At 73.5% G+C, this 112581-nt stretch carries 102 protein-coding genes (1 of these 102 only partly in view); 62 read left to right on the top strand and 40 right to left on the bottom strand.

Annotation, left to right across the window (positions count from 1 at the left end; all coding sequences use genetic code 11):
• The 3 genes in view from ACGF1Z_RS33295 to ACGF1Z_RS33285 are tightly spaced (at most 41 nt apart) and all read right to left on the bottom strand, a layout consistent with a single transcriptional unit that may run on beyond the window.
• On the bottom strand, positions 1-323 hold the beginning of the coding sequence (locus ACGF1Z_RS33295; protein WP_393009976.1) for an FMN-binding negative transcriptional regulator. The gene continues 355 nt to the left of window position 1, outside the view; the window shows 323 of its 678 coding nt (coding positions 1-323); its start codon is at positions 321-323; the stop codon falls past the left edge of the window.
• A gap of 41 nt (positions 324-364) precedes the next feature.
• Positions 365-1690 carry a lysine N(6)-hydroxylase/L-ornithine N(5)-oxygenase family protein gene (locus ACGF1Z_RS33290; RefSeq protein WP_393009975.1) on the bottom strand — a complete coding sequence of 442 codons (1326 nt, stop codon included), beginning with the start codon at positions 1688-1690 and terminating at the stop codon, positions 365-367.
• Positions 1687-2529: a TauD/TfdA dioxygenase family protein gene (locus ACGF1Z_RS33285; protein ID WP_393009973.1), complete on the bottom strand. Its 843-nt coding sequence runs from the start codon at positions 2527-2529 to the stop codon at positions 1687-1689. The genes ACGF1Z_RS33290 and ACGF1Z_RS33285 overlap by 4 nt, the downstream gene beginning before the upstream one ends.
• A 177-nt stretch (positions 2530-2706) precedes the next feature.
• Between ACGF1Z_RS33285 and ACGF1Z_RS33280 the strand changes: the two genes are divergently transcribed.
• The 8 genes from ACGF1Z_RS33280 to ACGF1Z_RS33245 all read left to right on the top strand — a co-directional run bounded on the left by ACGF1Z_RS33280 (position 2707) and on the right by ACGF1Z_RS33245 (position 9958).
• Positions 2707-3921, top strand: a complete 1215-nt coding sequence (locus ACGF1Z_RS33280) for a cytochrome P450 (protein ID WP_393009971.1) — start codon at positions 2707-2709, stop codon at positions 3919-3921.
• Between the two features lie 79 nt (positions 3922-4000).
• Positions 4001-5710, top strand: a complete 1710-nt coding sequence (locus ACGF1Z_RS33275) for an AMP-binding protein (protein ID WP_393009969.1) — start codon at positions 4001-4003, stop codon at positions 5708-5710.
• Entirely contained in the window at positions 5707-6564 is an 858-nt protein-coding gene (locus ACGF1Z_RS33270; RefSeq protein WP_393009967.1) for a ferritin-like domain-containing protein, read from the top strand. Before ACGF1Z_RS33275 ends, ACGF1Z_RS33270 begins: the two co-directional genes overlap by 4 nt.
• Positions 6564-7073 carry a PaaI family thioesterase gene (locus tag ACGF1Z_RS33265; protein ID WP_393009965.1) on the top strand — a complete coding sequence of 170 codons (510 nt, stop codon included), beginning with the start codon at positions 6564-6566 and terminating at the stop codon, positions 7071-7073. Before ACGF1Z_RS33270 ends, ACGF1Z_RS33265 begins: the two co-directional genes overlap by 1 nt.
• Complete coding sequence (locus ACGF1Z_RS33260) at positions 7070-7333, top strand: acyl carrier protein (protein WP_393009963.1); 264 nt, start codon at positions 7070-7072, stop codon at positions 7331-7333. The genes ACGF1Z_RS33265 and ACGF1Z_RS33260 overlap by 4 nt, the downstream gene beginning before the upstream one ends.
• A 1-nt stretch (position 7334) precedes the next feature.
• Positions 7335-8264, top strand: a complete 930-nt coding sequence (locus ACGF1Z_RS33255) for an SAM-dependent methyltransferase (RefSeq protein WP_393009961.1) — start codon at positions 7335-7337, stop codon at positions 8262-8264.
• A 1-nt stretch (position 8265) separates the two neighbouring features.
• Positions 8266-9120 carry an acyl-ACP desaturase gene (locus ACGF1Z_RS33250; RefSeq protein WP_393009959.1) on the top strand — a complete coding sequence of 285 codons (855 nt, stop codon included), beginning with the start codon at positions 8266-8268 and terminating at the stop codon, positions 9118-9120.
• Positions 9121-9232: 112 nt separating this feature from the next.
• Positions 9233-9958, top strand: coding sequence for a 4'-phosphopantetheinyl transferase family protein (locus ACGF1Z_RS33245; protein WP_393009957.1), 726 nt, complete (start codon positions 9233-9235; stop codon positions 9956-9958).
• Between the two features lie 153 nt (positions 9959-10111).
• On the opposite strand, the gene ACGF1Z_RS33240 is transcribed toward ACGF1Z_RS33245, so the two are convergent.
• Positions 10112-10495 carry a hypothetical protein gene (locus ACGF1Z_RS33240; protein ID WP_393009955.1) on the bottom strand — a complete coding sequence of 128 codons (384 nt, stop codon included), beginning with the start codon at positions 10493-10495 and terminating at the stop codon, positions 10112-10114.
• Positions 10492-11031 carry a PaaI family thioesterase gene (locus tag ACGF1Z_RS33235; protein ID WP_393009953.1) on the bottom strand — a complete coding sequence of 180 codons (540 nt, stop codon included), beginning with the start codon at positions 11029-11031 and terminating at the stop codon, positions 10492-10494. The genes ACGF1Z_RS33240 and ACGF1Z_RS33235 overlap by 4 nt, the downstream gene beginning before the upstream one ends.
• 203 nt (positions 11032-11234) lie before the next feature.
• Here ACGF1Z_RS33235 and ACGF1Z_RS33230 point away from each other — a divergent pair, with 203 nt between their 5' ends.
• Complete coding sequence (locus tag ACGF1Z_RS33230; RefSeq protein WP_393009951.1) at positions 11235-12245, top strand: beta-ketoacyl-ACP synthase 3; 1011 nt, start codon at positions 11235-11237, stop codon at positions 12243-12245.
• Between the two features lie 567 nt (positions 12246-12812).
• On the opposite strand, the gene ACGF1Z_RS33225 is transcribed toward ACGF1Z_RS33230, so the two are convergent.
• Complete coding sequence (locus tag ACGF1Z_RS33225) at positions 12813-13307, bottom strand: helix-turn-helix domain-containing protein (protein WP_393009949.1); 495 nt, start codon at positions 13305-13307, stop codon at positions 12813-12815.
• Between the two features lie 371 nt (positions 13308-13678).
• On the opposite strand from ACGF1Z_RS33225, the gene ACGF1Z_RS33220 reads away from it, so the two are divergent.
• The 5 genes from ACGF1Z_RS33220 to ACGF1Z_RS33200 all read left to right on the top strand — a co-directional run bounded on the left by ACGF1Z_RS33220 (position 13679) and on the right by ACGF1Z_RS33200 (position 17427).
• The gene (locus ACGF1Z_RS33220) at positions 13679-14137 is read left to right on the top strand and encodes a response regulator transcription factor (RefSeq protein WP_393009947.1); all 459 of its coding nucleotides are present in this window, start codon (positions 13679-13681) and stop codon (positions 14135-14137) included.
• 80 nt (positions 14138-14217) lie between these two features.
• The gene (locus ACGF1Z_RS33215; protein WP_393009945.1) at positions 14218-14736 is read left to right on the top strand and encodes a hypothetical protein; all 519 of its coding nucleotides are present in this window, start codon (positions 14218-14220) and stop codon (positions 14734-14736) included.
• Entirely contained in the window at positions 14733-16007 is a 1275-nt protein-coding gene (locus ACGF1Z_RS33210; protein ID WP_393009943.1) for an MAB_1171c family putative transporter, read from the top strand. The genes ACGF1Z_RS33215 and ACGF1Z_RS33210 overlap by 4 nt, the downstream gene beginning before the upstream one ends.
• Before the next feature lie 62 nt (positions 16008-16069).
• Positions 16070-16480, top strand: a complete 411-nt coding sequence (locus ACGF1Z_RS33205) for a BlaI/MecI/CopY family transcriptional regulator (protein ID WP_393009995.1) — start codon at positions 16070-16072, stop codon at positions 16478-16480.
• A gap of 5 nt (positions 16481-16485) precedes the next feature.
• Entirely contained in the window at positions 16486-17427 is a 942-nt protein-coding gene (locus ACGF1Z_RS33200; protein WP_393009941.1) for a M56 family metallopeptidase, read from the top strand.
• A gap of 78 nt (positions 17428-17505) precedes the next feature.
• Here the strand turns inward: ACGF1Z_RS33200 and ACGF1Z_RS33195 are convergent, their stop codons facing one another.
• Positions 17506-17961, bottom strand: a complete 456-nt coding sequence (locus ACGF1Z_RS33195; RefSeq protein ID WP_393009939.1) for a tellurite resistance TerB family protein — start codon at positions 17959-17961, stop codon at positions 17506-17508.
• Positions 17962-18067: 106 nt separating this feature from the next.
• Here ACGF1Z_RS33195 and ACGF1Z_RS33190 point away from each other — a divergent pair, with 106 nt between their 5' ends.
• Positions 18068-19408, top strand: a complete 1341-nt coding sequence (locus tag ACGF1Z_RS33190; protein WP_393009937.1) for an MFS transporter — start codon at positions 18068-18070, stop codon at positions 19406-19408.
• Between the two features lie 82 nt (positions 19409-19490).
• On the opposite strand, the gene ACGF1Z_RS33185 is transcribed toward ACGF1Z_RS33190, so the two are convergent.
• Positions 19491-20936 carry a glyceraldehyde-3-phosphate dehydrogenase gene (locus ACGF1Z_RS33185; RefSeq protein ID WP_393009935.1) on the bottom strand — a complete coding sequence of 482 codons (1446 nt, stop codon included), beginning with the start codon at positions 20934-20936 and terminating at the stop codon, positions 19491-19493.
• Between the two features lie 181 nt (positions 20937-21117).
• On the opposite strand from ACGF1Z_RS33185, the gene ACGF1Z_RS33180 reads away from it, so the two are divergent.
• Positions 21118-21810, top strand: a complete 693-nt coding sequence (locus ACGF1Z_RS33180) for an esterase/lipase family protein (RefSeq protein ID WP_393009934.1) — start codon at positions 21118-21120, stop codon at positions 21808-21810.
• Positions 21811-21860: 50 nt separating this feature from the next.
• Here ACGF1Z_RS33180 and ACGF1Z_RS33175 read toward each other — a convergent pair whose 3' ends face one another.
• On the bottom strand, positions 21861-23036 hold the full coding sequence (locus tag ACGF1Z_RS33175) for a hypothetical protein (protein WP_393009932.1): 1176 nt from the start codon (positions 23034-23036) through the stop codon (positions 21861-21863).
• Entirely contained in the window at positions 23033-23860 is an 828-nt protein-coding gene (locus tag ACGF1Z_RS33170) for an alpha/beta fold hydrolase (protein WP_393009993.1), read from the bottom strand. The genes ACGF1Z_RS33175 and ACGF1Z_RS33170 overlap by 4 nt, the downstream gene beginning before the upstream one ends.
• A gap of 66 nt (positions 23861-23926) precedes the next feature.
• On the opposite strand from ACGF1Z_RS33170, the gene ACGF1Z_RS33165 reads away from it, so the two are divergent.
• The 10 genes from ACGF1Z_RS33165 to ACGF1Z_RS33120 all read left to right on the top strand — a co-directional run bounded on the left by ACGF1Z_RS33165 (position 23927) and on the right by ACGF1Z_RS33120 (position 35888).
• On the top strand, positions 23927-25315 hold the full coding sequence (locus tag ACGF1Z_RS33165; protein WP_393009930.1) for an acyl-CoA dehydrogenase family protein: 1389 nt from the start codon (positions 23927-23929) through the stop codon (positions 25313-25315).
• 24 nt (positions 25316-25339) lie between these two features.
• Positions 25340-26668, top strand: a complete 1329-nt coding sequence (locus ACGF1Z_RS33160) for an MFS transporter (RefSeq protein ID WP_393009928.1) — start codon at positions 25340-25342, stop codon at positions 26666-26668.
• Positions 26669-26936: 268 nt separating this feature from the next.
• Positions 26937-28178 (top strand): acetyl-CoA carboxylase biotin carboxylase subunit family protein, encoded by a 1242-nt coding sequence (locus ACGF1Z_RS33155; RefSeq protein WP_393009926.1) that lies wholly within the window; start codon positions 26937-26939, stop codon positions 28176-28178.
• 78 nt (positions 28179-28256) lie between these two features.
• Complete coding sequence (locus tag ACGF1Z_RS33150; protein WP_393009924.1) at positions 28257-29354, top strand: DUF1611 domain-containing protein; 1098 nt, start codon at positions 28257-28259, stop codon at positions 29352-29354.
• Positions 29355-29386: 32 nt separating this feature from the next.
• The gene (locus ACGF1Z_RS33145; protein WP_393009922.1) at positions 29387-30703 is read left to right on the top strand and encodes an acetyl-CoA carboxylase biotin carboxylase subunit family protein; all 1317 of its coding nucleotides are present in this window, start codon (positions 29387-29389) and stop codon (positions 30701-30703) included.
• Positions 30687-31871: an NADP-dependent malic enzyme gene (locus ACGF1Z_RS33140; RefSeq protein WP_393009920.1), complete on the top strand. Its 1185-nt coding sequence runs from the start codon at positions 30687-30689 to the stop codon at positions 31869-31871. The genes ACGF1Z_RS33145 and ACGF1Z_RS33140 overlap by 17 nt, the downstream gene beginning before the upstream one ends.
• A gap of 59 nt (positions 31872-31930) precedes the next feature.
• On the top strand, positions 31931-32680 hold the full coding sequence (locus ACGF1Z_RS33135; protein WP_393009918.1) for an iron-containing redox enzyme family protein: 750 nt from the start codon (positions 31931-31933) through the stop codon (positions 32678-32680).
• Entirely contained in the window at positions 32680-34068 is a 1389-nt protein-coding gene (aroA, locus tag ACGF1Z_RS33130; RefSeq protein WP_393009916.1) for a 3-phosphoshikimate 1-carboxyvinyltransferase, read from the top strand. The genes ACGF1Z_RS33135 and aroA overlap by 1 nt, the downstream gene beginning before the upstream one ends.
• 90 nt (positions 34069-34158) lie before the next feature.
• Positions 34159-35040, top strand: a complete 882-nt coding sequence (locus tag ACGF1Z_RS33125) for a phytanoyl-CoA dioxygenase family protein (RefSeq protein ID WP_393009915.1) — start codon at positions 34159-34161, stop codon at positions 35038-35040.
• Entirely contained in the window at positions 35037-35888 is an 852-nt protein-coding gene (locus ACGF1Z_RS33120) for a PhzF family phenazine biosynthesis protein (protein WP_393009913.1), read from the top strand. The genes ACGF1Z_RS33125 and ACGF1Z_RS33120 overlap by 4 nt, the downstream gene beginning before the upstream one ends.
• A gap of 2 nt (positions 35889-35890) precedes the next feature.
• Here ACGF1Z_RS33120 and ACGF1Z_RS33115 read toward each other — a convergent pair whose 3' ends face one another.
• Complete coding sequence (locus ACGF1Z_RS33115) at positions 35891-36130, bottom strand: SAV_915 family protein (RefSeq protein WP_393009911.1); 240 nt, start codon at positions 36128-36130, stop codon at positions 35891-35893.
• Positions 36131-36530: 400 nt separating this feature from the next.
• On the opposite strand from ACGF1Z_RS33115, the gene ACGF1Z_RS33110 reads away from it, so the two are divergent.
• From ACGF1Z_RS33110 to ACGF1Z_RS33100, 3 genes are all read left to right on the top strand, one after another.
• On the top strand, positions 36531-37616 hold the full coding sequence (locus ACGF1Z_RS33110) for a hypothetical protein (protein WP_393009909.1): 1086 nt from the start codon (positions 36531-36533) through the stop codon (positions 37614-37616).
• A 257-nt stretch (positions 37617-37873) separates the two neighbouring features.
• Positions 37874-38500 (top strand): phosphoribosylanthranilate isomerase, encoded by a 627-nt coding sequence (locus ACGF1Z_RS33105; RefSeq protein ID WP_393009907.1) that lies wholly within the window; start codon positions 37874-37876, stop codon positions 38498-38500.
• 70 nt (positions 38501-38570) lie between these two features.
• Complete coding sequence (locus ACGF1Z_RS33100; RefSeq protein WP_393009905.1) at positions 38571-39281, top strand: alpha/beta fold hydrolase; 711 nt, start codon at positions 38571-38573, stop codon at positions 39279-39281.
• 348 nt (positions 39282-39629) lie between these two features.
• Here ACGF1Z_RS33100 and ACGF1Z_RS33095 read toward each other — a convergent pair whose 3' ends face one another.
• The 3 genes from ACGF1Z_RS33095 to ACGF1Z_RS33085 all read right to left on the bottom strand — a co-directional run bounded on the left by ACGF1Z_RS33095 (position 39630) and on the right by ACGF1Z_RS33085 (position 41930).
• Positions 39630-40742 carry an ABC transporter substrate-binding protein gene (locus ACGF1Z_RS33095; protein ID WP_393009903.1) on the bottom strand — a complete coding sequence of 371 codons (1113 nt, stop codon included), beginning with the start codon at positions 40740-40742 and terminating at the stop codon, positions 39630-39632.
• A 106-nt stretch (positions 40743-40848) separates the two neighbouring features.
• Complete coding sequence (locus ACGF1Z_RS33090) at positions 40849-41166, bottom strand: DMT family transporter (RefSeq protein ID WP_393009901.1); 318 nt, start codon at positions 41164-41166, stop codon at positions 40849-40851.
• Between the two features lie 329 nt (positions 41167-41495).
• Positions 41496-41930: a DMT family transporter gene (locus tag ACGF1Z_RS33085; RefSeq protein WP_393009899.1), complete on the bottom strand. Its 435-nt coding sequence runs from the start codon at positions 41928-41930 to the stop codon at positions 41496-41498.
• Positions 41931-42172: 242 nt separating this feature from the next.
• On the opposite strand from ACGF1Z_RS33085, the gene ACGF1Z_RS33080 reads away from it, so the two are divergent.
• On the top strand, positions 42173-42796 hold the full coding sequence (locus ACGF1Z_RS33080) for a histidine phosphatase family protein (protein WP_393009897.1): 624 nt from the start codon (positions 42173-42175) through the stop codon (positions 42794-42796).
• A 52-nt stretch (positions 42797-42848) separates the two neighbouring features.
• Here the strand turns inward: ACGF1Z_RS33080 and ACGF1Z_RS33075 are convergent, their stop codons facing one another.
• Positions 42849-42977 carry a hypothetical protein gene (locus ACGF1Z_RS33075; protein WP_393009895.1) on the bottom strand — a complete coding sequence of 43 codons (129 nt, stop codon included), beginning with the start codon at positions 42975-42977 and terminating at the stop codon, positions 42849-42851.
• Positions 42978-43272: 295 nt separating this feature from the next.
• On the opposite strand from ACGF1Z_RS33075, the gene ACGF1Z_RS33070 reads away from it, so the two are divergent.
• Positions 43273-44712, top strand: a complete 1440-nt coding sequence (locus ACGF1Z_RS33070; protein ID WP_393009893.1) for a chondroitinase-B domain-containing protein — start codon at positions 43273-43275, stop codon at positions 44710-44712.
• A 190-nt stretch (positions 44713-44902) separates the two neighbouring features.
• Here ACGF1Z_RS33070 and ACGF1Z_RS33065 read toward each other — a convergent pair whose 3' ends face one another.
• Positions 44903-46144 (bottom strand): serine hydrolase domain-containing protein, encoded by a 1242-nt coding sequence (locus tag ACGF1Z_RS33065; RefSeq protein WP_393009891.1) that lies wholly within the window; start codon positions 46142-46144, stop codon positions 44903-44905.
• Positions 46145-46649: 505 nt separating this feature from the next.
• Between ACGF1Z_RS33065 and ACGF1Z_RS33060 the strand changes: the two genes are divergently transcribed.
• Positions 46650-48926 carry a PP2C family protein-serine/threonine phosphatase gene (locus ACGF1Z_RS33060; RefSeq protein WP_393009889.1) on the top strand — a complete coding sequence of 759 codons (2277 nt, stop codon included), beginning with the start codon at positions 46650-46652 and terminating at the stop codon, positions 48924-48926.
• Here ACGF1Z_RS33060 and ACGF1Z_RS33055 read toward each other — a convergent pair.
• The 5 genes from ACGF1Z_RS33055 to ACGF1Z_RS33035 are packed head-to-tail and all read right to left on the bottom strand — an operon-like array spanning position 48904 to position 53809.
• The gene (locus ACGF1Z_RS33055) at positions 48904-51885 is read right to left on the bottom strand and encodes a HAMP domain-containing protein (RefSeq protein WP_393009887.1); all 2982 of its coding nucleotides are present in this window, start codon (positions 51883-51885) and stop codon (positions 48904-48906) included. The two genes, ACGF1Z_RS33060 and ACGF1Z_RS33055, sit on opposite strands and share 23 nt — an antisense overlap.
• Before the next feature lie 42 nt (positions 51886-51927).
• Positions 51928-52380 (bottom strand): ATP-binding protein, encoded by a 453-nt coding sequence (locus tag ACGF1Z_RS33050; protein ID WP_393009885.1) that lies wholly within the window; start codon positions 52378-52380, stop codon positions 51928-51930.
• Between the two features lie 51 nt (positions 52381-52431).
• The gene (locus tag ACGF1Z_RS33045; RefSeq protein WP_393009883.1) at positions 52432-52965 is read right to left on the bottom strand and encodes an ATP-binding protein; all 534 of its coding nucleotides are present in this window, start codon (positions 52963-52965) and stop codon (positions 52432-52434) included.
• On the bottom strand, positions 52962-53357 hold the full coding sequence (locus tag ACGF1Z_RS33040) for an STAS domain-containing protein (RefSeq protein WP_393009881.1): 396 nt from the start codon (positions 53355-53357) through the stop codon (positions 52962-52964). The genes ACGF1Z_RS33045 and ACGF1Z_RS33040 overlap by 4 nt, the downstream gene beginning before the upstream one ends.
• Positions 53358-53392: 35 nt before the next feature.
• Positions 53393-53809, bottom strand: a complete 417-nt coding sequence (locus tag ACGF1Z_RS33035) for an STAS domain-containing protein (RefSeq protein WP_393009879.1) — start codon at positions 53807-53809, stop codon at positions 53393-53395.
• A 768-nt stretch (positions 53810-54577) separates the two neighbouring features.
• On the opposite strand from ACGF1Z_RS33035, the gene ACGF1Z_RS33030 reads away from it, so the two are divergent.
• On the top strand, positions 54578-56182 hold the full coding sequence (locus ACGF1Z_RS33030) for an adenosine deaminase (protein ID WP_393009991.1): 1605 nt from the start codon (positions 54578-54580) through the stop codon (positions 56180-56182).
• A 132-nt stretch (positions 56183-56314) separates the two neighbouring features.
• Here ACGF1Z_RS33030 and helR read toward each other — a convergent pair whose 3' ends face one another.
• The 3 genes from helR to ACGF1Z_RS33015 all read right to left on the bottom strand — a co-directional run bounded on the left by helR (position 56315) and on the right by ACGF1Z_RS33015 (position 60609).
• Positions 56315-58495: an RNA polymerase recycling motor ATPase HelR gene (gene helR / locus ACGF1Z_RS33025; RefSeq protein ID WP_393009877.1), complete on the bottom strand. Its 2181-nt coding sequence runs from the start codon at positions 58493-58495 to the stop codon at positions 56315-56317.
• Positions 58496-58723: 228 nt separating this feature from the next.
• A complete protein-coding gene (locus ACGF1Z_RS33020) occupies positions 58724-59236 on the bottom strand; it encodes a cupin domain-containing protein (protein ID WP_393009875.1) in 513 nt (170 codons plus the stop codon).
• Positions 59237-59367: 131 nt separating this feature from the next.
• Positions 59368-60609: an MFS transporter gene (locus ACGF1Z_RS33015; RefSeq protein WP_393009873.1), complete on the bottom strand. Its 1242-nt coding sequence runs from the start codon at positions 60607-60609 to the stop codon at positions 59368-59370.
• A gap of 115 nt (positions 60610-60724) precedes the next feature.
• Between ACGF1Z_RS33015 and ACGF1Z_RS33010 the strand changes: the two genes are divergently transcribed.
• Positions 60725-61231 (top strand): MarR family winged helix-turn-helix transcriptional regulator, encoded by a 507-nt coding sequence (locus tag ACGF1Z_RS33010; RefSeq protein ID WP_393009871.1) that lies wholly within the window; start codon positions 60725-60727, stop codon positions 61229-61231.
• A gap of 376 nt (positions 61232-61607) precedes the next feature.
• Positions 61608-62972: an alkaline phosphatase gene (locus ACGF1Z_RS33005; RefSeq protein ID WP_393009869.1), complete on the top strand. Its 1365-nt coding sequence runs from the start codon at positions 61608-61610 to the stop codon at positions 62970-62972.
• Between the two features lie 85 nt (positions 62973-63057).
• Here the strand turns inward: ACGF1Z_RS33005 and ACGF1Z_RS33000 are convergent, their stop codons facing one another.
• Both ACGF1Z_RS33000 and ACGF1Z_RS32995 read right to left on the bottom strand, forming a co-directional pair.
• On the bottom strand, positions 63058-63726 hold the full coding sequence (locus tag ACGF1Z_RS33000; RefSeq protein ID WP_393009867.1) for a DNA alkylation repair protein: 669 nt from the start codon (positions 63724-63726) through the stop codon (positions 63058-63060).
• An 88-nt stretch (positions 63727-63814) separates the two neighbouring features.
• Complete coding sequence (locus ACGF1Z_RS32995; protein ID WP_393009865.1) at positions 63815-64180, bottom strand: hypothetical protein; 366 nt, start codon at positions 64178-64180, stop codon at positions 63815-63817.
• 188 nt (positions 64181-64368) lie between these two features.
• On the opposite strand from ACGF1Z_RS32995, the gene ACGF1Z_RS32990 reads away from it, so the two are divergent.
• Together ACGF1Z_RS32990 and ACGF1Z_RS32985 are read left to right on the top strand one after the other, a co-directional pair.
• Entirely contained in the window at positions 64369-65649 is a 1281-nt protein-coding gene (locus tag ACGF1Z_RS32990; protein ID WP_393009863.1) for an NAD(P)/FAD-dependent oxidoreductase, read from the top strand.
• Positions 65650-65818: 169 nt separating this feature from the next.
• The gene (locus ACGF1Z_RS32985) at positions 65819-66553 is read left to right on the top strand and encodes an SOS response-associated peptidase (RefSeq protein WP_393009861.1); all 735 of its coding nucleotides are present in this window, start codon (positions 65819-65821) and stop codon (positions 66551-66553) included.
• Positions 66554-66791: 238 nt separating this feature from the next.
• On the opposite strand, the gene ACGF1Z_RS32980 is transcribed toward ACGF1Z_RS32985, so the two are convergent.
• A complete protein-coding gene (locus ACGF1Z_RS32980; RefSeq protein WP_393009859.1) occupies positions 66792-67898 on the bottom strand; it encodes a magnesium and cobalt transport protein CorA in 1107 nt (368 codons plus the stop codon).
• Between the two features lie 390 nt (positions 67899-68288).
• Here ACGF1Z_RS32980 and ACGF1Z_RS32975 point away from each other — a divergent pair, with 390 nt between their 5' ends.
• Complete coding sequence (locus tag ACGF1Z_RS32975; RefSeq protein WP_393009857.1) at positions 68289-69473, top strand: winged helix DNA-binding domain-containing protein; 1185 nt, start codon at positions 68289-68291, stop codon at positions 69471-69473.
• On the opposite strand, the gene ACGF1Z_RS32970 is transcribed toward ACGF1Z_RS32975, so the two are convergent.
• Complete coding sequence (locus tag ACGF1Z_RS32970) at positions 69474-70271, bottom strand: response regulator transcription factor (RefSeq protein ID WP_393009855.1); 798 nt, start codon at positions 70269-70271, stop codon at positions 69474-69476.
• A gap of 139 nt (positions 70272-70410) precedes the next feature.
• Here ACGF1Z_RS32970 and ACGF1Z_RS32965 point away from each other — a divergent pair, with 139 nt between their 5' ends.
• Positions 70411-72108, top strand: coding sequence for an AMP-binding protein (locus tag ACGF1Z_RS32965; RefSeq protein ID WP_393009853.1), 1698 nt, complete (start codon positions 70411-70413; stop codon positions 72106-72108).
• Between the two features lie 170 nt (positions 72109-72278).
• Positions 72279-73901 carry an AMP-binding protein gene (locus ACGF1Z_RS32960; protein WP_393009851.1) on the top strand — a complete coding sequence of 541 codons (1623 nt, stop codon included), beginning with the start codon at positions 72279-72281 and terminating at the stop codon, positions 73899-73901.
• 228 nt (positions 73902-74129) lie between these two features.
• Here the strand turns inward: ACGF1Z_RS32960 and ACGF1Z_RS32955 are convergent, their stop codons facing one another.
• The 3 genes from ACGF1Z_RS32955 to ACGF1Z_RS32945 form a co-directional block, all read right to left on the bottom strand.
• Entirely contained in the window at positions 74130-74654 is a 525-nt protein-coding gene (locus ACGF1Z_RS32955; protein ID WP_393009849.1) for a GNAT family N-acetyltransferase, read from the bottom strand.
• A gap of 389 nt (positions 74655-75043) precedes the next feature.
• Positions 75044-75832, bottom strand: coding sequence for a TIGR04222 domain-containing membrane protein (locus ACGF1Z_RS32950; protein ID WP_393009989.1), 789 nt, complete (start codon positions 75830-75832; stop codon positions 75044-75046).
• 68 nt (positions 75833-75900) lie between these two features.
• Complete coding sequence (locus ACGF1Z_RS32945) at positions 75901-76644, bottom strand: hypothetical protein (protein ID WP_393009988.1); 744 nt, start codon at positions 76642-76644, stop codon at positions 75901-75903.
• Positions 76645-77322: 678 nt separating this feature from the next.
• On the opposite strand from ACGF1Z_RS32945, the gene gcl reads away from it, so the two are divergent.
• Positions 77323-79110, top strand: a complete 1788-nt coding sequence (gcl, locus tag ACGF1Z_RS32940; protein ID WP_393009847.1) for a glyoxylate carboligase — start codon at positions 77323-77325, stop codon at positions 79108-79110.
• Between the two features lie 134 nt (positions 79111-79244).
• On the opposite strand, the gene ACGF1Z_RS32935 is transcribed toward gcl, so the two are convergent.
• The gene (locus ACGF1Z_RS32935) at positions 79245-80216 is read right to left on the bottom strand and encodes an ArsR/SmtB family transcription factor (protein WP_393009844.1); all 972 of its coding nucleotides are present in this window, start codon (positions 80214-80216) and stop codon (positions 79245-79247) included.
• 74 nt (positions 80217-80290) lie between these two features.
• Between ACGF1Z_RS32935 and ACGF1Z_RS32930 the strand changes: the two genes are divergently transcribed.
• Positions 80291-81493, top strand: coding sequence for an MFS transporter (locus ACGF1Z_RS32930; protein ID WP_393009842.1), 1203 nt, complete (start codon positions 80291-80293; stop codon positions 81491-81493).
• A gap of 514 nt (positions 81494-82007) precedes the next feature.
• Here ACGF1Z_RS32930 and ACGF1Z_RS32925 read toward each other — a convergent pair.
• The 3 genes from ACGF1Z_RS32925 to ACGF1Z_RS32915 all read right to left on the bottom strand — a co-directional run bounded on the left by ACGF1Z_RS32925 (position 82008) and on the right by ACGF1Z_RS32915 (position 85450).
• Complete coding sequence (locus ACGF1Z_RS32925) at positions 82008-83465, bottom strand: catalase (protein WP_393009840.1); 1458 nt, start codon at positions 83463-83465, stop codon at positions 82008-82010.
• 193 nt (positions 83466-83658) lie between these two features.
• Positions 83659-84549: a 2-hydroxy-3-oxopropionate reductase gene (locus ACGF1Z_RS32920; protein ID WP_393009838.1), complete on the bottom strand. Its 891-nt coding sequence runs from the start codon at positions 84547-84549 to the stop codon at positions 83659-83661.
• Positions 84550-84616: 67 nt separating this feature from the next.
• On the bottom strand, positions 84617-85450 hold the full coding sequence (locus tag ACGF1Z_RS32915; RefSeq protein WP_393009836.1) for a TIM barrel protein: 834 nt from the start codon (positions 85448-85450) through the stop codon (positions 84617-84619).
• Between the two features lie 141 nt (positions 85451-85591).
• On the opposite strand from ACGF1Z_RS32915, the gene ACGF1Z_RS32910 reads away from it, so the two are divergent.
• The 9 genes from ACGF1Z_RS32910 to ACGF1Z_RS32870 all read left to right on the top strand — a co-directional run bounded on the left by ACGF1Z_RS32910 (position 85592) and on the right by ACGF1Z_RS32870 (position 93788).
• Positions 85592-85867, top strand: coding sequence for a hypothetical protein (locus tag ACGF1Z_RS32910; RefSeq protein ID WP_393009986.1), 276 nt, complete (start codon positions 85592-85594; stop codon positions 85865-85867).
• Positions 85868-85911: 44 nt separating this feature from the next.
• Complete coding sequence (locus ACGF1Z_RS32905) at positions 85912-86250, top strand: helix-turn-helix domain-containing protein (protein ID WP_393009984.1); 339 nt, start codon at positions 85912-85914, stop codon at positions 86248-86250.
• Positions 86251-86405: 155 nt separating this feature from the next.
• The gene (uraD, locus tag ACGF1Z_RS32900; RefSeq protein ID WP_393009834.1) at positions 86406-86921 is read left to right on the top strand and encodes a 2-oxo-4-hydroxy-4-carboxy-5-ureidoimidazoline decarboxylase; all 516 of its coding nucleotides are present in this window, start codon (positions 86406-86408) and stop codon (positions 86919-86921) included.
• Positions 86921-87328: a hydroxyisourate hydrolase gene (uraH, locus tag ACGF1Z_RS32895; RefSeq protein WP_393009832.1), complete on the top strand. Its 408-nt coding sequence runs from the start codon at positions 86921-86923 to the stop codon at positions 87326-87328. Before uraD ends, uraH begins: the two co-directional genes overlap by 1 nt.
• Before the next feature lie 5 nt (positions 87329-87333).
• The gene (pucL, locus tag ACGF1Z_RS32890) at positions 87334-88257 is read left to right on the top strand and encodes a factor-independent urate hydroxylase (protein WP_393009830.1); all 924 of its coding nucleotides are present in this window, start codon (positions 87334-87336) and stop codon (positions 88255-88257) included.
• A 68-nt stretch (positions 88258-88325) separates the two neighbouring features.
• Entirely contained in the window at positions 88326-89744 is a 1419-nt protein-coding gene (locus ACGF1Z_RS32885; RefSeq protein ID WP_393009828.1) for a nucleobase:cation symporter-2 family protein, read from the top strand.
• Between the two features lie 75 nt (positions 89745-89819).
• Positions 89820-91211, top strand: coding sequence for an 8-oxoguanine deaminase (locus ACGF1Z_RS32880; RefSeq protein ID WP_393009826.1), 1392 nt, complete (start codon positions 89820-89822; stop codon positions 91209-91211).
• Positions 91212-91518: 307 nt separating this feature from the next.
• Positions 91519-92988, top strand: coding sequence for a nucleobase:cation symporter-2 family protein (locus tag ACGF1Z_RS32875; protein WP_393009824.1), 1470 nt, complete (start codon positions 91519-91521; stop codon positions 92986-92988).
• Between the two features lie 65 nt (positions 92989-93053).
• Complete coding sequence (locus ACGF1Z_RS32870; protein WP_393009822.1) at positions 93054-93788, top strand: aspartate/glutamate racemase family protein; 735 nt, start codon at positions 93054-93056, stop codon at positions 93786-93788.
• Between the two features lie 7 nt (positions 93789-93795).
• Here ACGF1Z_RS32870 and ACGF1Z_RS32865 read toward each other — a convergent pair whose 3' ends face one another.
• The gene (locus ACGF1Z_RS32865; protein ID WP_393009820.1) at positions 93796-94311 is read right to left on the bottom strand and encodes a hypothetical protein; all 516 of its coding nucleotides are present in this window, start codon (positions 94309-94311) and stop codon (positions 93796-93798) included.
• 216 nt (positions 94312-94527) lie between these two features.
• Between ACGF1Z_RS32865 and ACGF1Z_RS32860 the strand changes: the two genes are divergently transcribed.
• Together ACGF1Z_RS32860 and ACGF1Z_RS32855 are read left to right on the top strand one after the other, a co-directional pair.
• Complete coding sequence (locus ACGF1Z_RS32860; RefSeq protein WP_393009818.1) at positions 94528-95496, top strand: fibronectin type III domain-containing protein; 969 nt, start codon at positions 94528-94530, stop codon at positions 95494-95496.
• Positions 95497-95547: 51 nt separating this feature from the next.
• Positions 95548-97380 (top strand): hypothetical protein, encoded by a 1833-nt coding sequence (locus ACGF1Z_RS32855; RefSeq protein WP_393009816.1) that lies wholly within the window; start codon positions 95548-95550, stop codon positions 97378-97380.
• Here the strand turns inward: ACGF1Z_RS32855 and ACGF1Z_RS32850 are convergent.
• A complete protein-coding gene (locus ACGF1Z_RS32850; RefSeq protein ID WP_393009814.1) occupies positions 97367-98515 on the bottom strand; it encodes a GDSL-type esterase/lipase family protein in 1149 nt (382 codons plus the stop codon). The genes ACGF1Z_RS32855 and ACGF1Z_RS32850 overlap by 14 nt on opposite strands.
• Before the next feature lie 262 nt (positions 98516-98777).
• Positions 98778-100409, bottom strand: coding sequence for a malate synthase A (gene aceB / locus ACGF1Z_RS32845; protein WP_393009812.1), 1632 nt, complete (start codon positions 100407-100409; stop codon positions 98778-98780).
• 790 nt (positions 100410-101199) lie between these two features.
• On the opposite strand from aceB, the gene ACGF1Z_RS32840 reads away from it, so the two are divergent.
• From ACGF1Z_RS32840 to ACGF1Z_RS32810, 7 genes are all read left to right on the top strand, one after another.
• The gene (locus ACGF1Z_RS32840; RefSeq protein WP_393009810.1) at positions 101200-101535 is read left to right on the top strand and encodes a DUF5955 family protein; all 336 of its coding nucleotides are present in this window, start codon (positions 101200-101202) and stop codon (positions 101533-101535) included.
• A 526-nt stretch (positions 101536-102061) separates the two neighbouring features.
• The gene (locus ACGF1Z_RS32835) at positions 102062-104743 is read left to right on the top strand and encodes a LuxR C-terminal-related transcriptional regulator (protein WP_393009982.1); all 2682 of its coding nucleotides are present in this window, start codon (positions 102062-102064) and stop codon (positions 104741-104743) included.
• Between the two features lie 133 nt (positions 104744-104876).
• Positions 104877-106589 (top strand): MFS transporter, encoded by a 1713-nt coding sequence (locus ACGF1Z_RS32830; RefSeq protein ID WP_393009808.1) that lies wholly within the window; start codon positions 104877-104879, stop codon positions 106587-106589.
• A 74-nt stretch (positions 106590-106663) separates the two neighbouring features.
• The gene (locus ACGF1Z_RS32825; RefSeq protein ID WP_393009806.1) at positions 106664-106861 is read left to right on the top strand and encodes a hypothetical protein; all 198 of its coding nucleotides are present in this window, start codon (positions 106664-106666) and stop codon (positions 106859-106861) included.
• 145 nt (positions 106862-107006) lie between these two features.
• The gene (locus ACGF1Z_RS32820; protein WP_393009804.1) at positions 107007-107462 is read left to right on the top strand and encodes an SHOCT domain-containing protein; all 456 of its coding nucleotides are present in this window, start codon (positions 107007-107009) and stop codon (positions 107460-107462) included.
• Positions 107463-107490: 28 nt separating this feature from the next.
• Positions 107491-107910: a hypothetical protein gene (locus ACGF1Z_RS32815; RefSeq protein ID WP_393009802.1), complete on the top strand. Its 420-nt coding sequence runs from the start codon at positions 107491-107493 to the stop codon at positions 107908-107910.
• Positions 107911-107977: 67 nt separating this feature from the next.
• A complete protein-coding gene (locus ACGF1Z_RS32810) occupies positions 107978-108433 on the top strand; it encodes an amphi-Trp domain-containing protein (RefSeq protein ID WP_393009800.1) in 456 nt (151 codons plus the stop codon).
• 31 nt (positions 108434-108464) lie between these two features.
• Here ACGF1Z_RS32810 and ACGF1Z_RS32805 read toward each other — a convergent pair whose 3' ends face one another.
• Positions 108465-109091: a response regulator gene (locus ACGF1Z_RS32805; RefSeq protein WP_393009798.1), complete on the bottom strand. Its 627-nt coding sequence runs from the start codon at positions 109089-109091 to the stop codon at positions 108465-108467.
• A complete protein-coding gene (locus ACGF1Z_RS32800; RefSeq protein WP_393009796.1) occupies positions 109088-110425 on the bottom strand; it encodes a sensor histidine kinase in 1338 nt (445 codons plus the stop codon). The genes ACGF1Z_RS32805 and ACGF1Z_RS32800 overlap by 4 nt, the downstream gene beginning before the upstream one ends.
• A gap of 124 nt (positions 110426-110549) precedes the next feature.
• Between ACGF1Z_RS32800 and ACGF1Z_RS32795 the strand changes: the two genes are divergently transcribed.
• Together ACGF1Z_RS32795 and ACGF1Z_RS32790 are read left to right on the top strand one after the other, a co-directional pair.
• Positions 110550-111632, top strand: coding sequence for an ABC transporter permease (locus ACGF1Z_RS32795; RefSeq protein ID WP_393009794.1), 1083 nt, complete (start codon positions 110550-110552; stop codon positions 111630-111632).
• On the top strand, positions 111629-112360 hold the full coding sequence (locus tag ACGF1Z_RS32790) for an ABC transporter ATP-binding protein (protein WP_393009792.1): 732 nt from the start codon (positions 111629-111631) through the stop codon (positions 112358-112360). The genes ACGF1Z_RS32795 and ACGF1Z_RS32790 overlap by 4 nt, the downstream gene beginning before the upstream one ends.
• The last annotated feature ends 221 nt before the right edge of the window (positions 112361-112581 follow it).

Here is a 112581-nt window from a genome sequence, read left to right as displayed (position 1 = left end):
GTGGGCGCCGCCGGCGTGTAGCCGTACACCTCGGGGGAGAGGTAGCCGTGCGGTCCGCGGAAGATCAGCAGCGCGGGCTGTGCGCCTTCGGCGAGCCGCTCCCAGTGCGGGTTGGCCCGGTTGAGGTGTCCGAGGAGCCGGTGTCCGCGCAGGTCGGCGGGCCCGGCGGCGAGCGCCGTCTCGACCTCGGCCGGCAGCACGACCGGCAGATGGGTGGCGAACGGGACCGGCTCCGCCCCGGTGACGAGCGTGGCCAGCGGACCGGCGCGCACGACCTCGAGGGCCGCCGCGGGGCTGCCCCGGTAGTGGTCGGGAACGTACACGGCAGTACTCCTTCGTGTCAGGAGGCTGGGGGAGGGTGCGGCTACCGGCGGCGCAGCAGCGAGGCGGCGATCTCCCCGGCCCGTACGGCCGTGTTGGAGAGCAGCGTCGAGGAGAGGCCGTGGGAGTGTTCGGTGGCGCCCTGGACGTAGAGCCCGCAGCGCACGGCGTCCTCCGTGGCGATCCGGTAGTCCCGGGTCATCCGCAGGCCGCCGTCGGCGTCCCGCCGGCAGAGCTTCATGATCTCCGGGTCGACCAGTTCGTCCGGGGCGACCGGACGGTACCCGGTGGCGTACACCAGGTAGTCGGTGCCGACCTCGCGCCGTTCCCGGGTCGGCAGCGACTCGACGGTCAGCCGCAGCCCGTCGGTCCCCTCACGTACGTCCACCAGCCGGGAGACGTTGTCGATGACGAGCCGCCGCTCGTCGGTCACCTTCTCCTGGTACCAGATGCGGTACAGCTCCTCGATCAACTCCTGGTCGACGACGGAGTAGTTGGTGTTGGCGTGACGGTCCACGAGCATCGAGCGGACCGGCTCCGGGGCGCCGAAGAAGGTGTCCACCGCCGCCGGGTCGAAGATCCGGTTGGCGAACGGCGAGTCGTCGGCCGGGTGGTAGCCGTAGGCCGAGAACACCGCCCGCACCTCGGCGCGCGGGAAGCGCCCGTGGAGGTACGCGGTGACCTCGGCCCCGCTCTGGCCGGCGCCGACCACGGTGAAGCGCAGCGGGGCGTCCTCCGGGAGGCCCTCCAGGCGGGTGAGCAGCCGGCCGCTGTGCCAGACGCGCTCCGACTCGGCCGCCCCGTCCGGCAGCCGGGGACGCAGACCGGGGGCCAGGACCACGTTCCGCGCGGTCCGCACCTCGTGGCGGACGGTGCCGGTGTCCGGGCCGGTGTGGGCGAGGTGCACGCGGAAGGAGTGCACCTCGGGCCCCGACCACGTGGGCTCGATCCGCAGGACCTCGCTGCCGTAGCTCACCTGCTCCGCGCAGGCGCGCGCCGCCCAGGCGAGGTAGTCGTGGAACTCGACGCGGCTCGGGAACAGCGCCTTGTGGTTGATGAAGTCGACGAGCCGGCCCCGGTCGTGCAGATAGCCGAGGAAGGAGTACGGGCTGCCCGGGTTCCGCAGGGTCACCAGGTCCTTGAGGAAGTGGACCTGCATGGTGGCGTCCTTCAGGAGCATCCCGCCGTGCCAGGAGAACCGGGGCGAGCGCTCGAAGAAGCGGGCCCGCGGCCCGCCAGGCCCGGCCTCGCCGAGGGCGAGGGCGAGGGCCAGGTTGGACGGTCCGAAGCCGACGCCGAGCACGTCGAGCGGGGCATCGTCCGCCGCCCCGGCCGGGACGGCGGGCCGGGGGTCCCGGGTGGGGCTCACCGGGTCCGTCCGGGGTAGCGGGCGGTGGTCCGGCGGACCAGACGCCGGTGCCCGTCCGGCACCGGCTCGGCACGGTGCATCAGGGAGGGGTTGTCCCAGACCAGCAGGTCGCCGGGGCGCCACACGTGCACGTACTGCCATGCGGCGCGCAGGGTGTGCGCGTACAGCTCGTCGAGCAGGGCGCGGCTCTCGTCCCCGGCGAGACCCTCGATCCGGTCCAGGCACATCTCGTTCAGGTACAGGGCCTCCTCGCCGGTGACCGGGTGGGGGCGCACCAGCGGGTGCGAGACCGGCGGGAAGGCCGCCAGTTCGGCCCGGGCCGCCGCGTCGCCGACCGGCTTGGCCGCCCGCCGCACGGTGGCGTGGTTCCGCCCGAAGTCGTGGACGGCGCGCAGCGGTGCGACCCGGTCCCGCAGGCGCGGCGGCAGCTCTGCCAGCGGCACCCGCAGGTCGTTGAAGTGGGTGCGGCCTCCCTCGGGCGGCACCGCCACGCCGTACAGCAGGGTGGCGTCGGTGGGCTGGGCCCGGAAGGAGGCGTCGCTGTGCCAGTGCTCGGCCGGCCGCCGGGGCGCGCCCCGCGGCGCTTCGCGCATCTCCTCGACGTACGGGCTGTCCGGGTGCGCGGAGGCGGGGTCCCAGGGGAGCGCCGGCGCGCCGAACAGCCCGGTGATCCGCACCTGCTCCGCCGGCGACAGATCGAGGCCGGAGAAGACCAGTAACTGGTGTCTGTACAGGGCCTCGACGAGTTCCGCCGCCTGTTCCCCGGCCTCCGGGGTGTCGAGGCCGGAGTCGAAGACCTCGACGCCGAAGGATCCGTTCAGGGGTTTCACGCTGAGCATCCGCGGGGCTCCTTGCCGCCAGTGTCGCCGTCGTCCGTACCGTCGCGGGCGAGGGGCGGACATCACCGTCCCACCGTCACCGCATTACATCGCAGTCTCCACCCGATAACACCGGGAAGGGCGTGGGACCTTGGTCCTATTGATGCGGCAGGAGGCGCCCTGACACGCTGACCCACCATGGACGCAGCGAAACCGGAAATTCTCTACGACCCCCGTGATCCGAAGATGCGCAGCGACCCCTATCCCTTCTATGCGCGACTGCGCGAAACGGAACCGGTGCACCGGACTCCCTTCGGATTCTGGGTCGTGTCCGGATACGAAGAGGCCGGGCAGCTCCTGCGCGATCCACGGCTCACCAGTGAATTCCACCGGGACAAGAAGTGGGCGGAACACCGGGGCGGTTGGCACAGCCCCGTCGTCGACGACACCCGCATGTGGATGCTGATGCTGGACGGCGGTGCCCACCGGCGTATTCGCGGCCTGGTGAATCCGGTCTTCAACGCGCGTTCCGTGCAGGAGATGCGCCCGCGCATCTCGCGGATCCTGGCGAAGGTCCTGGACGACATGGGCGCGGGCGAGGGCATCGACCTCATCGACGAGCTCGCGCTGCCGCTGCCGGTGACCGTGATCTGCGGCCTGGTCGGCCTGCCCGTCGAGGACCGCGACCAGTGCCGCAAGTGGACGGAGGCGATCGGCCACGTCGTCGACCCCGCACTGGACGAGACCACCATGCGGGCCATGAACGACTCGGTGGTGGAGTTCCGCGCCTACATCGCGGAACACCTGGCCAAACGGCGCAGCGAGCCCCAGGACGACATCCTCACCCGGCTGATGCTGGCCGAGGTGGACGGCGAGCGCCTGTCCGACGACGAGATCATCGCCAACGTCCTGCTGCTCTTCAACGCCGGCCACGAGACCACCGTCAATCTGATCGGCAACGGCATGCTGGCGCTCCTGCGCCACCCCGAGCAGCTGCGGGCGCTGCGGGACGATCCCGGACTCATCGAGGAGGGCGTCGACGAATTCGTCAGGTACGACGCCCCGGTCCAGCTCGTCGCGCGCATCACCACGGCGGATGTCGAGGTCGGGGAGCGGACCATCGCGGCGGGATCGAAACTCATGATTCTGCTGGGCGCCGCCAACCGTGATCCGCGCCGGTACGCGAATCCGGACACGCTGGACATGACGCGGGCCGATATCAAACCACTGGCCTTCGGCGGCGGACCGCACTACTGCATCGGCGCACTCCTCGGAAAGATCGAGGGACGACTCGTCTTCACCGAACTCCTGCGGCGCTACCGCGACATCTCGCTCACCACCGAGGACGTCGTCTGGCGCCCCCACGTGAATTTCCGCGGCCTCAGCGAACTCCGCGTCGACCTCGTCCCCTGACCGGACCGCGCATTCCGGTCCGTGAATTCCCGGTGCCCACCGGCGGCAGGCCCGTCATCCTCAGGAAAGGAACGTTCCCTTGCCGAGTCCGTTGTTGTCCGGCGACACCCTCACCGAATGTTTTCTGCATTACGTCAGGTCGGCACCGGACGCCGTCGCCGTCTTTCCCGGCAGCGAGGAGCGGATCACCGGCGCCGAGCTCGCCGAGTCCTCCCTCTCCTGCGCGATCGGGCTCATGGAGCACGGCGTCGGCCCCGGCGCCGTGGTCGGACTGCTCGTCCCCACCGACGCCCGCTTCCTGAGCCTGTTCTTCGGTGTCCAGCGGGCCGGCGCCGCCTGCAGCGTGCTGCCGCTCCCCGCCGGCTTCGGTGACGAACAGGGCACCGCCCGCCGGCTCGCCCGCGTGCTGCGGGTCGCCGGCATCCGCCACCTCGTCCTCGGCGCCGCCTTCCAGAACCTGGGAGCCCTGCTCACCGAGCAGGTTCCCGGCCTCGTCCTGATCGACCCGGCCGTCGCCGCGCCCGGCGCCGTGCACCGGCTGCCCGCCGTCGACCCCGGCGCCCTGTCCGTCGTGCAGTTCACCTCCGGCAGCACCAGCGACCCCAAGGGCGTGATGCTCACCCAGCGCGCCATGGCCGCCGGTGTCCTCGCCTGCGCGGTCTCCGGCGAGTTCACCCCCGACGACGTCTTCATGCAGTGGGTGCCGACCTTCCACGACATGGGCCTCGTCGGACTCTTCTCCCACCTGCTCAACGGGTCCGACGTGCACGTCTTCACCCCCACCGCCTTCCTGCGCCGCCCCGCGCAGCTCCTCGCGTACTTCGCCGAGCACCGCGGCACGGTGATCACCGGACCCAACTTCTCCTACGAGCAGTTCGTGGACTCCGCCCCCGCCGAACTCGTCAAGGAACTCGACCTGTCCGCCTGGCGTCTCGCCTTCAACGGCGCCGAACCGGTCAGCGCCGAGACCGTCGAGCGCTTCACCCGCCACTTCGCCCCCGCCGGCCTGCGCGACACCGTCATGTACCCGGTGTACGGGATGGCCGAGGCCACCCTCGGCATCACCTTCCCCAAGCCGGGCACCCCGGTCCGCGTCCTGTCCGTCGACCGCGACGAACTCGCCGTGAGCGGCCGGGCCGTGCCCGTGGCCCGGGGCGGCCGCGGCGCCAAGGACGTCGTCGCGCTCGGCGGCGTCGTCCACGGCCTGGAGATCCGCCTCGTCGCCGAGGACGGCCGCGCGTGCGCGCCCGGCGAGCTCGGCGAGGTGCGCATCGCCGGCCCCGCCGTGACCTCCGGCTACTTCGACAACCCGCAGGCCACCGCCGCCGCCTTCGACGGACGCTGGTTCCGCACCGGCGACGTCGGCTTCACCCACGACGGGGACCTGTTCGTCACCGGCCGCACCAAGGACATGGTCATCGTCCGCGGCCAGAACTACTTCCCCGACGACATCGAGGCCGTGGCCCGCGACGTGCCCGGCGTCTACCGCAAGCGCTGCGTCGCCTTCTCCGACACCGAGGGCGACGGCCGCGAGGTGGTCCGCGTGGTCGTCGAGGCGGACCCCCGGCAGGCCGGCGAGGACCTCGGCGCCGAGATCGCCGCCCGGGTGGTGCGCGAGATGGACTTCACCGACGTCCGCGTGCACCTCGTCAAGCCGCGCTGGATCACCCGTACCACCAGCGGCAAATGGCAGCGCGCCCGCACCCGCGAACGCCTCGCGGAACTCTCCCACGGCAGCGCCGCCGAGACCGTCGCCGCAGCCCGAACCGAACCGGAGGACACCCCGTGACCACCCCCCAGAAGCTGGAGACCGCCCGCGACCTCGAAGCGGAGCCGCTGCACAGCTACGACGTCTTCCCGATCTACCAGAACGCCTCGTGGGAGATGAGCGACATCCCCTGGGACGAGTTCCGGCCCGACCTGGTGCGCCCCGAGTACATCGCCTTCGCCATGGGCGCCGTGATGGGCGAGTCCAACTCGATCGCCGCGCAGCACGGCTTCTTCAACGAGTTCGTCGACGACTACGACTTCTCCGCCTTCGTGTGCCTCTGGGGCTACCAGGAACTCCAGCACCACCTGGCGTTCAAGAAGTGGCTGCGGCTGGCCGGCACCGACGTCGGCTACGAGCAGATCAACGCGATGCGGGCCCCGTACCCGCCCGGCATCACCCCGTCGGCGACCCTCGCCACGAACATCATCTCCGAGATCGCCACCAACCACATGTACAAGTGCGTGAGCCGGGTGGCCGAGGAGCCCGTGATCGCCAAGATCATGAAGCGGGCGAGCGGCGACGAGGCCCGCCACGCAAGGGAGTTCATCCACTACACCGCCCGCCGCCTGGTCAGCCGCCCCGAGGAACTGGGCTCGGTCCTGGAGACCTTCTACGTCTACATGGCCGACCCCGAGGGCCGCTACAACCACCCGGTCAGCAAGTTCAAGGGCAACCTCCCCGAACTCGACGGCCACGTCACCATCGACGAGGTCTTCCGCTACTTCGGCCAGGTCGACGACGGCACCGAGTGGGACCGCATCCACCGGCAGCTCTTCAGCACCCTCACGGAACTCACCGGCCGCCCCATCGAGAAGCTCCGCGACATCCGCCGCGTCCTCGCCGAACTGCCCCGCCCCCAGGACGCCGCCTGATGTCCGGGGCCACCCCCGTCGAGCTGCCCTGGCTCGACGAACCCCGCTTCCGCTGCTTCGGCTGCTCCCCGCGCAACCGGATCGGCCTCGCCCTGGAGATGTTCCGGCTCGACGACGGCCGGCTCGCCACCGACATCACCTTCTCCGACGACTACGCCTCCTACCCCGGCGTCGTCCACGGCGGCATCGTGAGCGTCCTCGTCGACGAGCTCATGGGCGACCTGATCGCGCTCGACCGCGGTCTGCTCGCCTTCTCCGTCACCCTGCGCACCAAGTTCCTGCGCCCCCTGCGGACCGGCACGCCCTACCGGGCGGTCGCCCGGATCAGCCGCGAGGGCAGCGGCGTCGTGCACGCCGAGGCGGACGTCCTCGACCTCGACGGCACCCCGCACGTCATGGCGAACTCCGCCTACCAGCCCATCAGTTCGGAGCAGGCCGAGGGCCACATGGGCCTCGTCGGCGCCGACCGCGAACGCCTCGCCCACTACTTCGACCACGCGATTGGATGACCATGTCCCTCCAGGAGTCCGCAGTCCTCGACGAGGTGCGCGCCCAGACCGCCAAGGAACTCGGCATCGACCTCTCCGAGATCGCCGACGAGACCGTCCTCAAGGAGCTGCCCGGCGCCGACTCGGTCCGGCTGCTGCGCGTCGTCGCCCAGATCGAGCGCGTCTACGACGTCGAGTTCGAGGACGAGGACATCTTCGACGTCCGCACGCCCCGCCAGCTCGCGACCCTCGTCCTCGCCCAGGCCGGCGCGGAGGCCTGACATGACCACCCACGCGACCGATGACACCCGCCCGCCGGTGGTGCACGCGGGCCGCGACGGTGACCTCGCCCTCGCCCCCGAGGACGCCCGGCGCGCCACCAACGAGCACTACGAGCTGCCGCCGGAGGTCTTCCGGGCCTTCCTCGACGAGCGGGTCAAGTACAGCTCCGCGCTGTACCGCACACCCGACGCCACCCTGGAGGAGGCGCAGACCGCCAAGCTGCACTTCGTCGCCGACCGGCTGCAGCTGCGCGGCGGCGAGTGCCTCCTCGACATCGGCTGCGGCTGGGGCAGCCTGACCCTCTTCATGGCGGAGGAGTACGGCTGCGAGGTCACCGGGGTCACGCCCTCCGCCCCGCAGGCCGCGTACATCCACGAGAAGGCCGCCGAACGGGGCGTCGCGGACCGCGTCGACGTCCGGGTCGGCTCGTACACCGACCTCGACATCGACGGCCGCTACGACGCCGCCACCATGCTCGGCTCCATCATCCACATGCCCGACCGTGTCGCCGTGCTGCGCAAGGTGTACGACGCGCTGCGCCGCCAGGGCCGGCTCTACCTCTCCGAGAGCTGCTTCCGCAGCGACGAGGTGTACCGGGAGTTCGCCGCCCGGCCCGGCACCCGGCACGTCACCGAGACCATCTTCGGCTTCGCCGACATGGTCCCCTTCTCCCACCTCATCCAGGCGACCGAGTCGGCCGGCTTCAGCCTCGCCGCGCTCGACGACCTCACCGCCCACTACCACCGCACCATCGAGGAGTGGGAACGGCGGGCCGAGGCCAACCGGGACCGCATCGAGGCCGCCGCCCCCGGCATGGCCGACCCGCTCGTGCGCTACCTGCGGGTCGCCAACGCCGGCTGGGGCTACACCTCCAAGCACTACGCCCTGACCGCGGCCAAGTCGCGGCTCGGCCCCAAGGTGGTGGACTGACATGGCGGAGACCGCCGCCCTGCTCGACGACCTGCTGCCGGCGCTCCAGATGCACGAGATCGTCGACCAGGCGGTGACCCGCGCCGGCGAGCGGACCTGGAGCCTCGCCGACCTCGACTGGGACTCCCTGCGCCCCGAACGCCTCACCGAGGCCGACCGCTCCGCCGTGCGGTTCATCACCTTCGTCGAGGACCACATCCCCGGCTACCTCTCGCACTTCCTGGAGGCCTTCCCGGTCGCCGACGCCGAGCAGGAGCTGGAGCGCTTCGGCTTCAACCGGGAGTACTTCCGCTTCCTCGTCGCCTGGGCCTCCGACGAGGAGCGGCACGCCTCCGCGCTCGCCCGCTACCAGGTCGAGACCGGCATGGCGACCCGTGAGGGCATCCTGCAGAGCCTCGCCGAGGAGGGCCGCAAGAAGTTCGAGCTGCCCTACGAGCACCCGGTCCAGTCCTTCACCTACACGCTCGTCCAGGAGAAGGCGACCCAGCTCTTCTACCAGCGCTTCCGCGAGACGGTCAGCGAACCCTTCCTCAAGGAGCTGCTCGGCCGCCTCGCCCGCGACGAGGCCCGCCACTTCGCCTTCTACAGCAACCTCGTCGGCGCCTACGTCGCCCGGGACGGCGCCGCCGCGGTCCCCGGCCTCAAGGACGTCATCGCCTCCTTCCGGATGCCGCTCGCCGACACCATGAAGGGCTACTGGCGCTGGTCCCTCAAGGTCGCCGACTCCACCGCCTACGACCACACCGAGGCCTACGACGCGGTCGTACGCCTGGTCCGCGGCTTCGTCGACACCCCCGGAGAGCCGAGCGTCGCGGACCTGGGCGAGTTCGTCCAGGCGATCCGGCGCGTCCGGTGACCCGGGGCGTACGGGGCGTACGGGGCGTGGGGGTGCGGGCGTTGGGGGTACGGGGCCCGGGGGTGCGGGCCCTGGGCGTACGGGGCCCGGGGGTGCGGAGCCCGGGCCGTCTGTGAACGCGGCCCCGGCCGGCCCGGGCGGCGCGCCCGCCCGGGTCACGGTCGTGCACTGCGACTGGGCCGGGCGAACCGCCCCCGAGACCCCGCTCGGCCCTCGCGAACGCGCCCACGCCGCACGGCTCGACGGCGGCCGGCGCGCCGAATGGGTCCGCACCCGGCTCACCGCCAAGGCCGCGCTCGTCCGGGCCGGCGCGCCGCGGCACGCCGAGATCCTGCCGGAGCCCGGCGGCGCCCCACGCCTCCACGGCGCACCCCGCCGATGGGCCGTCTCGCTCTCCCACACCGGGGAGCTGACCGCGTGCGCGGTCTCCGAAGCGGGGGCGCCCTCCCTGATCGGCGTGGATGTCGAACCCGTCGACGCCCGCAACGACATCCTGCTGCCCCGGCTGCTCGGCCCGGACGAGCCGCCCCGGCTCGGCCCGGGACCCGGGCCGCCGGGACTGCTCGCCACGGTCCTCGTGGCCGCCAAGGAGGCCGCCCTCAAGGCCTATCGGCGCCCCTCGCCGGCCCTGCGCGCCTACCGGCTGCGCCAGGACGCCGCCGGGGGGCTGCACGTCCGCGTCGCGGACGGCCCGCACCCCGCGCTGCGCGTGTGGTGGACCTGCCGCGCCGGGCTCGTGACCGCCGTGTGCGCGGCGGGCGCCCGTCCGCCCGAGCAGTACGCCCTGTCCGCCGATGCCGTTCTCGCCGCCCTGGCGGGTCCGGCGCCGGGCTCGTGACCGCCGTGTGCGCGGCGGGCGCCCGCCCGGGCGGTACGCGCTGTCAGCGGACGCCGTCCTCGCCGTCCCTGCGGCTGCCGGCACCCGCCCGCCCCGCGCCCCGCACGACGCCCTTCGGCGACGGCGGAGGCGCGGGGCGGGCGCGTACGGGAGTCAGTGGCGGATCACCCCCGTGCTGTCGCCGCGCAGCACCGCCTCGCCGTCCTGGTTGGTGATCTCGATGTCGAACTCCACGCCCGTGCCAGAGCGCACCTCGCTCAGCGCGCGCACGGTCACCTCCGCCGTGATCGTGTCGCCGGACCAGACGGGCCGAAGGAACTCCCAGCCCATCCGCCGCGCGATGAAGTGCAGCTGCCCGCCGACCTTCGTGGCGAGCGACGCCGTGAGCAGGCCGTGGGCCATCGCCCGGCCCTGCTCGGGCAGATGGTGCCGGCCGCGGTCCCCGGCGAGGTCGGCGAAGGCGACGATGTCCTCGTCGGTGATCGTCCGGCTCTCGCGCAGCACCTGGCCGACCTTCAGGTCGGGGGCGTCGCTCATCGGGCGACCTCCGCGGCGGGGGCCTTCGGGGCCTTGTCACGGATCAGGCAGCTGCTCTTGCCCACGGCGCACAGCCGGCCGTCCGAGTCCACCACCCGGCAGGACGCCATGCCGCGGTTGCGGCCCAGGTGCACGACCTCGGCGTCCACCGTGACGAGGCCCGAGGCCTCGTGCACCGGGCGCAGGAAGTCCACGTTCAGGTCGAGGGTGACGATGTCCTTGTCCTCGGGGATCGCGGAGAGGATCGAGCAGCCCAGCGCCGAGTCGATGACCGTCGACAGGATGCCGCCCGCGAGCAGCCCGAGGTGGTTCGTGAAGAAGTTCTTCACCGGCATCGTGAACTGCACCGTGCCCGGGTCGGCTTTGACCACCTCGATACCGAGGACCTGCGCGACGGGCGGCGCGACGATATCGCCCGAGATGAGTCCGCGCAGATAGGACAGACCCGTAGCGTCGGCCTGGGTGGCGAAAAGGGGCCCCTGATCCCGCCATTCGAGTACGGCGGTGTGAGTGCGGGGGGCATGTACCTCTGACACTTCGCTCCTCCATGTGAGCGCCGGACATGAGGACGCCAGTCTGGCAGCCCGCTCCGACCAGCCGCAACATGCAGTGACGCAAGTCAAGTTGACGATCCGGCAGCTCCCTGGGCCAAACGTCCCAAGGCCCTTTCGTTGACAGTGGGGGATTGCGGGCCGTTTGATGAAATAACGTTCGGGTGCACCGCTCCGCGATTGGATTGATGACTTCGATGGACCGTGAAATTCGATCGTCGCCAAGCCGTTTCGCCCGCCTTCTCGGGGTGGGCGCCTACCGCCCCGGACGGGTGGTCGGAAACGAGGAGATCTGCCGGTTCATCGATTCCGACAGCGCCTGGATAGAAGCGCGGTCGGGAATTATGACGCGGCATTTCGCCGATCCTGCCGAGACCGTTCCCGTGATGGGCGCGCGGGCCGCCGAGAAAGCGCTGAGCGCGGCCGGGCTCGCCCCGTCCGACGTCTCCTGCGTGATCGTCGCGAGCATGTCGTACCTCCACCAGGCGCCGCCCGCCGCGGCCGCCTGCGCCGCCGAGCTCGGCGCCCGCGGGGCCGCCGCCTTCGACCTCGGCGCGGCCTGCGCCGGCTTCTCCCACGGCCTGGCGGTGGCCTCCAGCCTCGTGTCCGGTGGGCAGGCGGAGCACGTGCTGGTGGTGGGTTCGGAGCGGATGAGCGACATCGTCGACCCCCGCGACCGCTCGACGGCCTTCATCTTCGGCGACGGGGCGGGCGCGGCCGTGGTGGGCCCGTCCGCCGAGCCGGGCATCGGCCGCGCCGTGTGGGGCACCGACACGGAGCACCTGCGGGCCATCGAGCAGAGCCGGTCCTTCGCCGAACTGCGGCGCGACCCGCTGGTGCGGTGGCCGTTCCTGGAGATGGCGGGCCCCGAGGTGTTCCGCTGGGCGATCGGCGCGGTCGCGGAGGTGTGCCGGGAGGCCCTGGAGGTGGCCGGGGTGACCGCGGCGGACATCGAGGCCTTCGTGCCGCACCAGGCGAACGTGCGGATCATCGACGCGGCCGTGAAGGCGATGGGCCTGCCGGCCTCCGTCGAGGTCGCGCGGACGGTCCGCGACGACGGGAACGTCTCCGGGGCGTCCATCCCGCTCGCCCTCGACACCCTGACCGCCGCCGGCCGGGTGCGGCCGGGAGGGCTCGTCCTGACGGCCGGCTTCGGCTCCGGCCTCAGCTACTCCGCCCAGGTCCTCATCGCCCCCTGACCCCCTCCTCCGCCCCGCTCCGGCGCGGATGTCCGCCCCGGCTCCGTGCGGGCCCGTTCGTGGGTGTGCGTTCCGCTCCGGGGGCGGGGGTGCGCCGCGGTCCGTGGGGGTCCGTTCGTCCCTCCTCCGTGGGTGTTCGTCCCGCTCCTGCGTCGCCGCGATCCGCTCGCTCGCCCCCTCCGTGTGGGCAATCGTCCCGCTGGGGCGGGACGGGTGGGCACACGGGACGTCAGCCCTTGCCGGGCCCAGGCTCCCCGCGCGCAGGCCCGCCCCGAGAGCGCTCGCGCCCGGACGCCGCCCGGCGCGGCGCCCCGCGTGGGGACGTCCGCCCGGCGGGGCGCGGACCGGGCCCGTGCGTTCACGGGGTCCGGGGCCTCCACGGGGGCGGGGGTGTCCGGACTGCGAGCTTCCCTTCGCTTCCCTTCGCTTCCCTTCGCTTCGCTCGGGAAGGTCGCCGCCACGTCCGGACACCCCCACCCCCGCTCCGGCCCCGGACCCCTCCCCGCCGTCGTCGGCGCCAGGACGCCCGCCCTCCGGGCCCCGACCGCAGGGGGCTCGGGCGCCGCGTCAGGCTCCCGGCGGCGTGGCCGGGCCCGCCGGCCCGCGGTCGTCGCCCGGGCCCAGGCCCTCCATCGCCCGCAACTGGTCCAGTATCGCCTTCGCGAATTCGAGTCCCTTGGGGGAGAGGCCGACCGCGCGCATGGCCACGCCGGTCACCCCCGCGCGCTCCAGGGATTGCAGATCCTGTTGGGTGATTCCGGCGTCGCGCCAGGCGGCGAGTTCGTCGAGTTTCTTCTCCGTACGAGCCGCGGAATCGTCGTCGAAGAAATATGACACCGGAACCCCGAAGAATTTCGCCAGTGCTTCCAGGTGGTGCAACCGAGGATTTCCCCGTTCGCCCTTGCGGAGATACGCGATGTACTGCTTCGAAATGTCGCCGCCCCGGTCCCGGATCGCCCGGGCGACCTCCTCGTTGCTGAACGGGCCACGGCCACGCGGGTGGACGGTCTCGAAGAGGCGGTTCAGCCTCTGGGCCAGCGATCCGGGTGGCTGTGTACCCATATGTCCCAACTCCTCTGGTCTCTTTGCTGACAACTGGAGGCGTGCGTGGGGGGCGACGGCGGCCACGCCAGTTGACGAGGCTGTGACGGCGACGTAGTGTCCACGAGGGATCGACGGAGCATTCACGGTAGTACCTCGTACGGAGGCTACTGCATGCCAAGTGCTCCCTCAATGTCCATGCCATCACTTGTTCTTGGGGTGTGCATGGAGCCTCCGGCCCGGCCTGCCGTGAGGCCAATCCACAAGGAACCGAGCGACTTTCGACGACGCTCAGATGTGACTGTGCGGACAATCCCACCCGTCCGTCCGTACGAATTCACCGAGCGCCTGTTTTCTCATGCCCTTCACGAGAGGCAAGGAGGAGGCACGACGTGGAAGAAGCGCCGGCCGTGAAGCTCACCTGCCGGGAGTTAGGTGTACTGCGCCTGCTGTCCCGGGGGTTGAGCAACCGGCTCATCGCCCGAAGGCTCGACATTTCCGAGAAGACCGTCAAGAACCATCTCAGCGGCATCTATCCGAAGATCGGCGCCACCGACCGCACCCAGGCCGCGCTCTACGCCCAGCGTGTCGGCCTGACCGAGGCGGTGCCCTGCGCCCCGGTTCCCGCCCACCTCCCCGAGGCGCCCGCCGCCGGCCCCGCCCTCACCGCCCGCGAACGCGGTGTACTCCGGCTGCTCGCCCGGGGGTTGAGCAACCGGCTGATCGCCCGCAGACTTGACATATCCGAGAAGACCGTGAAGAACCATCTGAGCGGCATATACCCGAAGATCGGGGCCGCCGACCGTACCCAGGCCGCCCTCTACGCCCAGCGCGTGGGCCTCGCCGCCTGAGCGACCGACAACAGGATCTTTTTCCGGGCGCATCCCTGCCACATGATGGAACCAGGGCAGTGTCGTGTGGAGGGGGAGCCATGAAGCGCCGTCATCTACGCCGAAAATGCGGCGATCTGATCCAGAGTCTCGACCTCGCCGTCCCCTTCTCGGTGGAGGACCTCTGCGACCAGATCGCCGACCGGCGCGGGCGCGCCATCCGGCTTGCGCCCCTGGCGTTCCCGCCCAGCGGACCCGCCGGACTCCTCGTCTCCACCGCGACCGTCGACTACGTCTTCTACGAGGCACACACGACGACCACCCATCAGACCCATGTCGTGGTGCACGAGTTAGGGCACCTGCTGTGGGGCCACTCGTCCTCCGGACCGGGACTCGGCGTCCTCCTCCCCGAGGACATCGACCCCGCCCTGATCCAGCACATGCTCGGCCGCACCCACTACAGCCGCCCCGAGGAGTACGCCGCCGAGTACTTCGCCACCCAGGTGCTGCGCCTCGTCAGCGGACCTCCCCTCGACACCGCCGCGGTCCCGCCCGACACGGTCGACCTCGTCGCCCGGCTCGAACGCTCGCTTCACCACGGCCACGGTCCCCGGACGTGACCGGCGGGACGCTCGAAAACGTCTTCAGCTACACGCACACCCTCTCCGGGCTCGTCAGCCTCAGCGCCTTCGGCTACAAATGGCGCGACCTCCGGCGCGACCCGGACAACCTGGCCCTGCGCGCCCTGTGCGGCACCCGCCTCTTCAACGGGCTCGCCTACCTGGTGCTCGCCCCGGTGACCTACCGGTGGATCGGGGCGCACACCGGGATCCCCAACCTGGGCACGCTCGTCGGCCACTGCTTCATCGTCCTCGGCGCCCTGTCGGCGCACGTCATGGTCGCCGGCTGGTTCGGCTCGCCCGAGGAGGCCCGGCGCCGGCTGCCCCGGATCGCGATGCTCTACCTCGGCGCGGTCGCCGTCATGACGGGGCTGTTCCTCGCCGCGCCGCTGCCCGGCGCCCATCCCGTGGACTTCGAGGTCCACTTCGCCACCCATCCGACCGCCGGCGCCTACGTGGTCGTCTTCCTCGTCACGTACGGACTCAACCTCGCCAACACCGCCCGGCACACCTGGCCCTCCTCGCGCGGCCTGGCCCGGCCCTGGCTCGCCCAGTCGCTGCGGCTCGCCGCCGTCGGCTCCGTCTTCGTGCTGGGCTTCATCCTCGGGAAGCTCCTCGGGGTCCTCGGCCGCTGGGGCGGCACGACCTCCCTGGACCGGGCCGCCGTCCTGTGGAGCCCCCTCATGGCCAGCGCGGGATCCCTGGTCATCGTCGTCGGCTACACCCTGCCGGGCTGGGGTGCCCGGCTCTCCAACCGCCTCGACCGGTACCGGTCCTACCGCACCCTGCACCCGCTGTGGTCCGCGCTGTGCGAGGCGGCCCCCGGCATCGCCCTCTTCGAACCGCGCTCCCCGCGGCTCGCGTTCCTCGGCGCCGACCTGCACACCCGGCTCTACCGGATGGTCATCGAGATCAGGGACGGGCAGCGGCTGCTGCGCCCCTACGTGTGCGAGGACTGCGAGCAGCGCCTGCGGGACCGGCTCGTCGGGACGCAGCCGGCCCCCGGCGACCGCACCGACCTCCTCCTGGAGGCGGCCGTCCTCGATCTGGCGATCCGCCGCAAACGCGCGGGCCGGGAGCCCTCCGGCGACGACGGCGGCCCGGGTTCGCGCCAGTCCGGGAGTGAGTTCGCCGACGAGCTGACCTGGCTGCGGCACGTCGCCGAGGCGTACGTCCGGGTGGCGGGGGAGTGCGGCAGGCGGCGCGGGCCCGACGTCTGCGGCTGCACGGCGGTCCCCGCCGCCGGCTCAGTACGATGGGATACCGCCTGACCGGCGGAAACGGCGAAGCCGCCGGACCGCGGCGCGGACCGGCGGGCGGGAAGGACGAGGGCGTGGCGGAGAGCGGCAGGGCGGGGCGCAGGCGCGGCCAGGGAGAGCTGGAGGCCCAGGTGCTCGCGGTGCTGAGGGACGCCCCCGGCCCGGTTCCCGTCGTCTGGGTGCAGGAACGTCTCGGCGGCGATCTCGCCTACACCACCGTCATCACCATCCTCACCCGCCTGCACGGCAAGGGTGCCGTCGCCCGCGACCGCGCCGGCCGCTCCTTCCGGTGGACGGCCGTCGCCGACGAGGCCGGGCTCGCCGCCCTGCGGATGCGCAAGGTCCTCGACGCCGAGAGCGACCGCCAAGCGGTCCTCGCCAGCTTCGTCACGGCCCTCTCGCCGAACGACGAGCGACTGCTGCGTGAACTCCTCGGCGAGGAGCCCGAAGACAGAGGGGACGGCGCCGAGGAGGGCGGAGACTAGCGCCCATGGGGGTCTTCGTCTTCCTGCCGCTGCTGCTTCCGCTGACCGCCTGGCCGGTCGCGCGGCTCGCGGAGCACCGGCTGCACCCGCGCACCGCGACCCGGCTGCTCACCGGCTTCGCCGTGGTCCTCGCCGTCTGCAGCACCCTGTGCCTCGCCCTGCTCATGGTCGTCGGCACCGCCCAGCTCCCCGGCAATCCCCTGCCGGACGGCTGGTCCGACCCCGAGGTGCGGGCCGCCCTGCCCTACGACGAGATCGCCGGGCGGGCCGCGATCCCCGTGCTCGGCGCCGTGGCCGTTGCCTGTCTGCACGCCCTGGCCGGCCATCTGCGGGTGCGCCGCCGCGCCGAGCGGGCGCTCGCCGGGCTGCCGGGCCGCCCGGTGGCGGTGCTGCCCGACTCCGCCCCCTACGCCTACGCCCTGCCGGGGCGGCGCGGACGGCGCGACCGGGTGGTGGTCAGCGCCGGCATGCTCGCGGCGCTCCGCCCGGCCGAGCGCCGCGCGCTGTTCGCCCATGAGCGGGCCCATCTGGACGGGCGTCACCAACGGTATCTGCTCGGGGTGCGCCTCGCCGCCCGGGCCAATCCGTTCCTGCGCCCGCTGGGCACCGCGGTCGCCTACACCGCCGAGCGGTGGGCCGACGAGGAGGCGGCCGCCGCCGTCGGCAGCCGCCGTACCGTCGCCCGCGCGATCGGCCGGGCGGCGCTCCTCGCCCCCGTGCCCCCGGCGCACCCGCTCGCCGGATTCGCCCGGCCTGGCCCCGTGCCGCGCCGGGTCGCCGCGCTGCTCGCCGGGGCGCCCGCGGCGCGGGCCTGGCCGCCGGTGTTCACCGCGGTGGGCCTGGCCGTGTGGGGCGCCGTCGCCGGAGCGACCGTGTCGGCGTTCTCCTCCGCCAACTCGGCCGTCACGCTCTACCAGGTCCTGCACACGGCCGCACCGCCGGCCTAGTCCCGCCTGCCGGAAGGCCCGGCGTCAGCCTGCGGGGCGGCGGCGCCGCCCCGCAGGCCCCGGCCGGGCGCCCGGCCGCTACAGGTCGAACTCGTGCGGCGGCAGGTCGAGCGCGAAGCAGGCCTCCCGCACCACGGCCTGCTCGGTCTTGTCGAAGTCGCCGTCGGCGCCGCCGATGACGATGCCGATCTGAACGACCGCACGGGCCTCGGCCGGCTTCTTCTTCGCCTTGGCGATCTCCTGGAGCACGCTCACCTTGCCGAAGTCGAAGTCGGCGGCCAGCTTGTCCAGATTGGCGTCGAAGCGACGCTGCAGATCCGTCGCGTCGAAGTTCTGCAGCACCTCGTTTCCCGCGATGAGCTGGGCCACCCGGCGCCGCTCGGACGGGTCGACGGTGCCGTCCGCGGCAGCGACGAGCGCGCACATCGCCATGCTCGCGTCGCGGAACGCGCCGCTCTTGAGGTCGTTCTTCTTCGCGGTCAGCTGGGTCTGCATCGTCGATGCGGACTCCTTGAGGCGGTCCCACAGGGCCATGTGCCGGCACTCCAGAGGTCGGTTACTTCTACGTCTCTGTAGAACGCGGCAGGTGTCGGCCGAGTTCCCCGGGCGGCGGAGATCCTTCCGGGGCTACCGTGGAGCCGTGCTGTCCGTGCTGCGCAACCGCACCTTCAGGCGCCTGTTCACCGCCCAGGTCGTCGCCCTCCTCGGCACGGGCCTCGCCACCGTGGCCCTCGCCCTGCTCGCCTACGACCTCGCCGGCGCCGATGCCTCCGCCGTCCTGGGCACCGCGCTCGCGCTCAAGATGGCCGCCTACGTCACCGTCGCCCCCCTCGCCGGAGCACTCGCCGCCCGGGTCCCCCGGCGGAGCCTGCTCGTCGGGGCGGACCCGATCCGCGCGGCGGCCGCCCTCGCGCTGCCGCTGGTGAGCGAGGTGTGGCACGTCTACGCCCTGGTCCTGCTGCTCCAGGCCGCCTCCGCCACCTTCACCCCCGCCTTCCAGGCCACCGTCCCCGAGGTGCTGCCCGGCGAACGCGCCTACACCGAGGCGCTGTCCCTCTCCCGGCTCGCCTACGACCTGGAGAGCCTCGTCTCGCCCGTCCTCGCCGCCGCGCTCCTCGCCCTCGTCCCCTACTCCTGGCTGTTCGCCGGCACGGGCGTCGGCTTCCTCGCCTCCGCGCTGCTGGTGCTGTCCACCGCCCTGCCCGGGCGGCGCGGGCCCGCCGCAGGGTACGAGCGGAGGCCGGCCGCCCGCATGACGGCCGGCGTCCGGCTGCTGCTGGCCACTCCGCGGCTGCGCGCCCTGCTCGCCCTCGATCTGGCCGTGGCCGCCGCGGGCGCGGTCGTCCTGACCGGCACCGTCGGCGTGGTCCGCACCACCCTGGGCCGCCCGGCGGGAGATGTCGCCCTCGCCCTCGGCGCCTACGGCGCGGGCTCCATGGGCGTCGCCCTGCTGCTGCCCCGGCTCCTCGACCGGCGCGACGACCGGCCCGTCATGCTGGCGGGGGCCTTCGCCCTGCCCGGGGTGCTCGGCGCGCTCGCGCTCACCGTCACCGCCGGCGGGGGAGCCGTGGCCTGGGCCGGGCTGCTGGGCGCCTGGTTCCTGGCCGGCGCGGCGATCTCCGCGGTGCTCACCCCCGGTGGCCGGGTGCTGCGCCGCTCTGCCGACTCCGCCGACCTCCCGGCGGCCTTCGCCGCGCGGTTCTCCCTCTCGCACGCCTGCTGGCTGCTCACCTACCCGTCGGCCGGATGGCTGGTCGCCCGTACCGGACCGGGGCCGCCTGCGGTGCTCCTGGGCGGTCTCGCGCTGCTCGCCGCCCTGGCCGCCGCCCGGCTCTGGCCGCGCACGGACCCGGCGGCGCTGCCGCACGCCCACCCCGAGCTGCCCGCCGACCACCCGCACCTGGCAGGGACGGCGGGTCCCCACGCGCACGTCTTCCACATCGACGCCCTGCACCACCGCTGGCCCGCGGCGGCCTCCTGAGAGCTCCGGGCGCGCGAAACGCCGGACGGCGGTGGGGCAGTGCCCCACCGCCGTCCGGCGTGTGCGTCCGTACTCCGGCGGATCAGGCCGCGGGAGCCGGGAAGGTCGGGTACTCGACGCCCGAGACGTGCTGGACGACCCGGATGACCTGGCAGGAGTAGCCGAACTCGTTGTCGTACCAGAGGTACAGGATCGCGTTGTCGCCGTCGACCTTGGTCGCGCCGGCGTCGACGATGGACGCGTGGCGCGAGCCGACGAAGTCCATCGAGACGGCGTCGGGGGCCGTGGTGAAGTCGATCTGGCGCTTCAGCGGCGAGTGCAGCGAGACGTCGCGGAGGTACTCGAGGACCTCGTCACGGGTGGTCTCGCGGCCCAGGCGCAGGCTCAGGATCGCGATCGAGACGTCCGGGACGGGGACGCGGATCGAGCTGCCCGTGATCGGCGCCTTCAGGTCGGGCAGCGCCTTGGCCACGGCGGAGGCGGCACCCGTCTCCGTGATGACCATGTTGAGCGGCGCGGAACGCCCGCGGCGGTCGGCCTTGTGGTAGTTGTCCAGCAGGTTCTGGTCGTTCGTGAACGAGTGGACGGTCTCCACGTGACCGCGCAGCACACCGTACTCGTCGTCCATGGCCTTGAGCGGCGGGACGATCGCGTTGGTGGTGCAGGAGGCGCAGGACAGGATCTGCTCGTCCGGCTTGATCGTGTCGTGGTTGACACCGTGCACGATGTTCGGGACGTCGCCCTTGCCCGGGGCGGTCAGGACGACCTTGTCGATGCCCGGACGCAGGTGCTTCGACAGGCCCTCGCGGTCGCGCCACTTGCCGGTGTTGTCGATGAGGATGGCGTTGTCGATGCCGTACGCCGTGTAGTCGACCTCGGAGGGGTCGTTGGCGTAGATCACGCGGATCGCGTTGCCGTTGGCGACGATCGTGCTGTTGGCCTCGTCGACCGTGATCGTGCCCTGGAACTGGCCGTGGATGGAGTCGCGGCGCAGCAGGGAGGCGCGCTTCACCAGGTCCTGCTCGCCGCCACCGCGGACGACGATGGCGCGCAGGCGCAGACCGTTGCCGGAGCCGGCCTTCTCGATGAGCAGGCGGGCCACCAGGCGGCCGATGCGGCCGAAACCGTAGAGGACGACGTCACGGCCGTCGCGGCGCTCGATCTTGTTGGCGCCGGTGGCGCCGGCGACGGCGTCGGCGGTGAACTCCGCCACCGACAGGCCGCGCTCGTCGGTCCGGAACGACTCGGCCAGGAGGCCGATGTCGATCTGGGAGGGACCCAGGTCGAGCGTGGTCAGCGCCTGCAGGAACGGCAGGGTCTCGGTGACCGAGAGCTCCTCGCCGACGATCTGGCGGGCGAATCGGTGGGTCTTGAGAATGCTGACCACCGACTTGTTCACCAGGGAGCGGCTGTGAACGAGGACGGTGACGTCCTGCTCTCGGTGCAGCTTCCCGATGATCGGAATCATGGACTCCGCGATTTCCTCGCGGTGCTTCCAGTTTGTGAACGAGTCCTCGTTGACAGTCACAGTGCATCTTTCGAGCTAGACGGTGCTCATATGCTAACCCGCCCGATCTGATGTGCGGCAGGGGGGTCCTGTGTGGTTCTGGCCACGGGGGTGTCAAGGCGGGTTTCCGGCGGGTAACATCACCTCGCACCCATCTGACGCACCGTCAACTATTGCGCCCGTCAGCCCCGGAGGCCCGCCGATGCGACGCCCTGCCGCTCCGCTGCTCGCCCTGATCGCCGTCCTCGCCGCCGTCCTCGCGGGCCCCCCGGCCCCGGCCCAGGCCCGGACCGCCGCCGCTCCCCACCGCCCGGTGATCCTCGTCCACGGCTACAACGCCGACCCCGGCGTCTGGGGAGGCCTCGACGCCCGGCTCCGGGCCGCCGGCTACACCGACGGCGAGATCCACCGCTGGGGCTACGACACCCACCAGTCCGTGAACGAGGTGCTCGCCGGCCGCTTCGCCGCCTACGTCGAGGACGTCCGCCGGCGCACCGGGGCCGACACGGTCGACATCGTCGCCCACTCCTACGGCAGCCTGCCCACCCGCTGGTACCTGAAGTACGGCGGCGGCACCGCCGCCGTCGCCCACTGGATCTCCCTCGGAGGCCCCAACCACGGCACGGGCGTCGCCTGGGCCTGCGCCCTGTGGGACCAGGCCTGCCGTGACATGACCCCCGGCAGCTGGGTGCAGAAGCGGCTCGCCGAGGGCGACGAGACCCCGGGAGCGGTCGCGTACACCACCTTCTGGTCCGGCTGCGACGAGGTGATCAACCCCGACGGCAGCGTCCCGCTCGCCGGCGCGGACAACCGGCCGGCGGGCTGCCTCGACCACAACGCCCTCCTCGGCGACGAGGCCGTCGCCCGCGGCGTGCTCGCCGCCCTGGCCGGCTGACCGGCCCGCCGCCCTCGACCGGCCGGAGCCGGGGCGGCGCGCCGGTCCGGTCAGGCGAAGCGCACCTCCGCCGTGGCGTGCCGCGGCTCCCGGCCGGTGGCGACCCGCAGCAGCGCGCCCTCCCCGGCCGGGCCGCCGCCGACCGTCAGCGGCTCATCCGCGTACACCGGGCGGCGCAGGCGGTACGCGAGGGAGCGCACCCGCCGCTCCGGGGCGTGCCGGCGCACCACGTCCAGCATCAGCAGGGCCAGCAGCGGGCCGTGCACGACGAGACCCGGACGGTCTTCCTCGTCCCGGCAGTAGTCCGCGTCGTAGTGGATGCGGTGGGCGTTCGCGGTCAGTGCGCTGAAACGGAAGAGGAGCGTCGGCCCGGGACACAGCGCCAGCCGCCACGGGTCCCCGGTCCCGGGCGGGCCCCCGTCCCCCGCCCGGCCCTCCGGCGGTGCGACCGGCGGGCCGGCCGGGGGTGCGACCGACGGGGGTGCGACCGCCCGGGGCGCGACGTCCGGGGGCGCGACGTCCGGGGGCGCGCCGTTCCGTGAAGCGACGTCCCCGGAGGATGCTCCCGCCCCGGCCCGGAAGGCGCCCGCAGAGGAGACGCCCTCCGGGACAGCGCGGTCCGGGACAGCGCCCTCCGGGACAGCGCGGTCCGGGGAAGCGTTCGCCGGGGAGGCACCGCCCTGGGGCAGGTCCTCCGGGGAAGCGCCCGTCAGGGAGGCGTCCGCCGGTGCGGCCTGCCGCGACCCGCTCGGGGTGGCCGGCCCCGACCGGTAGACGATGTCCTGCTCCTCCATCAGGCACAGCCGCCCGCCCTGGCGGAACTCGCGCCGCTCGGTCACGAACAGCAGGTCCCCGCTGCGCCCGCGCCTGGCCGTGACCTCCCCGAGGGAGGCGACCCGCTCGGCCGGTTCGCCGAGCCGCAGCGGCGCCGTGATCGCGCAGCGCCCGCCCGCCCACATGCGCTGCCGGGCGGGTACGGGCGGCAGGAAGTGCCCGTGCGCCGGATGCCCGTCCGGCCCGAGCTCCCGCCCGGCCGGCCAGTCCAGGAAGTACAGCCAGTGCCACAGGGGCGGCAGCTCTCCGCCGTCCGCCGCGACCGGCCCCGGCAGGTCGAGCACCGCCGAGAGGGCGGCCACGGGCCCGGCGGGCAGCGGGTCCACGGCGGAGACGGGGCCGGGACGCCAGCCCTCTGCGTATCGGCCGATCGGCGGGGGGCCGGCGCTCACGCCGACTCCCCGGCAGGGCCGGTCGCGGACGCCAGGAAGGCGCGCACCAGGCTCCCAGCCTCCGCCCGGCACTCCTCGAAGTACGCGTGCCGGGCCCCCGGGAAGAGGTGGGTGCGGGCGCCGGGGATCCGTGAGGCGAGCAGCGGCAGGTTGTCCGGCGGGGTGAGCCGGTCCTGGTCGCCGTGCAGCAGCAGGGTGGGCGCGGCGATCCCCGGCAGCGCGTCCCAGGCGTCGTGCCCGTTGCTCGCCAGGAGATGCGCGTGCCGCGCGTGCGCCGGCATCCGGGGGTCGCCGAGCGTGCGGTACGGGCCGGGGTGCGCGGCCCGCCAGCCGGGGGAGTACATCAGGTCGGCCAGGGCCAGACGGACGGCGTCGGCGTCCGGCCGGGCGAGGGCGCGGCGTACGGCCGCGTCGCGTTCCACGGCCCGCGGGCCGCCGGGGGACGTGCAGCCGAGGACCAGCCGGCGGACCCGCCGCGGATGGGCGATCGCGATCCACTGGGCGACCCGGCCGCCCATCGAGGTGCCGTAGACGTCCGCCCTCTCGATCCCGAGCGCGTCCAGGACGGCGACCACGTCGTCCGCGAACTGCCGGGTGGAGTAGGGACCCCGGGGCTTGTCGCTGTCGCCGGTGCCGCGCGCGTCCAGCGTCAGGGTGGAGTGCGTGGCGTGGAAGTCCTCGCGCACGGCGTCCCACCAGTGGTGGTCGTTGGCCTGCCCGGCGAGCAGCACCAGCGGCGGGCCCTCGCCGCGGTGCTGGTATGCCAGGGCGGTGCCGTCCTGGGCGCGGGCGAAGGCCACGGGGAGGGGAGCGGGCTCGGTCATGGACTCCTCGTCACGGACGCGTGGTGTCATGAGTGCCCCTGACGCTAGTGGGCGGAGGAACCCGGCATGAGCGTTCTCGACATCCTGTCCGGCGAGGAGCGGCTGGTCGTCGGCACGGTCCACGACTTCGTGGACAGGGAGGTGAGGCCGGTCGTCCGCGCGCTCGAACACGCCGACACCTACCCCGAGGCGCTGATCGAGCGGATGAAGCGGCTGGGCGTCTTCGGGCTCGCCGTCCCGGAGGAGTACGGCGGGACGCCCGTCTCCACCTCCTGCTACGTCCTCGTCACCGAGGAGCTCGCCCGCGGCTGGATGAGCCTGGCCGGCGCCATGGGCGGTCACACCGTGGTCGCCAAACTGCTGCTGCACTTCGGCACGGAGGAGCAGAGGCGCCGGTATCTGCCCCGGATGGCCACCGGAGAGCTGCGGGCGACGATGGCCCTCACGGAACCGGGCGGCGGCTCCGACCTCCAGGCCATGCGCACCGTCGCCCGAAGGCGGCGCGCCGGGGCCGGCGGACCTGACGGCTCCCGTACGCCCGACGCCCGAACGCCCGACGGCTCCCGTACGCCCGGCGGTTCCCGAACCCCCGACGGACTCCCCGCACCTGACGCATCCCACGGGCCCGGCGAGGCGACCGGGCCCGGCGCGGCCACCGGGGCCACCGGGGCGGCGTCCGGCGCCGGGGCCGGCGGACCCGTGGCGCCCGGTGGACCTGACGGATCCGGCGGCTACGTGATCGACGGCGCCAAGATGTGGATCACCAACGCCCGCCGCTCCGGCCTCATCGCCCTCCTCTGCAAGACCGACCCCGACGCCCGGCCGGCCCACCACGGCATGTCGATCCTCCTCGTCGAGCACGGCCCGGGCCTCACCGTCTCCCGTGACCTGCCGAAACTCGGCTACAAGGGCGTCGAGAGCTGCGAGCTCTCCTTCGACGGCTACCGCGCCCCCGCCGACGCGCTGCTCGGCGGCGTCGAGGGCCGGGGCTTCGGCCAGATGATGAAGGGGCTGGAGACCGGCCGGCTCCAGGTCGCCGCCCGTGCGCTCGGCGTCGGCCGGGCCGCCCTGGAGGACGCCCTCGCGTACGCGCGGACCAGGGAGTCCTTCGGCAAGCCGATCTGGCAGCACCAGTCGATCGGCAACTACCTCGCCGACATGGCGACTTCGCTGACCGCCGCGCGTCAGCTGACGCTGTACGCTGCCCGCGAGGCCGACGCCGGCCGCCGGGTCGACATGGAGGCCGGCATGGCGAAGCTGTTCGCCTCCGAGACCGCCATGCGGATCGCCCTCGACGCCGTACGCATCCACGGCGGCTACGGCTACTCGACCGAGTTCGACGTCGAGCGCTACTTCCGCGACGCACCGCTGATGATCGTGGGCGAGGGGACCAACGAGATCCAGCGGAACGTGATCGCCGCGCAGCTCGTCCGGCGGGGAGGCCTCGACACCTGAACCGCGCACCTGGAGGGGCATCCCATGGACACCAGTGAACAGAGCCGGCGCGAGGAACGGGCCCCCGCGGCCGACATCGCGCCCGGGACGGCCGCCGAGGAGGGCGGCGGCGGTGGGTTAGCCGCCTGGCTGGTGCGCCGGGGGCTGATACCCGAGACCGGCCCCAAGCGCGTCTTCGCCGCGGCGACCTTCGTCAACATGATCGGCAAGGGCCTGTTCATGGCCGGCGCGGCGCTCTTCTTCACCCGCTCCGTGGGCATCCCGGTGGCCCAGGTCGGCTTCGCGCTCGGTGCCGCCGCCCTGATCGGCCTCGTCGCCGGCATCCCCGTCGGGCACGTGGCCGACCGGCGCGGACCACGCGAGGTCTACCGGATCGCGGTCGTCGTGCAGGCGCTCGCCGTGGCGACCCTCGTCTTCGTGCACTCCTTCCCGTGGCTCGTGGTGTGCATGTGCCTGGCCGAACTCGCCAACTCGGCCGGCACGGCCGCCCGCGGCCCGCTGACCCGCGCCGTCGGCGCCCCCCACCCCACCCGCTACCGCTCCTACCTGCGCGCCCTCAACAACATCGCGGCCGGCTGCGGCGCACTCGCGGCCGGTGTCGTCGTCCAGCTCGACACCCGCACCGCGTACGTGAGCCTCATCCTGGGCAACGCCGTCGCCTTCCTCGTCTGTGCGGCGCTCGCCTCCCGCATGCCGTCCGTGCCGCCGGTCGGCGCCCCGGCGGAGACCGGCCGCTGGCTCGCGCTCAAGGACCGGCCGTACGTGGTGCTCACCGCGCTGGACGGGATCATGTCCATCCAGACCCAGGTGCTCATCTTCGCGCTGCCGCTGTGGATCATCGGTCACACCGCGGCGCCCCGGTGGTTCGTCGGCGTGAGCGTGGCCGTCAACACCGCCCTCGTGGTCTGCCTCCAGGTGCGGGCCAGCCGGGGCATCGACGGCAATGTGGCGGCCGGCCGGGTGGTGCGCCGCGCGGGGGTGGCGTTCCTCCTGGCCACCGCCCTGATCGCGGCGGCGGGCGGCGCACCCGGCTGGGTCGCCGTGGTGGTCGTGGCGCTCGGGGTGGTGGTCCACACCGTCGGCGAACTCTGGCACACCGCCGCCTCGTTCGAGCTGTCCTTCGGCCTCGCGCCGGCACACGCCCAGGGGCAGTACTCGGGCCTCTACGGCATCGGTCAGGGGCTGTCGAACGCGATCGGCCCGCCGCTGCTCGGCATGGTCTGCCTCGGCTGGGGCGAGCCCGGCTGGCTCGCCATGGGCGCCCTGTTCCTGCTGGTCGGGCTGCTCATGCCGTACGTCGTGAACTGGTCCGACCGGACCCGCCCGCCCGCCGCAGGCCCCGACGCTCCCTAGGCGTCCCGCCCCGCCGTGCGCAAGCCCGCGACGCGGGGGGTCTGCTGGGACTTAGGTCCTATTCTTGCCGCGCCGGTCGCGTGCAAGGCTGGGGCAGCGCGAGAGCGACACGGCGGAACGGCCGGGCGGCCGGCACCCCGGACGCCGCATCGCACCGCGCATGTCGCATCGCGGCAGGCCGGGCAGGTCGCAGGGCGCAAGCCCGGAGGCCGGCAGGCCGCGTGCCGCACGTCCTTGGCATCCCGTGAACGGTGAGGGTGGCATCCCCATGTCGGGCTCAATCCTGTTCCTGAACCGCTGGCCCCGGCCCGACGACACACGGCGCTGGGAGAACCGGCTGGCCGCTCCCGAGGGGCTCTTCCGCCCGGAGACCGACCGCGTCACGTACGTCTGCGACGCGGGCGGCCGCAGCGGAGTGCCCGCCGACGCCGAACGCGTCCACGTCGTGCCCGACTTCGACGACCTGGACGGCGTGCTGCGGGTCCTCGACGAGGTCGTCCGCGAGGAGGGGCCGTTCGCGCACGTCATCGGCTTCTCCGAGCTGCTGCTCGACCTGGCCGCCACCCTGCGCGAGCGGTACGGGATCCCCGGCGCAGGCCCCGAGGAGACCGCCCGCTTCCGCGACAAGACCGTCATGAAGGAGACCCTCGCCCGGTCCGGGGTCCGGGTCCCGCGCTGGGCCTCCTGCGAATCGGCCCCCCAAGTCCTGTCAACGGCACAGCAGTTCGGCTATCCGGTGATCGTCAAGCCGGTGCGCGGGGCGTCCAGCCAGGGCGTCCGTGAGATCGCCTCGGCCGGGGAGCTCGCGGCCCTGTGCGAGGAGAACGACCTGCGGGGCTACGAGATCGAGGAGTTCGTGCGGGGGGACATCCTGCACGTCGACGGTGTCGTGGACGCCTCCGGCAAGCCGCTCTTCCTGTGCACCTCGCGCTACGTCTCCACCTGCCTCGACTTCGAACTCCTGGGCGAGCCGCTCGGATCGGTCTTCCAGACCGATCCCGCGGTCCGCGCCCGCTGCGAGGACTTCGCACTGCGCTGCCTCGGCGCGCTGGGCCTGCGCTCCTCCGCCTTCCACCTCGAACTCTTCGACACCGGAACGGAGCTGGTGTTCCTGGAGGTCGGCGCCCGGGTGCCGGGCGCCGACGTCCCCTACGTCATCCACGACGTCCACGGGGTCAACCTCTTCCGGCTGTGGGTCGACGTCCTCCTCGGCCGTCCCGTGGACCCGCCGGTCACCGACCCGGCGCTGAGCGGCGGCTGGCTGACCGTCCCGGGCCCCCGGCCGCTGCCCCAGAAGGTGCTGTCCGCCACCCCGCTCCTCGGGGAAGTCCCCTTCCTCTACCGCGAACTGGTGCCGGAACCGGGCGAGCTGCTCGTGTCGCGGCCCGGCTCGTACGCCATCCTCCAGGCCGGCCGCTTCCTCTTCCGGGGCGGCACCCAGGCCGAGATCGAGGAGGCCGTCCGCCAGGTGCGCGCCCGCTACCGCCTGACGGCCGAGCCCGCCTCGTAGAGCCCCCTGTCCGTGCCCCGTCCGTACCGAACGAACAGCGCGTCCCGCAACCGCACCGTCGAGTCTGTGGAGGAAGGCGTGGGTCAGTTGAATCATGCGGAGCTGGTCGACAAGAACTTCGTGGTGTTCGCCGAAGGCTGCTTCGGACTGTTCACCAGCAAGATCGCGGCGTCCCTGATCCGCTACCGCGGGGACCGCTGCGTGGCCGTCATCGACGGCCGCAAGGCCGGCCAGACCGTGCAGGACGTCCTCGGCTACGGCGGGTCCATCCCGATCGTCGCCCGCGTCGAGGACGCCCTCCACCTGCGCCCCGAGGTCATGGTCATCGGCAAGGGGCTGCACTCCGCCGAGCTGCCCTCCGGCTGGAAGCCGCATCTCCTCGCGGCCGTCCGGCACGGCCTGCACCTGATCAACTCCATCCACTTCCGCCTCACGGACGACCCGGACATCGCGCGGGCGGTCGGCGAGCGCGGCGTCACGGTCTGGGAGACCAAGGACGCGCCCACGGTGCCGCTCAACAAGGCCCGGGTCCTCGACCTCGACGACACCTGGATCGTGCACACCTGCGGCAGCGACTCCAACATCGGCAAGAAGACCGCCGCCCTGCAGATCTGGAACGAGGCCAACGCGCGCGGCATCTCCACCGGATTCGCCGCCACCGGCCAGAGCGGCATGATGATCTCCGGCCACGGCGTCGCGGTCGACGGCGTGCCCGGCGACTTCATGGGCGGCGCCGTCGAGCAGGTCGTCCTGGAGGCCGCCGTCGGCAACGAATGGGTCGTCGTCGAGGGCCAGGGCTCCCTCAACCACATCGGCGCCAGCGGGGTCGCGCTCGCCATCCTGCACGGCGCCCTGCCGCACGCCCTCGTCTTCTGCCACCGGCTCGGCGCCGAGCGCGTCAAGGTCTGGGAGACGCCGATCATCCCCCTCCCCGAGCTCATCCGCATGAACGAGGAGCTCACCGTCTTCGAACGGCCCGCCAAGGTCGCCGTCGTCAGCGTCAACAGCGCCGGCTTCACCGACGAGGACTACCGCCGGGAGGCCGAGAAGCTGGAGGCCGAGACCGGCCTGCCCGTCGTCGACCCGGTCCGCGAGGGCGGCGCCGCCCGGCTCGTCGACATCCTGCGCGCCCACCAGCGCGAGACCGCGGACCGGCAGCCGCGGCGGCGGCGCTGAGTGCGGACCCGTACCGTCGAGGAGGTGCACCGATGAAGCCGGCAGTCCTGCTGCTCATGCACCAGGGCAGGTCGTTCACCGAGGAGGCCGCGGCGGCGGCCGCCGGGCTCGGCCGCACCCTGGTCGCGCTCAGCTCCCGCCCCGAAGACCCCGCGGCGCTGGACGACAGCCGCCGCCACCTCGCCGCCTGCCTGGTGACCGAGGAGCCCGAACTCCGCTTCGGCGACGTCGAGAAGGCCGTACGCGAACTCGCCGACCGCGGATACCGCGTCGAGGCCGCCCTCGCGACCTTCGAGGGATACCGGCTCCTGATGGCCGAGCTCAACGAACAACTGGGCGCGCACGACTCCGCCGAGCCCGCGCTGCGCCTGTGCCTCGACAAGTACGAGCTGCGCCGCCTCCTCTTCGCGCAGGGCCTCAGCGAGGTCCGGGTCCGCCGCCTCGCGCCCGGCGTCGTACCCGAACTCGACCCAGCCGCCCGGTGGTTCGTCAAACCGGTGCGCGGCGCCTCGTCCTTCGCGGCCTTCCTCCTGGACGACGTCACCGCGCTCGCGGACCTCCCCGCGATGCAGGAGCAGATGCGCGCGGACCGGCGCATGAAGGCGATCTTCATGGACCGGTACGACTTCCTCGTCGAGGAGTACGTCGAGGGGCCGGAGTTCAGCTTCGAGACCCTCGTCCTCGACGGGCGCCCGCACCACCTGTGCGTCCACGAGAAGGCCCGCGTGGAACGCCTGGAGCGGACCACCCTGGAGGGGATGTCGGTCAGTCCGCCCGCGAGCATCGGCCCCGAACTCGTCCTGGAGGGAGCCGACTTCGTCACCGACTGCCTCGCCGCCCTCGGCGGGCACGGCCTCACCGCGGGAGCCTTCCACATCGAGGTCAAGTACTGGGCCGACCGCGGCCGCTGGGAGATCATCGAGATCAACCCGCGGATGGGCGGCAGCCTCATCGACGCCAGCGTGCGCACCGTCACCGGACACTCCCTGCTCGACCTGTGGACCGAGTCCCTGCTCACCGCCGACGGCGACCGTGACGCCTTCCACGAGCGGCTCACCCGCCTCTCCCAGCTGGAGGCGCTGCGCACCGGAGCCCCCACCCGGGCGACCGTGTTCCTCAGCAGGTACGGCGAGAAGGGGCGGACCGTCGACACGATCCGTTTCGCCCCGCCCACCCGCCCGCCCCGGATCCTCCGCCTGCACGTCGCGGAGGGCGCCCGGCTCGACGCGTCCGACCGGGCGATCTGCCTGATGGACGCCCTGTGGGACGTGGCGGCCGACGCCCTCGACGCCGAGACCGCCTTCCTCGACCGACACGCGACGGAGCACTTCCATGTCCGCTACCGCTGAGCCCGCCGGCCCCCTGGGGCCCGACGACGTGATCCTCGACCTGCACGCCGGCGGCAAGCTGGAGGTCCGCGCCACCGTCCCGCTCCGCAACCGCGAGGACCTCGCCCGGGTCTACACCCCCGGCTTCACCCGGGTCGCCGAGCGCATCGCCCGGGACCCCTCCGCCGCGGACCGGTGGTCCCTGCGCGGTCACACCGTCGCCATCGTCACCGACGGCTCCGCCGTGTCCGGCCTCGGCGACCTCGGACCGCTGGCGGCCCTGCCCGTGATGGAGGGCAAGGCCCTGCTCTTCAAGGAGTTCGCGGGCATCGACGCCTTCCCCCTGTGCCTGGGCACCCAGGACGTCGACGCGATCGTCGACACGGTCGCCCACCTGGAGCCCACTTTCGGCGGCATCATGCTGGAGGACATCTCCGCCCCCCGCTGCTTCGAGATCGAGGACCGGCTGCGCGAGCGCCTGTCCATCCCCGTCCTCCACGACGACCAGCACGCCACCGCGGTGGCCGCCACGGCCGCCCTGATCAACGCGGCCAGGGCGGTCGGCAAGGACCTTTCCGACCTCAAGGTCGTGGTCGCGGGCACCGGGGCCGCCGGTACCTCCACGGCGCGGCTCCTCATGAGCATCGGCGTCCGCCGGATCGTCGCCTGCGACCGGCAGGGCGCCCTGCACCCGGGCCGTACCGACGTCACCGGCGCCAAGCGCTGGTTCGCCGACCACACCAACCCCGACCGGGAGACCGGCCCGCTGCGCTCCGTCCTGGCCGGCGCGGACGTCCTCGTCGGCTACGCCGGCCGCGGCGTCCTCGCCCCCGAGGACCTGCGGACCATGGCGGACCGGCCGGTCGTCTTCGCCCTGTCCAACCCGCACCCCGAGTTCCTGCCCGACGAGGTCGCCGGCCTCGTCGCGATCCTGGCGACGGGCCGCAGCGACCTCCCCAACCAGATCGACTGCGGACTCTGCTACCCCGGCATCTTCCGGGGCGCCTTCGACGCCGGCGTGCCCGCCATCACCGAGGAGATGAAGATCGCCGCGGCCCGCGCCATCGCCGGCCTCGTCGACGAGGCCGCCCTCTCCCGCGGCCGGGTCGTGCCCGACATCTTCGACGGCGTCGCCCCGCACGTGGCGAAGGCGGTGGCCGAGGCCGCCGCCGCGCCCACCGCCCCCTGAACCCTCCGAGACCCGTGCCGAACGTCCCTCCCCAGCACCCTCCCGCGAAGGAGAACGCGATGAACCGCGTGCACAACACCGGGATCACCCACCCGAAGCCGTTCTACAACGAGGAACAGAGCCGGCTGAAGAAGGCCGAGCTCGACCGCTACATGGACAAGAAGATGGAGGAGTGGAAGGCCACCGTGCCCTTCGCCTCCCACCTGACCGCCCCGGAGCTCCACCAGGCGTACTACCGCCGCACCCTCATCGAGCACGTGTGGCGGATCCGGCTCTCCCGGGTCAGCCAGTCCAAGGCCATCTACAAGATCGCCCAGATCTCGCCGAAGGCGGCCCACGACTACGCCCACTACCAGGCCGACGAGATGCTGCACGACAAGCTGTATGTCAGCGACGCCGCGGCCGCCGGCATCACCGAGGAGGAGATCCTCGCCACCGAGCCGTACCTGTCCACCCGCCTCTTCGAGGGCTTCTTCTACTACGCCCTGGAGCACGAGTCGGCGCTCGCCCCGGTGGTCTCCAACTACCTGGTCGAGTACACCCAGGCCAAGCTCCAGCCGGCCATCGTGAAGAACCTCCAGGAGCGGCTCGGCAAGGAGAACGTCAAGGGCCAGGCCGCCCACCTCCACGTCGACACCACCGACGACCACTCCCAGGAGATGTGGAACATCCTCCACCAGCTGATCTTCAGCGAGGAGGACTTCCAGCAGGTCTTCAGGTACATCGACGACGTCCAGGAGATCCTCGCCATGTTCTTCCGCGAGATCTACGAGGACACCGTCGCCCGGCACGAGGCGACCGCCGCGTGATGCTGAGGGCCGAACCGATCACGGGCTTCACGGGGACCTTCCACGTCCCCGCCTCGAAGCCGGAGACGCAGCGGGCGATCCTGGCGAGCTCCCTCGCCGAGGGCCGCTCCCGGGTCACCAACGACCTGCGCTGCGAGGAGACCGAGACCATGAAGCGCGCCTGTCGCGCGCTGGGCGCCGAGATCGTCGAGCACGACGGTTTCCTCGACATCACCGGAATCGGCGGGCGGTTCAAGGACGACGGGCGCACCGTGATCCGTTCCGACGGCTCCGGGCTCGTCTTCCGCACGATGACCGCCCTCACCTCCGTCCTGCCGTCACCCGTCGTCGTCACCGGCGACGAGATCCTGTGCGGGCGGGTCATGTCCCCGCTCCTGGACGCCCTGCGCGACCTGGGCGCCGACATCGAGTCCCTCGTACGCGAGGGCAACGCGCCCGTCGTCAACTGGGGAGGCCGGCTCGCCGGAGGCGTCTGCCGGCTGCCCGGAGACGTCAGTTCCCAGTTCGTCACCGCGATCCTGTTCGCCGCCCCGTTCGCCGAACGGCCCGTGGAGATCGAGGTGGCCGGCCGGGTCCACTCGAAGTCGTACATCGAGCAGACCCTGCACACCCTGCGCGAGGCGGGCGTCGGCGTCACCGTCTCCGAGGACCACCGGCACTACCGCGTCGAGCCCTCCCTCTACCGGGCCCGGGACGTCGCCGTGCACGAGGACTACACCTCCGCCTCCTACCCGCTGGCCGCCGCCGCGCTCTACCCGGGCCGCACGGTGTTCACCGGCGTCCACGGCACCAGCACCCAGGGCGAGTCGGCGATCGTGCCCATCCTGGAGCGGCTCGGCGTGCGCACCGCGCTCGACCGGACCGCCGGCACCCTCACCGTCGACACCCCGGCGGGCGCCCTGCGCGGCGACTTCGACATCGACGCCACCGACTGCCCCAACATCGTGCCCACCCTCGCCGCCCTCGGCGCCTACGTCGACGGCACCCTCAGGGTCACCGGCGCGCGGGTGACGCACTTCCACAAGGCCTCCCGCATCGAGGCCATGACCGGTGAGCTGTCCAAGGCCGGCGTCGACATCCGGGCCCGCTACGACCGCGGGGTCTGCGACGGCTTCGAGGTACGCGGCCGGTCCACGTACCCCGGTGGCGTCACGTTCTCGCACTGGGGCGACCACCGGATCTTCATGTCGCTGTTCGTGGCGGGCCTGCGCATGCGGTCCGCGAACCTCTACTCCGGTTCCGAGGAGGTCCGGCTCTCCTTCCCGGCGTTCTTCGAGGAGTTCGCCAAGGCGGGCGTCGTCACCTCCACCGTGGACGGGCCGGGCGCCGACCCTACCCCGTCCGGCCCGCGCCGTTCCCCGGCCGCGGTGCCGGTCGGCGGCGCCTGAGCCGCGGCGGGGCCGCCGGGCACCGTCCCACGCCCGGCGGCCCCACCACCACCGTCCCCCTGCGCTCCCCCCCAGAGAGGAACCCCGCGGATGTCCGCACCCGACACGGCCGCGCTCGTGAAGGAGTACCGCGAGAACGGCTTCGCGGTCGCCGAGCGCCTCTTCGACCCGAGCGAGGTCGCCGAGCTCAACCACGCCATCACGGAGATCCTGAGCGTCCCCGACATCGGAGCCGTCGCCGAGGTCGAACCGGGCGACGAGGGCATGGCCCGCCGGATCTGGTCGCCCACCAAGCAGCACGCCGCCTTCGAACGGGCCGCCGCCCACCCGAGGCTGCTCGACCACGTCGAGGCGCTCATCGGCCCCGACATCCTCTTCCACTACAGCAAGCTCCACCTCAAGGCCCCGCAGGTCGGCAGCGAGGTCGACTGGCACCAGGACTTCGCCTACTACCCCCACACCAACACCGACCTCGTGACGGCCCTCGTCTACCTCGACGACACCACCGTCGAGAACTCCTGCCTCCAGGCCGTCCCCGGCTCCCACCTGCGCGGCCTCGCCGACCACTACGTCGACGGCTACTTCCGCGGCAAGGTGGGCGGCCCCGGCGCGCCCGACCCGGCGCTCGCCGTACCGATCGAGGCACCCGCCGGCAGCGTCGTCTTCATCCACTGCCTGCTCCTGCACTACTCCTCGCCGAACCGCTCCGAGCGCTACCGCCGGGCCTTCCTGCCCGCCTACCGGGCCGCCGACGCCTACCCGATCCACTTCGGCGCGCACGCCGGTCACAACGAGGCCGGTGTCCGGCTGCTGCGCGGTAGCGTGTCCGACACGGCACGCGTGGAAGCCGGTACCTGGCGCCTCCCGCTCGCGGAGCGCCCCTTCGGCTCCCTCTTCCAGCTCCAGGAAGGTGCCCACACCGGCGGACAGTCGGCCCGCACCGGGTACGCCACCCTGGAGGACGCGAAGTGACCGCAGCCACCCCGCACGTGACCGTCGTCCGCGCCTGCCTGCGAGGCGGCGCGGGCGGCAGCCCCACGGCGGTGGTGGTGGAGGACGACCCGCCCGGCGCGCGGCTCGACGACGCGGAGCGCCGCCGGATCCCGGCCGTGTGGGGTACCTCGCACGCCGTGTACGTCCGCCGCGACCGCGACGTGACCGACCTGCGCTTCTTCACCGCGGAGGGCGAACTGCCCGCCTGCGGGCACGGCACCGTCGCCGCCCTCGCGCTGCTCGCGGCACGCGAGGGCGGCGACCGGCCCTACCGGGCCACCCTGCGCACCGGCCGGCGGGTCTTCGCGGGCCGGGCCGAGCGCGTCGGGGACCGGCTCACCGCGGCCTTCGACCCCGGCCGGGTGGACCTGCGCGAACCCACCGCCGAGGAGCGGGCCCTGGTGCTGCCCGCACTAGGCCTGGACCCGGACGCGACCGGGCCCGGCGTGCGGATCGCCGGGGTGGGCCGGGAGCGCGTCCTCGTGCCCGTCGCCACCCGCGCCGCGCTCGCCGCCCTGACTCCCGACCTCGACGCACTGCGCGCGGCCTGCGACCGGTTCGGCCTGCTCGGCGCGTACGTCCACTCCGCGCCCACGCCCGAAGGCGTCCTCGCGGCCCGGATGTTCGCCCCGTCGATCGGCGTTCCCGAGGACATCGCCAACGCCAACAGCACCGCCTGCCTCGCCGCCCATCTGGCCGGCCTCGGCATCAGCGGCATCTCCGTCGACATGGGCGACTCCCTCGGCAGCCCGGCCACCGTCACGGCCACCACGGGCCCCGGCCGCACCGTCGAACTGGGCGGCGCGGCCGAGGTCCTGACGGACTGAGCTCAGCTCCCGACGTCCCGCGCCCGCAGGCCGGCGAAGGCCGTCCAGGCCTGGTCGGCGCCGAGGTCGGCCCTCAGCCGCTCGGGCGTGCTGAACGCGACGGCCGTGCGCGCCCCGAGCGGGGTGCGGAAGAGGCGGGTCGCGCAGCCGTCGGCTACCGGCCGGACGGGCACGCAGAGGCGTCCGGCCGGCACCTGTTCACAGGGCTCGGGACCGTCTCCGTACGGGCCGGTGTGCGTCATGGGTGGTTCCTCCCCGGGAACGGGCGCCCCGGGACGGTCGCGCCGGGGCCGTCTCCGAAGCCATGCCCGCCCGCGGCCGGCCGGGGACTCCCGTGACGCGCCCCTGACGCCGACTGGACGGGATCCCGTCGGCCGGGGGCAGCTCGACGATCCGCGGATCCACCCGTACGTGTGGCGCTCACCGGCCGGCGGGCGAGGCGGGCGCACGGCGAGCGCCGCGGGGCGGGACCCGGGGCCGGAGCGACCGGAGGACGATCCACCGGCGGGCCCCCTCGGCGCGTCGCGCCGCGACGCCGGGAAGGACGCGTTCCTGCCATCCTGGCCCGCACGGGGCCGTCCGGCCGTCCCGGATTCGCCGATCGGCTCGAACCTCCGCGGTGCGCCTGGCACGCTTTCCGTCGTGACCTACGTCGTGACCGTGGAAACCTGCATACCGGACGGCGCCCCCGACCTCGACGAACTCGGCCGGGTCGGGGCCGTCGTCCTGCTCGAACGGGGCTTCGGCTCCGTGGCCGGCGCGGAGGGGCCCGACGGGGTGGAGGTGGACGTCTTCGACGTCGCCGTCGCCGGGCACCCGCGCGGCCTCCTGCTCACCGTGCGCGTGGCCGCCCCCTCCCTGGAGGCCGCCGAGGACGCGGTGGGCGCCGTGACCCAGGAGATACTCGACCGGACCGACGAACTGGCCGGCTGGGTGGTGGTGAGCAGCGAGGTCAGACTCCACACCGACCGGGCCCGCGAGAGCCTGGAGGCCGCCGACGGGCCCGACGCCCCGCCCAGCGATCCTGCGGCCCGCCGGGCCCGGCACACCGCCGGAGCGCCCGGCACCGCCGGCCCGGACGGCGACGAGGCCCTCCCCGAGGTCGTCGAGGAGACCCCCGACCCCGAGGCCGAGATCCTGGCCCTGGCCCCGGCCCTGCGCTCCTTCGACCCGGCCGTCTTCGGCACCGGCCCCGACGCCGCACGGCTCGCCGCCGGCGCCCTCGTCCACGCCGCCGAGGTCCTCATCGACGAGCTCTGCGACGACGCGCAGGCCCTCGCCGAGGAGGACACCGACGTCGCCTCCTGCGCGGGCCACCTCTGGCACCTCGACCGGCTGCCCGCCCGGCACGCCGACCGCTACGACGAACTCTTCGCCCGCCGCTTCCTGGTGACCGCCGTCGCCCTCACCACCCGCTTCACCGACGGCGGCTTCCGCCGGCTCGGCTGCCTCGCCGACGAATTCGTCCTGCGCTTCCTGGTCGAGCAGGCGCACGTGGCCCTCGACCTCTACGGCCTCCTGGACGACGAGGTCGCCGCCGCCCTGGAGCGCTTCCGCGTCCACGTCCTCGACCGGCCGCGCCCGGCCCCCGACGAGGACACCGCGCCGCTCGGCTTCGGCACCTGGTTCACGCCCTTCGGCGCGGACCGCTACGTCCACCCGTACGCCGCCGACGCCGCCCTGGACGAGCCCGCCGAGGAGTACCGGGAGGAGGCCGGGGGCGCCTGACGCCCGGAGCCCGCACGCCCCCGGCCGCACCCCGGTCGGGCGGTCCGGGCCCCGGACCCGCCCGGGGCGTACGCGTCGCCCGCGTCGCGCACGACCATGCCGAGCCGGCCGGCCGCGTCGATCCGCGCGACCACGGTGACGAGCACCGCGACCGGCTGCTCGTCGTGCCCGGTACGGCTGCCGCGGAGCGGCCCGGGGCCGGACTCCGGGCCCGCACGGGCGGCATAGGATCGGGCGGGACCAGCGGAGGAGGGACAGTGTTCGTCAAGGTGTGCGGGCTCGCCACGCCCGCCGACATCGACGCGGCCGCCGGGGCCGGCGCCGACGCGATCGGGCTCGTCATCAGCGGAACCAGCGTCCGCGGCCTCGACCGGGACACCGCCGTGCGCCTCGCCGCCCACGCGCGCGCCCACACGCCCGCGCACGTGCTGTCCGTCCTCGTCGTCAACGACACCCCCGCCGCGGACGCCGCCGCGCTCGCCCGCGAACTCGACGTCGACGCCCTCCAGCTGCACGGCCGATACGACGCCGCCGACTTCACTGCGGCCGCCCTCGTCTTCCCCCGCCTGTGGCGGGCCACCTCTCTCAAGGAGCGCCCCGACACCCGCGTGGGTGCCTACGGGGAGGAGGTCCTGCTGCTCGACTCGCCCCGCGCCGGCTCCGGCGCCCGCTGGGACCTCTCCCTCCTCGACACGGCCCGCCCGCAGGGGACGTGGCTCCTCGCCGGCGGACTCGCCCCCGGCAACGTCGGGGAGGCCGTCGCCCGGGCCCGCCCCTGGGGCGTCGACGTGTCCAGCGGCGTCGAGTCCGCCCCGGGCGTCAAGGACCACGCCCTGGTCCGGGACTTCGTCACCGCGGCGAAGGCGGCCGGCGCGCGGGGCTGAGGCGTTGTCAGACCCTCCCGGTAGCGTTTCGCAGGTCGCCCGACCGCACACCCCTCCGGGAGGAACGCCCGTGGACATCCTGCTCATCGCCGGCCTGTGGCTCGACGGAACGGCCTGGGACGAGGTCGTTCCCGAACTCACCGCGCTCGGCCACCGGCCCGTTCCGGTCCCTCTGCCCGGCCAGGGGGACGGAGACCTCTCCGCCACGCTCGACGACCAGCTGGCGGCGGTGCTCGCCGCCGTCGACGCGGCGCCCGGCAGGCCGCTCGTGGTGGGGCACTCCGCCGCCTGCAGCCTGGCCTGGCTGGCCGCCGACGCCCGGCCGGAGAAGGTGGCCAAGGTGGCCCTGGTCGGCGGCTTCCCCGCCCCCGACGGGCGCGCCTACGCCGACGCCTTTCCGATCGAGGACGGCTTCATGCCCTTCCCGGGCTGGGGCCCCTTCGAGGGACCGGACGCCGACGACCTGGACGAGGCGGCACGGGAGCGCTTCGCCTCCGCCGCCGTCCCGGTCCCGGAGGCGGTGGCCCGGGGGACGGTGCGGCTCACCGACGAGCGCCGCTTCGACGTCCCGGTGCTGCTCGTGTGTCCCGAGTTCGGCCCAGCCCAGGCGAAGGAGTGGATCGCCGACGGAGAGAGCCCCGAGCTCGCCCGGGTCGCCCACCTCGACTACGTCGACCTCGACTCCGGCCACTGGCCGATGACCACCCGCCCCCGCGCACTCGCCCGGCTGCTGGCCGAGGCCGCGGCCACCGAGGAGCAGGGCGTGAACGCCGGAGACTAGACCTGGACGGACGCGGAGTCCGCCCCTGTCTGCGCCCCCGCCCCCGTCCCCGTCCCTGTCCCTGTCCTCGTCCCCGTCCCCGTCCGCGTCTCCGCCTCGGGCCGCGCGTCCGGTCCGTCGTCCGTCCCGGCGACGGGCCCTGCGCCCGGCTCATGGAGGACCCCCGTCCGTCGACGGTCCTTTCTGGACCGTCGCGGAAGGCAGGTCTGACTCCCCTTTGGGTCAACGGCCTTGGCGTGCGGCATGCTGTGTCACCTACGGCCAGGGGAGCCTTCGTCGGCCCGGGGCGTGTGACGACCACTCTTCGCGCGCGACGGACCTGGTGGTTGTGTCGCGGGGCGGGCCGTCTCAGGCGGTGCGGAGGACCCGGAATCGGTCGGGCGCGGCCGGATCCCGGTCGACTACCTGGACGGGAGCCCCGTCCCACTGCCACACGTCGATGTCGGGCGTGCGGGAGAAGCTGATGCGCCCCCGCGTGCCGTCGACGGCGATCCTCGGCCAGGCCCCGGCCAGGCTCACCCGGTCGGCGCCGTGTGAGCGCAGGGCCTCGGTGAGGGTGATGCCGGTGTCGTAGCCCTCGAAGGCGACGAAGGAGGGTGCGCCGCCCAGCCGCCCGCGGAGGGCCGCGTCGACCCGCGTGCCGAGCGGTCCGAGGCGTTCCGGCAGGTAGCGCAGGAACGGGATCCCGGCGCCCTCGGCGCCGAGCAGGGCCTCCCATTCGGTGAACTCCGGCTGCCCGGCGGGGGCGCCGATCAGGACCTCGGCCAGCCGCCGGTCCCGGCGGACGGCCTCGACGACCGGCACGGCCGGCTCGGGGTGGCCCACGAGGAGAAGGAGGGCCGTCGCGCGACGGGCGACGAGGGCGTCGCACAGGGCCGTGGGGGAGAGTCCGAGCGCGTCGAGCTCCATGACGGAGCCTCCGCGCTCGGCGAGACGGTCCCGCAGGATGCGGGTCCCGGAGGCCCAGTAAACGCTCGGCTGGGTCGCCACGGCGATCCGGCGGTGACCCGCGTCGAGCAGGAAGTCCGCGTACGTCCGCCAGCCGCGGGACTGCGGCGGGGCCAGGCGCGCCACCCGCTCCGTGGGCCCGTCGGTCAGCGCGTCGAGAACGGCCGACGAGCACAGGAACGGCAGGCCGAGCGCGTCGGCCCGCGTGGCGGCGGCGCGGGCGACGACGCTGTGGTACTCGCCCACCACGGCTGCCGCACCCAGGCCGGCCAGCTCCTCCACGGCCGCCGCGGCCCGCTCCGGGTCGGCCGCGGTGTCCCGGACCGTCATTTCGAGCGGCCTTCCGGCGATCCCGCCGCTCTCGGCGGCCTCGTGGAGGGCCAGTTCGAGCCCGGCGAGCAGATGCCGGCCGGCCTCGACCCAGCCGGGGCGGCTCAGCGGGACGAGGGCGCCGATCAGGACCGGCGGTCCGGCGGTCCGTGGGGTGGAGGCGAGCGAGGATGGCGTGTGCATGGTCTGGGCGTCTCCCGTGTGACGATGCCGGACATTGCATACGCCACCCTCGCCGACCGGCAACCGATTTAGGGTGCGTCGGAGGGCGAGGCGGCGGGCAGCCACCTCAGGCGGAGGTCACCCGCAGGATGACCGCGCCGCCGATGATGGACGCGAAGGACAGCAGGCGGGCCAGGGTGAGTCTCTCCTTGAAGAGGATCGAGCCGAAGACGACGGTGCCGACGCCGCCGATGCCGGTCCACAGGGTGTAGCCCACCGAGACGTCGAGGTCGAGCAGGGCGCGGGACAGGGCGTAGATGCCGCCGGCGGCGGCGAGCAGGGTCAGCACGCTGGGCCACAGGCGGGTGAAGCCCTGGGTCGCGTTGGTGCCGAGCGCGAAGAGGATCTCGAAGACGATGGCGATGCCGAGGAACAGCCAGGTCATGGCAGTGACTCTCTCCTGGTCGGGGCTGGTCGAGCCGATTGGGGCTGGTCGGGCTGAGCGGGCTGGTCGGGCTGGTCGGGATGAACAGGCCGGGCGGGCCCGTCGGACGCGCATGCCGGGTGGCGCGCAGAGCGGTGCGACCGGGCCGGGTGGCGTCGGGGGCGCGGGCCGGAGGTGGGGCCGAGTGGCGCGGGCCTACGGCGTGGCTGAGCGGCGCGGGCCGGGTGGGGTGGTGCCGAGGGCGCGGGACGGGTGGACCGGGTGGGCCGGTGGTGGGAGCACCGCCCGCCCCCTGCGGTGCCGTCGTGGGTGGCCCGGGGCAGGGGCCGTCAGGTCGCCGACTTCGCGGCGGCGATCCGGTCGGTGACGCGCAGCGCCGTGCCGCCGCCGATGATCAGGACGAAGGCGACCACCTTCCACACGGTCATCGGCTCGTCGTAGATGAGGGTGCCGAAGATGACGGTGCCGACGCCGCCGATGCCGGCCCAGACGGTGTAGCCGACGCCGACGTCCAGGTACTTCAGTGCCTGGGAGAGGCCGTAGATGCCGAAGGCGGCGGCCACCGCGGTGAGCAGGGAGGGGCCGAGCCGGGTGAAGGCGTGGGTGGCCTCGGTGGAGAGCGCGAAGGTGACCTCGAAGACCGAGGAGAGGAGCAGCCACGTCCAGCCGACGTTCTGCTTCCTGCGCGCCTCTTCGGCGGAGACGGCCCCCGCCGTACCGGCCGCATCCGCCCCGCGTGTCATGGCCTTCTCTTCTGTGGACATCGGAATCAAACCCCCCGTTTTGATTGCTTGTACGTGCAACTAGATGTCGCCGAGAAGCTTGCACGGGCATATAACCTGCTGTCAAACCCCCGTGGGGAGGCGCCCGATGAGCGACCGGGCCGCACGGCCTCCGCGAGGCCAGGAGTCGTCCCGGGGCGGACACCGGCTCTCCGGGGAACCGGCCCGCACGCGTCGGCGTCACTCCAGGAGTCCGCAAGATCGACTCGCCGGAGGACTCGCTCGTGCCCCTCACAGCCGCCCGCTATCTGTACCTGACCCGGCACGCCGAGGCCACCGCGGACGAGAGCGAGTTGACAGCGGCCGGCCGCCACCAGGCCGCGCTCCTCGGAGAGCGGCTGCGGGGTGTCCCGCTGACGGCGATCCATCACGGGCCGCTCGCCCGTGCCGCACAGACCGCGCGGCTGGTCGGTGAACAACTCGACGGCGTCCCAGCGCAGCTCGCCGTCGCGGCCGGCGACTACATCCCCTACCTTCCGTCGCGCGAGGAACTGCCGGCGGAGACGGCCGACGCCATGCTGGGCTTTCTGCGGCAGTTCCCGGCCGAGGAGCGCGAGCAGGGGCCCGGCCTCGCGGAGGCGGCGCTCGCGCAGTTCACCGGGCCCGTCGCCGGCGACGAGCCGCGCCACGAACTCGTCGTCACGCACAACTTCCTCGTCGGCTGGCTCCTCCGCGCCGCCCTCGACGCCCCGAAGTGGCGCTGGATGGGCATCAACCACGCCAACGCGGCGCTGACCGTCATCCGCTATGCGCCCGGCCGTGCCCCGGCGGTCCTCCTCTTCAACGACACGGGCCATCTCCCCGCCGAGCTCCGCTGGACCGGCTTCCCGCAGGAGCTCCACATCTGAGATCCCGGCTCCCGCGCCCAAGCCACGGTGCGGACCCGCCGCCGTCGGGGTGTCAGCGCACCGGACGGTCGAGGCGGACGCGGACGAGCCGCGTCTCGACGCCGCTGTCGATGAGCCGGCCGTTCGCGTCGAACGCGCCGCTGCCGTCGCTCATCCCGACGTCGCTGTCGTCGAGCGGCACCAGGTCCGGGAACCCCCGACCGCCACGCCCTCGATCCTGCCCGGGACGCCCGCGCCCGTGCCCAGGCCGACCACGAGACGCCGGGCCGCGAAGTCGCGGTTGGCCTTCGGATGAGGAGCGGAGGGGGAGACGCGAGGGGAGCAGGGGGAGAGGGGGAGTGGAGGGGGACGGGAAAAGGAAGGCGGACGCGGTAAGGGCCCCTGTGGGACGGGGCGTTAGCGGGACGGCAGCGGAACGGCAGGGGGTTCCCGCAGGCTGTGGCCCCGACCATCCGCCTGACCGCCTCGGGGGCACCATGCGACGACGTACCTTCCTCACCGGCACCCTCCTCGGCACGGCCCTCGCCGCCGTCCCGTCCCTCGCCTCGGCGAACTCCGCGCGCACCGCCGCCGCCGAGGCGGGCACTGTGACCGTCGGCTCCCTCGCCGAGCTCCAGAAGGCGATCGACCGGGCCCTGCCCGGCGACCGGATCGTCCTCGCCGACGGCACCTACACCGTGCCCACCGCCGGTATCACCGTCTCCGGCCGGAACGGCACCCCCGCCGCGCCCATCACCATCGTCGCCGCGTCGCGCGGCGGGGCGGTGCTCCAGGGCGCGCGCAGCTTCGTGTTCGCGGACTCCAGCAACATCGTCGTCAGCGGCTTCGCCCTGCGGCAGAGCACCACCCTGGAGATCCCGGCGAGCTGCCCGCGCATCCGGCTGACCCGCAACGACCTCAGGTTCGCCGACGTCTCCGGGCTCGACTGGGTGCTCGTACGCGGCGACGACGCCAAGATCGACCGGAACCGCTTCCACGACAAGACCACCCAGGGCATCTTCCTGGTCGTCGACGGGCCCGGCTCGACCGCGATGGCCCAGCGGCTCACCGTCCTCCGCAACCACTTCTCCGACCACAGCTACGGCGGGGAGAACGGCGGCGAACCGATTCGTCTCGGCGTCAGCGCCCGTGCCCTCTCCAGCGCGAACGCCGTGGTCGAGTACAACCTCTTCGAGCGGTGCGACGGCGACCCCGAGACGGTGTCGGTGAAGTCCTCCGACAACACCGTCCGCTACAACACCGTGCGGGACAGCCGCGGCGGCATCGTGCTGCGCCACGGCAACCGGTCCACCGTCGCGGCCAACCACCTGATCGGCGGCGGCGAGGGCGTCCGCCTCTACGGCAACGACCACCTCGTCGTGAACAACTACTTCGGCGCCCTCACCGGCCGCGCCCTCGTCGTCGGCAGCGGCACCACCCGCGACCACCACAGCGGCGAGACGGCCGACGAGCGACGCGGCAACGACGCCTGCGACCGCGCGGTCATCGCCCACAACACCTTCGTCGGCAACGCCCGGACGCTCTCCGGCGAGAGCCGTGCCTACGCGCCGAGCGACGTGGTCGTCGCCGACAACATCCTGGTCGGCGGCAGCGGCACCCTGGTCGACCTCCCGCAGGGCACCGGCTTCCTCTGGCAGGGCAACATCCTGTGGGGCACCGCCGCGGACGGCACCCTCCCGAACGCCGGCTACCGCCGGGTCGATCCGCAGCTGCGCCTGGACACCGACGGGGTGCACCGGCTGACGGCGGGCAGTCCCGCGATCGACGCGGCGACGCGGACCGCCCCGGCCGTCGCCGAGGACCTCGACGGGCACGTCCGCTCGGGCGCCCGTGACATCGGCGCGGACGAGTACTCCACCGCGGCCCCGCTCCGCCGGCCGCTCACGCCGGTGGACGTGGGCCCGGACGCCGCCTGAGGCCGCCACCTCCCGGCACGGCGCCGGCCACAGCCCCACGGGGCAGCGGCCGGCGCCGTGCCGCCGTCCCGGTCCGCCGTGCCGCTGTCCGGGTCCGCGCCGTTGCCCGAAGCCCGTGCGCTCGCCGGGGTCCGAACCCGTAACCCGGGTCCCGGCCGGTCGCACCGGCGGGGACCCGTGGTGCGCGACGTCAGTGCCGCTCGGGCAGGTCCCGCTCGGCCGGACGGTCGGTCGCGCCCGGGGCCGTGAAGGAGCGGGCCGCCGGGGACTTCGCGGCCGGGGCCGGCTTCTTGCCGCAGAACGCGGCCTCCAGCGTCCCGCCGAGCGCCGTGTTCGCCGCCCCGTGGTTCGAGGTGTTCGCGACCGCCGACAGACTGTGCCTGCCGTCCCGGGTCGTGAAGGCGTACGTGTAGAAGCCCTGCACGGTGCCGGTGTGGCCGAAGATCTGCGTGCCGCACGACAGGTTGTAGCGGCGCAGGCCCAGCCCGTAGAAACGGGTGTTGGTGGCGTCCGTCGGCGTGACCGTGGTCATGGCGTCCAGCATCGCCGGGGAGAGCAGCCGGCCGCGCAGCAGCGCGCTCATGAAGGTGTTCAGGTCCGCCGGGGTGGAGATGACCGCGCCCGCCGACTGCGCCCACGACACCGTCTGCTCGGTGGAGTCCACGAGCGGCGCGCCCTCCTCGTCCGGGTGCAGGTAGCCGCGTGCGTGCAGGCCCTTGATGCGCGTGTCGGGGTGCACGTACGACGTGCCGCTCAGCTTCAGCGGCTTGAAGATGCGGTTCTTGTACGCGTCCGCCACCGGCCGGCCGGTCAGCTTCTCGATCAGCATGCCGACCACGACGAAGTTGGCGTTGGAGTACTTGTACGAGACGCCGGGCTCGGTGGTGCGCGGCAGCGCCAGGGAGAGGTCGACGAGCTCCTGGTAGGTGAAGACCCGGTTACGCACGGACTCGAAGCCCGGTACCGTCTTCTCGAACATGGCGTCGGTGTAGTCGGCCAACCCGCTGCGGTGGGTCAGGAGGTGACGGACCGTGATGCGCTCGTCGGGCAGCAGGCCGGGGAGGTAGCGGTTCACCGGCGCGTCGAGCTCGAGCTTGCCCTCCTGCACCAGCTGGAGCAGTACGACCGTGGAGAACGTCTTGCTGACGCTGCCGATCCGGAAGCGCGCGTGGATGTCCATCGCCGCGCCCGTCGCGCGGTCCCGGACGCCGGCGGTCCGGTACGTGACCCCGTCGGGACCGGCGAACCTGGCCATGGCGCCCGGGGCGCCGTTCGCCATGGCGGCGTCGAGCGCGGCGGCCACGCCCTCCATGTCGGGCGCGACCGTCGTCGCGGGTGCTGTCGTGGGCGGGGTGACGGGGACGGGTGCGGCGGACGCGCCGGCGGCCGGGGCGAGGGCCCCGGCGAGTGCGGCGATCAGAGTGGCGCCCACGGCCAGGCGGCGACGGTGCGGCGAACGGAGCACAGGTTTCCTCGGCTTCTTCCTCGACTGGGTCGTTCACCGATCATGAGTGCCGTGGAGCGGAGCAGGTTCCCGGAGAGGAAGGCGTGTTTCGGCCAACTCCGGGAAACCGGCCGCCGGTCCGGCCGGATGCCAGGGGCACGGGGCGCACGGACCGCTTGTGGGACGGGGGGATCGGAGCACCCGTGGGAGAAGGGGACGGGGAACGCGTCCGCCCTCCCCGCCCCTCCTCCCCGCGCCCGCCCCACGCCCGCGCTACTCCCCGCGCTCGCACTCCTCCCCCCCGCACTACTCCCCGCGCCCGCGTTCGCCCCGCGGGGAGGACGCACCGGAAGCACCCCGCGCCGACCGCGCCCACCGTCGTCCGGCGCGGGGTGCCCGGGCCGCTCCGGACGTAGACTCCGAAGAGTACGAGCGCCCCGCTCCGGAGGTCGTCTTGACCGGTTCCGCAGACTCCGAGGGAAGGCCGCCGGCGGTGTCCGACGGCTCCGCGGAGACCCGGTTCGCGGGGCTCGCGGCCGAGAACCGGCTGCTGCGCGCGGAACTCGCGCGGCGGCGTCTGATCGATCTCGCGACCGGCGTCCTCGCGGCCCAGCAGGGCCTGCCGACCGCCGACGCGGCGGAGCATCTGACGGCCCTCGCGGCGGCCACCGGACTGGCGGTGGAGGACCTCGCGGCGGACGTCGTGAACGCGGTCGCCGGCCCCGGCGACGTCCTGCCCGCCCCGGACGCGCCCTCCCCGCTGCCGGCCCGCCGCCTGCGCCGCACGGCCGCGGCGGCCGAGGTCGCGCCCGGGGTCGGCGAGGCGGCCAGGACGCTCCTGGAAGGGGGCCTGGCGCCGCTCGGCGCGGACAGCCTGTGGCTGTGGCGCTGCGCCGACGCCGGGAGTCTGCGGCTGGCCGGCCACGCCGGGGTGGGCGCCGTGGAGGCGGCGGCCTGGCGGTCGATCCCGCCCGCGGCACCGGCGCCCCTGCGCGCCGCCCTCGACGGCAACGGCCCCGTGTGGCTGGACGGAGACCCGGGCCTGCCGGGCGCCGGGCCCGCCGCGGCGCGGGCCGTGCTGCCGCTGCGGCGGCGAGGGGCGCCGGTCGGCGTGGCGCTCGTCGGCTGGCCGGGCCCCGTGGACTTCGGGCCGCCGCTGCGGCGGGCGGTCGCCGGGCTCATGGACGTGGCGGCGGCGATCCTCGACCGGCCCGACGCCGACGAGCCCGGCGCCCCGGCCCTGGCGGACGTCCTCGACGCGCTCGTGACCCCGGCCGTCCTCCTTCGGACCAGCGCCCACTCCGGCGCCCCGGTCCTGGAACACGCCAACGAGGCCGCCGCCGCGGCCCTCGGCGGCCCCCTCGCGCCCGGCGACCGCTCCCTCCCGCGGGCCTTCCCGCACGTCCACGACGAGCTCGCCCGGCTGGTGCTGCGGGTGCGTCTCACCCGCCGTCCGCAGCACGCCGCCCGGCTCCCGCCGGCCGGCCCGGCACCGGGAGGAGCGCTCGGCCCGCTCCTCGACGTACGCGTCCTGTCGGTGGGAGCGGACCGGATGCTGGTCCTGTGGCACTCCGTCGGCGATCCCGGCATCGCCGCCGCCCGGGCCGTCGCGCGGCTCCAGAGCGTGGCCACCTTCCAGGACAGCCTCAGCGGCGGCGACACCGTGTGGTCGGAGCAGGCCTACGGGATCTTCGGGATGGCCCGGGACGAGGCACCGCTGCCGCTGCTCGCCCTGCGCGGCCGGGTCCATCCGGAGGACGGCGAGGCCCTCACCGAGCTGCTCAGGACGCTCACCGAGCGCCACTCGGGCGCCCAGGCCGTGCTGCGCACCCTGCTGCCCGACGGCTCCGTGCGCCATGTGCGGGTGGCCGCCGAGCCGCTGCTCGAAGGGGACACGGTCACCGGCCTCGTCGGGGTCTACCAGGACGTCTCGGCGACCCGCCGTACCGAGGTCGCCCTCACCGCGACCTTCGAGCACCTCAACGCCGTCCGCAGCCAGGCCGAGATACGCCACCAGCTCGCGCTCCAGCTCCAGCGCGCCATCGTGCCCGAGGTGACGGCCCTGCGCGAGCTGCCCGGAGACCTCAGCGTCGCCGCCCGCTACCGGCCGGCCGCCGAGGAGTACCAGGTCGGCGGCGACTGGTACGACGTGCTTCCGCTGCCCGGCGGCAAGGTCCTGGTGGCCGTGGGCGACATCGCGGGACACGGCATCGACACCGTCACCGGCATGGTCGCCCTGCGCAACGCCCAGCGCGCCCTCGCCTTCACCGGCCGGCCGCCCGCGGAGCTGATGGGCTGGCTCAACGACGTCACCCTGCGGACCGGCGGCGGGTCCACCGCCACCGCCGTGTGCGCGCTCTACGACCCCGGGGACCGCACCCTCGTCTGGTCGAGCGCCGGCCATCTGCCGTTGCTGCTCGTCCGGGACGGCCGCGCGCGGCTGCTCGAACCGCCGCAGGACATCCTGCTCGGGGCGGTGCCGTCGTACGCGTACGCGGAGCGCCGCACCGGGCTGCGCCCCGGGGACACCCTGTTGCTCTACACGGACGGCCTGGTCGAACGGCGCCACGAGGGCCTCGGACAGGGTCTGGCCCGACTGGTCACGACGGCCGAGCGGATGGCCGGCCTGGAGAGCCCGGAGCTGCTCGTGGACGGGCTGCTCGGCACCGCGCTCGGCGACACCGACGACGACACGAGTCTGGTCGCGGTGCGGGTCCGGCGCCCCGGCGAGGCCGAGGCGCCGGAGGTCAACTCCGCAGTCGTTCCCTGATCCTGGCCATCAGTTCCGTCTCGTCCACCGGTTTCGCGAGGTAGTCGTCGGCCCCCGCCTCCAGCGCGTGCGCCCGGTCGCCCGGCATCGCCTTCGCCGTCACGACGACGATCGGCAGTCCGCTCCGGCCCGGCAGCCGCCGGATCTCCTCGATGGCCTGGTAGCCGTCCATGCCGGCCATCATCACGTCCATCAGGACCAGCCGGACGTCCGTGTCCCCGGCGAGCAGTTCGACCGCCCGGCGGCCGCCGTCGGCCGTCAGGACCCGTAGTCCGTTGCTCTCCAGCACCTCGGTGAGCGCGAAGACGTTGCGCAGGTCGTCGTCGACGACGAGGACGGTGGTGCCGGTGTCCTCCCGGGCCGGGCGGCCGGCCTGCGCCGGCGGCTCGGTGCGCGGTGCGTCCGGGCCCGGGCCGGGCGCGGTGCCCTCCGGCGCGGCCCCGTCCTCCGGCGCGCCGGGCGTCCCGGGCGCCCGCGCCGCCGACTGCTCCGGGATGTGGAACGTGAAGCGGCTGCCCTCGCCCGGCGTGCTCTCGACCTCGATCGTGCCGCCGAGCAGGCCGGCCACCTCCCGGCTGATGGACAGCCCGAGGCCCGTCCCGCCGTACTCGCGCGACGTCGTCCCGTCGCCCTGCTGGAACGCTTCGAAGATGTGCCGGAGGCGGTCGGCCGGGATGCCCACCCCCGTGTCCGCGACACGGAAGGCCAGCACCGGCTGCCGGTCGCGCAGGGCGGCGGGGATCTCGTCGGGCGGCGTGTGCTCCACGGTCAGCGAGACGCCGCCCTCGTCGGTGAACTTCAGCGCGTTGGACAGGAGATTGCGCAGCACCTGGCGCAGGCGCCCCTCGTCGGTCGTCAGACGGGCCGGCACGTCCGGGGCGACCTTCACGGTGAAGTCGAGCCCCTGCTCGTCGGCGACCGGGCCGAAGGTCGCCTCCAGGTACTCCAGGAGCTGCGCGAGGGCGAACGGCTCGCGCCGCACCTCCATCTTGCCCGCCTCCACCTTGGACAGGTCGAGGATGTCGTTGATCAGCTGCAGCAGGTCCGATCCCGCCGAGTGGATGACCTCCGCGTAGTCGACCTGCTTCTCCGTCAGATTGCCCTCGGTGTTCTGGGAGAGCAGGCGGGCCAGGATGAGCAGGCTGTTGAGCGGGGTGCGCAGCTCGTGGCTCATGTTGGCGAGGAACTCGGACTTGTACATCGAGGTCCGGGACAGCTGCTGGGCCCGGGCCTCCAGCTCCTGCCGGGCCTGCTCGATGACCCGGTTCTTGGACTCGATGTCCTTGTTGCGTTCGGCGAGCAGCGCCGCCTGCTCCTGCAGTTCGGCGTTGGACAGCTGGAGTTCACGCTGCCGGGCCTGCAACTCCAGCGTACGGGTGCGCAGTTCGTCGGCGAGACTGCGGGACTGGGCCAGCAGCTCGTCGGTGCGCAGATTGGCCACCAGCGAGCTGAGAACGGCTCCGGCGCTGGTGACGAAGCGGTCGAGGAAGTCGCGCTGGAGCGCGCCGAAGGACCGGAGCGAAGCGAGTTCCACGGCGCCGAGCACCTGGTCCTCGACCACGATCGGCAGCACGACGAGGGCGGCCGGCTCGCCCGTGCCGATGCCCGAGGAGACGGTCGCGTACCCCTCCGGCAGCGGGTCGACCACCAGCGTGCGCCGGTCGCGCGCGGACTGTCCCACGAGCCCCTCGCCCAGCCGGAAGCGGCGCGGCCGGTCGCCGGCGTCGGGCAGCCCGTACGAGGCGGCCAGGACCAGGCAGGGACCCTCCTCGTCCTCCTCGGCGAGGAAGAACGCCCCGTACTGGGCCGAGACCGTCGGCGGCACCTCCTCCATGATCAGCTCGGCGATCTGCGGCAGCCGGCGGGTGCCCTGGAGCAGCGCGGTGATCCGGGCCAGGTTCGTCTGCAGCCAGTCCTGCTCCTCGTTCGCCCGGGTGGTGGCCCGGAGCGACTCGACCATCGCGTTGATGTTGTCGCGCAGGTCGCCGACCTCGCCCGGGGCGTCGACGGTGATGGAGCGGGTGAGGTCGCCCTCGGCGACCGCGCTCGTCACCTCGGCGATCGCCCGCACCTGGCGGGTCAGGTTCCCGGCCAGCTCGTTGACGTTCTCGGTGAGCCGCATCCAGGTGCCCGAGACGCCCTCGACCTCCGCCTGGCCGCCGAGCTTGCCCTCGGTGCCGACCTCGCGGGCCACCCGCGTGACCTCGGCCGCGAACGACGACAGCTGGTCGACCATCGTGTTGATGGTGGTCTTGAGCTGCAGGATCTCGCCCCGCGCCGCCACGTCGATCCGGCTGGTCAGGTCGCCCTTGGCGACGGCGGTGGTGACCTGGGCGATGTTGCGGACCTGGTTGGTCAGGTTGTCGGCCATCGAGTTGACGTTGTCGGTCAGGTCCTTCCAGGTGCCGGACACGCCGCCCACCGTGGCCTGGCCGCCGAGCTTGCCCTCGGTGCCCACCTCGCGGGCCACCCGCGTGACCTCCTCCGCGAACGAGGAGAGCCGGTCGACCATGGTGTTGATGGTCTCCTTCAGCTCCAGGATCTCCCCGCGCGCGTCCACCCGGATCCTCTGCGTCAGGTCGCCGCGGGCCACGGCGGTCGCGACCTGCGCGATCGACCGCACCTGCGAGGTGAGGTTGTCGGCCATCGTGTTCACGCCGATGGTGAGCTCCCGCCACACCCCGCGGGCCCCCGGCTCGCGCACCCGCCCGCCGAGCAGACCCTGCCCGCCGACCTCGCCGGCGACGCGGGTGACCTCGGAGGTGAGCAGGGACAGGCGGTCGACCATGTCGTTGTAGACGGTGGCGATCTCGCCCAGGACGCCGCCGGACCCCTCGGAGAGGCGTACGGACAGGTCCCCGTCCCGTACGGCGGTGAGCCCGGCGAGCAGGCGCCGCAACGCGTCCTCGCCGTCACCCGTGCCCGGGCCGCCTTCAGGTGCTGGTCTGCGCTGTGCCATGAAGGACCTCGCGGTCGGGGTCGGACGCCCCGCCCATCCACTCTAGGCCGGACGGTGGTGGGGAGCCTCCGGGACCACCACCACCTCGAACCACACCGTCTTGCCCGCGTCTCCCCGGGGCACCGAGCCCCAGCGCGCCGCCAGCCGCTGCAGCAGATAGAGCCCGTGCCCGGAGCAGCGGGCGGCGCGGTGTGGTGCCCGCCGGCGGGGCCGCTCGGGGCTGGTGTCGCTGACCTGCACCCACAGCGCCCGCTCGCTGCCGTCGAGCCGCAGTTCGTACGGGCCGCGGCCGTGCCTGCGGGCGTTGGTGACGACCTCCGAGACCAGCAGCAGGGCGTCTCCGGCCGGCTCCCGGTCGGGGGCGCCCGCGGGCCCGAACCAGGCGTGGAGCGCCTGCCGGGTGAGCGCGCGGCACTGGGCCATGACTCCGGGCCCCTCCGCCAGTTCGTACCGCAGAGAGCGGTCGGTGACCGGTGTGCCCTCTCCTGCTGCCATACGCGGCGAGTGTCCGTCCCGGGCGGCCCTAAACGGGCCTCCGGGGGGTCGTCAGTCCGGATCGGAGCCGGGCGGCCGCGCCCACGGCGGGCGCGAGGGGCGGCCGACCTCCAGCCACACCACCTTGCCCGGGCCGCCGTCGGCCTTCGCGGCCGAGCCCCAGGCGCCCGCCAGCCGGTCGAGCACCATCAGGCCGTGCCCGCCGGGCATGGCGGGCGAACGCGGTGCGCGGGCGCGCGGATGTTCCGGGCTCGCGTCGGAGACCTCCACCCGGAGTCGCCCGTCGGAGTGACGCAGGACCAGTTCCTCGGGCCCGCCGGCGTGCAGACACGCGTTCGTGACGACCTCCGAGACCAGCAGCAGCACGTCTTCCGCCCGCTCCCGGTCCTCCGGCGTCTCCGCCGGGGTCCAGCCCCAGTCGGCGAGGGCCGCCGCCGTGAAGTCACGGCACCGGGTCACCGCCCCGTCGGGCCGGTGCATCACCAGCCGTCTGACCTGGACAGCGGGTTGTTCCCGAGCCTGGGCCCGGATCTCGGCGAGGCCCTCCGCAGGATCGCGACCGGCCTCGGCATCGCCGCGCATCATGGTCCTTTCGCCGTCGTGCCGTCTCCGTCCGCGAGCGCCGCGGCGGCGTCCTCGTACACCTGGAAAACCGTTCTCGCCCCGGTGATCTCGAACATGCGGTCCACCGGTGGCCGCAGCCCGGCCAGGTCCAGCCGGCCGCCGCCGTCCAGCATCCGCAGGCGCGCCCTGAGGAGCACGTTGAGCCCCGTCGAGTCGCAGAACCGCAGCCCGGAGCAGTCGACCACGACCCGTTCGCCGTCGTCCTGCTCCTCCAGGGCCTCCCTGAGCGGGGCCGCCGTGTCGTGGTCCAGCTCTCCCGTCACCGCCAGGACCACGGTCCCCGGCCGCTGCCCGGGCCGAATGTCGACATCGAGCCGTCCCGCGAAGTCCTCGGCTGTCTCCGCAGCTCCCATGAGGGCGCCCTCCTTCCGTATCCCACCGGCCACCATCATGGTCGGGCGAGGCCCAGGACGGCGCGATCCCTGGCGATGGTGAAGAGGCGCAGCGTCCCGGTCGCCGCGAACAGTTGCCGCAGCTGCCGGGGTATCGGCCCGGCGAGGACGAACGAGTGGCCCGAGAAGTGGGCGGTCACCAGCTCGTGCAGGAACGCGGCGTCCCCGAAGCCGACCTGTGAGATGTCGAGGACGGTCCGCCGGCTTCCCCCGCGCCGGGCCTCGGCGAGCGCCCGGCGCAGACAGCCGACGGTGTCGACGTCGAATTCCCCGGTGGCCGACAGCAGCACGGTCCCCGGATCCGGCGACGGCTCCCGCACGACCCACGCCGTGCCCGCCGCCGCCCGGTACGTACACGGACCGCGCTCCCCACCCGGGGACCCCCGGCCGGGAACGAACTGCGCGGCGATCATGACCCCACCTCCGAGGGGCGGGTGCCCCGTTCCGGGCCGCTTATGCGCGCTCGCGACGGGGACGGCCCGGGGAAGGGGATCGCGGGGGGCCCGATCGCGCGGGCGGGGGCGCGCTCGAGGACCTCCTCGGGGGTGACCGCGCCCGGCGGCGGAGGGACGGCCGGCTCGGCGGCGCGTGCATGGCGGTGACGGCGGCGGAGGCGGTCCAGGCGTCCCGCAGGCCGGGCGCCCGCGGGACGCGGGGGTAGAGCGGGCAGGGTACGCGGGACGGCGTTGGGCGCCGTGGCGGCGTGGACCGGCATGGAGCATGGTCTCCTCGCCGTGGCCGGGGGTGGCACAGCGGTGGGTGGCCGCGTGGACGAGCTCGACGAGCCGCTCGTACGCCGAGGACGGGCGGGCGGTGAGGCCGTGGCGGGGCGGTGTCGTGGGGGCGGTGTCGTGGGCCGTTCGCCCCGGTCTCGCGATCCGGCGGTGTCCCGTCCCTCCGGCGCCCGGGGGCGGAGGGCGTGGCGGCGCGCCGGGAGGGGCGGGCGCGCCCGGCGGGCCGGCCGCGGCAGGCGCGGAGGCCGGAGGCAGGGAGGGCCGCACCTTCGCGCGGTCGCGGCACGCGCGGATTCCCCCGTGCGGGTGGTGTGAGCATCGAACAATCCCGAAACAGCGCCCGCGGTCTGTTCCGGTGGCGATCATGCGCAGGTGATCTCATCCCAAGCCAACCAGGAGTCCGCCGCGCGCACTTCGCGCGCCCAGGGCACGAAGCAGGCCTCGCGCCTGCGTCCCGCCGCGACCGGGGTCGCCGCGCTGGCCGCCCTCTGCCTGCTCCCGACCGCGGCCGTCGCCGCCCCGTCGGCAGCCCCCGCGGCGCCGCCCGCGCCGGCCGGGGCCGCCGCGCACCGGCCGCCCCTCACGCCGGGCGAGGCCCTGGCCTCGGCGCGGCTGGCCGCGGTCCGTCACGACCCGGCGGCGCTCCACGCCTTCTTCCGCGCCCTGCCGAAGGGCGGAGAGCTGCACAACCACCTCTCCGGCGCGGTGAGCACCGAGTACCTCGTCGAACTCGCCGCCGAGGACGGGCTGTGCATCGACACCGCCACGACGACGGCCGTCGTGCCGCCGTGCGGCCCGGGCACCCGCCCGGCGGCCGACGCCCGCACCGACAGCGCCTTCCGTGACACGATCATCCGCGAGTGGTCCATGGAGGACTTCCCGCCGGACGGCAACGGCCACGACCACTTCTTCGACACCTTCGGCAAGTTCGGCGAGGTGACCTGGCGTCACCGCGGCAAGCTGCTCGCCGAGTTCGCCGACAGCGTGGCCGCCCAGAACCAGTTCTACCTGGAGACCATGGTCTCCCCGGCCTCGGAGGAGGCGAAGAAGCTCGCCGCCGAGGTCGGCTGGGACGCCGACCTCGCGCGTCTGCACGACAAGCTCGTCACCGGCGGCAAGCTCGACCGGGTCGTCGACGCGGCCGTCAGGGAGGCCGACGCCGGCGACGCCGAGTTCCGCACCGAGTCCCGCTGCGGCACCGCGCAGGCCCGCCCCGGCTGCGAGCTCGCCGTGCGCTGGATCTCCCAGGTGTCCCGCGGCAGTTCCCACGAGCGGGTCTTCACCCAGATGGCACTCGGGATGCGGCTGGCCGAGCGGGACCCGCGTTTCGTCGCGGTCAACCTCGTCCAGCCCGAGGACTGGGACACCTCCCTCGCCAACTACCGCCTCCAGATGCGGATGCTGCAGTACCTCCGCGGCGTCTACCCCAAGGCCCACGTCACCCTGCACGCCGGCGAGCTGTGGCCCGGCCTCGTCAAGCCCGAGGACCTCGCCTTCCACATCGCCGAGGCCGTGAACGTCGCCGGCGCCCAGCGCATCGGCCACGGCGTCGACCTGCGCCACGAGGACGCCTGGCAGCGGACCGCCGCCACGATGGGCGCCCGCGAGATCGCCGTCGAGGTGCCGTTCACCAGCAACGCCCAGATCCTCGGCGTCAAGGGCGCCGACCACCCCTTCGAGACCTACCGCGCCTTCGGCGTCCCGGTCGTCCTCGCCACCGACGACCCCGGTGTCTCCCGGATCGACATCACGCACGAGTACCAGTACGCCAGCAAGACCTACGGCCTCGGCTACCGCGACCTGAAGGACCTGGCCCGGGCGTCCCTGGAGTACGCCTTCCTGCCGGGCGCGAGCCTGTGGCAGGGCAACCCGACCCGTGACGGCTACCGCACGGCCGGCCCCTGCCGCGGCGAGCGGCCCGGCGTGGCCGCCCCCGGCCCGGCCTGCCGCCGCCTCCTCGACGCCAGCCCCAAGGCGACGGCGGAGTGGCGCCAGGAGGCCGCCTTCGCCGCCTTCGAGCGCCGGCTCCCGGCCCCCCGGACGACCGGCTGACCGTCCCTCGCTCCACCCCGACGGCGCCCGGCGGTCTCCCGCCGGACGCCGTCGGCCCGTTCCCGCCCCGCCCGGCCCGCACGCGCGGCGCCGGCGCGGCGTACGGGGGAGAGGGAACCGAGGGTCCGGGCCTCAGGTGAGGACGACGAGGCGACTGGTCGCCCGGGTCATCGCCACGTAGCGGTCGACGGCCCCCACGACGCCCGTACCGAACCGTTCCGGGTGGACGAGGACGACGAGGTCGAACTCGAGTCCCTTCGACAGCTCCGGCGTCAGCGACCGGACGCGCGGGGTCTCCCCGGCACCGTCGCCGAAGCGCTCCGCGTACCCGTCCTCGAAGGTGGGGTCGCCGATGACGCAGGCCACCCCCTCGGCGTTCTCCGCGAGCCAGCTCTCCAGGATCGCGTCCCGGTCCGCGACGGAACCGTGCACGACCGGAAGTCCCGAGGCGCGCACGGAGGTCGGCACGTTGGCGTCCGGCAGCGCCGCCCGGATCGCCGGCTCGGCCTCCGCCATCACCTCTTCCGGCGTGCGGTAGTTGATGCTCAGGGACGTCATCTCGACACGGTCGAGGCCGACCCGCTCCAGCCGCTCCCGCCAGGACTCCGTGAACCCGTGCCTGGCCTGCGCACGGTCGCCGACGATCGTGAAGCTGCGCGACGGGCAGCGCAGCAGGAGCATCTGCCACTCCGCGTCGGTCAGTTCCTGCGCCTCGTCGACCACGATGTGCGCGAACGGTCCGGCCAGCGCGTCGTACTCGGCCTCGGGCAGCTCGGACTCGTCGACCAGGTTGCGCTGGAAGTCCGCGCGGCGCAGCTGCGTCATGAGGCCCTCCCCGTCGTGGTCGGCCGCGATCAGGTTGTCGACCACCCGCGCCATGCGCTCCCGCTGGGCGGCCAGGGCCGCCTCCTGCCGGCGCTTGCGCAGCGACGCCTTCGGGTCGCCGAGCCGCTGGCGCGCGGCGTCCAGGAGCGGCAGGTCGGACACCGTCCACGCCTGCGGGTCCGCCCGCTGCAGCCGCCGGACCTCGTCGGCGCCGAGCCAGGGCGCGCACAGCCGCAGGTAGGCGGGCACGGACCACAGGTCGCCGACGAGGTCGGTCGCCTCCAGCATCGGCCAGGCGCGGTCGAGGGCGCCGACGAGCTCCCTGTCGTGCCGCAGCGCCCGCCGGAACAGGTCCTCAGGGACCTCCTCCGCCTGGCGGTCCATCAGGAAGGTGACCAGCTCCTCCCAGATCAGCTCGCGGGCCTCGTTGTGCGGGGTCCCCTCCGCCGCCTCGAAGGCCTCGGCCCAGTCGTCGGCGGTCAGCCGGACGTCGGACCACTGGGTCGAGACGGTCAGCGCCTCGGTCGGCGGCTCCTCGTAGAACCGGACGGCGAGTTCGATCGACCGCACCATCTCCGAGGTCGCCTTCAGCCGGGCCACCGCGGGATCGGCCTCCGGGCCCACCCCGGCCCCCTGGGGGACCAGGTCGCGGACGGTGCAGGTCCGCACGCCCTCCTCGCCGAGGCTCGGCAGCACGTCGGCGACGTAGTTCAGGTACGGCTGGTGCGGGCCGACGAACAGCACGCCGCCGCGCCGGTGCCCGAGCCGGGGGTCGGAGTACAGCAGGTGGGCCGTGCGGTGCAGGGCCACCACGGTCTTGCCCGTACCCGGGCCGCCGTCCACGACGAGCGCGCCGCGGGACCCCGCCCGGATGATCGCGTCCTGGTCGGCCTGGATGGTGGCGAGCACGTCCCGCATCTTCGAGGAGCGGTTGCCGCCCAGGCTCGCGATGAACGCGGACTGGTCGTCGAGCGCGGCGTGCCCCTCGAGCCCGTCCACGTCGAACACCTCGTCCCAGTAGTCGCCGACACGGCCGTCGGACCAGCGGTACCTGCGGCGGCTCGCCAGCCCCATCGGCGCGGCGTGGGTGGCCGCGAAGAAGGGCTCGGCGGCGGGCGAGCGCCAGTCGAGCAGCAGCCGGCGCCCGGTGCCGTCGGTCAGCCCGAGCCGGCCGATGTACACCGGCTCGGCGTCGTCGGCGGCCACGATGCGTCCCAGGCACAGGTCGAGCCCGAAGCGGCGCAGGGTCCGCAGCCGCGCCGTCAGCCGGTGGATCTCGGCGTCCCGCTCCATGGCCTCCCGCCCGGCCCCGCCGGGGGCGAGGCGCGCGGCGTCGAGCTGTGCGGACAGTTCGGCGATCGTCTGCTCCAGGGCCTCCGCGACGGCGGTGAAGTGCTGCTCGTCGGCGGCGATCAGCTTGGGGTCGGCCTTGGCGGAGAGACGGTCGGGCAGGTCGAACGCACTGGTGTGAGGGTGGACAGGTGACATGGGTGCACGCACTGGGTGTATCTCCCGATTTCCGCAGCAGAAGGCCTGGGCCAGCGATTGTGCGCCACGAGGGGGGCCTTGCCGCAAGGCCCCCCATGCGCTATAAGTTAAGAGTGGCGAGGAGTGCTGATCACTCCGCGCCCTTTCTTTTTGTCCTCGTAGAGCGGTTTGTCCTCGTAGAGCGGTCGCCGTGCGGTCCCGGCGGCCTTCGAGCGCCGGTGCCGGTCCTCAGGCGGTGCGCTCCAGAGCGGCGCGCCAGACGGGGCTGTCGACGTAGTGGTTGTCGAACCGCTCCGAGGACGCGGCGATCTCCTTCGGGTCCGTCTCGCCGCGCATCACGCTGCCGAGCAGGCGCAGGTAGTCGAACCTTCCCATACCGGGGGTGAAGACGAACAGGACGTCCGCCTCGCAGCCCGGGGCCGCGGCGAAGGCGTGCGGGGTGTGGGGCGGCACGGCCAGGAAGTCGCCCGCCTTGAGGACGGTGACCTCCTCGCCGACGAGCACCTGCAGTTCCCCGCTGATGACGAAGAACAGCTCCGTCGCCCGGGTGTGGAAGTGGGCCGGGGCGCCCGCCGCGCCCTTCGCGAAGGTGGAGCGGTAGCTCGTGCAGCCGTCGGTGTCGGCCAGCAGGGTCATCACGCTGCTGGGGTCGGCGCAGGTCTCGGCCTCGGAGTGGCGGGTCAGGACGAGGGCGGGCGCGGACGCGGCGGTGTTCGCGGTGGAGGAGGCTGCCTTGTTCATGATCGTGATCCTTTGCGGTGTGTGGTGTGTGGTGTGTGGTGTGTCGTGCCTGGTCAGTGGTGCGAGGTGAGCAGGGGGTGGGTGAAGGGGAGGGGTGGTCGGGGGCGTCGTACGGGGAGGAGGGCCGGAGTTCAGGCGCCCAGGGCGATCAGGGCCGCGATGGCCGGCCCGAAGGCACCGCCGAGCTGGTAGCCGAGGGTGAACAGGCCGATGGCCGTGGCCCGCTGGGCGGGCGGTGCGGACCGGGTGGCGTACACCGCGAGCGTGGCCTGACCCGCGCTCGTCGCGAGCACGGCCAGCGTCGCCACCGGCAGCAGCAGGGCCGGCCAGGGGGTCAGCAGGGCCGTGAGCGGGGCGAGCGCTCCCACCGTGAGCAGGATCGTGAGGACCCGCGGGCGGCCCAGCCGGCCCGCGGTGGCGGCGAGCAGCATGGAGAGCGCCGAGCCCACGAGGAGGGCGGTCATCTGGCCCGTGCCGATCGTGGCGGACGACCAGTCGGTGCGGTCGCGCAGGAGCTGCGGGACGGTGAAGAGCAGGGTGAAGTACGAGGTCGCGAGGGTGCAGGCGAGCGTGGTGGACAGCAGGAAGGTCCGGCTGCGCAGCAGTGCGGCGGGGACGAAGCCCATGGGGCGGGACCTGACGTGCAGGGCGAGGAGCGCGGCCGTCACCAGGGCGGCGGCCACCGCGGGGAGCGGGTGGCGCGGGACGAGCACCAGCGCCGTCGCCGTCAGGACCAGCAGGGTGGCGCCGCGTCCGTCGAAGGGGCCGTCCTGCGGTGGGGTGGACGGGTCGGCACGGCGCAGGACCACCGGGACGGCGAGGAGGGCGACGGCTCCGACGCCGAGGGACACCCGCCAGGAGGCCACGTCGGCGATCGCCGAGCCGAGCAGGGGGCCGACGGCGCCGAGCGTCCCGAAACCCGCCGTGATCACGCCCATCCGGCGGACCGTGCCGGCCAGGCTCATCGCCGCGGTCACCAGGCCCGCGCCGCCGGCGGCCTGGGCCGCGCGCCCGGCCATGACCAGCGGCAGCCACGGGGCGAGGGCGACGACCAGGGTGCCGACCGCGATCAGGGCGGCGCTCGGCCGGAGCACTCCGCCGAGACCGCGCCGTCGCAGCAGGCCGGCCATCAGGGGCGTTCCGACCCCCATGGCCCAGGCGAAGACCGTGACGAGCCAGGTGGCCGTCGCGGTGGGGACGCCGAGCGAGGCGGCCATGTCGGGGAGGATCAGGACCGGGCCGTTCGCGGCGGCGGCGAGCGGGGTGGCCAGCAGTGCCAGCCACAGGGCGGGCACCCGGCGCGGCGCGGAGCCGGCGGCGAGGGGGCCGCCCGGGCTGGGGCGGTGGAGTCCGGTGCGGTCGAGCAGGGACATCGCGTGCTCCCGTTTCTCAGTCTTGATAATCTCAACGTTGAGATAAAATCAGGACCAGTCCTTCAATGTCAAGTATCTCAACGTTGAGATTATGAATGTGGAGAGGAGTGCGGCGATGAGTGATGTCGTGGACGCGATCATCGGGCAGTGGGCCAAGGAGCGCCCCGACGTGGTGGAGGACCTCTGGCCGGTGGAGCTATTCGGGCGGATCCAGCGCCTCGCCCGGGTGATCGACAAGACCGCCAAGGCCTCGGCGGCCGCGCACGGCGTGGAGCACGGCGAGTTCGACGTCCTCACCACCCTGCAGCGCTCGGGGCCGCCCTACGCCCTCACCGCGGGCGCCTTCCTGAAGGCGTCCATGGTCACCTCGGGGGCGATCACCAACCGCATCGACCGGATGGAGGCCAAAGGCCTGGTCGAGCGGGTCCGCGACGGCGACGACCGCCGCACCGTCAAGATCCGCCTCACCGAGCACGGCCACGAGGTCACCCGCGCCGCCTTCGCCGACCACCTGGCCGCCTACGCGGGCCTCCTCGCGGACGTGGACCGCGAGACGGTGAAGGACACCGCCGACGGCCTGCGGAAGGTCCTGGAGGCCTTCGGCGACACCGGCGTCGAGTAGGCGGGCCGGTCACCGCCGGATCGCCGGCACCGTGGTCTGCCGAAGCCCCGGGCTCCGCCTGGCGGGCCGAGCGCCGCGCCGGGGCCGGGGCCGGGGTCCGCGCCGGGGCCGGGGCCGGGGTCCGCGCCCGGGGGCAGGGGTCGGGGTCCGCGCCGGGGCCGGGGCCGGGGCCGGGGTCCGTGCGAAGGGCGTCCGGGCCGCTGGCGGTTGACGGAACGTCGTACCGGCGACGCCGACTCGGCCCTTGCGGACATGGCTGTACGTGTTCGGGAAACACCTGTGCGACCCGCAGTTCACCTGCTCTTCGCCCCCGCCTGATCGTCTGATGGTGCCGGTCGTCGTACCGGCACGTCAGTCGCAACAAGGAGTGGAACCCATGCCCAAGCCCACCCGCCGTCATCTCGCCGTCGCCACCGCCCTGGTCGCCGCGACCGCCGCGGCCGCGGCCGTGACCGTCCCGTCGAGCGCCGGCGCGTCCGACAGCGCCCACCAGGCGAAGGCGGCGATCAAGGGCGGCAAGGCGAAGAACGTCATCCTGCTCATCGGCGACGGCATGGGCGACTCGGAGATCACCCTCGCCCGCGACTACACGGTCGGCGCCAACGGGCGCCTGAACATGGACAGGTTCCCGCTCACCGGCTCGTACACGACGTACGCGGTGCACGAGGACGGCACGCCCGACTACGTCACCGACTCCGCGGCCAGCGGCAGCGGCTGGGCCACCGGCGTGAAGACCGTCAACGGCCGCATCTCCAAGACGCCCGGCACCGACAAGGCCGTCCCCACCCTCCTGGAGCTCGCCCAGAAGAAGGGATACGCCACCGGCAGCGTCACCACCGCCGAGCTGACCGACGCCACCCCGGCCGTGCTCGCCTCCCACGCCACCGACCGGTCCTGCCAGGGCCCGGCCGACATGGCCAAGTGCCCCACCGACACCCTCGCGGCCGGCGGCCCCGGCTCCATCGCCGAGCAGTCGGTCAACCACAAGGTCGACGTCCTGTTCGGCGGCGGCAGGAAGCGCTTCGACCAGACGGTCACCGACGGCGCGTTCAAGGGCCTCACCGTCACCGAGCAGGCGCAGAAGCTCGGCTACCAGGTCGTCACCGACAACGCCGGCCTGCGGACCGTGAAGCCCGGTCAGCGGGTGCTCGGCCTCTTCGCGTCCGGCAACGTGCCGGTCGAGTGGACCGGCAGGCCCGCCGCCGTCGGCGGCACCGACCCGCAGCGCTGCGTCACCGCCAACCCGAACCGCCCGGCCGGCACGCCGAGCCTGGTGGACTCCGCCGCCAAGGCGATCCAGCTGCTCGAGGCCAAGCAGAAGCACTCCAAGCAGGGCTTCTTCCTCCAGATCGAGGGCGCCTCGATCGACAAGCAGGACCACGCGGCCGACCCGTGCGGCCAGATCGGCGAGACCGCCGCCTTCGACCGGGCCGTCAAGCTCGCCCGTGACTACGCGGCCAAGCACCCCGACACCCTCGTCGTCACCACCGCCGACCACGGCCACACCAGCCAGATCGTCCCGCTGGAGGCCACCCCGCCCGGCCTGTCCGCCACCCTGGTCACCGACGAGGGCCAGCAGCTGAAGGTCAACTACTCGACCAACACCCCGGGCCAGTCCCAGGAGCACACCGGTACGCAGGTCCGCATCGCCGCGCAGGGCCCGCAGGCGTACCGCGTGCTCGGTGTCACCAATCAGACCGACCTCTTCACGACGATCAGCGAGGCGCTGCGCCTGCGCTGACCACGGTCGACACGCGGACGGCGGGGCAGCTCGCGCCGGCCGGGGGAGGGGAGTCCGGTCGCCGGGCTTCCCTCCGCCCACGCGGTCAGGCGCGTCGCCGCCGCACCATCTCGTCGATCCAGACCGGGGCGAACGGCGAGGTGCACCCCGGTGACGTCGGGTGGTCCTTGAGCACCTCCAGGCGCTCACCGATGTCGATCGCGCGGGCCCGGTGCTCGGCGTGCTCGATGCCGATCCGGGCCAGACACTCGTTCATCGCCCACTGCAGCCGGTCCGGGGCATCCTTCATCTCCGCCTCGATGAGATCGAGCAGCCCCGCGAGGTCGAGCCCCGCGGGCCGCTTCACCACCCGTTCGGAGGTCAGCGCCCAGCCCGCGCTCGCGACCACGGGATCCGGGTCGGCGGACCAGGCCGCCCGCAGCTCCTCGGCGTGCGGGCTCTTCTTCACGACGTAGTTCACGAGCCAGTCGTGCAGCTTGGGGGTACGGGCCTCGCGGACCATGCGGTCCAGCTCCTCGCGCCCGAAGGCCCTCGGGCGACAGATCAGCATCGCGAGCAGGCGCGCCGCGCCGTCGCCCGTCTCCCACAGCTCGCGCGCGAGGTCCTGCTGCGTCTTCAGCCGCTTCGCGAGCGCGCGCAGCCTGCCGAGGTTCACCCCGTGGTCGTCGCCGTGCCTCTCGTTCACCGCACGCGCCTTCGGATCCTCCAGCGCGGCCAGCTCGGCCAGCACCCCGGCCACCTCGGTCCCGGCCACCTCGGTCTCCTGTCCGTCACGTGCGTCTTCGGCCGGCCTACGACGGACGCATCCGGACGCCGCCGCACCCGCCGGTGCCTGGGCGGGCTCAGGCCAGGTCGGTGAGGTCCTCCGCGTAGACCTGGGACAGCGGCTGTGGGCCGACGTACTGCTGGCAGTTGCACTCGCCCGGCTCGTACCGCAGCGGCTTCTTCTGCTCGTCCCACGCGACCGGCACCTCGACGCGCTCGTGGCAGCGGCCCTTCCTGTCGTGCTTGGCCAGGTGGTGGGTGCAGCCGCAGACCGGCTCCGGCGCCCGGTTCGCCGCCTCCAGCGCGAGGCGCTCCTGCCTGGCCGCCTCCAGGACCTCCATTTTACGTTCGTGGCGATGCCGCAGCGCGGTGCGTACGTTGTCGGCCGCCCAGGCGAAGCCGCCCGTCCAGAACAGGATGAGGATCACCCAGATCCAGTTCACGTGTCTTCCCTTCCCCCGAGAACGCTGTGCGAGAAGTCTAGGCACGCCGACCGGTCCCGTACCCGTGGCGGCGACGGCCGGACCTGATCCCCGATGCTTGACAAAAGGTCATGCCCCTGACAGCAGTGGGGCGCTGCCACACTGCACCAGTCCCACGAAGCGCACCACAACCGAAGGGGGACCGACACATGACCGAGTCCGAGAGCGCGGAAGACGGATACGACGTCGTCATCAGCGGCGGCGCCCTGGCCGGCGGCGCCGCGGCGATCCTGCTCGCGCGACGCGGGGCCCGCGTCGCCCTGCTGGAGCGGCGCTCGGACCCGGCGGCGTACAAGGTGCTGTGCTCCCACTCCCTCCAGGCCTGCGCCTACCCGGTCCTCGACGAACTCGGGCTCGTGCCCGCCCTGGAGAAGGCGGGCGCCGTTCCCAACAAGGCGCGCTGGTGGACCCGTTGGGGGTGGATCGAGCCGCGGCCCGTGCCGGGCGGCCCCGAACTGCCGTACGCGTACAACGTGCGGCGCAGCACCCTCGATCCGCTGATCAGGTCCCGGGCGGCGGAGACGCCCGGCGTCGACCTGCTCCTCGGCCACCAGGTGGCCGGGCTGGTGCGCGAAGGCGGGCGGACCGCGGGCGTGCGCGTGTCGACGCGCGAGGGGGAGCGGGAGATACGGGCCCGGCTGGTCGTGGGCGCCGACGGCAAGGACTCGGCCGTCGCGAAGTTCGCCGGGGTGCGCACCCGGGTGCACGACAACGCGCGGTTCGGCTACCTCGCGCACTACCGTGACCTCCCGCTGCCTGACGGAATCAGCCATGCCTGGTTCCTCGAGCCCGACATGGCGTACGCGTTCCCGAACGACGACGGTGTGACGGTCGTCGCGGTGCTGCCGGGCAAGGAACGGCTGCCGGCCTTCCGGGAGGATCTGGAGGGCAGTTTCCTCGACCTCGTCCGGGCCCTCCCCGAGGCGCCGCCCATCGATTCCGCCGAGCGCGTCTCGAAGATCATCGGCACGGTCGACTACCCGCTGATCACCCGTGAGCCGACCGCACCCGGCCTCGCGCTGATCGGCGACGCCGCCCTGACCGGCGACCCCCTGTGGGGCGTGGGCTGCGGCTGGGCGCTGCAGTCCGCGCAGTGGCTGGCCGAGGCCGTCGCCCCGGCCGTGACCGGGCAGGGCGACCTCGACGCGTCGCTCGCGGAGTACGCCCGCACGCACCGGCGCCGGCTCCGGGGGCACCAGCTCCTGTCCGCCGACTTCGCCAAGGCGGCCGTGCCGTTCAACCCCGTACAGCGGCTGATGTTCTCGGCGGCGGCCCGCGACGACGCGATGGCGCGGCACATGTACATGTTCGCGTCCCGGCTCACCGGTCCGCTCGGCTTCCTCCGCCCCGGCGCCCTGGCCAGGGCGTCGCTCGTCAACCTCAGGCATCGCAGAAGGGCGGCCGCCGGCGGGGGCGTGAGCGGCGGCTGACGCGGCGGGGGTGGGGGCCTTGCGGGGGCGGGCATGGGCGGCGTGGGTGTGTGCGGGCCGGCCTCGCCGCGTGCGCGGGGCGGGCGGGCCCGGGGCACGCCTCGTCCCCCGCCTCGTCCCCCGCCCCCGGATTCCCGGCACCGGCCCCGTGTCGTGGCACAGTGGCGGTATGTGCGGCCGATACGCCTCCACCCGCGGTCCCCAGGACCTGACGCAGCTCTTCGAGGTCACCGAATGGCGCCCCGAGGAGACGCTGGCTCCCAGCTGGAACGTCGCGCCCACCGACGAGGTCTACGCGATCCTCGAACGCGTCGCGCGGGACGACGGGGACGAGGTGCGCCGTGAGCTGCGGGCGCTGAAGTGGGGCCTGGTGCCGTCGTGGGCGAAGGACCCCAAGGCCGGCGCGCGGATGATCAACGCCAGGGTCGAGACGGTGCACGAGAAGCCGGCCTATCGCCGCGCCTTCGCGAAGCGCCGCTGCCTGCTCCCCGCCGACGGCTTCTACGAGTGGGACCCCGTCACGGACGAGGCGACGGGCAGGACCCGCAAGCAGCCGTACTTCATCCACCCCGCCGACGACCAGGTGATGGCCATGGCGGGCCTGTACGAATACTGGCGCAACCCCGACATCGCGGACGGGGACGACCCGGCCGCATGGCTGGTGACCTGCACGATCATCACCACCGAGGCCACCGACGAGGCCGGCCGCGTGTACCCCCGCATGCCCCTGGCCCTCACCCCCGACCACTACGACGCCTGGCTGGACCCCCACCACCAGAACACCGACGACCTCCGCGCCCTGCTCACCCAGCCGGCCGGCGGCCGCCTGGACGCCCGTCCCGTCTCCCCGGCCGTCAACAACGTCCGCAACAACGGCCCCCACCTCCTCGACCCGGCCACCTGACGGCAGCGGCCGGACGTCAAACGCCGGTCATACGGCTCAGAGTCCATCTCCCTCTTGCGCGTCGCCCGCGCTTGGTCTTCGCGCGCCCGCGGTCGCGAAGCTCGGCCTGGTAGAAGGCGGCCTTGTCGCCGCCCGGCCTGAAGTACGCGCAGACGTCGGCGATCGTTTCGGCGTCTTCCTCGGGACCCGTGAGCCCGACCTGGACGACCGCCCCACGCCTCTCTTGGCATGTTCAGTGCTACAGCCAGTCGCGCTTCTTGAAGATGACGTACAGGCTCGTACAGACCACCGCCATCAGCAGGATCGCGAAGGGGTACCCGCCCGCCCAGTGCAGCTCCGGCATGGTGTCGAAGTTCATGCCGTAGATCGTGCCGACCAGGGTCGGGGCGAAGAGGATGGCCGCCCACGAGGAGATCTTCTTGATCTCCTCGTTCTGTTCGAAGCCCGCTTCCGCCAACGCCCGCATTTCCGCGTTCTGTTGCTGGGTGACCAGGGTGGCGTTGACCGTCAGGATCTCGGTGAGGGCCTGGCGGAAGCCGTCGACGCGCTCGCTGGTGTGGGTGACGTGGTCGGCGACGTCGCGGAGGTAGCGCTGGAGTTCCTCGTCCGTGCCGTACTTGGCGAAGCCCGCCATCAGGCCGTGGAGCATGCCGACCAGGGGCCTGGTGGCCCGCTGGAACTCGACCATCTCGCGGGAGAGTTCGTAGATGCGGCGGGACACCGCGGGGTCGCCGCCGAAGACCTGGGTCTCGATCTCGTCGATGTCGTTCTGCACGCCCGCCACCACCGGCGCGTAGCCGTCGACCACGGCGTCCAGGATCGCGTACAGCACCGCCTCCGGTCCGAGGGCGAGGAGGTCCGGATCCTCCTCCATGCGGCGGCGTACCGCCGACAGGTCGGGTGCCGCGCCGTGCCGGACGGTGATGACGAAGTCCGGGCCCACGAAGACGTGCAGCTCGCCGAAGTCCACCTCCTCCTGGGCGTCCAGGTAGCGCGCTGCGCGCAGGACGACGAAGAGGGTCTCGCCGTAGCGTTCCAGCTTCGGGCGCTGGTGCGCCTCCATCGCGTCCTCGACGGCCAGCTCGTGCAGATCGAACTCCGCTGCCAGGGAATGGAGTTCCTCCTCGGTCGGACGCTGCAGTCCGATCCAGGCCATGCCGTCCGGGTGCCGGCGGAGCTGGCGGAAGGTCTCCGCCAGGGAGTCGGGGGAGGAGACGCGGCGGCCCTCGCGGTACAGGGTCGCCTGGACCACGCTCGGCCCGTCCCCGGCCGGCGGGGCGGGGGAGGCGGCTGCCGGTGGCTCCGGTACGCGGCGCCAGGCGGCGTGCGGGCGGCGGTCGGACATCGGCGGGCTCCTCGGCGTCTCTGCGTAGGCGTGGGGCTTTCCTGGGGCGCCTTCCCCGGGGCGTCCTCGTCGAGCGTTCTCTTCCGGATGTTCTCGGTGGGGCTGCTGTGTGGGGGTCTCCATGGCGGGTCGTCGGGGCGGGCCGTCGGGGGCCGGGCCGCCGGCGGTCGCCGGGTCTCCGTCGAGGGGCCCTGTTCCGGGGCCTCCGGTGCTTCCGGGGCCCCCGGCGCCCCGGACCGTGGCGTCCACGATGCAGGATATAGGTGATGAATCGGGCCCGCGGCAGCGCCCCGCCCCTGACTCCCTCCCTCGCCGCGGACACTCCTTGCGGGCCTCCCTGTGGCCCCATTGCGGACTTATTCTGTCCGCAACTCTCGCTAGCTTTTCCTCATGGCCCTCCAGACCCCGTCCCCGGTCCTCTCCTCCCGCGCCCTCAACCGCGCCACCCTCGGCCGGCAGCTTCTCCTCGACCGAGCCCCGCTCTCCGCCGAGGACGCCGTCCGGCACCTCGTCGGGCTCCAGGCGCAGAACACCAAGCCGCCGTACTACGCCCTCGCCGCCCGCCTCGACGGCTTCCGTCCCGAGGACCTGTCCGCCCTCATGGAGTCCCGCCGGGTCGGGCGGATGGTCTCGCTGCGCTCCACCGTGCACACCCACACCGCCGACGACGGCCTTCCGCTGCGCGCGCTGGTCCAGGCGGGGGCGGTCGACCGGGAGCTCAGGATGTTCCGCAAGGGCCTGCACGGGGTGGACCTGGACCGGCTGGCCGCGCGCACCGTCGCGTACGTCGAGGAAGGGGCCCGTACGCCCAAGGAGATCCGCGAGCACCTGCTGCTGGAGTGGCCCGAGGGCGATCCGCAGGCGCTCACCATCGCCGCGCGCTGCCTGGTGCCCATGGTGCAGGTCACCCCGCGCGGGCTCTGGGGCAGGAGCGGGCAGGTGGCCCTCACCACCGCACGGAAGTGGTTCGGCGGCGCCGACGGAGAGGCAGGGGCGGCCGGTCCCGACGCGACCGTCCTCGACGCCACCGTGCTCCGCTACCTTCGCGCCTTCGGGCCCGCCTCGGTCCAGGACATGCAGACCTGGTGCGGGCTCACCCGGCTCCGGCCGGCCTTCGAGCGGCTGCGGCCCGGACTGCTCGTCTTCCGCGACGAGGGCGGCACCGAGCTCTTCGACGTCCCCGACGCGCCCCGACCCGACGAGGACACCCCCGCGCCGCCCCGCTTCCTGCCCGAGTTCGACAACCTGCTGCTCTCCCACGCCGACCGCACCCGCGTCGTGCCCGCCGAGCACCGCGCCCGCACCTGGACCGGCAACCAGGCCCACCGGGTGTTCCTGCTCGACGGCCTCCTCGCCGGGCTCTGGCACCTCGACGAGGGGCGGGAGCGGACCGTCATGACGATCGAGCCCTTCGCCCGGCCCACCCGTGCCCAGCGCGCCGCCCTGACCGCCGAGGCCGAGCGGACGCTGCGCCTCCTGGGCCCTGAGGGCATCCCGTACGACATCGTCCTCGGCGAGGCCGACGGACCGGCCGGGGGCGGGGCGGCCGGGGGCGGGGCGGCCGGCCGGGCGTGATCACGGCAGTGCGCCCGCCCGCCGTGCCGCCACCACCGCCTCCAGGCGCGTGTGCGCGCCCAGCTTGCGCATCGCCGAGCGCAGATAGCCCTTGACCGTCTCCGGGCGCAGCCCCAGCCGCCGGGCCGCTCCGGCGTTCGTCGCGCCGGAGGCCACCGCCGCCAGGACGTCCGTCTCGCGCGGGGTCAGGAGGACGGCGGGCGGCCGGCCCTCCGGCGCGGCGGTCGACTCGAAGCGGCCGCACACCGCGAGCAGCCGTTCCCGCACCTCCGGGTCGGTCACCTGCGGGGCGAGCTCGCGCAGCTCCCCGTACGCCTGGCGCATCTCCTCGCGCTCGGCCGTGAGCCGGCGCACCTCGTCCCGTACGGCGAGCGCCTGCTCCACGTCCCGGGCCGCCGCGACGGCCGAGTCGAAGATCCGCTCGCCGATCGGCAGCGCGTCGCGCAACGCCCCGTACAGGACCCCGCGCACCCGGCGGCGTACGACGACCGGCACCGCGATCACCGAGCGCAGGCCCTCCGCCGAGACCGGCGCGTCGTACTCGTGCGTGATGTGCCGCGCCGACGGATAGTCCGTGACGGCGCACGGCCGGGACAGGGCGAGGCACTTCCCGCCCAGGCCGGAGCCGGTCGAGATCGCCAGTCCGCGGAGCGCGGGCGTCACGGCCCCGTTCAGCTCCGCGATCCGCAGCGGGCGCCCCTCCTGGAGCAGCCCGCCGAACACCACCTGGAGTCCGGTGGTGCGGCGCAGCCGCAGCAGAGCGGTGCGCAGCTCCGCCGATTCGTCGTGCTCGGGCACGATGCGCCCCTCCTTCGACCCGTCTCCACCCGGCCCGACGCCGTCCGCCGTCCGCGCGGTCTCCCCCCGAACGGGGGTAGTGAGACCTGGGTCACTGATTACACGATGTGCGGGACGGGTCCCGCAACGAGGAGGACACATGACGGCAACGAGCGCGGCGGAGCCGACGGAGGCGACGGAGAGCTTCCGGGCCGCCCGCGACTTCCTGCTCCGGCACCGGTCGGACTACGACACGGCGTACGCGGAATTCGCCTGGCCCCGCCCCGAACGGTTCAACTGGGCGCTCGAATGGTTCGACGTCATCGCCGCGGGCAACGACCGCACCGCCCTGCACATCGTCGAGGAGGACGGCACCGAGACGCGGCTGAGCTTCGCCGAGATGTCCGGCCGTTCCCACCGGGTGGCCAACTGGCTGCGCGCGCGGGGCGTCCGGGCCGGCGACCGGATGATCGTCATGCTCGGCAACCAGGTCGAGCTGTGGGAGACCATGCTCGCCGCGATGAAGCTGCGCGCCGTCGTCATCCCCGCCACCCCGCTGCTCGGCCCCGCCGACCTGCGCGACCGGGTGGACCGCGGCCGGGCCGCCCACGTGCTCGTCCGGGCGGAGGACACCGCCAAGTTCGCCGACGTGCCCGGCGCGTACACGCGCATCGCGGTCGGCGGCGACGGGGCCGACTGGCTCGCCTACGAGCGGGCGTACGAGGAGTCCCCGGACTTCACGCCCGACGGCGTCACCTCCGCCGACGACCCGCTGATGCTCTACTTCACCTCCGGTACCACGGCCCGCCCGAAGCTGGTCGAGCACACGCACACCTCGTACCCGGTCGGGCACCTGGCGACGATGTACTGGATCGGCCTCAAGCCCGGCGACGTCCATCTCAACATCTCCTCACCCGGCTGGGCCAAGCACGCCTGGTCCAACCTCTTCGCCCCGTGGAACGCCGAGGCGACCGTCTTCATCCACAACTACACGCGCTTCGACCCGGCCCGCCTCATGGCCGAGATGGACCGGCACGGCGTCAGCAGCTTCTGCGCCCCGCCCACCGTCTGGCGCATGCTCATCCAGGCCGACCTCGGCCAGCTGGCCGCCCCGCCCCGCGAGGTCGTCGCCGCCGGAGAACCGCTCAACCCCGAGGTCATCGAGAGCGTCCGGCGGGCCTGGGGCGTCACCATCCGGGACGGCTTCGGCCAGACCGAGACCGCCGTCCAGGTCTCCAACAGCCCGGGCCAGCGGCTCAAGGAGGGCTCCATGGGGCGGCCCAGCCCCGGCTACCGGGTCACCCTCGTCGACCCGGTCACCGGCACGCCCGACGTCGAGGAGGGCGAGATCTGCCTCGACCTGGCCGCCGCCCCCGTCGGCCTCATGACCGGCTACCACGGGGACCCGGAGCGTACGGCCGAGGCCATGGCCGGCGGCTACTACCGCACCGGTGACATCGGTGCGCGGGACGAGGACGGCTACATCACCTACATCGGGCGTGCCGACGACGTGTTCAAGGCGAGCGACTACAAGATCTCGCCCTTCGAGCTGGAGAGCGCGCTCCTGGAGCACGAGGCGGTCGCCGAGGCCGCCGTCGTCCCCGCCCCCGATCCGCTGCGGCTCGCCGTCCCCAAGGCGTACGTCGTCCTCGCGGCGGGCTGGGAGCCGGACGCCGACACCGCGAAGGCGCTCTTCGCGCACTCGCGCGAGGTGCTCGCGCCGTACAAGAGGATCCGCCGGATCGAGTTCGCCGAGCTGCCGAAGACGGTCTCCGGCAAGATCCGGCGCGTGGAGCTGCGCAAGCTCACGGCGGAGGGCCGGACGGGCACCGAATACACCGAGGAGAACCTCGCATGACCGACCGGCCCACGACGACGCCCGCGACCACGACGCCCCCGGCCCCCGCGGCCACGGCCTCCCCACCGGGGAAGACGGCCCCCGCGACCGCTACGCCCGGGAGGACGGCGCCCGCGACCCCGTCGACCAGGACCCCTCAGTCCGCGGCTCACCCGGCCGCCGGGACGTCCGTGCGCCAGACGTCGTCGTACGCGCACGGGGTGTCGGACACGGCGCTCCTCGGCGACACGATCGGCGCCAACCTCGACCGGGCCGTCGCGGCGTGGCCCGAGCGCGAGGCGCTGGTCGACGTGCCCACCGGGCGTCGCTGGACCTACGGCCGGTTCGGAGCCGATGTCGCCCGGCTGGCCGACGCCCTGCTCGGCAGCGGGGTCGTCAAGGGTGACCGGGTCGGCATCTGGGCGGTCAACTGCGCCGAGTGGGTGCTCGTGCAGTACGCCACGGCCCGCATCGGCGCGGTCATGGTGAACATCAACCCGGCTTATCGGGCGCATGAGTTGGAGTACGTCCTCAACCAGGCCGGCGTCTCCCTGCTGTTCGCCACTCCGGCGCACAAGACCAGCGACTACCGGGCGATGGTCGAGCAAGTGCGGTCATCCTGCCCGCGGTTGCGGGAGACGGTCTATTTCGGGGAGCCGAGCTGGGACGAGTTCTTCGCACGCCGGGCGCCGGAGGGAGTGGTGCCGGAGGGGCTGTCCTGCGACGAACCGGTCAACATCCAGTACACGTCCGGGACGACGGGCTTCCCGAAGGGGGCCACCCTCTCCCATCACAACATCCTCAACAACGGCTACTTCGTCGGCGAGATGATCGCCTACAGCGAGCAGGACCGGATCTGCATCCCGGTGCCCTTCTACCACTGCTTCGGCATGGTCATGGGCAATCTCGCGGCCACCTCGCACGGTGCCTGCATGGTGATCCCGGCGCCTTCCTTCGACCCGGCCGCCACCCTGCGGGCGGTGCAGGAAGAGCGCTGCACGTCGCTGTACGGCGTACCGACGATGTTCATCGCCGAGCTGAACCTCCCCGACTTCGCCTCGTACGACCTGTCCACGCTCCGCACCGGCATCATGGCCGGCTCACCGTGCCCGGTGGAGGTGATGAAGCGGGTCGTCGCCGAGATGAACATGGCCGAGGTGTCCATCTGTTACGGCATGACCGAGACGTCGCCGGTCTCCACGCAGACCCGGCGCGACGACGACCTGGAACGGCGCACCGGCACGGTCGGCCGGGTCATGCCGCACGTCGAGGTCAAGGTCGTCGACCCGGCGACCGGCCTGACGGTCGAGCGCGGCACGGCCGGCGAGCTGTGCACCCGCGGCTACAGCGTGATGCTCGGCTACTGGGACGAGCCGGAGAAGACCGCGGAGGCGATCGACGCGGGCCGCTGGATGCACACCGGGGACCTCGCGGTGATGCGCGAGGACGGCTACGTGCAGATCGTGGGCCGCATCAAGGACATGATCATCCGAGGTGGCGAGAACGTGTACCCGCGGGAGATCGAGGAGTTCCTGTACGCCCATCCCAAGATCGCGGACGTCCAGGTCGTCGGGATCCCGGACGAGCGCTTCGGCGAGGAGATCCTCGCCTGCGTCATCCCGCGCGACCCCGCCGACCCCCCGACCCTGGACGACGTCACGGCCTTCTGCCGCGACCGCCTGGCCCACTACAAGATCCCGCGTCGCGTGGAGGTCCTGACGGAGTTCCCGATGACGGTCAGCGGCAAGGTGCGGAAGGTGGAGCTCCGGGTGCGGTTCGGCACGGAGGGGGAACGGGAGGGCGGGGGGAGGTAGGGCGTCTGGGCCGGGGAGCCCGGTGGGGTCGGCGGGGCGTCGTCCGGGCCGGGGAGCCCGGTGGGGCCGTCAGGGCGTCCGGGCCGGGGTGCCAGGGGTGCCAGGGGGGCCGGTAGGGCCTCTGGGTCGGGGGCCAGTGGGGCCGGTAGGACTGTTGGGTCCGGTGGGGCGGGTTGGCCCGGCGGGGCCGGGTCGGCAGGCCCCGCTCCCCGCCGGCTCCCCGGGCCGTCAGACCAGGGCCGTCACCTCGCGGCGCATGCAGACGCGGGGCCAGGCGGCCAGCCCGTGGGTGGCTTCGGCCCGGCTGATCGCGCGCAGGCCCTCGGTGAGCGCGGGGTCGCCGTCGTCGAGGCGGCGGAAGCCGATCCGCGTGTAGTACGGGGCGTTCCACGGCACCTCGGCGAAGGTGGTGAGGGTGAGCGCCGCCAGGCCCTGTGCGCGGGCGGCACTCGCCAGGTGCTCGATGAGCGCCCGTCCGACACCCCGGCGGGCGGCGTCCGGGTGCACGGAGACCTGCTCGATGTGGGCGGCGCCGTCGACGGTGTCCGTGAGGAGATACGCGACGGTGCGGTCGCCCTCGTCCACCGCCACCCAGGCCCGCCCGGCGCTGCGGTAGCCCTCCAGGACCTCCAGGGAGAGGGGTTCGTCGTCGGCGATCTCTTCCATCCCGAGGGGGCGGAAGGCCTCGCCCGCGGCGCGTTCGATGTCCTGGAGCATGGGGAGTTCGGCCGCTGTGGCCACTCGGATGCGCATACGCCAGTATGGCGCGGTCTCGGCCGGGGCGGGTGTCGACAGGGGTACGAGGGCCCCCCGACGCGCAGGGGCCGGGCGCGCCGCACGGCGGCAGGTGCGGCGGCCCCGGGTCGGGTTCCTGCCCGGTCCGGGCTCGGGCTAGGCCCCGGCCCACACCCGGCTCCTGCCCCGTACCCGGCTCCGGCTCCAGCCCGGCCTCGGCCCCGTACCCGGCTCCGGCTCCAGCCCCGGCCCCGCACCCGGTCTCGGCCCCGTCCCGCCCCGCTCCGATCAGGCCCGTACAACCCGGTGTCCCGTCCCCGCCCCCGGGGACCGCCCCCGGACCGCCCCAAGACCGGCCCTCGGGGCGGGTCGCCGGGAACGGGCCGCCGGGACCGGATCGCGGGGTGTCAGTCGGGCGTGCCGCTCGTGCAGGCCGGGCCGTTGTCCGGGTTCCAGCCGCGCCCGGTCGCGTAGCCGTCCTCGCGGTTGCCGCGGCGACCCAGGAGGCCGCCGTCTCGGGAGAAGTGCGGCAGGAACATGGCGAGCGCAGGGTCGCCGTACAGGGCCACGTACAGCAGCACGTCACGGCCGTCCGTCACCTCGCGCCGGTGCGCCGGCAGCGGGTGCCGGGCGCGGAGGTTCGCGAGCAGCCGCCGGGCTCCGCGCGTCGTCGGCGGTACGCACAGAAGGGCCGCCGCGGCCAGCACCGGAATCGCCCCCAGCGCCAGCGCGGGGCCTGAGGCGCCGGTCGTCAGCAGGCCGGCGGCGACCGTCGGCGGGACCAGCCCCAGGAGGAGTCTGGCCGCTTTCAGCTTGCCGGGCGGGCGGAGCAGTCCCGTCCTGCCCAGTTCCCCGCGCAGCGCGTCCAGCGCCTGCCGCGCCTTCGGGCGTGTGGCCAAGACCCGCAGGGCCAGCGCTCGTTGGAGCGATCGGTGCACGCCCAGCTGCAGCGGATCACGCGTGCGCCCGGCCCCGCCGTTGGCGCGAATCGTCCCCCTGCGCCCCGCCGCCACCGCGCCGCGCTGGTGCAGGGCGACCAGGGCCACGGTCACCGCCGCCCGCGGGCCACCGCGCAGGAGCGCGAGCGCCTGCGGGGGCAGCTCCGGCCGCTCCTGGCTGCGGGTACGCAACAACAGCCCCGCCAGCACGAGTTGACCGACCGCCGCCCCCAGGAACCACCACATCCCCATCGTCATGGTGTTCACCCCCCGAGGGTGTTGTGCCCGGGGGAGGGGTGATCGTCACGTGCGAATGGCCGAAATACTTAGGGCGCTCCGGTGGTGAGCAGCTCGCCGGCCGGTGCGTTGACGGGTTGCGGCGTGCCCGTGAGGTCCAGCACGAAGAGCGGGATGCCGAGGCCTTCGGCGCGCTCGTGCGCCTCGGGGGTGTAACCCGCCAGGGAGAAGTAGACGCTCACCGCCGAGTTGCTGAGACCGTTGAGCCACAGGCACTCCACGGCCCGCAGTCCGGTCGGCCGCGTGCTCGGATCGACCTGCGCCACCAGCCCGGGGCCGCGGAGGTCCACGGCCGACGCCGAGCGCTCCTCGGGCTGCACGACGTCCTTGAACCCCAGCCATCGCAGATAGCCGGCGGACGCCGCCACCGCGTCCCGCGCCGTCCGGATCGTCACCGGCCGGAACGCGGAGCGCGCGGCCGCCGGGCCGGGGGCCGGACGGGACGGCGCGGGCGGAGGCGGGGGCAGCGGGGAGGGGTGTCTGCGCGCGAAGGAGGCGGGGTGCGCGTCGGGGGCGACCGTCTCCAGGTCAGGGCGTGGGTCAGGGCCGGGGGCGGGTTCGGCCGCGGGGTGCGGGTCGAGGGCGGCGTCAGGCCCGTGGCCCTCGTCCCGCCCGGACCCGTACCCGTCGCCGCCACCTGGGACGTCGGGCTCGGTGCCGGTGCCGGTGCCGGTGCCGAGGGCGCCGCCCGTGTCCGTCCCCGCACCCGTCTCGGGCAGGTCTGCGGCGCCCGTGCCCCGGCCCGTACCCGCCGGGGGCGCGTCCGCCGCCACGGCGCCCCGTTCCGTACCGTCCGCACTCCCGCCGGTGCCGGCCCGCCCGGCGCCCGCGTCCGCCTGTCCGTCCGATGCCGCGGCCCGGGGCGGGGGGTACGCCGCCGCCTCTCCCGTGCCGGCCGCCGGAGCGGCTCCGGGGGCTGTCCCCGGCCCGGCCGGCTCCTCCCGCCCCCCGGGCTCCTCCACCGGCACCCGCAGCACCGCGCCGCACGGGCAGCCGACCTCCGGGTGGGGCCAGTCCGAGGCGCGGGCGCAGGCGGGGCAGTGGACGGTGACCCATTCGTCGGACCAGTTGCGGTGGGTGATGGGGGCGGCGACGGCGCCCGCGATCACCGGGGGCGCGATCGGGCGGCCGCAGGAGCAGGGGAACGCGGGCGCCGCGTAGCGCAGTGTGCGGAGGCACTCCGGGCAGCGCACCTGTACCGACTCACCCACACCGAACCCCCTCTGCGTCGTGCGTCCCCATCGTCCACCCATCAGGCCGTTCGAGGGGGCGACTTCGGCCATCCCGTGCGCGGCGGCCCGTTTGGTCCCTCGCGCGGCCCGGCGGCTGCCCACTCGGCGGGACTCTCTTGACGCCTCTCCGCCCCCCGACCTACATTGCTTCCGTATAGCAGAACAGTACTTCCGCATTATGGAAACCGCGCCGAAAAGGCCCCGAAGAGGAGCACTCCCATGCCTCGTATGACCGCCGCCGCAGCGGCCGTTGAGATCCTCAAGCGCGAAGGCGTCACCAACGCGTTCGGCGTGCCCGGTGCGGCGATCAACCCCTTCTACCGCGAGCTCAAGAACGTCGGCGGGATCGGCCACACGCTGGCCCGCCACGTCGAAGGCGCCTCCCACATGGCCGAGGGCTACACCCGCGCCAAGGCCGGCAACATCGGCGTCTGCATCGGGACGTCCGGCCCCGCCGGCACCGACATGATCACCGGCCTGTACTCGGCGATCGCCGACTCGATCCCGATCCTGTGCATCACGGGCCAGGCCCCGGTCTCGAAGCTCCACAAGGAGGACTTCCAGGCCGTCGACATCGCCACGATCGCCAAGCCGGTCACCAAGGCCGCGACGACCGTCCTGGAGGCCGCGCAGGTCCCGGGCGTCTTCCAGCAGGCCTTCCACCTGATGCGCTCCGGCCGTCCCGGCCCGGTCCTCATCGACCTGCCGATCGACGTCCAGCTGACCGAGATCGAGTTCGACCCGGAGACCTACGAGCCGCTGCCGGTCTACAAGCCGTCCGCGACCCGTGCGCAGGCCGAGAAGGCGCTGACCTTCCTCCTGGAGTCCGAGCGCCCGCTGATCGTCGCCGGTGGCGGCATCATCAACGCCGACGCCTCCGACCTGCTGGTCGAGTTCGCCGAGCTGACGAACATCCCCGTCATCTCCACCCTCATGGGCTGGGGCACCATCCCGGACGACCACCCGCTGGCCGCAGGCATGGTCGGCGTCCAGACCGCCCACCGCTACGGCAACGCCACGTTCCTGGAGTCGGACTTCGTCCTGGGCATCGGCAACCGCTGGGCCAACCGTCACACCGGCTACAACATGGAGGCCTACACCAAGGGCCGGAAGTTCGTCCACGTCGACATCGAGCCGACCCAGCTCGGCAAGATCTTCGCCCCGGACTACGGCATCGCCTCCGACGCCAAGGTCGCCCTGGAGCTCTTCGTCGCGATCGCCGAGGAGTGGAAGGCCGCGGGCAGGCTCCCCGACTTCTCCGCCTGGGCCGACTCCGCGCAGGAGCGCAAGGCCACCCTGCAGCGCCGTACGCACTTCGACGACATCCCGATGAAGCCGCAGCGCGTCTACGAGGAGATGAACAAGGCCTTCGGCCCGGACACGCGCTACGTCACCACCATCGGTCTCTCGCAGATCGCCGCCGCGCAGTTCCTGCACGTCTACAAGCCGCGCCACTGGATCAACTGCGGCCAGGCCGGCCCGCTCGGCTGGACGATCCCGGCCGCCATCGGTGCCGCCACCGCCGACCCGGAGACCCCGGTCGTCGCCCTCTCCGGCGACTACGACTTCCAGTTCATGATCGAGGAGCTGGCGGTCGCCGCCCAGCACAAGGTCCCCTACGTCCACGTCCTCGTGAACAACGCCTACCTGGGTCTGATCCGGCAGGCGCAGGGCGGTCTCGGCATCAACTTCGAGGTCAACCTCGAGTTCGAGAACATCAACACCCCGGAGCTCGGCGTCTACGGCGTCGACCACGTCAAGGTCGCCGAGGGCCTGGGCGTCAAGGCGATCCGCGTCGAGGACCCGAACAAGCTCGGCGAGGCCCTGGAGCAGGCCAAGAAGCTGGCCGTCGAGTTCCAGGTCCCGGTCGTCGTCGAGGCGATCCTGGAGCGCATCACCAACATCGCGATGAGCAAGACGGTCGACATGAGCGACGTCACGGAGTTCGAGGAGCTGGCCACCGAGCCGGGCCACGCGCCCACCGCGATCAAGGCCCTCCAGGTCTGAACCACCCCGGCCGGGCCCGCCCGGCCGGCTGACACGCAGCGGCCTCCGCCCCGCCGAGCACCGGGGTGGAGGCCGTCCGCGGCCCCTGGGGCCCGCGCCCTGACGCGCGTCGCCCGCCGGGCCGCCGCCGCCCGTCAGGCCTGCGCCCGTACCAGCACCGCGCCCGCCTCCGTCCAGTCGTACAGCACCGAGCGCCCGGCCCGCCTCCGGCGTACGAGTCCGGCGTCCAGCAGCACCTTCAGGTGCCGTCCCACCGAGCCGAGGCCCTGGCCCGTCAGCGCCACCAACTGGCTGGTGGACTTGGGGGATCCGAGGCGTACGAGGACACCCGCGCGGGCCGCACCGAGCAGGGCTCCCAGCGCCTCGGGCACCGCCGGGCCGGTGACGTCCGCCAGGGCGCCGTCGCACGGGTACACGATCGCGAACCGCGCCGAGCCCTCCCACGACACCCAGCCCGTCGCCGGAGTCACCGGCACGAACAGCAGCCGGCCGCCGTCCACCGAACGCGGCGGATACTCCCGGGTGTTGACCTGCAGCCTGCCCTCCCCGAGCCAGCGCGTCCGGCCCGGGCACAGTTCGTCGAGCGCCGCCGCCCAGCCGTCGCGGGCCAGCCGCGCGGTGCGCGCCACCACATCGGCCTCCACGACCTGGCGCCGCCGCGGCCAGTCGGGACGTACGGTCTCCCGCCACACCCACTCCAGGACGTCCGCCATCCGCCGGGGCAGGTCGTGTCGCGTGCGCAGCGCCTCCGGTACGGACCCGCCCACCGCCACCTCCAACTGCGGCACGGCGTCGCGTGGTTCGGCGTCGCGGACGGCCGCGACCTCCTCCTCGAAGGACTGCTCGCCCTCGCCCAGGGGGGTCGGCGTCAGGAAGTCCGCGTTCCACGTGGGCCCGAGCGCCGCGCGGACGAGCAGCGCGTCCAGCGGCTCGGCGGCCAGGCGTTCCCGGTACGCGGGCAGGTGAGCGGCCAGCCAGGCGCGTTCGCCGACGTGGGCGCCGGCCGCCGCGTGCAGGGTCTTGAGCGCCGCGATCGTCTCGGCCAGCGGCGAGACGACGAAACGGCTCCCGGCCAGGGAGTCCGTACCGATCCGCCACCAGCCCACCGCGCCCCGCCCCTTCCTTTCGCGCCGCCGCGAAACAATACCGGCGCCGCCCCGCCCGCTCCGAGACTCCCGGCATGCCCCGCTACCGCGATCTCTTCCGCACCCCCGAGTTCACCCCGCTCTTCCTCGTCGGTGCGGCCCAGGTCGCCGCACAGACCGTCTCCGGTCTGGGACTCGCCACCCTCGTCTTCCGTGCCACGCACTCCCCGCTGCTCTCCGCCCTCGCGATGTTCGGCCCGGCCCTCGCCCAGCTCGCCGGGGCCGTCACCCTGCTCTCGGCGGCCGACCGGCTGCCGCCCCGCGCCGCGCTCGCGGGCGTCGCCCTCGCCTTCGCGGCCGGCACCGCGGCCCAGGCCGTTCCCGGCGTGCCGGTCGGCGCCGTCTTCGTGATCCTGTTCGTGCAGGGCCTCGTGGGCTCGGTCGGCGGCGGCGTGCGCTACGGGCTGCTCACCGAGATCCTGCCGCGCGAGCGCCTTCTGATCGGGCGCTCGGTGCTCAACACGGCCGTCGGCGTCTGCCAGGTCGCCGGCTTCGCCACCGGCGGGGTGCTGCTCGCGCTGCTCTCCCCGCGCGGCACCCTGCTGACCGGCGCCGCGCTGTATCTGACCGCCGCCCTGCTCGCCCGCCGGGGGTTGTCCCGGCGGGCCCCGCGCACCGCCGGCCGGGCCTCGGCCGCCGAGACCTGGCGCACCAACGCCCGGCTGTGGGCATCACGTCCGCGACGGCTGGTCTACCTCGCCCTGTGGGTGCCCAACGGTCTGATCGTCGGCTGCGAGTCGCTCTTCGTCTCCTACGCGCCGGAGCGGGCCGGACTGCTCTTCGCCTGCGCCGCGCTCGGGATGCTGGCGGGGGACATCGCGATCGGGGGGTTCGTCCCGGCCCGGTGGCGGGGCCGGCTGGCCGCACCGCTGCAGGCACTGCTCGCGGCCCCGTACCTGGTCTTCGTGCTGGATCCCGGCCTGCCGCTCGCGCTGGCGGCGGTCGCGGTGTCCGCGGTCGGCTACAGCGCGAGCCTGCTCCACCAGGAGCGGCTGACCGCCCTGGTCCCCGGGGGGCTCAGCGGCCACGCGCTGGGGCTGCACGCCTCGGGCATGCTCGCCCTCCAGGGCCTCGGTGCGGCCCTCGCCGGCGGCCTCGCCCAGCTGACCTCGCCCCGGACGGCGATGGCCCTGCTGGCGGTGGCCTCTCTGGCCGTCACCCTGGTGCTCGTCCTCAGCGCCGCGCCGCCGGGCGCACCCCGACCGTCTCCGCGCCGCGTGCGCCGGCGAGCCGCCTGACCGTCGCCGGCGCGACCGCGAGCGGCACGACGGGGCGGGTCACGGTGGCCGGTCACGGTGGCGGCGCGGGCGGGCCGCGGTGGCGGGGGACCGGAGCCCGCGGCCGGGGCGCGGGGGGCGGTGCCCGTGTGGCGTCGCACGACGCCGTACGGAAGCAAAAGGAAGAGCGCGGAACCAGGGACCGTAAACCTGGTTCCGCGCTCTCGTTGGTGACCGCCCGACGGTGCGAGGCTGGCGCGACAGGACGTTCGCGCCGCCGGGCGGAGTCGTGGCCCCCTTCCGTGCGAGAAGGGGGGCGTTGGGACCGCGGTGGTACCGACGGACGCTCCGGCCGGTCCCCTTCCTTCAGGTCAGGAAGGGGGACCGGAGGCCCTTACCACCGCACTGGCTCGGTGCCACCGCGGTCCTCACGCTGTCCGGATCGCCGACCACCCCTCATCCGGGCCGGCGATCCGGACCGCGTACGGTCACTGACCTCCCGTCAGGTGCCGTACGCAGTCAGGGTGTCGGAGGATCAGTCCTCGCGCAGGGCGCGGACGGCCTCCTCGACGCGCCGGCCGTACTCGGCGTCGGCGGCGGCGAAGTGGGCGATGTTCTTCTCGATGATGTCCTCGCGGGAGACCTGGGAGAGGCCGCCGGCGATGTTGGCGACCAGGCGGGCCTTCTCGTCCTCGGACATCAGGCGGTAGAGCTCACCGGCCTGGAAGAAGTCGTCGTCCTTGACGTGCTGCGGGGCCTCGTGGGTGCCGGTCCAGCCGTGGATGGCGAGCGGCGCGGCCAGCGGGGCGTCGGTCTGGCGCGGACCGGAGTACGAGTTGGGCTCGTAGTTCTTGTCGTGGCGCGAGCCGTTGCGGGTGGCCATGAAGCCGTCGCGGCCGTAGTTGTCGGCCGTGGTCGCCTTGGGGGCGTTGACCGGCAGCTGGGTGTGGTTCACGCCGAGGCGGTAGCGGTGGGCGTCCGCGTAGGCGAAGAGGCGGCCCTGGAGCATCTTGTCCGGCGAGGGGCCGATGCCCGGGACGAAGTTGTTCGGGGAGAACGCGGCCTGCTCGACCTCGGCGAAGACGTTGTCCGGGTTGCGGTCCAGGACCAGACGGCCCACGCGCTGCAGCGGGTAGTCGCCGTGCGGCCACACCTTGGTGAGGTCGAAGGGGTTGAAGCGGTAGTCCGCGGCCTCGGCGGCCGGCATGACCTGCACGTAGAGGGTCCAGGACGGGGTCACACCGCGCTCGATGGACTGCAGCAGGTCGGTCTGGTGCGAGTTGGCGTCCTTGCCGACGAGCTCGGCGGCCTGCTCGGCGGAGAGGGAACGGATGCCCTGGTTCGTCTTGAAGTGGTACTTGACGAAGAAGGCCTCGCCCGCCTCGTTGGTCCACTGGTAGGTGTGCGAGCCGTAGCCGTTCATGTGCCGGTACGAGGCCGGGATGCCGCGGTCGCCCATGAGCCAGGTCACCTGGTGGGTCGCCTCGGGGGAGTGCGCCCAGAAGTCCCAGACGTTGTCCGGCTCCTGCTTGCCCGTGAAGGGGTCACGCTTCTGGGAGTGGATGAAGTCGGGGAACTTGATCGGGTCCTTGATGAAGAACACCGGGGTGTTGTTGCCGACGAGGTCGTAGTTGCCCTCTTCGGTGTAGAACTTCAGCGCGAAGCCGCGCGGGTCGCGGACCGCGTCCGCGCCGCCGAGCGAGTCGGCCACGGTGGAGAAGCGCAGGAAGGTCTCGGTCTTCTTGCCGACCTCGGAGAGGAAGGCGGCCTTCGTGTAGGCCGTGACGTCGTCGGTCACCTCGAAGTAGCCGTACGCGCCGGAGCCGCGGGCGTGCACCACGCGCTCCGGGATGCGCTCACGGTTGAAGCGCGCGAGCTTCTCCAGCAGGTGCTGGTCCTGCAGGAGGACGGGGCCACCGACGCCGGCGGTGGCGGAGTTCTGGTTGTCGGCGACCGGGGCGCCGGACTCGGTCGTAAGCACGCGCTTCGACATGGTGGACCTTCCTGAGCTGCACTGCCGAGTGTGGGAGTGCTCTGGAGCGTAGGTACGCCCCGCGAACATCGTCAACAGTTTGTTGAAAAAGAAGTGTGGTGTTCCGGACGGCGGCGGCGCCTGGGCGCGACAGGACAGTTGTCAGCGCCGCCGCCGCCCGGAAATCTGGGCCCCGTCGGGACGGGGAGCCGGGTCAGACCTGCTGGCCGGAGAGACGCTCGACGGCGCGCAGCAGGGCCGAGTGGTCCAGGCCGCCGTCACCCTGCGCACGCAGGGAGGCGACGAGCTGGGCGACCACGGCGCCGACCGGGAGGGCCGCGCCGACGTTGCGGGCGGCGTCGGTGACGATGCCCATGTCCTTGTGGTGCAGGTCGATCCGGAAGCCGGGCTTGAAGTCCCGGTTCAGGAAGTTGTCCTTCTTGCGGGTCAGGACCGTGGAGCCGGCCAGCCCGCCGTTGAGGACGTCCAGGGCGGCCTGGAGGTTCACGCCGGACTTCTCGAGGAAGACGACGGCCTCGGCGCAGGCCTGGATGTTGACCGCGACGATGAGCTGGTTGGCGGCCTTCACCGTCTGGCCGGAGCCGTGCGGGCCGCACAGGACGATGACCTTGCCGAGGGCCTCGAGGATCGGGAGGGCCTCGTCGAAGTCGGCCTGCTCGCCGCCCACCATGATCGAGAGCACGGCCTCGATGGCGCCGGCCTCGCCGCCGGAGACGGGGGCGTCGATGACGCGGATGCCCTTCTCCTTGGCGTTCTTCGCCAGGTCGACCGAGGTCTGCGGGGTGATCGACGACATGTCGATGACCAGGGCGCCCGACCTGGCGTTCTCCAGGATGCCCTCGGGGCCGTAGGAGATGGCCTCGACCTGCGGGGAGGCGGGCACCATCGTGATGATGACGTCGGCGTCCTTGACGGCCTCGGCGATCGAGCCGGCCGCGGTGCCGCCGGCGGCGGCCAGGCGCTCCAGCTTGTCCTGCTCGAGGGTGAAGCCGGTGACGGAGTAGCCGGCCTTGATCAGGTTCTCGGACATGGGGGAGCCCATGATGCCGAGACCGATCCACGCGATCTTGGGGAGGTTGCTCATTGGGGAGGGTCCTTCTCTGAAGCTTCGTACGAAAAGGGCGGGGGGTCGCCTGGCGGAACGCCCGGACTCACTTGGCGGCGCGCGCCTCGGCGGGCAACCATGCGAAGGACGAGGCGGCTTCGGCGGCCTTGTACTCCAGGCCCACCCAGCCGTCGTAGCCGGCCTTCTTCAGCTCGTCGAGCAGCTGCTCGAGCGGGAGTTCGCCGGTGCCCGGGGCGCCACGGCCCGGCATGTCGGCGATCTGGACGTGGCCGGTCCTGTCGGCGTACCGCGCGATGACCTGGCTGACGTCCTCGCCGTTCATGGCCAGGTGGTAGATGTCGAGCAGGAACTTGGCGTTCCCGAGGCCCGTGGCCGCGTTGACCCTGTCGACGATCTCGATCGCGGAGGGGGCGCTCACCAGCGGGTAGAGCGGCGACTCCGGCTTGTTCAGGGTCTCGATCAGCAGGATCGCGCCGACCCGGTCGGCCGCGCGGGCGGCCAGGACCAGGTTCTCCAGGGCGAGTTCGTCCTGGACGGCCGGGTCCACACCCTCGACGCGGTTGCCGTAGAGCGCGTTGAGCGCCTTGCAGCCGACCGAGGCGGCGAAGTCCGCCGCGATGTCGATGTTGGTGCGGAAGCGGTCCGACTCCTGGCCGGGCACGGAGACCGCGCCGCGGTCCGGGCCGGGGAGCCGGCCGGCGTAGAAGTTCAGGCCCACCAGCTGGGTGCCGGCGTCCTCAAGAGCCTTCTTGAGGGCGTCGAGCTCACTCTGGTCGGGGGTGGCGGTGTCGATCCAGGGCCACCACAGCTCGACCGCGGTGAAGCCCGCCGCGGCGGCGGCCGCGGGGCGCTCCAGGAGCGGGAGTTCCGTGAAGAGGATCGACAGGTTCACATCGAAGCGCTGGTCCGTGTATCCCATGAGGGGCGGCGCTCCTTCCGTATTGCGGAAGTAAGTTTCTGTCTGACGGAATGTTGCAAGCAGACCGTCCGGCTTGTCAAGAGGACCCCGCAGGTCCGGGGCTCCCGCGGGCCGCGAAGGGCCCGTAGCGTGGGGGGCATGGTGCGTTTGAGAGTGGAGTTCACGACCGAGCCGTTCGACCTCGACGAGGCGCCGGCGCACGCGGTCGTGGCTCGTGAGGTCATCCAGTCGGCCGCGCTGGACGCGGTCGACGTGGGGCCCTTCGGCAATACGGCGGAAGGCGGCGCCGACGAGGTGCTCACCGCGGTGGACGCGCTGCTGCGCCGGTCCCTCGCGGCCGGGGCCACCCGGGTGTCGCTGCAGGTCAACGTGATCGGCGAGGCGATCGGTGATGTGGACCGCGAGGGGGAGAAGTGACGGAGCACCCCTTGGTCGCGGCGGTGAAGCCGCTGGTCGACGCCATGGGCGCCGAGATCCTGGTGCCGGAGCAGGCGGGGGTCGACGACGTGGTCCTCGCCTGGGAGGGCGAGGACGTGCTCGCCGTCCGGCTGCCGCAGCTGTCCGAATCGCTGGATCACATTCTGGCCGCGATGGAACGACGGCACGGAATGCCGCTCTCCGCGCTCGACCGCAAGAGCAAGCAGGAGGTCGTGCGGATCCTGGAGGCACGCGGTGCCTTCTCGGTGCGCCACGGGGTGGAGACGGTGGCCGGCGCGCTGGGGGTCAGCCGCTTCACCGTGTACAACTACCTGAACAGGGAGACCGCCCTGAACAGGGAAAAGGCCCCCAAGGACGCGTAGTTGATCATGTGGGGCCGGAAGCCGTCGTCCAGATGTCGGGACGACGGCTTTTGTATGGCCGAGTTTTCAACAAAGTGTTGACGTGGTGTTGCGGAGGGCGTTAGCTATCCGCAGCCCGTCCGACGCACAGCGAAAAACAGCCACGGAGGCTTCCCGTGACTTCAGGTACGACCTCGGGTCTGACCCGGTTCAACACCTCGGCGGACGGCGACGCCGTCGCCGCACTCCACGAGGTGTGCTCCAGCTCGGCGTGGGGGAGCAAGCTTCTCGCCCAGCGCCCGTTTGCCACCGTCGAAGCCCTCTTCCTCGCCAGTGACGCCGCCATGGCCGAGCTGACCGCCGAGGACCTGGCCGAGGCGATGGCGGGCCACCCGCCGATCGGTCGTCCGAAGGCAGGGGACCCGACCTCCTCCCGCGAGCAGAGCGGGATGGCCGACTCCTCCGCGGAACTCAAGGCCGAGATGCTCGAACTCAACCTGGCCTACCAGGACAGGTTCGGGCACGTCTTCCTCATCTGCGCCACCGGCAAGACCGGCGAGCAGATGCGCGACGCGATCCGCGCACGGATCGAGAACTCGCCCGAGCAGGAGCGGGAGATCGTCCGCACCGAACTGGGCAAGATCAACCGCATCCGTCTGACCCGTCTCGTCGAGACCGAGGAAGAGAACTGATGAGCACCGACACCACCGCCTCGGTGTCCACCCACATCCTGGACACCAGCATCGGCCGTCCGGCCGAGGGCGTGGCCATCACGCTCGCCGCCCGTGCCGGCTCCGACGCGGAGTGGACCGCCCTGGGCGGCTCCGCCACGGACGCCGACGGGCGCTGCAAGGACCTGCCGGCCCTGCCGGAGGGCACCACCCACGTACGTCTCGACTTCCAGACCGAGGCGTATTTCCTGAGCAAGCAGAACAAGCAAGCCGAGGCGCAGCAGGACGCCCCCGCGAATCGGGACAGTGGTACGACCGGAGCGTTCTTCCCGGAGGTGGCGATCACGTTCGCCGTCGTGCCGGGCGAGCACTACCACGTGCCGCTGCTGCTCAACCCGTTCGGCTACTCCGTTTACCGAGGGAGCTAGCAGACATGCCCACGATTCTCGGCCAGAACCAGTACGGCAAAGCAGAGAACCGCGTCGTCAAGATCACGCGCGACGGCGGGACGCACCACATCAAGGACCTGAACGTCTCCGTCGCCCTCTCCGGTGACCTCGACGACGTCCACCTCACCGGCTCCAACGCCAACTGCCTCCCCACCGACACGACGAAGAACACCGTCTTCGCGTTCGCCAAGGAGTACGGCATCGAGTCCGCCGAGCAGTTCGGCATCCACCTGGCCCGTCACTTCGTGACCAGCCAGGAGCCGATCAAGCAGGCGCGGATCCGGATCGAGGAGTACTCCTGGGAGCGGATCGCCAGCTCCGACGCCAACTCCAAGTTCATCGGCTCGGACGAGGTCAACCACTCCTTCGTCCGCAAGGGCCAGGAGACCCGCACCACCCAGATCACCTTCGACGGCGAGAAGTGGCAGGTCATCTCCGGCCTCAAGGACCTCGTCGTCATGAACTCCACCAACTCGGAGTTCTGGGGCTACATCAAGGACAAGTACACCACCCTCAAGGAGGCGTACGACCGGATCCTCGCCACCCAGGTATCGGGTCAGTGGCGGTTCAACTGGTCCGACGACGAGCAGCGGATGCCGAACTGGGAGCGGTCCTACGAGCAGACCAAGAAGCACATGCTCGAGGCCTTCGCGGAGACCTACTCGTACTCGCTGCAGCAGACGCTCTACCAGATGGCCACACGGATCATCAACCACCGTTCGGAGATCGACGAGGTCCGCTTCTCGCTCCCGAACAAGCACCACTTCCTCGTGGACCTCGAGCCCTTCGGCCTGAAGAACGACAACGAGGTCTACTACGCGGCCGACCGCATGTACGGCCTGATCGAGGCCACCATCCTGCGGGACGGCGCCACGGCGCAGATCCCGGTCGACATGACCAACCTCTAAGCGGCACCGAGTGGTCGCCCCCGCCCGTCCCGCAGCCGGGCGGGGGTCCACGACCGGAGGGAAGTTCCATGGCACAGCCCGCACAGGGGCCGGCGACAGCCGAAGGCCCGTGTTCCACCCCGGCGTCCACCCCCGCCTCGGCACCGGCCGAGTGCCACCCCGTGGACGAGAAGCTCCCCGCCTCGCGGCTCGTCCCCGCGGCACTCCAGCACATCGCCGCCATGTACGCGGGCGTCGTCACCCCTCCGCTCATCATCGGCCAGGCCGTCGGCCTGGACACCGCCGGAATGACCCGGCTCATCGCCGCCGGCCTGCTGATCGCCGGCTGCGCCACCATCCTGCAGACCCTCGGCCTCGGCCGCTTCGCCGGAAACCGGCTGCCGTTCGTCAACGCCGCCTCCTCCGCCGGCATCGCGCCGATGCTCGCGATCGCCGAGACCAGCGCCAAGGGTCACCAACTCCCCGCCATCTACGGCGCGGTGATGGTCGCCGGCGTCTTCTGCCTCGCCGTCGGACCCTTCTTCGGACGGCTCCTGCGCTTCTTCCCGCCGCTCGTCACCGGCGTGGTGATCACCCTGATCGGCGTCACCCTGATGCCCGTCCCGGTGGGCTGGGCCCAGGGCGGCGCCCCGGACGCCGCCGACTTCGGCGCCATGAAGTACCTGGCGCTCGCCGCCTTCACCCTGGTCGTCATCCTGCTCTTCCAGCGCTTCGGCAAGGGCTTCGTCAAGCAGATCGCCCTGCTGCTCGGTCTCCTCGTCGGCACGCTCGCCGCGGTCCCCTTCGGCATGGCGGACCTCGCCGCCCTGCGGCAGGCGCCGGTCGCCGCGCTGCCCGCGCCCTTCGCCTTCGGCGCCCCCGAATTCCAGCCCGCCGCGATCCTCTCCCTGTGCATCGTGATGCTGGTCCTCATGACCGAGTCCAGCGCCGGCATGCTCGCCCTCGGCGAGATCTGCGAGCGGCGCAGCGACGGGACGACCATCACCCGCGGCCTGCGCACCGACGGCATCGCCACCCTGCTCGGCCCGGTCTTCGGCGGCTTCCCGACCTCGGCGTTCGCCCAGAACGTCGGCGTCGTGTCGCTGACCCGGGTGCGCAGCCGGTACGTGGTCGCCGTCGCCGGCGGCGCCCTCCTCGTCCTCGGGGCCTTCCCCGTGCTCGGCGCGGTGGTCTCCCTCGTACCGATGCCGGTCCTCGGCGGAGCGGGCATCGTCCTCTTCGGGTCGATCGCCGTCAGCGGCATCCGCACCCTCTCGGAAGCGGGCCTCGACGACAGCTCCAACATCATCCTGGTGGCCGTCGCGCTCGGGGCGGGCATCATCCCGCTCGCCGCTCCCACCTTCTACGCCGGATTCCCCGCCTGGGCGCAGACCGTGCTCGGCTCCGGCATCAGCGCCGGCGCCCTCGTCGCCGTCCTGCTCAACCTGTTCTTCCACCATCTCGGCACCCGGAGCGGCCAGACGGCTCCGGCACTCAAATCTTCCTAGGGTCCTGCCGTGCCCTCCCCCCACGACAGCGGTGTGGGGGGATTCCCACCCTCCCGGAATGAAGGAAGTACCCCCATGGCAGCGCCTTCGGCAGCCCCCCGACGCATCGTCATAGAGAACGCGGCGATCGCGACCGTCGACGCCGACGACACCGAGTACGCCTCCGGCCACCTCGTCGTCGCCGACAACAGGATCGAGTCCCTCGGAGCGGGCGACGCGCCCGCCGGTCTGGAGAACGTGGTCCGGCGCATCGACGCCACCGGCCACCTGGTCACGCCGGGTCTGATCAACACCCACCACCACTTCTACCAGTGGATCACGCGGGGGATGGCGACCGATCACCACCTCTTCGACTGGCTGGTCGCGCTCTACCCCGCCTGGGCCCGCATCGACGAGCAGATGGTGCGCGTCGCCGCCGAGGGTTCGCTGGCCATGATGGCCCGCGGCGGCGTCACCACCGCCATGGACCACCACTACGTCTTCCCGCGGGGCTCCGGCGACCTGTCCGGCGCCATCATCGGGGCCGCCGCCGACATGGGCGTCCGCTTCACCCTCGCCCGCGGCTCCATGGACCGCAGCGAGAAGGACGGCGGCCTGCCGCCGGACTTCGCCGTCGAGACCACCGAGGGCGCGCTGGCCGCGACCGAGGAGACCGTGCGGAAGTACCACGACGCCTCCTTCGACGCGATGACCCAGGTCGCCGTCGCCCCCTGTTCGCCCTTCTCCATCTCCACCGAACTGCTCCGCGAGGGCGCCGCCCTCGGCCGCCGGCTCGGCGTGCGGATGCACACCCACGGCTCGGAGACCGTGGAGGAGGAGAAGTTCTGCCACGAGCTCTTCGGCATGGGGCCGACGGACTACTTCGAGTCCACCGGCTTCCTCGGCGAGGACGTGTGGATGGCGCACTGCGTCCACATGAACGACTCCGACATCGAGGCCTTCGCCCGCACCGGCACCGGTGTGGCCCACTGCCCCTCGTCCAACGCGCGCCTCGCCGCCGGCATCGCCCGCGTACCCGACATGCTCCGGGCGGGCGTGCCGGTCGGCCTCGGCGTCGACGGCACCGCGTCCAACGAGTCCGGCGAGCTCCACACCGAACTGCGCAACGCGCTGCTGATCAACCGCCTCGGCGCCCACCGGGAGTCCGCGCTCAACGCCCGCCAGGCCCTGCGCCTCGGCACCTTCGGCGGCGCGCAGGTCCTCGGCCGGGCCGACAGCGTCGGCTCCCTGGAACCGGGCAAGCTCGCCGACCTCGTGCTCTGGAAGGTCGACGGCCTCGGGCACTCGTCGATCGCCGACCCCGTCACCGCCCTCGTCTTCGGGGCGGCCGCCCCGGTCACCGCGTCCTTCGTCAACGGCAGGCAGATCGTCGAGAACAACCGACTGCTCACGGCCGACGAGGAACGGATCGCGCGCGACGCGCGCACGGAGGCGCAGCGCCTGGCCCGCATCACGGCCCAGGGCTGACCCTCCCCCAGGCGTCCGACCGAGGGGGACGGCCCTCGGTCGGTCGCCGTGCACCCGAGCGGGGTGCACGGCAGCCGGGCCGGGGGGTGTCCGTACGCAGAGTCGTATGGCACCTCCCGGAACGGTGAACGTGTGTCCGCCCCCCACCGGACGCGCCCCGTCCCGCGTCGCACCCCCTCCGCCGGCGCACGCAGCACCTCCAGCACCACCCCCGCACCGAGCCGTACCTCCTGCACCCAGCACCGCATCGCACCACCTCCCTGAAACCACCGTCACCGCCGACGTGTCACCGACCGGAGGAACCGCCGTGGCCGCCAAGCCCCAGGTTCGCAATGCAATAGACGACGCAGGCACCGCCCCCGACGGCGCCGCCCTCGACGGCGACCGGACCAAGCATCCGGTCGACGAGACCCTGCCCCCACTCAAGATGGCCACCAGCGGTCTGCAGCACGTGGCCGCCATGTACGCCGGAGTCGTGGCCCCGCCCCTGATCGTCGGAGCGGCCGTGGGCCTCTCCGGCACCGAACTGACCTTCCTCACCGGCGCCAGTCTCTTCACCGCCGGTCTCGCCACCTTCCTCCAGACCCTCGGTGTCTGGAAGATCGGTGCCCGGCTGCCGTTCGTCAACGGTGTCACCTTCGCCGGCGTCGCCCCGATGCTCGCCATCGTCGACACGACGAAGGACAAGACCGACGCCCTGCCCGTCATCTTCGGCGCGATCATCGTCGCCGGACTCCTCGGCTTCATAGCCGCCCCCTGGTTCTCCCGCCTCGTGCGTTTCTTCCCGCCCGTCGTCACCGGCACGGTGATCACGCTCATCGGCGTCTCCCTGCTGCCGGTCGCCTTCGGCTGGGCCCAGGGGCCCAACCCCGCGGCCGACGACTACGGTGCGACCAACTACCTGACGCTCGCGGGCATCACGCTCGTCATCGTGCTGCTGCTGCGCCGCTTCACCCGCGGTTTCCTCAAGCAGGTCGCCGTGCTGGTCGGTCTGGTCCTGGGCACGCTCATCGCCATCCCGTTCGGCGTCACCGACTTCAGCCCGGTGAAGGAGGCCGACATCGTCGGCTTCCCGAACCCCTTCCACTTCGGTGCCCCGCAGTTCGCGCTCGCCGCGATCATCTCCATGTGCGTGGTCATGCTGGTCTCCATGACGGAGTCCACCGCGGACATGCTGGCGCTCGGCGAGATCGTCGAACGGCCCGCCGACGAGAAGACCATCGCGGCCGGACTGCGCGCCGACACCCTCGGCTCCGCGCTCAGCCCGCTCTTCAACGGCTTCATGTGCAGCGCCTTCGCCCAGAACATCGGCCTGGTCGCCATGACCCGCATCCGCAGCCGCTTCGTGGTCGCCTGCGGCGGTGGCTTCCTGGTCCTGATGGGTCTGTCGCCGGTGGCCGCCTCGCTGATCTCGGTCGTGCCGCGGCCGGTCCTCGGCGGCGCGGGCGTCGTCCTCTTCGGCTCGGTCGCCGCGAGCGGCATCCAGACACTGGTCAAGGCCGGCCTGGAGAAGGACAACAACGTGCTGATCGTCGCCGTCTCGCTCGCGGTCGGCATCATCCCCATCACCGAGCCGGAGTTCTACCACGCCTTCCCCGAGACGGCGAAGATCATCCTGGACTCGGGCATCTCCACCGGCTGTGTCGCGGCCGTCGTGCTCAACGTGCTCTTCAACCACCTGGGCAGGGGCAACGACGAGGACACCGTCACCGCACCGATGGAACCGGGCGACGAGATCTCCGGGACCCGCGCGGCGAAGGCGGCGCACGTCCACTGAGCCACGTCCCACCGCCACCGCCCGCCCCGGTCCCCGCGCACGCCGCGGGGACCGGGGCGCCGGCCGTGATCCTGATCAACCCCAACACCTCCGTGGCGACGACCCGCATGATGACGGCCCTCGCCCGCGGCGCCCTGACGGGCACCGGCCTGCGTGTGCGCGGCGTGACGGTGCCCGGCGGCCCGCCGATGCTGACCGACCCCGCCGCCCTGACCGCCGCGGTCCCGTACGTCGTGGCGGCCGCGCGCACGGCCCTGGCCTCGGGCGACTGCGTGGCTCTGCTCGTCGCGGCCTTCGGAGACCCGGGGGTGCCAGAGCTACGGCGGCGCCCGGGGCTTGCGACGGGCGACACGACGGCGTACCGCGCCGGGGCAGGGCCGGGCCCGCTCGGACCCCGCGCCGCCACGGCTCCCGTGCCGGTGGTCGGCATCGGCGAGGCGGCCCTGGCCGAGGCGGCGGCGGGCGGCCGGCGCTTCGGCATCGCCACGACCACCCCACGCCTGGCGGGCCCGATCGGCGCCCACGTCGAACGACTCGGCCTCACCTCCACGTACACCGGAGCGCGTTTCACCGCGGGCTCCCCCGAACGCCTCGCCGCCCGCCCCGAGTCGCTCCTCGCGGCCCTGGAGGCCGCGGCCCGCGCCTGTGTCGTACGGGACGGGGCCGAGGCGGTCGTCATCGGCGGCGGCCCGCTGGGGGACGCCGCCGAAGCACTGCGGTCGCGTCTCGCCGTGCCGGTCGTCGCGCCGATCCCCGCCGCGTGCCGCCGCCTCGCCCGGCTGCTCGCGCCATTCTCCTGACGCACCCTCACCGCTCCACCTCCGTCCGCCGCCTGCACTCGTGGGCCAGATGCGGATAGGCCGCCGCGATCGCCTCGTACACCCGCCGGCGCAGGAGGCGTTCGGCCTCGGCGCGGCCCGTGTCGCCGTACAGGCCGTCGAGGAGCGTGTCGTAGCGGGAGAGGGCGTGGCGGAGATAGCCGACCTGCCAGCGGACCATGGCGCCCGACGTGACGCCGCCGGGGCCGCGCGCCCCCAGCAGGTGCCGGTGCCGGACCGCACGCCGCTCCAGTTCTGCGGCGGGCAGCCGGGGGACCTCGATGGGTTCGGCACGGATCGCCGTGAGGACCGCCCGGCGCCGGCGCTCGGCGTTCGCGCCCGCCGCGGCCGAGCCGCGCCCCGCGACGGCCGCGGAGCCCTGGAACTCCGGCGTGCGCTCCACCGCCTCGACCCGCGCGAGGAGATAGAGCCTCACCGGGGCGAGCGCCCACCGCCGCGGGTCGCGCCCCTGCACGTCGGCCTGGCCGAGGAGCTCGCCGATCATGGCGTCGCTCCATCCGCGCCCCCGAAGCCCGGCCACCGTCACATACGTCGTACGGTCCGTCACGATTCCCCCAGATTCCGTTACGGAGAGTGATGAATCCAGTGAAGCGCACGCCACTGACAACGCCCTCCCGGCGACCCTCCCCGCGACCCCCTTGCCCCCGCCGCCGCCCCCGTGTCATATAGGTCCAGACCTTTTCGGGACGGAGGCACCCCCATGCAACGCCCCCTCACCGCACCCCTGTCGGCCCTGTCCGCGCTCACGCTCACCGCCGTCCTCACCGGCTGTTCCGACACCGCCGAAGCGGCCCGGGACACGCGCGCCCCCACCGCGCCCACCGGCGTCACCGCCACCGCCGGCAGCGCGAGCACCGTGCACGTGATGTGGAGCGCGGCCGCCGACGACCGCGGCGTCACCGGCTACGCCCTCTACCGCCAGGGCCGGAAGGTCAAGGACCTGGCGGCCGGCACCCTGATGACCGACGTCACCGGGCTCGCCCCCGCCACCCCCCACACCTTCACCGTCCGGGCCCGCGACGCGGCCGGAAACGTCTCGCCGGACAGCCTCGCCGTCACGGCCACCACCCCCGCCGCCACGGCCGAGGACCGCACACCCCCGACCCGCCCCACCGCCCTGCGCGCCACCGCGGACGGCCCGGGCGCGGCCACCCTCCGCTGGCGGCCCGCCCGCGACGACACGAGGGTCACCGCCTACGACGTCTACCAGGGCGGCGCCCGCATCCACACCGTCCCCGGCACCGACACCACCGCCCGCCTGACGCACCTGCGCCCGGCCACCGCCTACACCTTCACCGTCCGCGCCCGCGACGCCGCCGAGAACTCCTCCGCGGACAGCCCGCCCGCCGACCTCACCACCCCCGCCGCGCCCGGCGGCCGCCCCGCCACCGCCCCCACCGGCCTCACCGCGAAGGTGACCAGGGGCGCCATCACCCTCACCTGGACCCCGCCCCGCACCGGCGCCCCCGTCAAGGAACACGAACTCCACCTGAACGGACGCTTCGCCACCACCGTCGTCTGGGGCGCCGAACCCCCGCCCGGGCCCGTCAGCTACACCCTCACCGTCCCCGCCGGGCCCGGTGTCCGCTACGCCCTCACCCTCCGCGCCAGGCTCCCCGACGGCACCTGGGGCGATTTCTCGGCCCCGTGCACCGTGGTGACGGTCTGACGCCCCCCGCTGACCCCGCGTCCGGCCCCGCCCCGAACTACGCTGGGAAGCGTGGCCGAGATCGTCCTCACCAACACCGGGCTCGACGCGTTCCTGGCGGCGAGTCCCGAGTTCCGGGCCCCGGGATCCTTCAGGGCCGCGGACGCCGTGCTGAGTCTGCTCGCGCTGCGCGGAGCGGACCGGGATGCGGGGGTGCCGGAGCCGACGCCCGCCCTCGTCAAACGGCTGCTCCTGGAAGACCTGCCCGCGTTCGTGGGCGCGTCGCCCGGGGAGCTGAGCCGTTACCCGGCCGTCCTGCGGGCGCTCGCCGGGCGCTTCGACGGGGCGCGGCGCGCGCGGATCGAGGAGGTGATCGGGGAGTCGGTCGGCGACTTCGAGCGCGCCATGGCCGACCCCGGGAACCTCACCTGGCCCCGCTGGTACGCCCAGCTCCTGCGGGCGGACGGAGCCGATCCCGACGACCCCGGCGCCGTACGGGCCTGGCTGTCCCGGCTCGACGGGCCGCCGGTGCCCGACGGGGTGCGCCGGGCGGACCTGATGGGCCGCACCGCCGTCGCCGACCTGCTCCTCGCCGAAGCCCTGACCAGGGCGTACGTCCGTGATGCCGAGCAGTCACCGGCCGCCGGCCCGCTCCTCGCCGACCACGACGTCGCCCAGGGCATCGGGACCGTCGCCGCCGCGCTGCTCGACCGCTGGACCGCCGCGGGCCTCGTGGAGGGGCTCGCGGGGGAGTACGCCCACCTCGCGCCGGGACCGGACGACTTCCCCCACCTGGAACTCGCCGACGCCCTCCTCGACGAGCACCTCGACTACTACGGGGACCCGTCCGTGCCGCTGCCCCCGCCGGAGGCCGGGACGGCCGGACCGGGCGAGCCGGGCGGCCGTCGCCCGCTCCCCGCCGACACCCGGGACCTGGAGCGCGACGCCGACGCCCTCGCCGCCGCGGTCACCGAGCTCGCCGACGCCGAGGAGGGACCCTACGGCGGAGAGGCCGCCCATCTGCTGTACACCCTCTACCAGCGCGGCTGCTCCGCCGAGTCGGTCGCCCGCCGGGCCGCCGAGTTCGAGGACTGGCCCGTGGACCCGGCCCTGGAGGACGCCCCCGTCCGGGTGCCGCCGCCGGCCTCGGCCGCGTACACCACCCCGACGGCCGGCGAACTCGCCCGGCTGATGGGGACGCCCGGGATCAACGACACCGACCGGGCGCGCCTCGACAAGCCCGCCCGCGAACTGGCCGCCGTCGTCGACCGGCTCGGCGCGACCGGGCTCGTCTTCCGGCGGGGGGACGCCTTCGGGCTGACCCCGCACGGCGCCACCGTGGTCCGCTATCTGCTCGCGGTGCGCCGCGTCGCGGTGCCCGACGAGGCCGAGGCGGCCGGGTGGGAGGCCGCCGCACTCGTGGCCGCGGCCGCGGGCTGGCCGCCGGCCGTCGCGAACCGGGTCCTGGCCGACTGGCTGCGCGCGCACGGGGACGGCGAGGAGGCGTGGAACGCGCTGTTCGCCGCCCTCGGCACCGTCGGCGCCGGCACCTCCGAAGCCGCCGCCACCCGTGCGCTGCTCGGCCTGGTCGACTGGACCGCCGCCCCCGGCGGGGCGCTGCGCGCCGCCCTCACCGGACCGGTGACCGGGGCGAGGGCGGAGGAGGCGCTGCGGGCTCGTGGGGAGCCGGTGGACCCGGTCCTGGTGCCGCCCGCCGCCCGGGCCCTACGGGTGCTCGACGGGCTGCCCGGCAAGCGGGGGCCGCTGGAGTCGCGCCGCGCGGCCTTCGACGCGGCGGCCGCGCGCTGGCCCGGCGGGTCGGCGGCGCTGATCCGGGCGATGGCGGAGGCGGACCCGCACGAGACCGCGCGGGTCCTGGGCCCCCTCGGCGTCAGCCTGCCGTGAGGTACATCCCCGAGGCGCCGGCGCCGGGCGTGTTGCGGCAGCTGACGTTGGCGCCCGGCCGCTCGTTGACGAGGGCGAGGCAGCGGCCGAGCGCGGCCTGGCCGTAGAAGTTGGGGTGCATGTCCTCCTGGAGGGGGCCCTGGGTCTGGTTCTGGTCGATCCAGCGCGCCCACTCGCTCGTGGCCGCCGAGGCCGGCACGGTCGACGTGACCTGCTTGCTGGCCTTCGCGCACACCTCGCGGCCCTGCATCATGTCGCGCAGATCCATGAACTGGGCGCCCTTGGCCGTCGCGACCGCCTTGAGGCGGTTGGCGATCTGCGGGACGAGGGAGTCACGGGCCCAGTCGGAGTCCAGGTTCCAGAAGGGGCAGCCGCCGGTGTTCGTGCGGCTCCAGCCGCTCTCGGCGTACCGGTTCTCGGCGGCGCGGGGGATGGGGGAGGGGTACGACTGGAGCACGATCCGGTAGTCGGATGCGGCGTAGCCGGCGCCGGCCATCACGGTTCTGATCTCGTCGATCGCCTTGCCGACGTTCGCCATGGCGCCGTCGATCCTCGAGTCGACCAGGGCCTGCTGGTCGTCGTGGCAGTAGGAGTACCAGACGATGTAGTCGGTCGCGCAGGTGGTGATGATGTCGGCGAAGCCGAGGTCGTTGCCGCCGATCGACAGGGCGATCAGCTTCACGTCGTTCGCCGCGGCCACCGCCGCCAGCTGGTCGGCCTGCGGGGCCTCGCCCTTGTACGCGGCGCCACCGTAGGCCGCGCGGAACACGTTCTTCGTGGTGGCTCCGGAGCAGGCGAGGTTGATCAGCTGGGAGGCGAGGGCGCCCGCGCTCCGGATCTCGGCGGAGTCGGAGCGGTGGCAGCCGTTGGTCTCGGAGGTGCCGTACACCCGGCTCGGGTCGTAGCCGCTGCCGGTCCAGGCGCGGTCGGTGCCGTTGCGGCTGCCGCTGGTGGTGAGGCTGTTGCCCTGCCAGCGGCCGGCCTCGCCGGAGATGTAGCTGTCGCCCATGGAGACGACGGCGGTGGGACCGGATCCGGCCGAGGCCGCGGCGGGGGAGGGGGCGAGGGAGACGATTCCGGCGGCGACACACAGGGCGAGCAGTCCGCGCAGGACGCGGTGGGGGGACGAAGGCATGGCTGTGCTCCTGCGGTGTGCGGTACGCGAGGTACGCATCGACGTGGGGGACAGCCGCCGGCCGGTGGCATGGCGGAATCTGGCACGGCCCGGCTTGTTACCGCTAGGTAGCGGCGTATTGCGGTTGCGTCACGTGACTTGTGAAACGCCATGGATCGAAAAACCGCCACGCACCACGGCAAACAGCGAAAAGACCCCGCCCGCGGTGTTCTGCGAACACCGGGGCAGGGCCTTGGCCGGAGGCCGGGCGGCTGCTGTGCGGTCAGCCGACCAGCTGGTCGTACGCGGGGAGGGTGAGGAAGTCGGCGTAGTCGGCGTCCAGGGAGACGTGCAGCAGGAGGTCGTGCGCCTGCTGCCACTTTCCGGCCGCGAAGGCCTCCTCGCCGATCTCGTCGCGGATCGCGGCGAGCTCCTCGGCCGCCACTTCGCGGGCGAGTTCGGGGGTGGCCCGCACGCTCTCACCGTCGTGCTCGAACTCCACGCCCGCGTTGATCCACTGCCAGATCTGCGAGCGCGAGATCTCGGCGGTGGCGGCGTCCTCCATCAGGTTGAAGATGGCGACGGCGCCGAGGCCGCGGAGCCAGGCCTCGATGTAGCGGATGCCGACCTGGACCGCGTTGCGCAGGCCCTCGTAGGTGGGGTGGGCGTCGAGGGAGGCGATGTCGATCAGCTCGGGGCCCGCGACGTGCACGTCCTCGCGCAGCCGGTCCTTCTGGTTCGGCTTGTCGCCGAGGACCGCGTCGAAGGAGGCCATGGCGATCGGCACCAGGTCGGGGTGGGCGACCCAGGAGCCGTCGAAGCCGTCGCCCGCCTCGCGGTCCTTGTCGGCCTTGACCTTCTCGAAGGCGACCTTGTTGACCTCGGCGTCCTTGCGGGACGGGATGAAGGCCGCCATGCCGCCGATCGCGTGCGCGCCGCGCTTGTGGCAGGTGCGGACGAGGAGTTCGGTGTACGCGCGCATGAACGGCGCGGTCATCGTCACCGCGTTGCGGTCCGGCAGGACGAACTTGGCTCCGCCGTCACGGAAGTTCTTGACGATGGAGAAGAGGTAGTCCCAGCGGCCCGCGTTCAGTCCGGCGGCGTGGTCGCGGAGTTCGTAGAGGATCTCCTCCATCTCGTAGGCGGCCGTGATGGTCTCGATGAGGACCGTGGCGCGGACGGTGCCCTGGGGGATGCCGACGTGGTCCTGGGCGAAGACGAAGATCTCGTTCCAGAGGCGGGCCTCCAGGTGCGACTCGGTCTTCGGCAGGTAGAAGTACGGGCCCTTGCCGAGGTCGATCAGGCGCTGGGCGTTGTGGAAGAAGTAGAGGCCGAAGTCGACCAGCGCGCCCGGGACCGGGCGTCCGTCGACGGTCAGGTGGCGCTCCTCCAGGTGCCAGCCGCGCGGCCGCATGACGACCGTGGCGAGCTGGTCGGCCGGCTTCAGGGCGTACGACTTGCCCGACCGCGGGTCCGTGAAGTCGATGCTCCGGGTGTAGGCGTCGATCAGGTTGACCTGGCCGAGGACCACGTTCTCCCAGGTGGGGGCCGAGGCGTCCTCGAAGTCCGCGAGCCACACCCGGGCGCCCGAGTTCAGCGCGTTGATCGTCATCTTGCGGTCCGTCGGGCCGGTGATCTCCACGCGCCGGTCGTCCAGCGCCGCCGGGGCGGCCGCGACCTTCCAGGAGTCGTCCGCGCGGATCGCCGCGGTCTCCGGGAGGAAGTCCAGGGTGGACGTACGGGCGATCTCGGCGCGGCGCTCGGCACGGCGGGCGAGCAGCTCGTCCCGGCGCGGGGTGAACCGACGGTGCAGCTCGGCCACGAAGGCGAGGGCCGCGTCGGTGAGCACCTCCTCCTGGCGCGGCAGGGGCTCGGCTTCGACGACGACCAGGGAGGACGGCGCTGGTGCGGACATGAACTGTCACTTCCTTCAGCGGGCTTCACGGGCGGTGCCTGCCGGCCGCCGGGCGTCGTCGGTGGCACGCCGTGCCACAGGCGCCGGGATACGGCCGGGAGCGCCGTCACGAGAGATCAGGCGCTTCTGAACAGTGGATACTAGTTTCCTCATAGTGGAAGTTCAATGGTTTGTTGATGTCGAGATTCTTTGGGTCGACACAACGTGGCGCTGGGTGCCACCCCCTTCACTCCAGGTGCACCGGGTCCTCGCCGTCGATGTCAACGTGCTCGGCCACATCCGAACAGTCCACGGGCGTGATCGCATCCCGATGCGCCTCCGGGCACTCCCGCGCGTCCCGACCGCGCCCGCCGCGATGCCCGCCCGGCGGTCCCCGCCGCCAGGACGCCCCCGGCAGCGCCGCCCGCGCCCGCGCCCGCCCCCGCTCCGCGGCCCGCCGAGCACCACGCGCACCCTCGCGCAGCCGCCCGCGCGCGGCACCCCACCGCGTGCTCGACCGGCGAGAGCCCATGGTGGGAGAGCGCCGCCCGCGGGCGTCCACCGAGCCGCCGGCCGCCGGCCGCGGCGCCCGGCAGGTGCGCCACGAGGGGTTCTTGCGTCTCACGCGTCATGAGGACTCCATACCTCATCACGGCCGCACCACACGGATGCCTGAAATCGCGTCCGCCCGCTGGCGCGCCGGGCGCACGAAGGAGTTAACTGACCCGCGACCCCGGGCGCCCGACCACCGCCCGAGGGGTCGGCACAAGAACGTGCGCGAGGGGGGCGGCAGCCCCCTGGGGGGAGGACCATGTTGCGAAGCGTGGGGCAGAGGCGAGTGACCGCTGACGGCGTGGACCCGAGGGTGGCCGAGCTGCGCGCCGCCGTGTCCCGACTCCGGCGCGAACTGGCCGGGCACCGGCGGGAGCTCGCCGACCGGGGGATAGCCGAGGACGAACTCGCCGCACTCGACGCCATGGCGACGAGCGGCGCCCCCGAGGTCTGGCGGCTGCGCCGCTCCCTGCTCCTCGTCGCGGGCGCCGTCGGCTCCGTCAGCGCCCTCGCCGAGGGGCTCACCGAGGTCCGCCGCGCCGTCGAGCTCTTCGGCCCGGCGACGCCGGAGCAGCCGGACGGCCACAGCGCCTGAGCGGTCGGACCGGAAGCGCCGTCCGCAGGGGCCGAGGCGGGGACCTGAGGCGCCGTCGGAATGGTCCGGGGCCGGGACGGGAAGCGCGCCGTCCGCAGCGTACGAGCGGCGCGCCGTCCGCAGTGTCCGGGCGGGTTGGACCGGAGGGCCGTCCAGGTCCCGCACGGCCGTACGGGGGGGTTGGACCGAGGCGGCGCCCAGACCCCCGCACGGGCGTACCGGCGGGTTGGACCGGAGGCGCCGCCCAGGCCCCCGCACGGCCGTACCGGCGGGTTGGACCGGAGGCGCCGCCCAGGCCCCCGCACGGCCGTACCGGGCGCCCTCCGCGCACCCGACCGCCCCGTCGCCCGGAGCTGCGGGGCGGGAGCCCGAACGTCCGGCCGGGAGCGCCGCCGGGGGGGCCGGGCGTCGCCGAGGGGGACCTTCGGGTACCCGGGAGGGGTCCACCCGTCCCCGGGCCGAAGGCCGCGAATGCTGGGAGACTGCTGTCGGGAGCAGGACGGCCCCGGTTTCCGTTCGGAAGGTGGTGGCGAGCGTGACGGCTACGCGCGGTGACCCGCCGCGGAGACCGGTCGCTCCCGGCGTCGACCCGCTGGGAGACCCCTTCCTGAGGACCCGCTTCGCCCCGCCCGCGCTGCCCGGCACGTTCCTGCGGCGCGCGCGGCTGGCGGAGCACCTCGGACGGTCCCCGCGGACCCCGCTGACGGTGGTCGAGGGCTGCGCGGGCGCCGGCAAGACCCTGCTGGTCGCGGACTGGGCCGCCGGGCTCGACACCCCGGTCGCCTGGCTCACCCTCGACCCGGCGATCCAGGGCCCCGGCATGTTCTGGGCCCACCTCCTCCAGGCCCTGCGGGCCGCGGGAGCGGCGATGCCGCCCTCGATCGGTTCACCCGCCCGGGCGAGCCAGGTCGACCACACCCTGCTGTCCCGGCTGGCCGCGGAGCTCGCCGCGCGCGACCGGCCCGTGACCGTCGTGATCGACGAGTTCGACCGCATGACCGCCCCCGAGATCGCCGACCAGCTGGAGTTCGTCCTGCACCACGGAGCTCCGGGGCTCCGCCTGGTCCTGGTCACCCGCACCGAACCGCTCCTCCCGCTGCACCGCTACCGCGTGGCCGACGAGATGACCGAGATCCGCGGCGCGGACCTCGCCTTCACCGCCGAGGAGGCCGTCACGCTCCTGGAGCGGCACGGCCTCGACCTGTCCGTCGCGGCGGCGGGGGCGCTTGTCGAACGCACCCGCGGGTGGGCGGCGGGCCTCCGGCTCTGCGCCCTGGCCGCACGGCTGAGCCCCGACCCGGAGATCTACCTCAAGGAGTTCGAGGCGGGCCGCAGCACCATCGCCGACTTCCTGCTCGCCGAGGTGCTCGAACGGCAGACGGCCCCGACCCAGGACCTGCTGCTCCGGGTCAGCGTGCTGGAACGTTTCCGCCCCGAACTCGCGGACGCGCTGACCGGACGGCACGATGCCGCGCCGATCCTGGCCGCGCTGCTGCGCGACAACACCTTCGTGGAGGACTTCGGGCACGGCTGGTACCGGCTCCATCCGCTGTTCCGGGAGATCCTCCGCACCCATCTGCGCCGGCGCTCGCCCGGCCTGGAACGCCGGCTGCACCGACGGGCGGCCCGCTGGCTGCGCGGCTCCGGAGCGCTGCCGGAGACGCTGGCGCACGGCGCCGCCGCCGAGGACTGGGAGTTCGTCGCAGGGGCCCTGGTCGAGGACCTGGCGCTCGGGCAGCTGTTCACCGGCCCGCGCGCGGACGAGCTGGCCGAGCTGGTCGCCGGCCTGGAGACGCACGCCGAAGCGGAGCCTTCGAGCCCGGCCACGGACCTCGTCCGCGCCGCGCGCCACCTGTCCCGTCACGAGGTCGAGCGGGGCCTGGCCCGCCTCCGCCACGCCGAGGAGCTGCTGACCGGCCACGACGACGGAGCCGCCGCCCGGCTCGGCTGCGCGCTGCTGGAGGCGCTGGCCGGCCGGCTCACCGGCTCCGCGGAGCAGGCCGAGGAGGCCGCCCGGACCGCCTCGGACCTGCTGCGGTCGGTGCCGGCCCCGCTGCTCGACGATCACCCCGAGCTCCTCGCCCTGCTCCGCACCCACCTCGGATCCGCCCGGCTGTGGGCCGGACACTTCGACGGGGCCCGGGCCGCCCTCACCGAGGTGACCCGCGGTCCCGGCGACCCCGCCACCGCGCTGCCGCGCCGGGATTCCCTGGAGCACCTGGCGCTCCTGGACTACCTCGACGGGTGGCCGGGCGGGGCGGAGCGCAGGATCGACGCGGCGACGGCCGAGACCGAGCGGTTCGGCCTCCCGCTGCCGGCCGGCACGGGACTGCGGCAGCCGGTCCTCGCCGCGGTCGCGGTCGAGCGGGACGACGTCGACCGTGCCGAGGCCCTGCTCGCCGGGACGGCCGACGCCTCGGCGCCGGATCCGGTGACCGCCGCGGGCCGGCGCCTCGCCACCGCACGGCTGCTCCTGGCCCGGGGGCGCACCCGCGCCGCGCTGGCCGCCGTGGAACAGGACGTCGCCGCCGACCAGGACTCCCCGTGGGTCCGCGGCCACGCCGCCCTGGTCGCCTCCGCCGCGCACCTGGCCGAAGGACGTCCGGAGGCCGCCGCGGAGGTCCTCCGGACGGTGGCCCCGGAGCAGCCTGGGTGCCTGGTCGGGGCGGCGCGGGCCCACCTCGCCGCCGGCGACCGCGCCACGGCCCTCCGGCTGCTCGACGAGGTCGCCGGCCACGCCCGCGTCGGGCCCGCGGTGACGGTGCGCGCCGCGCTGGTCCGGGCCCGGGTCGCGCGACTGGACGGCGACCTCGGCGCCGTGCACCGGCTGCTCGACCGGGCCCTGCGGGAGGCCGGGCCGGAGGATCTGCGGCGTCCCTTCCTGGAGGCCGGGCCCTGGCTCGGCCCCTTCCTGACGGCGCCGGCCCTGCGGGGGCTCGCGGCCGGCTGGCTCGTCCCCGCGGCCGGACCCCGTGACGCCGCGGCCGCGCCGGAGGACGAGACCGGGCCCTTGGTGGAGCAGTTGAGCGAACGCGAGCTCGACGTGCTGCGGCGGCTCGCCGGGATGATGTCGACCGAGGACATCGCGGCGGACCTCTTCGTCTCCGTCAACACGGTGAAGACGCATCTCAAGAGCGTCTACCGCAAGCTCGCCGTGCACCGGCGCAACGACGCCGTGCGCCGGGCCCGTGACCTGGGCCTGCTCTGATCGCCCGCTCACCCCTGCCGGGTGAGGCGGCCGCCCCGCGACTCGGATGCGATGGCAGGAGCGGGGCGGACCGGCCGCTCCGCCGCGGCGCGCCCGCCGCCCCCGCCCCGAGAGACCCGGCGAGGTGGACACGGTGAGACGCTGGAGCGCGCTGATCGTCCTGGGCACCGCCCAGTTCCTGATGGTGCTGGACACCGCCGTCATGAACGTCTCGATCAGCCAGCTGGTGGAGGACTTCGACACCGAGGTGACCGCGATCCAGGCGGTCATCACGCTCTACGCCCTGGTGATGGCCGCCTTCATGATCATCGGCGGCCGGATCGGGGACATCCTCGGACGGCGCCGCGTCTTCCTGATCGGCATGACGGTCTACGGCGCGGGATCGGCCCTGACCGCCGTCTCGCCCACCCTGTGGGTCCTGGCGCTCGGCTGGTCGGTCGTCGAGGGGCTCGGCGCGGCCCTGGTGCTGCCCTCCATGGCGGCGCTCGTCGCCGAGTCCTACCGGGGCCGGGACCGCTCCGTGGCCTACGGGGTCATCGGCGGACTCGCCGGCGCCGGCATCGCCGTGGGGCCGCTGCTGGGCGGCTGGGTGACGACGTACCTCACCTGGCGGCTGGTCTTCGCGGGCGAGGTCGTGGTGGTGCTCGCCGTGCTGCTCTTCCGCAAGGCGATCACCGAGTTGCCCCGGACGGACCGGCGTCCCGGCCTGGACGTCGTCGGAGCCGTGCTGTCCGCGGCCGGTCTGGCGCTCGGCGTCCTCGGGGTGCTGCAGAGCACCACCTGGGGGTGGGTGGAGCCCCGCGATCCCCCCTTCACCCTGTTCGGCTTCGCCCCCACGCTGTTCGTGGTGGCGGGCGGAGGGGCCCTCCTGTACGCCTTCCAGGCCTGGGAGCGGCGCCGGGAGGCGCGCGGTGAGGATCCCCTGGTCCATCTGGCGCTGTTCCGCAGACCCGTGCTGCGTTCCGGGCTGATGACCCTGGTGAGCCAGAACCTCATCCTCCTGGGCCTGTTCTTCACCATCCCGCTGTACCTGCAGGTCGTGCAGGGGTTCGACGCCTTCCAGACGGGACTGCGGCTGCTGCCGGTCTCCGTCACCATGCTCGTCGCCTCCCTCGGCGGGGCCCGTCTCGGGCGCAGCATGGGACCCCGCCGGGTCGTGCGGGTGGCCCTGCTCATGCTGGTCGCCTCGATCGTCTGGCTGCTCGCCACCATCGACCCCGTCATCGACGACGGGCAGTTCTTCGGTGCCATGGCGGTCCTCGGCCTCGGCATGGGACTGCTGGCCTCGCAGCTCGGCAACGTCGTCCAGTCCACCGCGGGGGAGAAGGAGCGCAGCGAGGTCGGCGGCCTGCAGTTCACCGCGCAGAACCTGGGGTCCTCGCTGGGCACGGCCCTCATCGGGTCGATCCTGATCGGCGCCCTGGCCCACGCCTTCACCACGCAGGTCGAGGGACACCCGCGGCTGTCCGAGGAGGCGCGGCAGCAGACGAGCATCGCGCTGGAGTCGGGCATCAGCTTCGTCTCCACCGACCAGGTCCACGCGGCGGCCGAAAAGGCCGGACTCCCCCCGGGCGAGGTGGACGCCGTCACGGAGTCCTACGCCACGGCCCAGCTCAACGGTCTGAAGGCGGCCGTCCTCGCGACCGGCGGCATCACGCTGGCGAGCTTCCTGGTGACGCGCCACCTGCCCGCCGCGAGCCCGGGCGCGGGCGAGGGAGCCGGCCTCGCCGGGGGAACCCCGCCACCCGGCCGGGCCGACCCGCGGAACCCCGGCACGCCCACCGCCCCGGCCACCCCGCCGCCGGCCTCGCCGTCGCGGCGAACCCGCCACCCCAGGAGGTCGTGATGCCCGGAACCGGACGTGTCGGTCACCCCCGCAGGGTGAGGCCGGAGGGGGGCCTCGGGACGGACGATCGCAGCATGGAGTACGAGATCCGCGTCGACGGGCACATGTCGGAGACGCTGATCAGCGCCTTCCCCGAGCTGGAACACGTGGTGATCTCCGGCCAGACGGTGCTGTACGGCCCCGTCGTGGACGAGGCGCACCTGTACGGGCTGCTGGCCCGTTTCCAGTCGCTCGGACTCCATGTGGTGGAGCTGCGCCGACTCCCGGGCTGACCGCCCGGAGGCCCCCGGAGGCCGTGACCGCAGGCGTCCCGCGATCACAGTCACCCGCGGCGGGTGAGGCCCGCCCCGTACGGGACCGCGCACATTGAAGACAGCCCGGAACGGCACCCGGGACCTCCCGGAACGGAGCACACAGATGGGCACCTACCTCGCCTACGACTATCCGCTGCTGAGCGCCTTCTGGACCATGCTGTGGTTCTTCCTGTGGATCCTGTGGTTCATCCTGCTCTTCCGGATCATCTGGGACATCTTCCGCGACGACGCACTCGGCGGCTGGGGCAAGGCCGGCTGGCTGATCTTCGTCATCATCCTGCCCTTCCTCGGCGTGCTGATCTACGTCATCGCGCGCGGCAAGACCATGGGCGAGCGGGAGATCAAGCACGCCCGCAGGAAGCAGGAGGAGTTCGACTCCTACATCCGCGACACCGCGGGCGGCGGCGGGCGGGGCGGCAGCAGCGCCGACGAACTGCACCGGCTCTCCGAGCTCAAGGCCCGCGGGGACATCACCGAAGAGGAGTTCCGCCGGGCCAAGGAGATGGTCCTGGGCGACGGCGGCCCGGCCGCCGACACCGGCGCCGCCCCCCGTCCGTGAGGGCGGGGGACAGGGAAAGGAAACCGAGATGACCGCCACACACACTCCCCGTATGCACTCGGCCAAGGACGCGTGGGCCGAGGGACTCACCGCCTTCGCCGCCGTCATGCTGGCCATCGGCGGACTGCTCGCCATCTTCCGCGGCATCATGGCGATCGCCGAGGACGAGGTCTTCCTCACCACGCCCAACTACGTCTTCAAGTGGGACCTGACCGGGTGGGGCTGGATCCACCTGGCCCTGGGCATCCTCGCCGTGCTGATCAGCTTCGGACTGTTCCGGACGGCGACATGGGCACGGATCGCCGGCGTGGGCGTGGCCGGGCTCGTCATCATCGCCAACTTCCTCTCGCTGCCGTACTACCCGGTGTGGTCCGTGATCATGATCGCGATCTCCGGATTCGTCATCTGGGCGCTGTGCGTCAACAGGAGGGAAGGCACCGCGGGGTGAAGGTCCATCGGCCGGGCCCCGGCCCGGGGCCCGGCCCCGGGTCGGGGCGGTCTGTCAGGAGGCAGCAGTGAAGGATCTGAAGTTCGAGCAGAAGCGCCCGCTGACCCGCGACGAGGCCGCGGACCTGCTGGCGGAGCTCGCCGAGGCGTTCCGGGCGGGTGGTGAGGCCGAGCTCGAGCTGGGCACGGGAGTGCTGAGCATGCGGGTCCCCGAGGAGTTCCGCGCCGAGGTGGAGTTCGAGGTCGGCGGCGGTGAGATCGAGCTGGAGATCGAGCTGAAATGGCGGACCGGCGGCGGGCGCGGCACCTCCTCCGCCTCCGGGCGGACGGGCGCCGCCCCCGAGGGCGAGGCCGGGGAGGACGACGGCGGGACGGAGCCGGCGGAGCCGGCCGAGGCGTCCTCCGAGCCGGACTCCGCCACCCGGAGCCGGAGGTCCACGGCGTCCGGTCAGACGAAGCGGAGCCCGGCCAAGCGGACCGCCGCCAAGCGGAGCCCCGCGAAGCGGACCGCCAAGAAGGCCTGAGCCCCGTACCCGGCGGCTGATCCGGCGCCTCCTAGCGTCGGATCAGCCGCCGGGCCGTGGCCGCCGCGACCGCCGCGGTGCGGGAGTCGACGCCGAGCTTGGCGAAGATGTGCACCAGGTGGGACTTCACGGTCGCCTGGCTGAGGAACAGCGCCTTGCTGATCTGCTGGTTCGACAGGCCCTCGCCCACCAGCTGGAGCACCTCGAGCTCCCGCTTGGTGAGTGCCTCCGCCGGAGTGCGCATCCGGTCCATCAGGCGGTGCGCCACCGCGGGCGCGAGCGCCGACTGGCCGGCCGCCGCCGTGCGCACCGCCGCCGCGAGCTCCTCCGGCGGGGCGTCCTTCAGCAGGTAGCCCGCGGCGCCGGCCTCCACGGCGGCGAGGATGTCCGCGTCGGTGTCGTACGTCGTGAGCACGAGCACGCGCGGCCCGCCGGTCACGGCGGTGATCGCCGCGGTCGCTTCCGAGCCGTGCATCCCGGTGCCGAACTGAAGGTCCATGAGGACGACGTCGACCTCCCCGGCGGCGGCGAGTTCGACGGCCCGCTCGGCCGTCGCCGCCTCGGCGACCACGGCGAAGTCCGGCTCCGTGTCGAGGACGGCCCGGAGCCCGGCCCGCACCACCGGGTGGTCGTCGGCGAGCAGCAGTCGGATGGTCATGCGTCGGACTCCAGCGGACGGGGCGAGGACGAAGACGACGGCGCCGGCGAGGGCGGCGACGGGGAGGTCGAAGGCGCGGGCGGGGGCGGCGCTGCGGATGACGACGGCGCCGGCGATGGCGAGGGCGCGTGCGACGGCGAAGGAGTGGGCGAGGGCCCGGGGGTCGGAGAGGGGGAGGACGGGAGCGGGAGGGGCAGGGCGACGGCCACGGCGGTGCCCTGGCCCGGCGCCGACTCGACGGTGAACGTGCCCCCCAGCGACTCGGCCCGCGAGCGCATCGCCGGCAGTCCGAAACCGCCCACCGACGACGGGCGAACCGCGCGCGGCTCGAAGCCCTCGCCGTCGTCCACCACGTCCAGGGTCACCGAGCCGCCCATGAACGACAGGGTGATCTCCGCCCGCGAGGCGGAGGCGTGCCGGACGGTGTTCGCGAGCGCCGACTGGGCGATCCGCAGCAGCGCCACCTCGTACGGGGTGGGCAGCTCGGCCGGCGTCCCGCTCACCGAGAACCGTACCCGCGGACCGTCCGGGCCCGCCGTCCCGCACAGCCGCTCCAGGGCCCCCGCGAGCGAGCCCTGCTCCAGGTCGGGCGGGGCCAGGGCGCGGACGAAGCGCCGGGCCTCGGCCAGATTGTCCTGCGCGGCCCGGCGGGCCGCGTCGATGTGCCCCGCCGCCGGCGAACCCTCGGGCAGCGCCCGCTCGGCGGCCCGCAGCAGAAGCTGGATCGAGGAGAGTCCCTGGGCCAGGGTGTCGTGGATCTCCCGCGCGAGCCGTTCCCGCTCGGCCAGCGTCCCCGCGTGGCGTTCCGCCGCCGCGAGCTCGGCCCGCGTGGCGATCAGCTCCTCGATCAGCCGGCGGCGCCGTTCGCTCTCCCGGTACAGCGCCTGGTAGCCGAGCACGGTCGCCACCGCGACCGCCGCGCCGAGCAGCGGCCCGATGAAGACGCCCGGGTTGAGGGCGGCGCCGTGCCGCACGTACGACAGGATCGCCGCGCCGGCCGTGAGCGCCACGGCCGGCAGCGACCAGCGCACCGGCAGCAGGTGCAGCTGGAGGAAGTACATCGGGAAGGCGAGCCAGAGGCCCTCCGGCGTCACCCACAGCAGCATCAGCCAGGACAGGCACAGCGCCCCGAGCCACAGCCCGGCCGCGCGCTGCGACCGGCGTACGGAGGGCAGCACCGACCCGGCCGCGTAGACCGCCCCGGTGAGCACCGCCGCCGCGATTCCCGCCGCGCTGTGCGAGCGCAGCGCCGCCAGGACCAGCAGGCCCGCCACCAGGAGGTGCAGGCAGAGGCGGAGGGCGCGCAGGGCGGGGGTGAGGGAACGGGGATCCATGATGCATCCAGGGTAGGCGGGCCCCGGGGCCGGACCGGACAATCCGGACTCAACCGAAAGTTTGATTGCGGAGCCATCCGTGGCGCGATGCCCGGGGCCGCCCCCGCCGCGCAGTCTTGGGGCCATGTTCGTGGCATGGAGAGACCTCAGATTCGCCAAGGGGCGATTCATCTTGATGGGCACGGTGATCGTGCTGATCACCCTGCTCGTCGGCCTGCTTTCGGGGCTGACGGCCGGGCTCGCGCGGGAGAACGTCTCCGCGATCACCGGCCTCCCGGCGGACCGGCTCGCCTTCGCCGCTCCGCCCGACGGCCGGCCGGTCTCCTTCACCGACTCGACCGTCACCGAGGCCGCGTGGCGCTCCTGGGCCGGCCGACCGGGCGTGACGGGGGCCGAGCCGCTCGGCATCCGCACCCTCAACGCCGCCGCGGGCGACCGCACCGCCGCGCTCTCCGCCTTCGGTACGGAGCCGGGCGCGGGCCTCGCACCGGAGAGCGGCAGGCTCGGGCCGGGCAGGGCCGTGCTGTCGGAGTCGGCGGCGAAGGAGCTGGGGGTCGTCGCCGGGGACCCGGTACGCCTCGGCACCCTGGAGGCCACGGTCGTCGCCGTCGCCGGTGACGCCTCGTACAGCCACACCCCCGTCGTCTGGACCGCGCTCGCCGACTGGCAGCAGCTCGGCCACAGCGGCACCACGTCCGAGGAGCAGGCCACCGTCGTCGCCCTCACCGGCTCCGGCGTGGACTGGGCGGCCGGCGACAGGGCGGCCGGCACCGCTTCGAAGACCGTCGACGAGGCACTCGGCGCCATAGGGTCCTACCAGGCCGAGAACGGCTCCCTTCAGTTGATGCGCGGCTTCCTCTTCGTCATCTCGGCGCTCGTCATAGGAGCGTTCTTCACGGTCTGGACCATTCAGCGCAGCGCCGACGTCGCCGTCCTCAAGGCCCTCGGCGCCTCCACCCCGTACCTCCTCGGGGACGCCCTCGGGCAGGCCGTGGTGATGCTCGGCGCGGGCACGCTGCTCGGCACCGGGCTCGCCTCCGGCTTCGGAGCGCTGATCAGCGGCGGCGACGTCCCCTTCGTCCTGCAGCCGCTGACCGTGCTCGGCCCGGCCGCCGTGATGATCGTGCTCGGTGTCCTCGGCGCGGCCCTGTCCATCCGGCGGATCACCGCCGTCGACCCCCTCACCGCGCTGGGGAGCGCCCGATGACCTCGACCACCACGACCACCACGACCTCTCCGGCCCCGACGGCCGACCTCGTCCTCGACAACGTGACCCTCACCTACCCCGACGGCGACGGCCGGCTCACCGCTCTCGACGCGGTCTCGCTCACCGTCCCGGCCGGCGGCCTCACCGCCGTCGTCGGGCCGTCCGGCTCCGGCAAGTCCAGCCTCCTCGCGGTGGCCGCGACGCTGGTCACCCCGGACACCGGCCGGGTCGTGGTGGCCGGTACCGACACGGCACCGCTGGCCCCGGCCGACAAGGCGCGGCTGCGCCGCGAGCGGATCGGCATCGTCTTCCAGCAGCCCAATCTGCTGCCCTCGCTCACCGCCCTCGAACAGCTCCAGGTCATGTCCCACCTGTCGGGGCGGAAGAGCCGGGAGGCGCGGGAGCGCGCGCGGGAGCTGCTCGACGCGGTCGGCCTCGGCGAGCAGGCCCACCGGCGCCCGCACCAGCTGTCCGGCGGGCAGCGTCAGCGGATCAACATCGCGCGGGCCCTGATGAACGAGCCGTCCGTGCTCCTCGTCGACGAACCGACCAGCGCGCTGGACCACGAGCGCGGCGCGGCGGTCATGGAGCTGCTGTCCGGCCTGACGGCGGAACGGGGCACGGCGACGGTCCTGGTCACGCACGACCGCACGCACCTGGGACGGGCGGGCCGGGTGGTGACGGTGCGGGACGGCCGGCTCACCGAGGACGCCCGGGCCGGGAAGTAGGCCGACGGCGGCGGAAACGGAGTCGGGGGGGGGGGGGGGGGGGCGCCCCCCCCCCCCCCCCCGCGGGGGGGGGGGGGGGGGGGGGGGGGGGGGGGGGCGGGGCGGGGGGGGGGGGGCGGGGGGGGGGGGGGGGGGCGGGGCGCCCCGGGCGGGGGTGGGGGGGCCGGGGTGGGTCGGCGCCGGGGACGGGGGGCTAGACGACCTCCAGGTTGGCCATCATG

It is taken from the genome of Streptomyces sp. NPDC048018 (assembly GCF_043202995.1).
Taxonomy (GTDB): domain Bacteria; phylum Actinomycetota; class Actinomycetes; order Streptomycetales; family Streptomycetaceae; genus Streptomyces.
Note: the sequence above shows the minus strand (reverse complement) of the source record. Positions and strands in the feature narration are given on the sequence as shown.

What these genes read in the sequence shown, in the direction of transcription:
- ACGF1Z_RS33285 (WP_393009973.1), bottom strand. Translation starts at nt 2,529, where the DNA reads ATGCTCAGCGTGAAACCCCTGAACGGATCCTTCGGCGTCGAGGTCTTC.
- ACGF1Z_RS33280 (WP_393009971.1), top strand. Translation starts at nt 2,707, where the DNA reads ATGGACGCAGCGAAACCGGAAATTCTCTACGACCCCCGTGATCCGAAG.
- ACGF1Z_RS33265 (WP_393009965.1), top strand. Translation starts at nt 6,564, where the DNA reads ATGTCCGGGGCCACCCCCGTCGAGCTGCCCTGGCTCGACGAACCCCGC.
- ACGF1Z_RS33260 (WP_393009963.1), top strand. Translation starts at nt 7,070, where the DNA reads ATGACCATGTCCCTCCAGGAGTCCGCAGTCCTCGACGAGGTGCGCGCC.
- ACGF1Z_RS33255 (WP_393009961.1), top strand. Translation starts at nt 7,335, where the DNA reads ATGACCACCCACGCGACCGATGACACCCGCCCGCCGGTGGTGCACGCG.
- ACGF1Z_RS33250 (WP_393009959.1), top strand. Translation starts at nt 8,266, where the DNA reads ATGGCGGAGACCGCCGCCCTGCTCGACGACCTGCTGCCGGCGCTCCAG.
- ACGF1Z_RS33240 (WP_393009955.1), bottom strand. Translation starts at nt 10,495, where the DNA reads ATGAGCGACGCCCCCGACCTGAAGGTCGGCCAGGTGCTGCGCGAGAGC.
- ACGF1Z_RS33230 (WP_393009951.1), top strand. Translation starts at nt 11,235, where the DNA reads ATGACTTCGATGGACCGTGAAATTCGATCGTCGCCAAGCCGTTTCGCC.
- ACGF1Z_RS33225 (WP_393009949.1), bottom strand. Translation starts at nt 13,307, where the DNA reads ATGGGTACACAGCCACCCGGATCGCTGGCCCAGAGGCTGAACCGCCTC.
- ACGF1Z_RS33215 (WP_393009945.1), top strand. Translation starts at nt 14,218, where the DNA reads ATGAAGCGCCGTCATCTACGCCGAAAATGCGGCGATCTGATCCAGAGT.
- ACGF1Z_RS33200 (WP_393009941.1), top strand. Translation starts at nt 16,486, where the DNA reads ATGGGGGTCTTCGTCTTCCTGCCGCTGCTGCTTCCGCTGACCGCCTGG.
- ACGF1Z_RS33195 (WP_393009939.1), bottom strand. Translation starts at nt 17,961, where the DNA reads ATGGCCCTGTGGGACCGCCTCAAGGAGTCCGCATCGACGATGCAGACC.
- ACGF1Z_RS33180 (WP_393009934.1), top strand. Translation starts at nt 21,118, where the DNA reads ATGCGACGCCCTGCCGCTCCGCTGCTCGCCCTGATCGCCGTCCTCGCC.
- ACGF1Z_RS33170 (WP_393009993.1), bottom strand. Translation starts at nt 23,860, where the DNA reads ATGACCGAGCCCGCTCCCCTCCCCGTGGCCTTCGCCCGCGCCCAGGAC.
- ACGF1Z_RS33165 (WP_393009930.1), top strand. Translation starts at nt 23,927, where the DNA reads ATGAGCGTTCTCGACATCCTGTCCGGCGAGGAGCGGCTGGTCGTCGGC.
- ACGF1Z_RS33160 (WP_393009928.1), top strand. Translation starts at nt 25,340, where the DNA reads ATGGACACCAGTGAACAGAGCCGGCGCGAGGAACGGGCCCCCGCGGCC.
- ACGF1Z_RS33155 (WP_393009926.1), top strand. Translation starts at nt 26,937, where the DNA reads ATGTCGGGCTCAATCCTGTTCCTGAACCGCTGGCCCCGGCCCGACGAC.
- ACGF1Z_RS33145 (WP_393009922.1), top strand. Translation starts at nt 29,387, where the DNA reads ATGAAGCCGGCAGTCCTGCTGCTCATGCACCAGGGCAGGTCGTTCACC.
- ACGF1Z_RS33140 (WP_393009920.1), top strand. Translation starts at nt 30,687, where the DNA reads ATGTCCGCTACCGCTGAGCCCGCCGGCCCCCTGGGGCCCGACGACGTG.
- ACGF1Z_RS33135 (WP_393009918.1), top strand. Translation starts at nt 31,931, where the DNA reads ATGAACCGCGTGCACAACACCGGGATCACCCACCCGAAGCCGTTCTAC.
- aroA (WP_393009916.1), top strand. Translation starts at nt 32,680, where the DNA reads ATGCTGAGGGCCGAACCGATCACGGGCTTCACGGGGACCTTCCACGTC.
- ACGF1Z_RS33125 (WP_393009915.1), top strand. Translation starts at nt 34,159, where the DNA reads ATGTCCGCACCCGACACGGCCGCGCTCGTGAAGGAGTACCGCGAGAAC.
- ACGF1Z_RS33115 (WP_393009911.1), bottom strand. Translation starts at nt 36,130, where the DNA reads ATGACGCACACCGGCCCGTACGGAGACGGTCCCGAGCCCTGTGAACAG.
- ACGF1Z_RS33095 (WP_393009903.1), bottom strand. Translation starts at nt 40,742, where the DNA reads ATGCACACGCCATCCTCGCTCGCCTCCACCCCACGGACCGCCGGACCG.
- ACGF1Z_RS33090 (WP_393009901.1), bottom strand. Translation starts at nt 41,166, where the DNA reads ATGACCTGGCTGTTCCTCGGCATCGCCATCGTCTTCGAGATCCTCTTC.
- ACGF1Z_RS33085 (WP_393009899.1), bottom strand. Translation starts at nt 41,930, where the DNA reads ATGTCCACAGAAGAGAAGGCCATGACACGCGGGGCGGATGCGGCCGGT.
- ACGF1Z_RS33070 (WP_393009893.1), top strand. Translation starts at nt 43,273, where the DNA reads ATGCGACGACGTACCTTCCTCACCGGCACCCTCCTCGGCACGGCCCTC.
- ACGF1Z_RS33055 (WP_393009887.1), bottom strand. Translation starts at nt 51,885, where the DNA reads ATGGCACAGCGCAGACCAGCACCTGAAGGCGGCCCGGGCACGGGTGAC.
- ACGF1Z_RS33050 (WP_393009885.1), bottom strand. Translation starts at nt 52,380, where the DNA reads ATGGCAGCAGGAGAGGGCACACCGGTCACCGACCGCTCTCTGCGGTAC.
- ACGF1Z_RS33045 (WP_393009883.1), bottom strand. Translation starts at nt 52,965, where the DNA reads ATGATGCGCGGCGATGCCGAGGCCGGTCGCGATCCTGCGGAGGGCCTC.
- ACGF1Z_RS33040 (WP_393009881.1), bottom strand. Translation starts at nt 53,357, where the DNA reads ATGGGAGCTGCGGAGACAGCCGAGGACTTCGCGGGACGGCTCGATGTC.
- ACGF1Z_RS33035 (WP_393009879.1), bottom strand. Translation starts at nt 53,809, where the DNA reads ATGATCGCCGCGCAGTTCGTTCCCGGCCGGGGGTCCCCGGGTGGGGAG.
- helR (WP_393009877.1), bottom strand. Translation starts at nt 58,495, where the DNA reads ATGTCACCTGTCCACCCTCACACCAGTGCGTTCGACCTGCCCGACCGT.
- ACGF1Z_RS33020 (WP_393009875.1), bottom strand. Translation starts at nt 59,236, where the DNA reads ATGAACAAGGCAGCCTCCTCCACCGCGAACACCGCCGCGTCCGCGCCC.
- ACGF1Z_RS33015 (WP_393009873.1), bottom strand. Translation starts at nt 60,609, where the DNA reads ATGTCCCTGCTCGACCGCACCGGACTCCACCGCCCCAGCCCGGGCGGC.
- ACGF1Z_RS33010 (WP_393009871.1), top strand. Translation starts at nt 60,725, where the DNA reads ATGAGTGATGTCGTGGACGCGATCATCGGGCAGTGGGCCAAGGAGCGC.
- ACGF1Z_RS33005 (WP_393009869.1), top strand. Translation starts at nt 61,608, where the DNA reads ATGCCCAAGCCCACCCGCCGTCATCTCGCCGTCGCCACCGCCCTGGTC.
- ACGF1Z_RS32990 (WP_393009863.1), top strand. Translation starts at nt 64,369, where the DNA reads ATGACCGAGTCCGAGAGCGCGGAAGACGGATACGACGTCGTCATCAGC.
- ACGF1Z_RS32985 (WP_393009861.1), top strand. Translation starts at nt 65,819, where the DNA reads ATGTGCGGCCGATACGCCTCCACCCGCGGTCCCCAGGACCTGACGCAG.
- ACGF1Z_RS32980 (WP_393009859.1), bottom strand. Translation starts at nt 67,898, where the DNA reads ATGTCCGACCGCCGCCCGCACGCCGCCTGGCGCCGCGTACCGGAGCCA.
- ACGF1Z_RS32975 (WP_393009857.1), top strand. Translation starts at nt 68,289, where the DNA reads ATGGCCCTCCAGACCCCGTCCCCGGTCCTCTCCTCCCGCGCCCTCAAC.
- ACGF1Z_RS32965 (WP_393009853.1), top strand. Translation starts at nt 70,411, where the DNA reads ATGACGGCAACGAGCGCGGCGGAGCCGACGGAGGCGACGGAGAGCTTC.
- ACGF1Z_RS32955 (WP_393009849.1), bottom strand. Translation starts at nt 74,654, where the DNA reads ATGCGCATCCGAGTGGCCACAGCGGCCGAACTCCCCATGCTCCAGGAC.
- ACGF1Z_RS32950 (WP_393009989.1), bottom strand. Translation starts at nt 75,832, where the DNA reads ATGACGATGGGGATGTGGTGGTTCCTGGGGGCGGCGGTCGGTCAACTC.
- gcl (WP_393009847.1), top strand. Translation starts at nt 77,323, where the DNA reads ATGCCTCGTATGACCGCCGCCGCAGCGGCCGTTGAGATCCTCAAGCGC.
- ACGF1Z_RS32930 (WP_393009842.1), top strand. Translation starts at nt 80,291, where the DNA reads ATGCCCCGCTACCGCGATCTCTTCCGCACCCCCGAGTTCACCCCGCTC.
- ACGF1Z_RS32925 (WP_393009840.1), bottom strand. Translation starts at nt 83,465, where the DNA reads ATGTCGAAGCGCGTGCTTACGACCGAGTCCGGCGCCCCGGTCGCCGAC.
- ACGF1Z_RS32920 (WP_393009838.1), bottom strand. Translation starts at nt 84,549, where the DNA reads ATGAGCAACCTCCCCAAGATCGCGTGGATCGGTCTCGGCATCATGGGC.
- ACGF1Z_RS32915 (WP_393009836.1), bottom strand. Translation starts at nt 85,450, where the DNA reads ATGGGATACACGGACCAGCGCTTCGATGTGAACCTGTCGATCCTCTTC.
- ACGF1Z_RS32905 (WP_393009984.1), top strand. Translation starts at nt 85,912, where the DNA reads ATGGGCGCCGAGATCCTGGTGCCGGAGCAGGCGGGGGTCGACGACGTG.
- uraH (WP_393009832.1), top strand. Translation starts at nt 86,921, where the DNA reads ATGAGCACCGACACCACCGCCTCGGTGTCCACCCACATCCTGGACACC.
- pucL (WP_393009830.1), top strand. Translation starts at nt 87,334, where the DNA reads ATGCCCACGATTCTCGGCCAGAACCAGTACGGCAAAGCAGAGAACCGC.
- ACGF1Z_RS32885 (WP_393009828.1), top strand. Translation starts at nt 88,326, where the DNA reads ATGGCACAGCCCGCACAGGGGCCGGCGACAGCCGAAGGCCCGTGTTCC.
- ACGF1Z_RS32880 (WP_393009826.1), top strand. Translation starts at nt 89,820, where the DNA reads ATGGCAGCGCCTTCGGCAGCCCCCCGACGCATCGTCATAGAGAACGCG.
- ACGF1Z_RS32865 (WP_393009820.1), bottom strand. Translation starts at nt 94,311, where the DNA reads ATGATCGGCGAGCTCCTCGGCCAGGCCGACGTGCAGGGGCGCGACCCG.
- ACGF1Z_RS32860 (WP_393009818.1), top strand. Translation starts at nt 94,528, where the DNA reads ATGCAACGCCCCCTCACCGCACCCCTGTCGGCCCTGTCCGCGCTCACG.
- ACGF1Z_RS32850 (WP_393009814.1), bottom strand. Translation starts at nt 98,515, where the DNA reads ATGCCTTCGTCCCCCCACCGCGTCCTGCGCGGACTGCTCGCCCTGTGT.
- aceB (WP_393009812.1), bottom strand. Translation starts at nt 100,409, where the DNA reads ATGTCCGCACCAGCGCCGTCCTCCCTGGTCGTCGTCGAAGCCGAGCCC.
- ACGF1Z_RS32840 (WP_393009810.1), top strand. Translation starts at nt 101,200, where the DNA reads ATGTTGCGAAGCGTGGGGCAGAGGCGAGTGACCGCTGACGGCGTGGAC.
- ACGF1Z_RS32825 (WP_393009806.1), top strand. Translation starts at nt 106,664, where the DNA reads ATGGAGTACGAGATCCGCGTCGACGGGCACATGTCGGAGACGCTGATC.
- ACGF1Z_RS32820 (WP_393009804.1), top strand. Translation starts at nt 107,007, where the DNA reads ATGGGCACCTACCTCGCCTACGACTATCCGCTGCTGAGCGCCTTCTGG.
- ACGF1Z_RS32815 (WP_393009802.1), top strand. Translation starts at nt 107,491, where the DNA reads ATGACCGCCACACACACTCCCCGTATGCACTCGGCCAAGGACGCGTGG.
- ACGF1Z_RS32805 (WP_393009798.1), bottom strand. Translation starts at nt 109,091, where the DNA reads ATGACCATCCGACTGCTGCTCGCCGACGACCACCCGGTGGTGCGGGCC.
- ACGF1Z_RS32800 (WP_393009796.1), bottom strand. Translation starts at nt 110,425, where the DNA reads ATGGATCCCCGTTCCCTCACCCCCGCCCTGCGCGCCCTCCGCCTCTGC.
- ACGF1Z_RS32795 (WP_393009794.1), top strand. Translation starts at nt 110,550, where the DNA reads ATGTTCGTGGCATGGAGAGACCTCAGATTCGCCAAGGGGCGATTCATC.
- ACGF1Z_RS32790 (WP_393009792.1), top strand. Translation starts at nt 111,629, where the DNA reads ATGACCTCGACCACCACGACCACCACGACCTCTCCGGCCCCGACGGCC.